Consider the following 115,343-nt stretch of genomic DNA (forward strand, 5'->3'; position numbering starts at 1 on the left):
TCCGTGTGGAGTCAAGAGATGGAGACACACTTGCGGCAATTGGGTGTTCGAGTAGGTGCTCGACATGACTGACTTGGACAAGACACAAGCCATTCAATTCGCCCTAATTGTAGTCAACTACGGGTCTAGCCATCTGCTCTCCGAGAATCTCGCTGGTATGAACCTTGGTCTTCATCACGGACTAATCATCGTGGTTGATAACTTCACGACGAACTCAGAGCGGCAGAAACTGCGGCAATTGGGAGTGGTGGAAAACTGGACTGTGCTCGAGCTTGACGAAAATGTTGGATTCGGTGCTGGCGTGAACGTTGGTGCTCGCCATGCTTTTGACTTGGGCCTGGCATCAATGGCGGTTATAAATCCTGATGCCAGAGTTTCGCCGGAAAATTTGCTCAAATTGATTCAGGCTACTCTTGATGATCCAAATGTGATGGTATCACCAATTATTCGAACCAGCTCGGGCGCTGTTTGGTTTGACGGTATGGATCTTTATACAAATTCCGGCAGAGTAGCAAGCAGTCGGCGGCGGGTTTTGCCTGCAGGCCCCAGCGAACCTTGGATTTCAGGCGCTTGCTTTGCTGTCTCTAAATACATGTGGGAGTCCGTCGGCGGATTTGACGAAGACTATTTTCTGTATTGGGAAGACGTCGATTTATCAAGACGCGTGGTGCGGCAGAGAGGACGCCTAGCTGTTCTTACGGATGCAAGTGCGGTGCACGATGAAGGAGGCACGCAGAAGAGTGCAGGAAGACCTGGCAGCAAATCCGAAGTTTATTATTTTTATAATATTCGGAATCGTCTTATCTACGCTGCAAAACATGGCGACGACGCGCAATTGAAATCTTGGATTCGTGCTACTCCTCGAGTCTCATACGAGATCCTACTGGGCGGTGGTAGGCGACAGTTCCTTTCTAGTATTGCACCATTTCGTGCTTATATTAAGGGGATTTTTTTCGGCTGGCAAATGATGAAAGAAATACAAAAAAACAAAAACATGGCGACTGGTCATGTCACTAGAAGTGTTAAAGGAGAAGGCTCATGTTCATAAGAAGGAAGAAGGGGGGTTGTAAAGGTGCGGCGAGTAGCGACGACCGAATCATCTATTTGACTGGCGCCGATTATTCGAACTCCGGATCAGCAAGTGGCCGCACCGGTTCGAGGGTGAAGCAAGGAAGGCTGCTTCTTACGTCCATTTTGTTCGTTATGGCGACAGGCTCGATAATGCTGGCGGGCTGCACCGCACCGACTAGTAACAGTGCATCTCCGTCAGCCGGCGTATACGGAGCTGCGTCACCGGCACCTTCGGCTGCTGTGGCGCCACCGCCTTCAGCGACTGGACGCTCCACTGCTGTTCCCGCACCTGCGGCAGCATCGTTGTCTGATGAGATCGCCAGCGTTCCTCCGGGACCGTTGGTTGCTGTTTCTCTGGATGCAACAGCTGATGTGCAAAACAATATTACGATCAACGTTCAGAAGGCCAGTGCCATAGACGCTAAGGCCGAAACACCAGGAGAGATTTCTGGACCTGCAATTGCTTTTACGGTATCAATTCACAATGGGTCAAAAAGCCCGATCAATGTCGATTCGGTAGTGGCTACTCTTTTACAAAAAGACGGCAATCTTGGTATGCCCACCACCTCTGATCCTTATCATGCGTTTTCAGGTGACATTGCACCAGACGCAACCGACCAAGGAACCTATGTCTTCCTTGTCCCCATCGGCGATCGTCAAGGACTCAACTTCACTGTTGAATATCTTGCAGGATCTGCCCGTGCACAATTTACTGGCGATGTCCCGTGATACGCCATGAGCCCCTCAACGGAGTGAGAATGAAACCGAGAATAAGCCCATATAGGCACGCTGTTCTGGCATTAACAATGGCTATTGGAACGCTCAGTCTGTTACTAGTTGGCTTGGTTGCGCCAGCCTCAGCTGACACACTTTTGCCTGGACCAGCACCAATAGAGCAACGTTCGAGCACTACGGTCACGAGTGATCAGTTGCCCACTGTCCAGATTGATCAGGGAGTGGTGTGGACACAAGAAGTTGTGGGCAACACTGTCTTTGCAGGCGGTTCGTTTAGCAACGCTAGGCCAGCCGGTGCGGCACCAGGGACCAGTCTGATCCCACGGAGCAACATACTTTCCTATGACATCACCACGGGCGTCATCACATCGTTTGCTCCTTTGATCAATGGAACGGTGAAGTCGATCAAAGCGTCTCCGGACGGTACCAGGTTGTATGTGGGAGGCACCTTCAATTCTGTGGATGGCCAGACGCGGTGGAACCTTGCCGCGTTCGATCTTCCAAGCGGGACACTTGTTCCTAATTTTCAAGGAGCAGTAGGAGGTTCTTACGTCAACGCGATAGCAGTGACTGATACCGCCGTCTACGTGGGCGGTCTCATTGGTGCCGGTAATGGAGTCAAACGGCAAGGTTTTGCGGCATTCAACACTAAGGGGGGACTGCTTGGTTGGGCTCCAACCTCTGATTTGCAGGTGGATGCAATGACTCTGACACCCCAAAAAGACAAGCTGATTGTGGCTGGGCGATTTTCACAGATCAATGGTGTTTCCGAACGCGGACTGGCCGCTCTTGACTTGACGACGGGCGCACTTCTGCCCTGGGCGGTGACGAATATTGTCAAAAACGGGTGGGGGACAGGATCAAATGCAGGCAAAGCCGGCATTTGGGCTCTTTCCATCGATCAAAATGCTGTTTACGGAACTGGCTGGGTCTTTGCTGATGCCACCGTCGGTAATCTTGAAGGGTCGTTTTCCGCAGACCCTGCAACCGGAGATGTACGTTGGATTGCGGACTGCCACGGTGACCACTACGGTGTCTACTCGGATGGAACCACTGTTTACACGACCAGCCATGAGCACGCCTGTGAGTCTGCAGGCGGAATGGTGCAAAAACAGCCCGAAAATATGCGCAATGCAAGTGCAACCACGGCAGCACCGAAGGGAACATTAAGCCGGAGCCCTTGGGTGAACAACATCTACGTAGATTGGAGCGGGTATCCGGCACCAGCCGTTGTTGACTGGTATCCGGACTGGATAACTGGCTCAGCAACCGGAATGGGACAGGCAGGGTTCTCGATTGTTGGCACCGGAGGCTTTATCTCCGTGGGTGGCGAATTTGTGGGAGTAAACAATCAACGCCAGCAAGGACTGGTCCGCTTTGCTGCGCAACCGCCGGGAGGCGCAAAACAAGGCCCCCGGATCTCAACAGCGAATTGGACACCCAGTGCTAGATCGGTGGCAGCAGGGGCCGTTCGGGTGTCCATTCCCGCAAATTGGGATCGTGACGACCTTAACTTGAGCTACAAACTGATGCGCTCAGGAACATCCACGCCCGTTGCGACGGCAACCGTCCAATCGACTTACTGGAACATGCCAGCAGTCACGCTTTCAGACACGGGTCTACTTGCTGGATCGACGCAAAACTACACGATTGTTGCCACTGATCCCGATGGAAACAGCGTCACAAGTTCTCCCGTATCCGTTCAGGTCAGCAGCGCTACAGCAAGTCCATATGTAGCGCAGGTGCTCGGAGACGGACCATCCCTATTTTGGCCGCTTGGTGGCAATGCCTCCACCGCAGCCGCGGATTGGGTCGGCGCGAACAACGGAAACGTAGGTACCGGAGTAGTTTCTGGCACCGGACCCGGTGCGATCTCGGGGGACAACTCACCTGCGTCGACATTCAATGGGACAAATAAGGGGATTATTGGTACATCCAATGCTCTGACCGTGGGTTCATCGTTTTCCACCGAGGTTTGGTTCAACACCACCACCAACAAGGGTGGAAAGATCGTTGGGTTCGGTTCATCTGCCAATTCAGCGTCGTCGAGTTATGACAGGCACGTTTACATGCTAAACAACGGAAAGGTGACGTTTGGAACGTATCCCGGGACAGTGAAGACGCTCACGTCCACGGCTGCATTCAATGACGGGCAATGGCATCACCTGGTTGCCGAACAAGGAAGCGACGGCATGAAGTTGTTCGTGGATGGAAACCTTGTTGGTTCAGATCCGCAGACGACTACAGCGCAGTCTTACCAAGGATATTGGAGGCTTGGCGGTGACAATCTAAACGGCTGGCCAAATCAACCCTCAAGTGATTACTTTGCCGGTTCGCTGGATAATTTCGCCGTCTACGACACAGCCCTTACTCCATCACAGGTGGCCTCGCATTATGCGCTGGGAACAGGTCAGGGCGTTCCGACTGCGTCTTTCACAGCATCGGTTGTGCCGGGGACATTAGGGATCGCCTTTGACGCGACTGCGTCGACTCCTTCGGCAGGCCAGACTATTGCATCCTATGAATGGGACTTTGGGGACGGAACCAACGCCACAGGGGTAACGGTGACACACGACTATGCCGCGGCCGGAACCTATCCTGTGGTTCTGAGCGTGAAAGATGCGGCTGGTGTTCCAGCGACGACATCTCAATCGGTGGTGGTTGCTGCACCTCATCAGCCGCCAACGGCAGTGGCAAACCACACCACGACGGGAATGACGACGGCATTTGATGCAAGTGCTTCAACTGCGAGCGATGGGGCGTCTATCAGCGGATATGCATGGGACTTCGGGGATAGCACTACGTCCACGTTAGTGAACCCCACACACACGTATCTGGCCCCCGGAACATTCACTGCGACTCTGGTGGTGACTGATTCAACGGGAGTTGCTAGTCAAGGGGTACAAACGGCTATCACAGCAACGCATGCGGCCCCCGTCGCGTCCTTTGTCGCGACGCCTTCAGCTCTGGTACTTTCAGTTGATGCCACAGGATCAACGGCTAGCGACGGGGCATCACTTACGTATTCTTGGGACTGGGGAGACGGGACTCCGCCAGGTGCTTCAGCGACGGCACAACATACCTATGCAACGAGTGGAAGTTACACTGTGAAGCTGACCGTTCAGGACAGCATGCAGGGCAGCGCCGTGGCAGTTCAGGCAATCCAAGTGTCCACTCAGGCTTTCATCGCAAGGGATGACTTTGCGAGAACTTCTGCGTCAGGCTGGGGCGCTTCCCAGACGGGTGGCACGTGGAGTGGAACCTATGGGCTTTCCGTCGCGGGTGGGACCGGAAACATAGTGATGGCCCCAAGTCAGACCCTCAAGACATCTTTGTCCGGGGTCGCCGCTATCAATAGTGATTCGACCTTCACCGTAGGTACGGACAAAGTTGCAAACTCGACTTTGCAACTCAACTACGGAGTTGATTCATCCGCGGCTGGAGAGTACCGGCTGAAATTGAGATTCATGGCCTCGGGTGCCATCAATGTTGGGCTTGGCAAAGTCGTAGGCACAGCTGAGACTTTGCTGGCGGACAGACCTCTGACGGGCTATTCACAGCAAGCCGATCAGAAATTGCAGGTTCGTTTCCAGTCGGTAACTTCCGGAGCTAGCACCACGATCCGGGCGAAGGTTTGGGTGGATGGACAAACTGAGCCTGCAACCTGGTTCGTGACAGCTACGAGCAGTGATCCAACGCTGCAGGTTGGCGGCACAGTGGCCCTGAAAGCCTATTTGCCGGGGGCTACGACCAATGGTCCCATTACGCTCAAGATTGGTAACCTGGCAGTGATCCCGATGAACTAAATGACTAAGTCCCATGCTGCCCCGGGCAGTTGTAGGCGGTACTTCGGACAATGCCGAGGTGCATCCTGCAACTGGCTGGGGCAGTTTGCTTGGCAGAGTGTGCTTGGGGCGCTTACTCATGTTGAGTGGAACACCACGCCGCATTGGAAAAAGGGCTCTAGGCGAAAGAGTCAATCGAACTTCGGGAACAGGATGGTTCTATTCTTCTTTAGTGCAGCGCCCAGAATCCAACCTGAGCAAACCGAAGGATTGACTTGATCCTGCAACGGGTACCTCTGAACAATTGATCTTTAGTGCAGCGAGTTCGTGAATTTCTACTGGACCAAATCCTCCTCTGGTGTAGATGACATACATTGGGGAAGAGGAGGAAGGAGCGGTGCTTTCGACGGTTAGAAGCGGGTCTATGGAGACTATCGTCCTGAATTCGATGACCGGCTGGGTACCTGCTATTAGATTCTCTTGAAGTGTCTTACCAAAACTTGCGTCGTGGGTCGCGTACGCGATCCCGGCGTTGACGCCCGTCTCGCTGTAGTGCTGGAGGAAAATAACGCTGTCGCCTACAGATAATTTCGAGGACAAGGCGGCGGCAAGCGCAGGGAAGTCGTCTACCCACCACGACGCCCGCAGGGCCGTGGCAGTTGTGGCCGCGGAAAGCACAAATATCGTAGCAGTAGCCACGGCGAGTCCGACTGCAGGCCATTGGCGCAACTTTCGCGGGCGAGCTGACGTCATAGAGTGTGCAGTCTTGTTCGGTCCCGTGTCAGTGAAGGAATAATGCGCGACGGCGGCCAGCGCCAGTGAGAGTCCGAGGATACTAGGCAGAAGGTAGGTGGTGCGTAGGAAAGGTGCAGCTAGAAGGGACTCACCCGTTAGGACCAGCCACGGAAACACGAAGAGGGTGAGCGTAAAGCTAAACCTCTTCATCTCCTGGCGACGCATTGCACCATTGAACTTTATGAATAAAAGCAGCACTCCGCCTGCGAGCACAATTGATACCAAGGCAAGAGCGAGGGCCTCAAACCACGTCAAGCGTCCGTCTTTTGTAAAAACGATCAGGCTGGCCAATGAGCCAATAATCGTTCGATAGTTGGGGACTGGGATCCAAGATACTTGCCCGCGCTGAGAAAATGCTGCTACTGCAATTGGTGCGATGAATAATGTGCCGATAAGCGTGGTGCAGAGCCACGTCAACACCTTTGTTTTGTTGATGCCAATGACGAGAACAGACGTTGACCCAATGGCTAGTAGCGCCATGAGATGCATGAGGCCGGCGCCAGAGAGAGCGATCCCATAGCCAATCCAGGCGTAGACATGAGGGCCTGGCGAGATTGCTTTCACAAGGAAGTAGCCAGACATGGCGACAAACATCGTTGCCAGTGCGTATGGTCTGGCAGTAGCAGCCATCTGAAAAAATAGTGGGTTCAGAGCCAAGAGCATGCCCGCTACGAATGCGGGTGCTGGCCCCCACCATCGCAGCGCAATCATAGCAAGGAATGCTACGGCTGCTGTTGCTGCGACTATGGACAGAAGCCGTAGGCCGAAGTCATTGGGTATCGCTGAATATACGTAGTGGACGAGGAAATAGTAGGGCGCCAACACTGTATCAACGTGGGAAACTGCACGTGGAAGATCGTCAATATTCAGTGATGCAAATGACCAAGTTGCGAATTCATCGCGCCACAGAGGTCGTCGTAAAGACGAGATGAGTGAAAAGCAGGACACCACCAGTATGGGGAATAACACGGAAAGAAAATTTCCGTGCCGGTGAACTGAGCCAACTATACGATTTAGAGTCACGGCTGAGCCTTTTCGCGGCGCAGCATGAACGCCACCCCGATCAGCTCGCGCATATCGCGGCGCGGCGCTGGAATCAGCAATGCCGCCGCGTATAGAACGATTACGGCTCCCGACGCACTGAGTATTTGAACCCACGACCCGAAATTGGCCGTCCACGTTGTTGCCATGTAAGCCGCTCCCGCTGCGACGGTGGCCAGTCCGCCCATCCGTAAGAATGCAGTTGTAAACATCCGGATCGGAACTCCTTGGATTGTCTTAGCAATCCAAATCAGGGAAAGCGGCCAAGAAACTATCGCGGAGATGAAATAGCCAGCTGCGACTCCTGTGACACCCCAATGAGCTCCGATGACTAGGCAAGCGATCTTGATTCCGACACTGACGAGGTTGAACTGGAACAGTGCACCCGTAATGCCCTTGGCAACGTAAACCCAGTAGCCGAAGTAGCCGAGTGTTTGAAGTGCCGCTGAAGCCGCCAGAAAGGCTAGTATGGGCGCAGAGCTAAGCCATTCGCGTCCGAGGAGTATATCGGTAGCAGGAAGTGCTGCTCCTGTTGCTATGGCCAGTGCTGGAACTATTGAATAGCCCAAAGCGGATTGTCCGACTCGAGCAAATTTCCAGAATCTCTCCGGTGCCTCCTGCAATCGCGAGAGTATGGGGATCGCCACGTTGGTGATGGGTGCGCGAAGCTGATTGGCAATGTTCATGACCAATTGAAACGGCCGGTTGTAAATTCCCAAGGGAGCCGGACCAAATGCGAGTCCTATGGTGACGGTGTCAGCGTTGTTACCTGCATATGTGATGATTTGGGTTGCTACCATGTGCCCTCCGAAGCGTAGGAACGCCTTTATCGGAACGCCACGACGTGGCAGGTGCGGCAACCAACGGCAAGCGGCGGCCGAAACCAGAAGCACAACAATAGCTTGGATGATTAGCTGCCCGGCCAGCGCCCAAACACCAAAGCCCAAAACTCCCATGAGAATGGCTGTTCCCAAACCGATGGCTGATGAGGTGAGGTCTATCAAAGCAAGCGCAGTGAAGCGAAGTGAACGGGTCAGGCTTGCCCTGAACTGGGTGGCAATTCCGTTGATGAGGAAAACTACCGCGATGGATTGTGAGAGTTGAACCAGTTCGGCATGTCCAAAGAACCCCGCAATTGCCCAAGATGAAAAGAAAACGATGATCGAGAGTGCGAGCCCAATCGCTGAGTTGATCCAGAATAGCCAGTCACGCTGTTCCTCGCTAAGGGATTTGGCTTGGACAGCGGCTTGGGAAAGCCCGAAATCCCGAAAGACTTCGGCGATGCCAGCTACCGCCATAACCATGGCAAACAGTCCGTAATCATTGGGACTTAAGAGCCGGGCAAGGACCACAACTGACAATAGTTGGATGAGGATCCGTCCGCCCTGCCCGGCGATTGTAACGCTTGCTCCTCTTACTGCCCGGCGACCAAGGCCATCCTGTGGTTGGGTGGGGTTAGAAGTTGATGGCATGGGTGGCTCAGAGCACCAAAGTCCGCTCAAAGGGCCGCGTAGGATTCGCGGCAACACTCAGTCCAGAAGTAGTGGTGGGGACTTCTTGTTCCGGAGTCATGGAAGTTTCTAGCCGCAGCTTGGCCCCAGCAAGTAATTGAGCAAGCTCGGGAAAACTTGAGTAGTGGGGTCCCAGTAGATGGGAAGATCCCGCCAGCATGTAGAGATCGGCGACGGAGGCTCGCAAGGCGGAAAGACTGTTATATTTCCCTTTATCTTCCGTTCCGAAGCAGCCACTGAACGCTTGTTGCGCTCTAAGGAATGCTTCTGGCGTATCTGCACACACATAAAAAGGTACATCCGGCCACATGACGCGTAACTGACTCATTCTTTCTAGATACCACTCCAGAGGTGAATGTTTCAGAGTCAATGCGTGGGCATTGGACTTCGTCCTGATCATGACACCCACATAGCCGCGGTGGACTGATGGACCATCATTGGCGGCACTCTCAATGAGCCGGATCACTTCCTTGGTGGGCGTCAGTTTTCTTAGTTCAGTTTCCCATGACGGCAAATTCGTTGGAAGCACTATGGCATGAGGGGTTCGAATTTGCCATAGACGCTGTGTCCGAGCATCTGCATCCAGCCAGTCCAATGAGTGGTTGACATACGGACTACGTAAAGCCAGAAGTCTAGATACGGGGAGCGGGACCACAGGCGCATCAAACTCCCACAATTGGTCTAGACGTGCACCAAAGGTTGGTCCGGTAGGCCAGGTGTAAGCGAAGGAACGCCCCTCCGCTTGCGCTAGAGTCCGGCAGCCAAGAACCACGCGAACACGATTACCGAGGCCATGATATTTGCCTGTGACAGCGATAAGAGCTGGTGATTCTGTAGCAGCCTTCAAACCGCGCAAAAAGTTACTCATGTGGTTTTGGCTCTTTCGGTGCCGCCCGTCGAGTTCTGTGACGCTACAGAAGTGCGACCCGGGGCACGGGTGCCCACCCGAGGTATTTTACGTTTGTACTCGTCGTAGTAAACATCGCGCCGCTTTGATGCCCGGACCCGATTGAGAATGATGCCGGAAACGTGGGCGCCAGCTGAGTCGAGGACATCCGAGGCTTGTTCAAGCTGAATTTGTCGGAGTTTGGAAGCGTCGACGACCAACACGATTGAGTCGACCAACTGTGCAATACCAGAGACATCTGCGACCGATAAGACGGGGGCAGTATCAATTATGACGAAATCGTAGATTTCTTTGGCCTGCGAGATAAGGCTGGCCATGCGGGCTGAGCCGAGTAATTCGGCTGGATTCGGCGGTAAGGATCCTGCCGAAAGAATCTCAAGAGTTGTGTCGCTGAAGCGCTGTGTGGCCTCGTGGAGTGGAATGTCTCCCAGCAAAACGGTGGTCAAACCGATCGCATCTTCGAACCCGATGTAATCGGCAACCCGTGGGCGGCGCAGATCAGCATCGATGAGAAGAATCCGTTCTTTGGTTTCTGCCATGACCAGGGCAAGGTTCAGCGCAGTGACAGTCTTCCCTTCGCCAGGGATCGCTGAGGTGACCGCAATTGTTGTGGTGGCGTGGCTGGCCGAGGCAAAGCGAAGACCTGCCCGGATTTGTCGAAAGCGTTCCGTGGCCGAACCATTAGGCAAACGCAATGCTATGGGTCGTGAGTCGCGGCTGGGCCTTGTCGATTCTGCAAACCCCAAGAGCGGGCGCTCTGTCATGGATTTCAAGACCGCCACAGAACGAACCCGCGTATCCAGTAAAGCAGTCAACAAGATGGCAAGAATCGACAAGGCCACACCAAGAATCCCACCGAAGAGTGCGTTCTGTTTCTTGTTGGGTGAGGATTGAAATTGAGGTGCGATTGCTGGGTCGATCACATGGGCCACGACGCTGGAATTAGTGGTGCTCTCTACCGGTGAGACCTGGGAAACTGCCTTCGCTAAGTGGTCTGCCGCGCTATTCGCGATTCGTGCGGACAAAGACGGATCGGCCGTGTCTGCTTTGACTTCTAAGATCACGGTGTTTTGCGGCGCAGTGACGGAAAGGCTCCGCAAAATATCATTTTTGGACATACTCGCCCCAATGTCTTGGGAAACCCCGTCCACCACTATCGCGGAGGTCGCTAATGCTGCGTAAGAAAGCATTTGATTTTGCGTGTACGTGGATCCCTGATTGATGTCAGAGCCGCTGGTGCCTGTCCGTAGAGAGAAGAACAAGGAAGCACTCGCGTGGTAGACCGGCGTGATTGTGTAGGACAAGGCGAACGCTCCAAGGCCACCCACTACTCCGGCGATAACCACTACATACCATCGCTTACGTAGGGCAGCGATTAGTCGTGTGGATCGAGTCGTGTTGACCGCAATCACGGGAGCCATGCTTGGTCCTTTCGTTTCCAGCTCGACACTGCAATTCTGTCTTTAATGTGGACCGAATTTGCTGTTCGTCCCGGGGTCAAAGCGTGAGAGGCAACAGCAAGTCCAGCCAGAAACCAGACAAACGTGGCATATTGAGTGATCAGTGCAACGGTGGCAAACCCGGGAATCATCCCAATTATTGCTACCGACGACGGAGTCCCCCGACCCCTGAGTACGGAAATAACACAACATGCAAGTGCGGCGATGACGAGAACAAGTGGAACCAAACCCAATCGTAGCGCAGTGAGTATCATTTCGCTGTCGATGGATTGAAATCCACCATAATAGGTTTGACCGTTGGGGGAAACTGTCCAGGTGGGTGTGATTCCCAGAAGTGAAACGCTGCTAAAAAGGGAAAAAAGACTGGATCGGTATTCAGCGCTTCCTGAGGCTTCCTGCCCCGCTGAGGAAAACACATCGAGGAGTAAAGGCACACCGATGGTTGCGACCACAATTGTCATTACAGTTACTATTTTTCTTACGTTGGCGGGAATCTGAGGGCCAAGTGCGATGAGGGCCACAACAATGGTGATTGCGATTCCGATAACACCGATTCGGCTAAAGGTCATGCCCACTGCCACCATGACCAGGAGCAACGATAATGCCCGCAGCCAGACGGGCCAACGCGCAACCAAAACGAACACCGAGCCCATCGCCAAGCATGCACCCAGAGCAATCGAGTGCCCAAAGGCGCCTTCGACGCGGAGTAGCCCGCCGCGATACTGGAGATCATGCCAAACGTTAAATAGGGCATTGTTTGCATGTATACCAACAAAAATATTGACTCCGCTGAGGAATTCAACAACAGCCAGGAGCGAGGCAATAACCGTTCCGATCGCAAGAGCGGAATAGATCCAGGGCAGGCCGACACGACTAGAAATGAGCCGCCCGCCGGCATAGGGCACGATCCATCCGAACAATACGATGACCAGATGTCCCCAAAGAATCCAACCGAACATCCATAAAATTATGACGAGGAATGTGAAGGAAATAATGAGGACATCCACAATTGACAAGTGGAAGTTTCGCAACGTTGACGTAGCGATTATCATTAGGGTCATCACTGTGATGGCTGAATAAAAAATACCTGCTTGGACTCCGACCCAAATTGGTACAAGGAACAAGACAAGCGTCCATGCCGCCACGAGTGACCTGGGGGACCAACGAAAAAAGAAAAAAGCGTTAACGCCGACGGCCAGCGCAATAGCCCCAAGGAGAATGATGCGGAATTCGTTGTTAGTCATAGGTGCACTCCGGTCGCTGACGAAGGTCCATGCCCAGGGCGGCCAACGATGAGTGTCGCACGGATAAACTCCACTTCGAACCGAATGTCTGTGCTTATTCTATGCACAGCAAACGTTTGCAGGTCTCCAATGGTTGCTTTCATGGCGGCGCGGCCGGCCCGTTTGGTGGTTGATAGCGCTGGAACGCATGTAACGCCTGGCATGTCGATCTGTGAGGTGTCGGCACAAATGCTAGCGTCCGGCGACGGTGGACTTGATTATGCGCAGCACTTTCGTTCACGCAGCGTGCAACTACTTGACCTCAGCCATTACAGCTTAGTGTTAGGCGCAACAAGAGCGATTCGCAGCGAGACAGTCCAACAAAACCCTGCGGTGAGGAACAAGGCGTTTACGATTCAAGAGGCGCTTATCTTGCTCAGGGAGGGGCTCACTGAAGCGGAGGAAGTCGTTTTTCGACAGGAAGGCCCTGCGCCCGTGATGATCGCCAGGCGGGGTACGACAGCAACCCCCGGTGAGTTGCAAGGACGAATGATCAAAAGTCGTGAACATCCCTTGGATCTAGTCGACGGTCACATTGAGCGAAAAAAGCGACGTCACCAAGCCACCCTCCAACGTGCTGCAGCGATGGGTACGGAGCTGGGAAGTGCGCTTCTCCAATGGCAGGACAGCGTTAATGGGGCCTTGGCGCAGAACCCCTAAGTAGTCTGTTTCGAGAAAAAATTCCTAGAGCAAAGGCTTTTCACATGCCCACTATTGCGGGCCAGCCCGTCGTCGTAGCAATTACAACGTTTAAGCGCCCGAAGCTGCTGGGCGAACTTCTTGATACGGTCCAGGCGTTTGTGCAGAAAGTTCCACAACCATGGGTTGTCTCGGTGCTGGTTGTGGACAATGACCCAGCGGAAACGGCGAGGACAGTTGTAGCAACGCGAATCGGCGTGAAATATGTTGCCGAGAGCAAACCGGGGATTGCTGCTGTGCGGCAACGTGCGATTGACGAGGCCGGCGAGGGGTCATTGCTGGCGTTTCTTGACGACGACGTTTTCCCAGAAGCTGCTTGGCTTGGGGAACTCCTGAAAACCTGGCAAAGCTACTCACCAACTATAGTCGCTGGATACGTGAACTATTCCTACCCCGACGTTACAGATGCCTGGGTCGTAGGCGGCGGTTTTATGCGCCGGGATACGCGTCCGACTGGGGCGGAGTTGCAAGCTGCTGCAGCGGGCAACATGTTGGTTGACGTAACTGCCGTTCGAAGTCTTGGCGTTCGATTCGATGCAACCTTGGGCTTCTCAGGTGGCGAAGACACTTTGTTTACCAGGCAAGTTGTTCGGTCCGGCGGAAGGATTATCTGGTGTCAAGAGTCTGTGGTGGCCGACTTCATACCCTTGGAACGCACTACTCGTAAGTTCTGTTTGAACCGAGCCAGGTCCCATGGCAGTACGGCAGTCCTTGTTGACCTTCGACTTGCAGCGTCCCCCACTGCGCGGATGATGGTGCGCGTCAAAGCCCTAGTCGGTGGGCTGCTTCGCATTGGGTGGGGCCTGATCAGGAGTGCCGCAGGAAAAGTCACTTCGCAGGAAGGTAAGGCGGGAACGGGTGCTCGAATAGCGTCAAGAGGCCTAGGAATGCTTGGCGCGTCCCTGGGACTCCAGTCGGACGAGTATCGACGCTGAGGTCTGACGCTCGACCCGCTGGCCTGCAGGTCTGGGTACGCATGCGCTCTCATCAGTGCAATAATTAAGTGCAGCAGATATGACTTAATCGAAATCGTCCAAAAATGCGCCGGTCCTGATGCAGAACTTGGCCTAGTCCGAAGACACAGAGGAGCATGCATTTTGGTGTTGACATCCACTGATCATTTCCACGATGGCCCCTTGAATGATGTGGAAGTGCTCCGTATCCGCAATGACTTCCCCATCCTGGACCAGGAAGTCAACGGGCAGCCATTGGTGTACCTGGATTCTGGGGCCACCTCGCAAAAGCCCATCAGCGTCATGGAGGCAGAGCAGGAGTTCTACGAACAACGCAACTCCGCCGTGCACCGCGGGGCGCACACCCTGGCAGTGGCCGCCACGGACGTTTTTGAGGATGCCCGTGCAACAGTTGCCGCGTTCATCGGCGCCCAAGAAAACGAGCTTCTTTGGTGCGCCAACGCTACGGCGGGACTGAACCTGCTCGCCTACTCCTTCGGCAACGCCAGCATTGGTGAGGTCTCCCCGGAAGCCCGCCAGTTCGCCGTCGGGCCAGGGGACGAGGTATTGGTGACCGAGATGGAGCACCACGCCAATCTGGTTCCGTGGCAGGAATTGTGCCGTCGAACCGGTGCCACGTTGAAGTTTATCCCGGTCGTGGACGACGGCTCCTTGGACATGGAGGCCGCTGCGGCGCTTTTTACGCGTCGCACCAAAGTGTTTGCCTTTACGCACGTCTCTAACGTCACCGGAGTTATCAACCCCGTACTGGAACTGACGGGCATGGCGCATGACGTCGGCGCGCTAGTGGTCCTGGACGCCTGCCAATCTGCCCCGCACTTGCTTCTGGACGTCAAAGCCTTGGACGTGGACTTCGCTGTATTCTCCGGCCACAAGATGTTGGCTCCTACTGGAATCGGTGCAGTGTATGGCCGGGCAGAGTTACTTGACGCGATGCCTCCCTTCCAGACAGGAGGTTCAATGATCACCACTGTCACCATGGAGCAGGCCAGCTATCTGCCCTCGCCACAACGTTTTGAGGCAGGAACGCAGGCCATCTCACAGGCTGTGGCGTTCGCGGCGGCCGTTAACTATCTCAGCGAGACCGGAATGGCTCGCATCCACGAGTGGGAGAACTTCCTGGGCCAGCGCATGGTGGTCGGTTTGGAAGCCATTGAAGGGATCCGTGTGCTGGGACCGAGTGCGGGCACCGCGCGGGCGGGGTTGGCGGCGTTCGCCGTGGACGGCGTGCACGCGCACGACGTCGGCCAGTTCCTTGACGCTGCCGGTATCGCCGTGCGCGTGGGACACCATTGCGCGCAGCCGCTGCACCGCAGGCTGGGCTTGAGCGCCTCAACGCGGGCGAGCACCTATCTGTACAACACCACCGCTGAGGTTGACGCTTTCCTGGCCGCAGTGGCCGGGGTGCGCCCCTATTTTGGGATCACTGGAGCATAAAAATGAGTGCATTAGATTCGCTATACCAACAAATCATTTTGGAGCAGTCGAAGACTCGCACCGGTGCTGACCTGCCCAATGATCAGTTACAAGGTCTGCACCTGCCGGCGGGAACAGGGCAAAGCCATGAGCTAAATCCCGTCTGTGGAGATGAGATCACTCTCCGGGTGGAAACGTCCCCGGGCGCTGACGGTCAGCTGGTCTCCGGGATCCACTGGGCTGGCGATGGCTGCTCGATTTCCATGGCGTCTGCCTCCATCCTGAGTGAATTGATGGTGGGGCTGGCCGTGGAGGAAGTCCACGACTTGATTGAGAACTTCCGTGAAGTGATGCGTTCTCGCGGCAAACTTCAAGCCGATGAAGAGGTCTTGGGAGATGCGGCTGCCCTCTCCGGCGTTTCCAAGTTTCCGGCGCGAGTTAAATGCGCCATGTTGGCATGGGTAGCTACAGAAAATGCTTTGGCACAATTGAGCTAGCGCGGGCTCACCCGCGTTGCCTGGGGGAGCCGCCCTGCTAGCGAGCTTGGCTAGCGATCGTTTTTTTCGGTGTCGGCGGGCCTTGCGGTGTCCGGGGTGGCGCGCGTGGAAGCATGACTGGTCGCAGTTGGCGATGTTCTCCGGATGACGCGCCGAATGAAGAGCAAGCACAGGGCTGCACCGATGGCGGCTCCGGTGGTATTAGCTACGACGTCCAGGCCTGAGGCAAAGCGGTTGGGCAAGAAAAGGCCTTGGCTAAGTTCTACAAGGCATGAGATGAGGGCGCCCCCTGCCGTTCCCAGCCAGAAACTCTTGAAGAGCGTGGCAATGATCAAACCCATGGGGACGAATAGAGCAATGTTGGCGGTGAACTCGATCTGAGGGTAGTCAATGAATTTTGGCAGGCCGTAACTATGTGCCCATGACAAGGTCTCGTGCAGGTTTTTGATGACGGGCTTGTCAACGGGAGAGGGCCAGAACAAGATCAAGGCCACTGCCAGCAAATATGCGAAGGCCAGTGTGATGGCAATGCGGTGGTGAGGCTTGATCATTGGGCTCAGTCTTGTTGATACACATCCGGGATGCCGTCACCGTCACTGTCCCGGGTCTCCAGCTCTGACAGTTTACGGTAATGCTTGTTCCTACTGCGTAAGACCACGGCGGCAATCATGGCGGCAATAACGGAGCCGGCTAAAATTGCCACTTTCGCGTGGCTGTAGTGGGGGCTGTCGTCACCAAAGCTGAGCTCGCTGATCAGCAATGACACGGTGAATCCCACCCCGGCCAGCAGCGCAAGCCCTACTACATCGATCCAGGCGAGTCCGTCGTCGAGTGTGGCTTTGGTGGTCTTGGTGACTAGCCAGGTGGCCCCAAAGACTCCCATGAACTTCCCAACCACCAGTGCAAGCACAATGCCAATGGCCACGGAATCGGTGAACGCGGATTTGAGTCCAGAGAGCCCGCCCAGCGCCACGCCGGCGGAGAAAAATGCGAACAACGGGACAGCCACGCCCGCAGAGATCGGCCTGACTAAATGCTCAAAGTGTTCAGCCAAACCGGGGCCAGCATCTGGGCCACCACGTTTGGCGGAACGGATCACGGGAACGGCAAATCCCAGGAGCACTCCGGCCACGGTGGCGTGGATGCCGGAAACATGTACCAAAGCCCAGGTGGCAAAAGCCAAAGGGAGCAATAGGTACCACGTGCGAATGCGTTTTTGGACCAGCCATGTGAAGGCAAGTAACGGCAAGACTGCTAGCGCTAGGAACTGCAGTTGTAAGTCGCCAGGATAAAAGACTGCGATGATGGCGATCGCGATCAGGTCATCCACCACGGCCAAGGTGAGCAGAAATGTGCGAAGAGCAGTCGGTAAGTGTGTGCTGATGACGGCCAGGACCGCCAGAGCAAAGGCAATGTCCGTTGCGGTCGGGATGGCCCAGCCCCGAAGAACGTCAGCACCCGCCGAGAAATTGATCAGGGTGAATACTATGGCCGGGACGATAACGCCTCCGACTGCGGCGGCGATGGGAACCGCTGCCCGGGCCGGGTTGCGTAGTTCACCCGCGACAAACTCCCGCTTGAGCTCCAATCCGGCCACAAAGAAGAAGATGGCCAGCAGACCGTCTGATGCCCAGCCTCCCAAGCTCAGGTCCAGATGCAGGAAATCGGGACCGATCTTAAAATCGCGAAGCGCAAAGTACCCGTCTGCGAACGGCGAGTTGGCCCATAGCAAGGCAATGATGGTGGCTGCCAAGAGAAGCAAGCCACCCACTGTTTCTGAGCGCAGGATGGCGCCGATGCGCAGGGTCTCTTCATGGCTGCTGCGGGTGAAAATTTTGCGGGGGAGAGGCAAATTCATAAACTGGGCCGGTCATCTCTGTGGGTCAAAAATACGTGAAGGTATTTTGGGTGCGGTTTTGGCATTGCCGACCAGACTTCCCGGCGCACCTAATGTTCAGTTTACACGCTTGGAGGCAGGCCCCCGGTGCGGAGGATCGCCAGCTCGGTGACGGTTGCCTCCCCGCACGAGTTGATGGTGAGCAGAGTCGCCTCAAGAGTTGGGTAGTTCGCCTCCCGAAGTAGTTGGATAAGTCCCTGCGCAAGATTTCCCAAGCGGAGCGCTCCGACCATGATGCTGGCGGAGTAGAGGCTAAGCGCTGCATCCATGGCGTCATCCCAGGAGCACGTTTCAACAGCCATCTTCAGCCGTGAGAACCGCGGCTGGGACATCGCAACGTAACGGTCCACAAAACGCTGGCACACGGACGCGTCGCCGTTCAGGGAGTCCTGCAACGAGCACAGAGTGGGTATGGACACCAAAGGCAAGGACGAAACAGAAGTAATGCGAACCATCTTCTTTCCCTGCACGGCGGATAACTGCGAAGGGCTCAACTCTAACGCGCTCAAAAGCGCGTTACTCATGTTTTAAGACCACTTGGGGTGATCTTGGGGAAATCTTGAGCACATGGGTGAAAGCTGTGTTTTTCTTTGACTTTTCTTTTGCATTCCAAGGTGCCTTTCTTGAGGTTGCCAGCGGATGGTTATGGCTATCAGCAGGAAAGCCTGCTGGATGAACTACCAACAGTTGAACTTGAAACAAGGGGTCTCACAATGAACAAGATGGCAAAAGGCGCTATGGCAACCGGTTTGGGCGTAATCCTGTTGGTAGGTGGTGGCGGAACACTCGCTACCTGGAACCAAGCACAGAGCGCATCCATGGGATCCATCGTCGCCGGTGATTTGAATCTTGCTCCCAGCGCTACTAATGGCACCGGCCAATGGGCCACCGCAGCCGGCACCAAGATCGCAAACATTGCCGCCTACAAGGTGGTCCCCGGTGAGGCCCTGACCTACACGCAGAATCTAGACCTGACGTTGGTGGGAGATCAGATGAAAGCCACTCTGGCTCTCACGGGTGCCGGAGTCGATAACGGGTTCGGCACCAATGTGGGCGTCGTTACCACTGTTGCCAAGGGCGCCAAGACTCTCACCGGGGTCACTTTGCTTCCCGCAGATTCCGGTGCCATCACTGCCACCACAACGTTCACCTTCAAGGTGGCAACAACGGGCCGTGACGCCGTGAACGCCACCTACAACTTCTCCACGGTCGGTTACAAGCTGGAGCAGCAAGCCCCGACAGCTTAGCTTCACCGCTTCTCAGCCAGGTCGTCCTGACACCGAGTCAAATTACATCCACGAACACGGTGGCGTTTCAGGCACCGGCCACCATCCTTGTACGGAGATGAAATGCGCACCACTCACATGATGAAGGCGGCAGGCTTAGTCCTAGCCGCAGTCATCCTGGGATTGTTGGTGGTACAGGGAAGCTACGCATTGTGGAATAAGCAGGCAAGCATGGCCGCCGGAACCGTCCAAGCTGCGGATTTTAGGATCAGCCTGACCGATACAAACGCGTCCAACACCACGGATATGACTCTTCCCAACGGGACAGCGGCAACCTTGGCGCTGAGTACCAGCCCAATTGGCGTGCTGGTTCCCGGGAAACCAGCCTATGCGGGAGTTGCGATCGCCAACGTAACGAATGCCAGCGGTGATTTCACGGTGCAAGCAACCATGGGCACCGTGAGCATTCAGAACGACGCCGGCGGGCTGGCTGGATTCCTCAATGTCAAGGCTGTTGCGGCAGCCTCACTGGATAAGTGCCCCGATGCGTCGCTCTTTACAGGGGTGCCAACCAGCGCTCTTCCCTCAGAGAGCATTGCAAAAAATTCCAGCACCGCTATTTGCTTTCAGGTGATGCTGGCCCCCACTGCCCCCGCGAGCACTGTGGGCAAGAGCGCCAGCATCAGTATTCCACTCCTCGTTACCCAGAAGTCTTGAAAGGTCTCTCATGACAACCCTGCGTATGTTCCCAGCGTCCACAACCGGTGTTGAAGCTGGCGAAGCACTGGTAGCTGAGGGTGCCTTGACCCGCAGGGATGCGCTGGGTGCATCGCGTAAGGGAAAACCTAAAGCTGCGCGGTGGGTTCTCCACGCAGCCGCTCGGGCGGTATCTTTCCTGCTGCTGATGTTCATGGTGCTGGCCGCATTGGTACTCATTGGCGTTCCGATGGTGACCGGTTCGCAGACGTACACGGTGCTGACGAATTCAATGGCTCCGCACTACGCGCCTGGGACGTTCCTAGTTGTAAAGCCCATCGCTTTTGATGAATTGCGCGTGGGCGACGTCATTACGTACCAGATCGACTCTGGCAAGCCCGCCGTCATCACCCACCGCATCATCGAAGTGGGAGCAACCCAGAGCGGCCAACGGGTCTTCACCACCAAAGGAGACAACAACTCTCTAGCTGACCCGAATCCCGTTGAGCAGGTTCAAGTCAAGGGCAAGCTGCTTTACGCCGTCCCGCTGGTCGGGTTCGCAGCTAATGCGGTGGGTCAAACCGGTCGCAGCGCCGTGCTGCCGCTCGCTGCCGTCGGGTTGATTGGCTTGGGCGTCTTCACCATGATCCGTGGGGCCAAGAACGGCGACAGCTCACGAAAGAAGGCAGGGCATCGAGCATGAGTAAAAGCCAGCGCGCGTCGCAGCTTTCGCGAAAGCACCGGCTGGGCGTTTTTGCTGCCACACTCCTTGCGCCCCTGTGCTTGATGGCACCTCTTTCACTGCTAGATGCTGGTAGCGCCGCGGCTGCGGATGACGCTTTGGAATTGGCCAACGACGGCGTGAACTACAGTGCGCTCGCGGCCGGTCAGCTCTTTGACCATGTGGACGGTTTTGTCCCAGGCGAATCACGCACCGGGTCCGTATGGGTCCGCAATACCGGGCAGGATCCTGCCGTGCTTTCCGTGGGCGTCACAAGTGCTAACGAAGCTTCAATGTTGCCGGCATTCCTAGAAATGGGTGTGCAGCGCAGCGGAACAGCATCGACGCCGGTGCGACTGGCCGGGGGAGGAGCGTGCCGCAGCGTAGCGCGCGGGCTTGAACTAGCTCCCGGCCAGTTCATGAAATTGGAGTTGACGCTGGCTCTGGTGCAAGATGCCCCCAATGGCACACGCCAGCAAAGCAATGATTTTGGGTTGCTGTTTCTCCTGCAGGACACATCGAACACGTTTGAGGTGTGCGACGCGAAGGCTGGCCCGTTGACAATGGGCGTCACCCCGCCTGGAACGGCTTCCGCAGGCACACATTCGCCGCTCAATATCCCCGGGGAAGCTAGCCCGGTGAGCACTGCTCCTGCAAGCCTTCTTCCTACAAGTACTGTTGCTGCCGGTACTGGACCGCAAGCAGTGATGCGCCGGGGTTTTCAGGGGTCCGCGTTCCTGGCAGCCGTGGCGCCGGGTGGAGAGGATTTAGATGCTTCCAGAGTGCCCAACGGAAACTCCGGCGGAATCCTGCCGTCTGGGGTCGTGCCAAAGTTTATGTCAGTCAGTCCGCAAAGTAACGTGGTGGGAAACAACCGGGAACCCGAAGAGCTTCTGATCTTGGGTCTGGTCGTTCTATGGTTGGCTTTGAAGATCCGCCGACGGAAGGGAAGCGCCTCGTGACTAAATCAGCAGAGTCCGCGGGCCCCCAACGTGATTCCGGCGGAGCCCGACCCAAAGCCAGCAAGGGCCGGTTGGGACGGCTGCGTTCGCTACCCGGATTCACGGTGGCGGCCACGACCTTTGTGCTAGTCGTTCTTTTAAGCGGTGGTGGGATGGCAGTTGCTCAGTGGCAGCAAAGCGCAACCGCTACCATCACCGTCACCGCTGGTGCCGCCGCCGTTGTGCCACCGTCTGGACCCAATGTGGTTGCTAACCCGGCCATTGCCACCCGACCCTCAGTGCAAGACCCGGAACGAGTGCGATGCCAATCGGTTCTTCCTCAGGAAACGTTAGCTAAGGCTACTTCTGCGGATATCAAGTTCACCTGGACAGCTCCCGCCACTGTCACCTCTTACACAGTTTCGCTTGACTTTATTGGTACGGGTTATACGTACTCACAAACCCAGGTGGTGAACAGCGCCGTTGCGATTTTCAAGCTGCAACGCACGCAGGCAGCGTTTGGCAACTACGCTTTGCGGATCCAGCCCATGAATGGTGCGGCAGCCGGAGACGCCATCTACCGTACCTATCAAAATGCGTCGCAGCGCTCCGATAATTGCTTCTATCTCAGTCCTGACGGCAGGTCGCCCTTAGGTACACCAGTTATTAGCACAACCGGGATGGTGAAGGGCGACACCACGGCCTCGTTGCCGATCACGTGGACGGCTGCTAGCGGCGCCACCAGTTATGTTGTGACCCTGACACCCAAGTCCAGGCCCCTATCAACGTATGGTCTTGAGGCGACTGTAAGCGGGCCGGAATTCACACTGATTTTTCCACGCGCACCATCCGATAGATTCGGCAACCCTGCTAACTGGGTTGATATCTGGGCCACCTACTATGGTGATTACACGCTGCGTATCCAGCCCATGAACGGATCGGTGGCAGGGGACCCTGTGTACACAATCGTCCACTATTCACATTGGACCGGCACCATAGACGGTTAGGTAAACATCTGTTCAATTGCTGGCTGGATTCGACTATTCACCCTGCGTATGCAAGAAGCTAAAGGTTATTTGTTGGAGAGTTCGCCCATATCCTCCAGCGTGAATCCCCGGGGTTTCATGGAACGGATCACCAGGAGCCGGTCTAGGTCCACGGTAGACTTGCTGCATCGGGCCCGGACAATGGAATTAGTAGTCCGCGTGGCCCATCAATATTTTCTGGCTGTCCATGGGTGTACGGCGTTCCGCAATTTTTGATCGCTGAAGACTTACTGTGCCAACTCATCTGTGAACGGAGCCTTGATGGCTATGACGACCGCGGGCCCTGCGCTGGGGCCCACACCCGAACAATTACAATCAGTGCGTGAAACGTTGAAGTCGCCCCGACGCCTCAAAACCGAGGTACTCGCAGGCCTTGTCGTGGCCATGGCATTGATTCCTGAAGCAATCGCTTTTTCGATCATCGCCGGTGTAGATCCCCGGGTGGGCCTGTTCGCGGCCTTCACCATGGCGGTCACGATTTCCTTCGTCGGGGGGCGGCCCGCCATGATCTCCGCTGCCACCGGCGCCGTCGCACTGGTCATTGCGCCACTCATGAAAAGCCATGGTCTGGACTACCTCATTGCAGCCGTTATTTTGGCAGGAGTCTTCCAGATTGTGCTCGGCCTGCTCGGTGTGGCCAAATTGATGAGATTCGTGCCCCGATCAGTCATGGTCGGATTTGTGAATGCCTTGGCCATTTTGATTTTTATAGCCCAAGTTCCAGAATTGTTGGGTGTTCCTTGGATGGTTTATCCACTAGCCGGCGTTGGTCTGCTTATTATCTTCGGCCTGCCGCGGCTCAGCAAAGCAGTGCCGGCACCCCTCGTTGCCATCGTTGTGCTCACCTTGGTCACAGTCCTTGGTGCCATAGCTGTTCCTACCGTGGGAGATAAAGGACAGCTTCCCGACAGTCTTCCGACGTTGCTGATGCCTAATGTGCCGCTTTCCTTGGATACGCTGGCGATTATTTTCCCTTTTTCGCTGGCCATGGCGTTCGTTGGCTTACTCGAGTCCATGATGACCGCGAAATTGGTTGATGACATCACTGACACCCGCTCTCACAAAACAAGGGAAGCTTGGGGACAAGGCGTGGCGAACATCGTCACCGGGTTCTTTGGCGGCATGGGCGGTTGCGCGATGATCGGCCAGACCATGATCAACGTCAAAGCATCGGGTGGACGCACCCGGATTTCCACGTTCTTGGCCGGAGTCTTCTTGCTGGTCCTAGTGGTCGCCTTGGGCCCGGTGGTCGCCGTAATACCGATGGCCGCACTCGTGGCGGTCATGATCTTCGTATCCATCGCCACCTTCGACTGGCATAGCATCCGGCCTTCGACTCTAAAGATCATGCCCAAGAGCGAAACCACAGTCATGCTCGCCACGGTGATCGTCGTCGTGGCCACCCACAACCTGGCCATCGGCGTCGGCGTTGGCGTGCTGGTGGCGTTGGTACTGTTCGCCCGGCGAGTTGCGCATTTGGTCACGGTAGAGCGCACTCTCACAGAAGAGAATGGTGAACCGTTAGCCACCTATACGGTCACAGGAGAACTATTTTTTGCGTCCTCCAATGACCTCTACACCCAATTTGACTACGCATTGGATCCCCCACGCGTGAGGATCGACATGCACGCATCCCACCTATGGGATGCTTCCACTGTGGCCTCATTGGATGCGATAGTGGAAAAATACCGCAGGCACGGAACCACGGTTGACGTCCTAGGGCTTAACGCGGCAAGCGCTCAAATGCGTAATCGGCTAGGTGGCAAGCTAGGCGCGGGGCACTAAACTCAGGGCTGCTTACCGTTGATTAGCGCTGATCAGGGCAATAACGCGGCAGACTAAATTGCACTGTGGTGCCGACCCCGCGTTCGCTTTTGAGCGAGATGGTTCCGCCGTGCAGTTCCACGATCGCCTTGGTGATGAGCAAGCCCAGGCCAAGACCAGGGATTGCGGACTTAGCAACTGAACCGGCACGGAAGAACTTTGTGAAGGCTTCGGCCGCTTCGGCGTCATTCATGCCCATGCCTGTATCCGCTACTGAGCACACCACTTGATTCCCGCTCTCCCAGGCACTCACCCTGACGCTGCCTCCGTTGGGGGAATACTTGATGGCGTTGGAGATCAAATTATCTAAAACCTGCCCGATCCGCCCGGCATCCGCTGTCACTTGAAGTTCTTTGGACATCAGGTTCTCTAGTGTCACACCGTTCTCGGTGGCTGCCGGGGCTGCCGCGGCGAGGCTGTGGGCCACCAAGGGGCCCAGATCGGCGCAGGCGAGCTTGAGCGTCATGGACTGTGCAGAGAGCAGATCGGTCACTAAGCCAAGGAGTCTTTCGGCATTGCGCTCAATGATCTGAAGGGATTTGACGGCGTGTTCCGAGCGCGCCACGTCGTCGTCTTCTAAGAGCAACCCTGTGAAGCCAAGAATGGATGTTAGCGGCGTGCGAAATTCGTGGGAGATATTAGCCACGAAGTCGTCTTTCGCTGCAAGGGCCGCGACCATCTCGGTAACGTCCTGGAAGGCCACTACTGAGCCGTAAAAGGCGCCGTCAGTGTCCATCATGGGACGCGCCGTGGCGGAAAGAGCACGCCCGTTCTCAGGTGTTCCAACCCAAACCAGGACATCGGAGAAAGACTCTCCCCTGACTGCGCGATATACAGGACGGGCATTTTGGGCTAGAAGTGTTTTCTTATCCGGGCTAAAGACCAGCAAGTCTTTTGCGCTCGGATCATACTTTTTTACTGGCGAGGCTAAGGTATGAAATATTCGCTGCCGGCGATTGACCACAAGATCGTTTCCTGCGGCATCGATGGCGACTAGTCCCACATTGACCGTGTTGACCACGGTATTGAGTAGTGCCTCGCCTCTTTGGCTGTCTTTAAGCATGGTGCGCAGCTGCGCGTCTTTTGCCCGCAAGACTAAGCGTTGACTGTCCATGCTGTGGGTCATGATGGTGACAGTGATGGCGAATGCCAGCATCATGACGGGAAAGACTAGGGGCTTGGCCAACATATCCAGGGACACCGCGCCAGGAGCGGACACGATGGGAATCCAGACCATCGCCAAGATCACGGCAGAGCAGGCCGCAACTGACCGCTTTCGGGCTACCGCCGAGGTGCAGATCCAAAAGACAGGAAATAGTGCCAACAGTCCGGTAGACGCCACGGAATCGATGCTGCCTTGGCGCAACAATGCCACACCTGCGAAGTCCAGGTAAGGGATAAGGAGTGTGGTGGCATGAGAGAACTTCTCCCAGGGGACAAACAGACACGCTGCCAGCAAAACTGCCTGTGCCCAAAGTCCTGAAACAAAAAGCGGGTTAGTGAACGTGGCTGGGTAAAAAACAGCCGTAAGAACCATGATCAGGATAATGCTGATGGTCAGGGGCAGTTGCCGCAAGAACACCTTAGTTCTTGGCGAATAGAGATGGAAATCGCGAAACAATTGATTATTCGCCATGATGGTTCCAGGTCCTTACCCATTCAAATTACGCTATGCCGCGTCCAGCATAGGCAGAAACAAAGAAAAACGTTGGCTCACCCGGCCGCAATCGACAGCCTTTTCGGAAGCGTCGATTCTATGCTGGCCCCGGCAGGCCGCTAGTCTTGAAGTTATCGGACCGGAACTTGTTCTTCGCTTCGAGGGGTGGCCGGTATGTTGGGAGGTAACGAAAATGGACGATCATCGAGTGGCCGTTGTCATTGAAGACGACCTCGACATCCGTGAATTGATCCAGATGATCTTGGAACAGTCAGGGTTCGAGGTCATCGCCCGCGGGCGCGGGGTCCAAGGAGTGGAAGCAGTACGCGAACATAACCCCGCCATTATTATGCTCGATCTTGGCCTGCCTGATATAGACGGCTTTGAAGTGGCCAGACGGGTGCGTCTTTTTAGTGACGCGTACATCATCATGCTCACAGCACGCGCCGACGAACTCGACACTCTCATGGGTCTAGAAGCTGGAGCCGATGACTATGTCACGAAGCCGTTCCGACCCAGAGAACTGCGCGCGCGCATCAATGCCATGCTTCGACGGCCACGGCAAGGAAGCCGTGAAGCAACAAAGGCCACCGCTGCAACGTCGCTAAGAGTTGCCCGGCTGGGAGAGCCGGCACTGGGAACGGCAACTCCGAAGAATGAGGAGGGAACGGGGATCATGGCGGGAAGTTCGACGCCGGAGAACGCCGACTCCGAGAAGCTCGTCTCGATGATTCCGACGGCCGAGCGTAGGGCGGATCCAGTTCCCAGCGATACGTCGATGACGGCTGGGAAAGGTAGCGAAGTTCGCTGGCGCGAAGGCGACGTGGACCGGCGTCTTTCCGCAAGTTCGGAGACTGAACGTGTGCTCACACACCGAGGCCTAGTCATGAACGTCGGTATGCGAACACTCATGGTGAAGGATAATCCGGTAGAACTAACCCGTACCGAATTCGACCTGCTGTTTGCATTAATGGATAACTGCCGGCTGGTTCGCACCAAAGCTGATCTAGTGCGGTTGCTGCGAGGGGATGACTACGAATCGTCCTCTTATACCAGTGACGCAGACGAGCGAACGATTGAGGTCCACATGGCTAATTTGCGCCGAAAACTCGGTGACGAAGCAAAAGCGCCGATCTGGATCAAAACGGTACGCGGAGTGGGCTACCGGATCGCAGTGTAGTTCGGCGCTGACCGTTAGCTAAGAATTGGCTCGCTTGTCAGATGCCCTGCAACGACGCACCCCGGCAGCACAAAGCTCACAGTCGTTCCCACGCCACGCTCGCTGTCGACGTGGAGGGTGCCACCATGCTTGGCGATGATGGTTTTGGAAATCATCAGCCCCAGTCCTATGCCCGGAATGGAGCGCTGGACGGCGGAACGAGCTCGGAAGAACTTGGTGAACAAGCCCAGCTGTTCTTCACTGGACATGCCTAGGCCGGTGTCTTGAATCTGAGCGTGCAAGTCCACTCCGTCCGGCCAGGCACGTACCGTCACGGTCCCGCCGTCGGGGGAATACTTGACAGCATTGGAGATCAGGTTATCCAGCACCTGACCTATCCGCTCGGCGTCGACTGCGGCTTCGAAACCATCACTCACCTCGGCGTGCAGCGTCACTTTGTTTGCTGTGGCCTCGGGGGCGGCAGTGGCCAAGGCATTGGTGATTAGTTGAGCCACGTCGGCGCAGGCCGGGTTCACAGTCACCGTGTCAGCGCTGAGCAAATCCGCGGCAAGTGAGCTGAGTCGATTAGTATTCCGAACGGCAATGGCGAGGTATTTTTGCACATCGGGAGGGAGGCTCGCCGATTCCTCCAGTGCCAGGTCCAAGTAGCCCTGAATGGATGTCAGCGGTGTGCGGAATTCGTGGGAAACCCGTGCGACAAATGAGTCTTTGGCTGAAAGCGCATTCATGATCTCTGTGACGTCGTGAAAAGCGATGACGGCCCCGGCAAAATGGCCCTCCTGGTCGAGCAACGGTCGCCCTGCTGTTGAGAGCGCTCGGGCGTGTTCGCCCGTGCCGAGCCAGACCTGATAGTTAGTAAAGGTCTCGCCCATGATGGCTCGGTGAACCGGGCGGGCCTCGGCGGACAGGGGGGTGACGGCGTCGACCCCAAAAACGAGGAGCTCGGGTTCCGTGGGGTCGGGAATATCCGCTGGTATCGCGAGCTTGTGCAGGTCCTTCTGCGTGGCATTCATCAGCCGATCGTTCCCGTGGGCGTCCACGACGACGACTCCCACAGCTACGGCGTCCAACACCGCTTCTAGGAGCTGGCCGTGCGTCTGGCTGGCAGCCAGTGCCGCCCGAAGTTCGATGTCCTTGCGCTCCAACGCCCTACGCTGGCTATCTCTGCTGATGGTGCCCATGACCACTGTAACGGCGAATCCCATCATGATCAGGGGGAAGAGCAGCGGTCTAGCCAGCTCCTCGGTGGTAAATCCGTCTGGTTCCATGAGCACCGGAACCCACACGGTGATCAAGGCACCTACCCCGCTGACGATAACGGCGGTTCTCCGGGCAAAACCGGATGACGCCAGCCAAAACACCGGAAAAAAGACCATGAGCCCCACGGCGGTGAGGAATTGAACGTTGCCAGCGCGGAATAGTCCTACAGCCAAAAAATCCAGATAGGGAATCACCAAAAACGCCCCGCGCGGCATCCGATCCCACGGAACGGCAAAGGAGGCTACTAGCAAGAGCACATTGAGAGCCAACCCCGCCATAAATAGTGGATGCTGGAATGACTGTGGATAAAAAGTCCCAGCAATTGCCGTACACACGCCAGCAGCCAAAGTAATGGGCAATTGATTCAGGAAAACACGGCGGCGCAAAGTGGTGTCCGCAATGAAATATTGGGACAGTCTCGTCTTGACCGATGTGCGGATCATTCGGGTCCATCCTTGTGCGTCGATGCCGAGACTTTTATGGCGTCCTAGTCCCGGTCTGACTATCCCGTGGACCCCATGGGCCTACTTGTTGAAACTACCCGAACCGGAAACTTTATGGTTGGGGGCAACGCCGTCCAAAATAAACTAGAGAAAGAGGAGAAGCAGCTATATTGATGATGTCATACTGGAGGAAGTCTCAGAACGAAGATTTCGCCGATTCTCAGTGCAGTAGCGGCTTGTAAGTGCAGGGGCTGCTTGTAAAAGCAGTAGCTGTGGGAATGTATAAATAGCGAAGTGGGGATGACATGGAGCATGCACGGGTTGCCGTCGTAATCGAAGACGACCAAGATATTCGGGAATTGCTCACCATGATTTTGGGTCAGTCTGGCTACGTCGTCCACTCGGCTGCAATGGGCGTGGACGGTGTGAGCCTCGTGCGTGAGCACGACCCCGACCTCATCACCGTTGATGTAGGTCTGCCGGACATAGACGGATTTGTTGTCACCGAGCGGATCCGCTCCTTCAGCGACAGCCATATCATCATGTTGACAGCCCGCACTGGTGTGTTGGACTCAATCACTGGCCGGGAGGCGGGGGCCAATGAATACCTGGCCAAACCGTTCCATCCACGAGAACTTCGCGCGCGCGTTGACGCGCTTTTTCAGGGAATAGTTCCTGAAGGCACAGAGACAGGAACCAGCGCGGCGTCCAAAGCCTAAAAAGGTTCCGGGACCGCCACCTACATGAGGCGCTGCGAGCACTCTGGGTCCGTTTTGCGCCCACTGCTCTGCGCCCACTGCCCAGCGCCCACTGCCAAGAAGGCTTGTGGTGTCCTGCCTAAGAGGTCAGGGGCGTGCTGGGTCAGCTAGCGTGTTGGACGTAACGTTCAGTGAGCTCGGCAATAGTTTCCTGGCCGCACTGCCCTACACCGACCATCGCAGCGCGAGCCTGCTCCTGCCGTTCTTGGTTAAGCATTTCCACTAAGTCCCCGGACATCTGGCCCAGCCTGTCGGCACCAACCATCACGCTGGAGGAAAAGAGGCTGAGCGCTGATTCCTTTGCTTCATCCCATTGTCCTGCCGACAAGGCCTCACATAGACGGGCATAGCGCAAAGGCCACATTTCCACGTATCGGCCTACAAAACCCCGAGATAGTGCCGTCTGACCGTCGAGTGATTCCTCGAGGGCAGCTAAAGAATCCATTGAAACCAAAGGAAGAGAACGGTAGCTCATCGACGTTCCGCCCCTCTGATGGTGTGGAATAGATCTACCCGGCCTGATGCCAGGATGTCATACTCGAACAATACTACGCCTTTGAAGAGGGTGGAAAGGGAGTCTCAGGAACAGATGGCCATGCAGCGCGCCAGGGAACCTCGAGGAGGCTTGCCACTAGGGCGGCGTTGATTCCCGGTGCAGGGACAGGCCGGCTGAAATAATAGCCTTGGCCACTGTCGCAGCCTAAAGCGGCCAGCATGGCTGCTTGCTCGCCAGTTTCAATACCCTCAAAGGTGGCAGCCAGACTGCAGGACTTGACGAGTTGCAAGATGGCGGCGATGAACTCGCGTTCGGCGGGCGCGGCAATGTCTGAACTGAGCAACGACTTATCCAGTTTTACCCCATCCACGGGGAGCGTGCGCAGGTAGCTGATAGAGGAATATCCCGTGCCAAAGTCGTCAATGGCCAATCCCACACCCAGCTGTCGCAGACCCCTAAAGGAATAGAGGTCCCACTCGTTGCCGGTGACCATTGAATACTCGGTGATCTCAAGCACCAGGTTTGCGGGCTCTATGCCTTCCTCCGACAAGATGCGCTGGACGTCGTCGAGCAGTTCAGGGCGCTGAAGCTGTGTTGCAGAAATATTTACTTGCACGCTGAAGCGGGGATCCAGCACCACCGTCTCGCGCCACCGTCTAAGTTGAGCCAGCGCCGTTTGCAAAACCCAGACCGCCAAGGGCGCCATTGCCCCTATTTCTTCGGCCAGATCAATGAACTCGTCGGGCATCAGCAGTCCCCTGCGGGGATGTTGCCACCTAACGAGCGCCTCCACGCCGACGAGCTCGCCAGTCTTCAGCGCTACGACCGGCTGGTAATACAACACCATTTCATCGTTTGAGATGGCAGCCTGAAGCTCGGCGGCTAGGACGCTGCGTACTTGCCGAGAGTTCAGTAAGTCACGGCTGAACAAGACCACACTTGCGTTGGCTTCATTCTTGGCAGCGTACATGGCCGTGTCGGCGTACAGGATTAAATCCACAGCGGAGTCGTCCTGTTTGGGGATGGCGATCCCTATGCTGACGGCAACCGAAATTTCAGTCTCTTCAACGGTCGCAGGACGCGCCAAGGCTGCCACAATTTCTTCGCCCACTTTCCGGGCGTTGGAAGCGGACGTGTTCTGAAGAACAATCGCGAACTCATCCCCGCCTAGCCGCGCCACAGTGTCTTCCTTCCGGACCGAGGCACGCAGACGCTCTGCCACGATTTTCAAGACGGCGTCCCCGGCGCCATGCCCCAGGGTGTCGTTGATTCCTTTGAAGGAATCTAGGTCAAGTAGTAGCAGCGCGGGTGCCCCCCGGCTCCCTGCCGTGGCAAGACTGGACTCAAGTGCCGTTTCCAAAGCGGTCCGGTTGCGCAGCTGAGTCAGTGGATCCGTCAAGGCCATCAACTCCATCTTGCGGAACGCTTCCATCAGCATGGCCGTTCTGTTCTTCACCCGAGTCTCCAGCTCGCCTTGAGCCGTTAGCAGTTCCGCTGCCATTGAGTTGAAACCGACAATGACCGCGTCCAATTGGTCCCGCGCGTCGGAGACAGGCAGACGAGTCGTTAGATCGCCGCCGGCGATCTTCACGATGCCATCGACAAGGTCATTCAGGCGTGAGTCTAAGAGATCCGTGGACATCGAAGAATGATCCCAGCCGTTAACTTGCTCAGGGCTCGGATCCGACGAATTAGACAATCCCATCATTGGGCCTCCTTCCGAGAAGCAAGTGTGTCATGAATCCCTCTAGCGTTGCGGCCCCTCATAGAGATCACCGCGCGGCCACCCGACGACGGCGGTCGGTCCCGCCGCGTAGATCACGGTTCAGTCGGCGGTCGCCATGGTAAAGCACGGACTGCCAGTCCACTTCCTCGGCCGTTTTAGGCACCACGACCGGGACAGGTGCCGCACGCACGCGCGGCTTGACATATAGCCAGTTGAGAAAGCCCAGGCTGATGTCGACCACAGAATTCCCCAACCCGATGTAGGACCGGATGGCGATAGCGGCCAGGGTGGCATTGAGTGCAGCAAAGGTGGCGTTGCCCCAATTACCCACCGTGATGTCACGCCACAAAGTGAAAAGTGAGAAGGCCACGATGAGATAGGGAACCAGCACATATAGACCAGGAGCCGCGGTCCTGTTCTTGACCTTGGGTGTGCGGACAAAAGGAATCTTGTCCCCGGTGAAAGCCTGCTGGAGGGATTTCAAAACACCGGCAAGATTGACCGGTAGCAGAACTAGATTGAACCCATAGATGCGGAAGATGTCACTGAAACGGTGGCCACAGTCCCGCAAGTCGCTGCCCATGGCCAGAAAATACGGCAATGCCGCGACCAGTACCAGCGGGCTGAGCAAGCGGCTGTCATAGGGGTACGCCAGTAAGAAAAGCAAACCAAAACTGGCCCAGGCGATCGAGGACATGTAGTTGACCCGCAACAGCAGTTCTCTAAAGAGCACAGTTTCGCGGCGTTGGCGGCGCCGACGCACCTGCGTCCATAATTTGGGCAGGATGAGCAGACCCCCATTAGCCCAGCGTCGCCGCTGCACTACCAGGGAACCAAAGTCGGGGGGAGTGGCGCTGTAACTTAGCCGCTCGGGATAGTTGGAAAGCGTCCAGCCGTGTGTGCCCAGATCCACACTGGACTCGGTATCCTCAATCACTGTGCGGTCTTGGATATAGGTGCGGACTTCAAACCCGCCCACGGTTTCAATTTCGACGATGTCTTCCAGAGCCACCTTGCGGATCACCGCATTGGCACCCACCCAAAATGTTGCCCCGTAATACGTCATGCCCTGATGGAGAATGTGCTGGATGTCTGTACTGGCCCCGGCGATCCGCTCAATGCGTGTAGGTGCGCCACGGAAAGAAGAATACGGAGTCTGCGCCACGGCGACACGCTCGTTGCCTGCCGACTCGAGGAAGTAGACCAAGCGCAGGCAATAGTCACGTAACAGCAAGGAATCGGCGTCGAGCGTCAAAAGGTACGTGGTGTCCGGGGCAATCAAATCCCCAGCCTCTCCGGTGTCGTCCTCTTCGCGGCGGCGCAGCACCACGCTGCCATCGGTGATCTCACGCTGCCAACGCCCACCCATCAAGGAGATGTAGGCGTTGAGGTTCATGGCTTTATTGGCCTCATGAGAGAGGCTGGCATAGGCTTTGCGCTCAAAATATTCGGTCTTGGCGTTGAAAATCCAGGTGAGGCGGAGGTATAGCTGATCAACCCGGTTCCAGTCCGGCCCCGTCCGCTGAGCCTTGGCCGCACTAAGGGCCAAGAGGACCAGCCGCAGCTCCCTGGCCAAGCCCATCAGGACCAGGTCCACGAAAAATTCGTCGACGTGGTCCTCTACGTTTTCGGCTTCGGCCATGGTTTCTAGCCAGACGGCGGCATAGTCGTATTCCGCCGCAATTGCATCCACTTCGCCAGCAGACACCGGGCCGGTGCCGCAGGGACGTGCACGGAAAGCGGTCAGCGCGGCATTAGCCCGTGCCGCTGGAACGGCTAGTGCCTGAGAAATCTCCTGCGCCAAAGCTCGTGTGGCGTTGAGCCGTTCGAGCACCAGCGGGTCCGTGGGCGTGGGAGGGTCATCGATCAGCAAAACGACTTTCAGATCCGGGAACTCCTGAAGCGCAGCAGACCACAAAGTGCCCCGCGCGACGTTTACTTCTTCCGCATAGGAAGGAACCAGCACTGTAATACCGTCGTCGTAGCTGACAAAATGCCGATCCAGTTCGCCGCGGGGTACTCGCAAATGGTCTCTGAAGCGGTAAAGCGCTCCCTGCCGTGCCATCAGATACATCAGGGCCGAGAACGTCAGGAACGTCACTACAAGAACGTAGGAGACAGTTTCTAATTGGAAGCGAAACCCGGCGTTTGGGTTGTCGGCAAGCTGTCTGAGCACGGTGGTGACTACGTACAACACCCAAGCGACCATGGTGATCACGATGGACAGACGCCCCCAAGTGATCTTCCGGCCCGAGGGTTTGGGGTGGACTATCGAAAGGGGTTCCGATCGTTTCTCGGATCCCCACTGGCGGCGCGGGCCCTGTCTCCCTGAAAGCGAGGGCTCGCTCGTTTCCGCGTCAGCAAGTTCTTGCGCCGAGACGAGTATCTCAGACATCTTTTCCCCCGTGCACGAGTAGGAGCGCCTGCAAAGGCACTGTGAATTAGTGCCCGGCTAAAGTGTGAGACCAGTCACCGGCTTTGCTCAGTAAACCTATGATAGTGCAAGCCAGCTATAGGTGGGGGCAGGCTGGAGAAGCAGACTGCAGATCAGTTCGACTGGTTGTCCAACCACTCCTGTGCGAGCGTCGCCTGCAGGTTTAGCGCCCTGCCAATCACCGGCTCAGCCGCCGCGGCAATCTTAGCTCCGAGGAACGGAATGGAGGAGCTGACCTCCCCGGCTAGTTCTACTACTGTGCTTTCCCCTGAGGGGAGCAGCCGCTGTGTGGCATTGATGTTTACCGGGGCACCAGCAACGGTGAGTTTGATGACATTGGTCCGAGCGCCGTCGGACGCCGGAGCGCTCCAGGACTCCTCCTGGGTAAGAGTCAGCGAGGCGCCAAGAAACTTCTGCGCAATGTCCGGCATGCGAGTGGTGGGCAGAGTCCGTACCGTTTTAGTCGTGAACGCTCCGGTGGTGACGCCGTCGCTTGCAAAGGACTTCAGTTCCCCTCCCACCATATGGCTCACATGCTTGACGAAGTCTTCATTGGCAAAGACGTCGGTGACGCGCTGTGCGGTTGCGGACAAGGTGGTCGAGGCGGCAAGTGCCATGGTTCCTCCAGGGGCTGCGTCGAAAATAAGCGGCAAGCCAGATTACCGCGGGCAGATTTCAGGATACAGTGCTGGCGGCATAGTGACTTGGCAGCGTTCGCGCGCACGACGCCGGCCCGGAGTAAGATTGTTGGCACCCCGGCCTTCCTTTGCGAATTCCGGGCTTTCGTGTTGTCCAGAGGCTGGTTTTTGCGAGCCAACGTAAGGAAATGATCCGCTGTGAGTCTTGAAGGTCTGCGCCTTGCCCTGTCCGAGGACCCCATCTTTGCCAGGATCCGGGGCTATGCTGCGCTCGACCCCGCCCAGCGTACCCAGGACCTAGAAGTCAGTGCACCCTCCGGCATGCGGGCAGTCCTTCTGGCCGAACTGGCGGACGGGTTGGCCGATGCGGGGGAGCTCGGCGGGCGGACCGGCGTCGTACTGGCTGTGACGGCCACCGGACGCGAGGCTGAAGATACCGTGGCTGCGCTGCGCTCCTACCTTCCCGATGCGTCAGTGGCGGAGTTCCCCAGCTGGGAGACTTTGCCGCACGAGCGCCTCTCACCACGGTCGGACACTGTGGGCCGAAGACTGTCAGTGCTACGCCGACTTGCCCACCCCGAGTTCGACGCCGGTACCCAACTTCGCGTGGTCGTGGCACCCATCCGTGCCGTAGTTCAGCCCATCGTGGCAGGACTGGGCGAATTGGTGCCGGTGCGCGTGAGCGTCGGCGACGAGGTTGGCTTCACCGAGTTAGTGAAACAACTGGCGGACGCCGCCTACGCCCGCGTTGACATGGTCACCCACCGCGGCGAGTTTGCTGTGCGTGGAGGTATTCTGGACGTTTTTCCGCCCACTGAAAACCATCCTCTCAGGATTGAATTCTTCGGCGACGAGGTGGAAGCGATGCGATGGTTCTCCATTGCTGACCAGCGTTCGCTGTCTTCCGTCAAAGGGGAAGTTGGGCACCCGACGGAGCTCTACGCCCCACCGTGCCGTGAAATCCTCATCACGCCCACGGTTATGGGCCGGGCAGCGAAGCTCAAAAACGAGATGCCTGCCGCTGCCGCCATGCTGGAAAAGATTGCCGGGGGCATTGCTGTTGAGGGAATGGAATCCCTCGCGCCAGCCCTCGTGGACGGCATGGTGGCGCTGACATCCCTGTTCCCGAGTGGATCAGTGGCAGTTCTGCTAGAACCGGAGAAAATTCGAGCCCGCGCCCATGACCTGGAATCGACGAACGAGGAATTCTTGGAGGCGGCCTGGTCCACAGCGTCAGACGGTGGAACGGCACCATTGGATCTGGCCTCCGGTGTACCAGGCGGCGTTGACTTAGCTGCTGCCTCCTTCAAATCCCTTTCCGAAACCCGCAGCGTTGCCCTGGATGAAGGTATGGGATGGTGGTCTATCAATTCGCTCACTTCCGACGATGATCTACTCCCGGACGTGGGCACAATAAATCTGCATGCACGTGAACCGCGCGGCTACCGCGGTGACGTGGCGGAAATGATGGAGTTCATAGGCTCACGTGTCAAGGAACAATGGCGCGTAGTGGTGGCCACCGACGGGCCAGGCCCAGCCCAACGCCTGGCTGAGCTCTTCCACGAAGCCAACATCCCGGCGTCGCGCGTGGAAAGCCTGACGGAGAAGCCAACACCTGGCATCATCGAGGTGACCACGGCGGATGTGGGGCGCGGCTTTGTGCTGGATTCACTGAAGCTGGGCTTGTTGACGGAGGCTGATCTGTTGGGGAGGGCCTCAGCGGTTTCCACCAAAGACATGCGCAAGATGCCTTCCAAGCGCAAGAACGTCGTGGACCCGTTGCAACTTCACTCCGGGGATTATGTGGTTCACGAGCAGCACGGTGTGGGCCGGTTTATTGAACTTGTCCAACGGAAAGTGGCCGGCGGGAGTGGATCTACCGGGATGCGCGAGTATTTGGTGCTGGAATATGCGCCATCCAAGCGTGGTGCTCCCGGGGACAGGCTGTTCGTGCCAACGGACCAGCTGGACCAGGTGACTGCTTACGTCGGCGGAGACGCGCCGTCGCTGTCCAAAATGGGTGGCTCAGACTGGGCTGCCACCAAGGGTAGGGCGCGCAAGGCCGTCAAAGAGATTGCCGGGGAGCTAATCCGCTTGTATTCAGCACGCATGGCCAGCCGTGGACATGCGTTTGGGCCCGACACGCCGTGGCAAGCCGAGCTGGAAGAGGCTTTCCCGTATGTGGAGACACCCGATCAGCTGACAGCCATCAACGAGGTCAAAGCTGACATGGAGAAAGAAATTCCCATGGATCGTCTCATCTCCGGCGACGTCGGGTACGGGAAGACCGAAATTGCTGTCCGGGCTGCGTTTAAGGCTGTCCAGGATGGCAAACAGGTGGCGGTCTTGGTACCCACCACGCTGCTGGCACAACAACATTATGAGACGTTCAACGAGCGTTTTTCTGGTTTCCCCGTCCGGGTCCGCCCGCTTTCGCGCTTCCAGAGTGCCAAGGAATCCAAGGAGATCGTCGAAGGTGTGCGGACGGGGTCCGTGGATGTGGTGATAGGCACCCACCGCCTGCTCTCGGCCGACTTTGCGTTCAAAGACTTGGGCCTGGTGATTGTGGATGAGGAACAGCGTTTTGGCGTGGAACATAAGGAAGCGTTGAAGAAAATGCGCACCAATGTGGACGTTCTGGCCATGAGTGCCACACCCATTCCGCGCACCTTAGAGATGTCGATGACAGGAATCCGCGAAACCTCTACCCTGGCCACACCACCGGAAGAACGCCACCCGGTTCTCACGTATGTGGGCGGCTACACGGACAAACAGGTGGGAGCTGCAATCCGTCGTGAGCTCATGCGCGAAGGACAAGTGTTTTACGTACACAACCGGGTTAAATCGATTGAACGCACGGCAGCCCACATTCAGCAGCTAGTCCCGGATGCCCGCGTGGCCGTTGCGCATGGGCAGATGTCAGAGTCCCGGCTGGAACAGATCATCGTCGACTTCTGGGAAAAGCGCTTCGATGTCTTGGTGTGTACCACCATCATTGAGACCGGACTGGACATCTCTAACGCCAATACACTCATTGTGGAGCAAGCCAACAATTACGGACTCTCCCAGCTGCACCAGTTGCGGGGCCGTGTGGGGCGCGGACGCGAGCGTGCGTACGCCTACTTCCTGTATCCGGCCGACGTCCCACTGGGAGAGGTAGCGCTGGAGCGACTTAAGGCGGTGGCAGCCCACAATGAACTTGGCGCCGGGATGGCCTTGGCTATGAAAGATCTGGAGATTCGTGGGGCCGGCAACCTACTGGGCGGGGAGCAATCTGGGCATATCCAAGGTGTCGGCTTTGACTTGTACATCCGATTGGTGGGCGAGGCTGTGGCCGAATATCGTGGCGACGGCGAGGAGCGGGTGGCGGAGATGAAAATTGAGCTCCCCGTCAACGCTCATCTGCCCCATGACTATGTGCCGGGGGAGCGGCTGCGATTGGAAGCGTACCGCAAGCTTGCGGCGGCAGTGACACTTGTCCAGATCGAGGATGTGGTGGCTGAACTGGTGGACCGCTACGGGGAACTGCCACCGGCTGCGAAGAACTTGATTGCTGTGGCCAGTTTCAAGGTCCATGCACGCACTGCCGGGCTAACTGATGTGGCGCTGGCTGGCAACTTCATCAAGTTCGCCCCAGCGGATCTACCGGAGTCTAAGGTTATGCGTCTGAACCGGATGTACCCGGGATCCTTGGTGAAGCCGGCGTTGAATGCGATTCTGATCCCCAAGCCGAAGACGGCAAGAATTGGCGGCCGTGATCTTGCCGACGCCGAGGTTCTCACGTGGGCGGAGGGTGTGCTGGAAGCTATCTTCGAGGTAGTGGCCTAGCCCAAAAAACTGGCCCGCAGTAACTGTCCGAAAACCCCGGATTTTCCGGGATTTTCGACAGTTACTGCGGGCCAGTTGGGTGGTGGCTACTCTCCAGCGGAGTTTGAGCGACCGATCCACGTTAGCGGGATAACAAGGGAGAGGAAGATCAGACCGAATGCAATGCAGCCGGGAACGAAGGCATGTGCCGCTGATTCAAGGCTCCAGAAGGACATCGCATAAATACCGCCGACGAACAGGGCAAAGAAGATGACAAAGAGAACTATCGACTGCGTCAAATTGTTCTCGGGACGGTATTTGCCGTTCGACACGGTTCCTCCTAACCCCAAATGTGGGGTGCTTGCTGGTGGTGCCGGGTATTCCGGCGCTCTGATCTACCCATGATCCTAGTACGTTTTAGTATGCTGCCGTGCCTTCGGTGCCGCTGACAATGGCGATGCCGGAGCTGGTGCCGATGCGGGTTGCCCCGGCGGCAATCATCTCTTGCGCTTTTTCTAGGGTGCGGACGCCCCCAGATGCCTTCACTCCGATGTCTGGGCCCACGCTCTGACGCATCAAAGCAACGTCAGCTGCGGTGGCGCCGCCGCCGTTGAATCCGGTGGACGTTTTGACGAAATCGGCTCCGGCCTCAACGGCGGCCTGGCACGCCAATACCTTTTCAGCGTCGCTGAGCAGAGATGTTTCAATGATGACCTTCAGCAAGGAATCCTCACCATGAACGACTTGCGCCACCGCTGAAATATCCGAGACGAGCACGTCCTTCTCCAAGGCGCGGGCCGCCGCGATGTTGATGACCATGTCTACCTCGTCGGCGCCATCCATGGTGGCGCCACGGGCCTCAAAAACCTTCACGTCGGTGTTGCTGGCACCCAGCGGGAAACCAATGACTGCGCAGGTAAGGACGCCGGTGCCACGCAGAGCCAGCTTGGCGGTCTCCACCCACAAAGGGTTCACGCAGACGGCTTTGAAATGGTGTTCAGCGGCCTCCTTGCACAGTTGAAGGATCTCAGCCCTGGATGCCTCCGGCTTGAGCAGAGTGTGGTCGATGTACCCTGCTAGCCCGTGGTTGGTGTCCTGGGTGAGGGATGTTGCTTTCGGCGACATTGATGTGGCCTTCCTATAGGTTCCTTACTCCATGGTGTCATAGAGGGAGGCGCTGATGGTGGGCATTGTTCGGATGGCTACTGCTGATGCTGTACTCACCCGCTCTAACCGAAGATGAGCACTCCGGCTAAGGCGAGCCCGGCCACCCAGACGGTGGAGATGGCTGCGAGGATGAACGGCTTGAGCCCGACAGCCAGCAGAGACTTCACGTGCACTCCGGTGCCCAACGCGAACATGGCTGCAGCCAGCAGGAAGCTTTCGCCCGTTTTGGACAGGTCCAGGGCTACTGCGGGAAGCCATCCGGTGGCGCGAAGAGCCATCATAAGGATGAAAGCGAGAACAAACAAGGGCATGATGGGAGGCTTCTTCGACGTTGAGGAAGCGCCCATTGACCGGCGCTGACGAACACTGACAACTGCCATGACAGGCGCCAGCATCAGGACCCTGGCCAGTTTGACGATGACCGCTACGCCGAGTGCTGTGCCACTGATTGTGCCGCCAGCGGCGACTACCTGAGCCACTTCGTGAATCGATCCGCCGGCCCATAGCCCCGCTTGGTAGTCGCCAAGCCCCAGGAGGCTCGCCGCAGCTGGTAGTAAGGGAATCATGAGGGTCCCGAAGATGACGACCAAGGCTACAGCGGTCATAACTTCTCGGCGTTCCTTGGTTTCAATGACACCGTCGACGGCGGCCACTGCGGCGGCACCACAGATGGAGAAACCGCAGCCAATCAAGAGTCGCTGGGTGGGGCTGACGCCGAGCCATTTTCCCATCACCAACGTCCCGGCAATGCCCAATCCGACAATGCCAACCACTACCAAGATCAAGCCGGGGCCTAAGGAAAGCACGTCACTGACCAGTAGTTGATAGCCCAAGAGTACGACGCCGGCGCGCAGCAGCGTCTTGGCTGCAAAGTTCAGGCCGGGCCGGAGCCGATCCGGGATGGCAATGAGGTTGCACAGTAGGACGCCGAGGATAATCGCAATTAAGAGGGTGCTAGTCCCGGGCAATAATGATGTGATTCCCAGTGCGGCAGCTGCTGCTAGAGCGCTGACGGTCAGTCCAGGTGCCAGCGACTTCCAGCGGGCCGGTCCCCAGCCTGCCAAAAAAGAGGTGAAACGCTTTCCGGCTGCGCTCAGGGAAGTATTTTTGGGGGTGGGTGGGGTGCCGGGGGTGAGTTCCTTGATGGTCATGATTCTATGATTTCGCCTCAGTGCATGGCGCGGTAGACGCCAATCATGCATGCAGGTATATCGTTTTGATATGACCACACGCTGGCCGGATTTGGCGGCCCTTGAAGTTTTCGTTGCTGTCGCCAGGACGGGCAGCCTCAGTGCCGCCGCGCGCAGCGTAGGCATGGCCCAACCCAATGCGACGCGCGCTATTGCCAGGCTGGAGCATGATCTTGGCGTGTCACTGTTGGTCAGGCGCACTTCGGGATCTTCGCTCACGGAAGCTGGTCAGACGCTGTTGGAGGGGGCTGTGGACATCATTGGCGCATCCCGCAGCTGGCTGCGGGATGCGGGTGATTTGGGGGAGGAGGGCCGTGCTCATTTAGCCGTTGGTGCAAGCCTGACAGTTGCCGAGTACCTGATGCCCGGCTGGCTTGCTGCGTTGAAACGCGAGCACCCGCAGCTGTTGGTGGGTTTGGTGGTGGAGAATTCGCGTCGTATTTTTGAGGAACTTGCCAACGACGTGATCGACGTTGGTTTTGTTGAATCGCCGAACATCCCCAAAGGTCTGCGACGTCTTGCTGTGTCCACGGACCACTTGAGCGTGGTGGTGGCGCCAGGCCACGCATGGGCTAACCGCGCTTTCCCGTTATCCGCATCGGAGCTTGCTGCCGAAGCACTTGTCGTCCGGGAGCGAGGTTCAGGTACCCGCACTGTGCTGGAACGAGCGTTGCACGGTCACGCACAGTTAGCACCAGCGCTGGAGCTGGGAAGTAATGCTGCCGTGCGTCTGGCGGTGGAAGCCGGAGCGGGGGCTGCAGTATTGAGCGACTTCGTGATCCGCGCACAAGTTGATCGTGGAGAACTCGTGGAAGTGGCTGTCGCGGGTATTTCGCTGGCCCGACGCATCCGAGCTGTATGGAAGGGGCCACGTGTTCTTAGCGGCCCAGCCGGAGACTTGGTCGCGCGTGCTCGCCAAGGCTATGGTCCTGGTCGCGCTAGTAATGCCGGGCTAGGCTCAAGTCATTGAAGTAGGTATTCGGTGCAATTGGCGAAGACCAGATAGAAAATGAGAACAAGGAGACGCTATGGACCACAAATTCGCCGTCGGGGATCACGTGCGATGGAATTCCGAAGCCGGGCACGTGCAAGGGACCATCACTAAAGTGCACACCAAAGACGTTGACTATAAAGGCCACACCCGACGCTGCACGCCAGAGGATCCGCAGTACGAGATCAAGAGCTCAACGACCGATCATATCGCCATGCACAAAGGCGACGCACTGACGAAGGTCAAGAGCTGAACACCTCGCGTGGCGCGCAAATAGTTGTGGAAAAGAACGGCAACGAGACCAACTAGTCGCTGGTCCGTGCTGTCTTGCCGGCGCTGTTTGGCCGCTACGACTAGTCAGCTACGGCTTATCGGTATTGGCTATACGGCGTCGGCGAATCGCGGAGACAAGTACCATCGTGGCCCCGGCCGCCACCGTCCACCACAAGACCCGCTTTTCCGCAGTCGCTTCCAGCCCGCTCCCCAGGCCTGCCTCCAGCGCGGCGCGACGGCGCATGCTTTTGCCCTGTGCGACTAAGAGCATGTGCTTCTCGCGCTTCTTAGCGCTGGCAGTCGTGTCCCGTGGCGGAAGCATGAGTTGGGATTCGGCCTTAATACCAGCCTGAAGCTGACGACCGCGTTCTAGTTCGGCATCCACTTGCGCTCCCAGGAGCAGCATGAGGTTGAGAATCCAGATCCACAACAGCAAGACGATTACCCCGGCAATAGACCCATATGTTTTGTTGTATTTGGAAAAATTGGCCACGTAGAAAAAGAACCCGATGGAAGCTAAGACCATAGCGATCAAGGCAACTGAAGCCCCGATGCTGATCCAGCGGAACTTTGGTTGCCTAACGTTAGGGGTGAAGTAGTACAGCACAGCGATGAGAGCAATGGCCAAGATGGCCACGACAGGCCACTTTGCGGTGTTCCACACGATGACGGCAGCATCTCCGACTCCCAGAACATTGCCGATCACTCTGGCCAGCGGGCCAGAAATCACGAGCATCAAGGCGATGGCTGCTACGAGCAGCACGGCACCCAGAGTCACGAGCAAAAGAGTTGGCCGTAGTTTCCAGACGGGTCTGCCCTCATCCGTGCCGTAAACGCGGTTCATAGCCCGACTAAAAGCGCCAACGTATCCCGATGCTGACCACAGGGCTGTGAGGAGACCTAACGCAAACGCCCAGCCTGCAGCCGAAGACCCGGCCAACGCTTTGACTGGTTCCGCAACAGCTTCGCTTACCTTGGTGCCTCCGAGCTGGCCGATGAGGTCAAGCATCACCTTGGTGGTCTCTTCTTTCTGTCCTAGCAATCCGACGATTGAGACCAAGGCCAAGATGGCGGGAAAGAGGGAGAGCACACCGTAATAAGTTAGCGCGGCGGCTAAGTCGGTACAGCCGTCGGTGCTGAATTTGCTCAGCGCACGCTTGGCAATATATTTCCAAGAGTTGGCAGGTAGCTTGATGGGGTTCTGGGGTTTCCGCGAGTCATGCGGTGACGGCGCACCTGCATGATCTACGGCTGTGCCTATTTTTACCTGAGAGCTCATTCGTCGATCCGTTCCGTCTGCGACACAGAACATTTTTGGGCCATGCCGCGCTTAGCGTTCACAATATCGCGTGTCTAGGCGGAGAACGTGGACATTTGTCGCGCCTAAGCTCAAACGAGCTAAGGCTCTAGTCTGGCCGTTCTGGGATTACTCCTGTGCACTGTGCGAGGAATCGGTCTGCGCCGTCCACCACTGCCCAGGATTCGCCACACTAAATCGGCGGCCGGTCACGGATGTTGGGATAATGCGTACAAAGGCATCTTTGTGGCCCGGCTCCAGGGGGAAAAGTTTGAGCGAAAAACTTTCCAGTACGTCTTCTGTAGAAGACAAAACATCGGCTGCGCCCTTGGCCACCACGCTCCACGCCGTGCCGTTGCGCTCATCGACGCCGTCTACTTCAAAGGCGACAGGGGCGCTGCCTATAGCACCGGTGAGCTTGGTGCCCGGGGCTGTCCGAAAGATGATGGTGCTGTGATCAACCACATAGTTGATGGGGAAAATGTCCGGATGGTCCTCCATCCAGACAGCCAGGCGTCCGACGGAGGCTTCTCGCAGCAAAGCCCAGCAGAGATTGGCAGGGAGTGTTTCAGTTTTGGAGACTTCCTGTTCGTGGCTCATGCCGATGAGCCTAGTCCGTAAGTGCACACTCCGGTAGGGTCCCCTCGGCAGAAGCCGCACGCTAGTGCCCTGCTGAAAGTGCCAGCCGGTGGGACAGCTGACGAGGCGCCCAAGTAAAGAAGCTCCGGCGCGCCTCTACCTGTGTGCGGTTAAACGCCCAACGCGGCTTTGATGTCTGCTCCCACGGCGGACAATGCGCGGGAGGCGTCGCTGCGGGCTTCATTGATTCGACCCTTTTCCGACACCGGCACAATGACCTCCAAGTAGCATTTGAGCTTGGGCTCGGTGCCGCTGGGACGGACAATGACACGGGAGTCATCATGGGTTATGTATAGCAGCCCGTCCGTGGCTGGAAGCTGTGGTGTGCCGAGGGAAAGATCGGTGCTCAGGACCACAGCTGAACCAGCAAAGGCAACGGGGGGCTGATCCCGTAATTTGCTCATCATTCTCTTGAGGTCATCGAGGTCGTTGACGCGGATGCTGATTTGTCCGCTCGCATGAAGCCCGTGTGCCAGGGCCAGCTCGTCAAGGACGTCGAAGAGAGTTCGCCCTTCAGCTTTGAGCGCAGCTGCCATCTCGGCGATGAGCAAACCGGCGGACATGCCGTCTTTGTCACGGACCACCTCCGGTGCCACGCAGTAGCCCAGTGCTTCCTCATAGCCAAACGTTAGCCCGGGTACTCGGGAAATCCATTTGAAACCGGTGAGTGTCTCTTGGTGGCGGTAGCCTGCCCCAGCGGCGATGCGTGCAAGCAAGCGAGAGGAGACGATTGAGTTGGCAAAAACGGGGACTGTGCTTCCCATGGCACCTTCCACTCGTTCCGCCCGTCCACCACGACGCGCCAGATGCGCACCCAGTAGAGCGCCCACTTCGTCCCCGTGGAACTTGTGCCATTTTCCAGTAGCGGGGTCGACGGCGCCCACGGCGGCCCTGTCTGCATCAGGATCATTGGCCAGCACAATGTCTGCCCCCACCTCGTGGGCCAGCTCAAAAGCCAGATCCAAAGCGCCTGGTTCTTCTGGGTTGGGGAAGGGGACTGTGGGGAAATCCGGGTCCGGAGCAGCCTGCTTGGCGACCGTGTGGACATCTGTGAAGCCAGCTTTATTGAGCACTGCCAGTGCTGTGTCATTGCCGACCCCGTGCATCGAGGTATGGACAATTCGAAGCTCCCGCTCCGGGAAGCTGTCCACATCCACAAGCGCTGAGACAGCGCTTATGTAGCCTTGAAGCAGGGAGTCATCAGGAACACTCCAGCCGGAGCTGGCCATGGGAATGTTAGAGGTGTCTCCCGCCTGTGCAGTGGCTGACACGCCTGCAATATGCGCGGCGATGCCCGCATCATGGGGTGCCACGATTTGTACTCCACGAGCTTGCGGAGCTACAGCTCGGTTACCCAAATAGACTTTGTAGCCATTGTCCTTCGCCGGGTTGTGGCTCGCCGTGACCATAACGCCGGCCTCGCAGCCAAGGGCACGGACGGCATAGGCCAGGACCGGCGTCGGAAGAGGCGAGGGTAGGAGGAACGTCTCAATTCCTGCAGCGGTGAAAATCGCGGCCGTCTCTGTGGCGAAATTCTCTGAATTGTGCCGAGCATCGAAGCCGACCACAGCGCGAGGCGTATATTGAGCCGCCGCGGGTTCTTGATGAGACCTTCCAGATCCCTCAGAATCCGCAAGGCCTTCAGAGAGATCCGGACGCCCCGCTTCTCCACTGCTCCGGGGGCCATTGCCGTCCTCGGCCGTGACGGCAAGGCGCAGAAGGTGCGCTGCAACCCCCGCCGCGGCGCGTCGGACTACGGTTCGGTTCATCCTGTTGGGGCCAGGACCCATGGCAGCTCGCAGCCCTGCCGTGCCGAACTGCAAGTTTCCCGCAAAGCTGTCGGCCAGTTCTGCGGCGGCGGCAGAGTCCGTCGCGGAAAGCCGGAGCAAATCCTGCAATTGCGCAGCCGTGGCAGGGTCGGGATCGTTCTGCGCCCACTGCGTGGCGGCGTTGGCAATGCCTGCACTCACGGGTGGGAGGGTGGGCTCGGTCCTGGATTCGGAAGAATGGTTCACCAGACTAATCTAACCGCAGAGCGCCTAAGTACGCAGCAGTCTGTCGGCAGTTTCCCCCCGCAGGCCCGCAGCGGCGCAGCGAGGGCCCTCCCTGCAATGCGACGAAGGCCGCGCAAACACGGGGCGCTTCTTAACAGTCCTGAAGGCTACATCTTGGCGATGATGTCCGCGAGTAAGCGCGAAATGCGGGGTCCGGCGGCCTGGCCGGCTTCGATGACCTCGGCGTGGCTCAGCGGGACAGGGCTGATGCCAGCCGCCAGGTTCGTGACGAGAGAGACGCCGAACACCTCCATGCCGGCGGCACGTGCGGCGATGGCCTCCAGCGCCGTGGACATTCCCACCAGATCGGCACCGATCCGCTTGGCATACTGTACTTCCGCCGGTGTTTCATAGTGCGGTCCCGTGAACTGTGCGTACACGCCTTCATCGAGGGAAGGGTCGACTTCGCGGGCCACGGCGCGCAGGCGGGAAGAGTAAAGATCTGTCAGATCCACAAACGTGGCGCCCTCTAACGGCGAAGTGGCTGTGAGGTTAATGTGGTCACTGATTAGCACGGGTGTGCCGGGCGCCCAGGCTTCGTTGAGCCCGCCGCAGCCGTTGGTGAGGACAAGGATCTTGGCTCCGGTAGCCGCTGCCGTGCGGACTCCATGGACCACGGCGCGGACGCCCTTGCCTTCGTAGAAGTGGGTCCGGGCGCCTAGCACCAAGACGTTCCGCCCGTCAGGAGTCCGGATAGAGGTGAGAGTGCCCACATGTCCTACGACCGCCGGTGCGCGGAAGCCGGGGACGTCGGCGGCATTGAGGGTGGCGGTCACCTCGCCAATAAGTCCGGCCGCCTCACCCCATCCCGAACCCAGTACGACGGCGAGGTCATGGGTTGGGACGCCGGTGGCGCTGGTAATATAGCTGGCCGCGTCGAGGGCCAGTTGGGTGGGATCGTCGTGGGAAATCGTCTCTGGAGTGTTCACGGATCAAACATACCGGCTTACGGGCTGTGCGAACATGTACCGGCGGGGTGTGGCCTGGACCTGGCGTCAAGTTGATGACCGGCCGTGGATAAGCGAGAATGAAGAACTGTGACCAGCGATCAAGATACATTCAAGCCCTTTGCCGTTCCTAGCCTGGCCATCTTGGGCGGTGGCCCTGGCGGTTATGAAGCGGCCATGGTCGCGGCATCCATGGGTGCCAAAGTGACAATCGTGGAACGCAACGGGGTTGGTGGTGCCGCCGTACTCACCGACGTCGTTCCTTCTAAGACGCTCATCGCTACGGCCGAGGCCATGAATCGCAGCGTAGATTCCACGGAGCTGGGCGTGAGCTTCAATGCCGACGACGGCGATCCCAAGGCAGCCATCCGTGCGGATTTGAAACTCATCAACGAGCGCGTCATCCGCTTGGCAAAAGAACAGTCCACTGACATTCGGCGCGGATTAGAAGCCGTGGGCGTGGAGATTGTGATCGGCACGGGCAAGCTGCTCGACTCTCGCACGATCGAGGTGGACCGAGGGGAAACCACGGAGATTGTCAAAGCCGACGCCATCCTGGTCTGTGTCGGGGCCCACCCTCGCGAGCTGGCGACAGCGCGCCCTGACGGTGAACGGATCCTGAACTGGACCCAGATTTACAATTTGGAAGAACTCCCCGAGGAATTGATAGTGGTGGGCTCCGGAGTCACGGGTGCCGAGTTTGCTTCCGCGTTCAACGGTCTTGGCTCAAAGGTCACACTGATTTCTAGCCGGGAGCAGGTGCTTCCGGGGGAGGATTCTGATGCGGCTGCCGTCTTGGAGAACGTTTTTGAACGCCGCGGGTTGCGCGTGCTCTCCCGCTCACGCGCCGAGGCCGTGGAGCGCACGGACGACGGCGTCGTGGTGACTTTGGGGGATGGCAGCAAGGTCACGGGCACGCACTGTCTAGTGTGTGTTGGCTCCATTCCCAACACGTCCGGGATCGGCCTCGAGGCGGCTGGGGTGGAATTGACCGCCACCGGCCACATTAAGGTCGACGGCGTCTCGCGCACCAGTGCGCCCAACGTCTACGCCGCCGGTGACTGCACGGGTGTGTTTGCGTTAGCATCGGTCGCTGCCATGCAGGGGCGAATCGCAGTGGCTCACCTCGGTGGGGACGGCGTGCGTCCGCTGAAATTGATGCAGGTTTCCTCAAATATTTTCACTTCACCGGAGATTGCGTCGGTGGGTGTTTCTGAAGCGGATCTCGCCTCCGGCAAATACCAGGGTGACGTGGTCAAGCTTTCCTTGCAGACCAATGCTCGGGCCAAGATGCGCAACGTCAATGATGGCTTTATCAAGATCATTGCTCGTAAGGGATCGGGCACCGTCATCGGTGGAGTGGTGGTGGGGGCCGGTGCCTGCGAGCTGATCTTCCCGATTGCCCTGGCCGTGACCCAAAAACTTCACGTCGACGACGTCGCAAACACCTTCACCGTGTACCCGTCCCTATCCGGATCGATCTCCGAAGCGGCGCGCCGCCTGCACGTGCACATGTAGTTCTGCGCGGAGTCAAAACCACTGCTTGTCCACATAGTGGCGCTGATTCATTGATGCGTGATGGCACTGGCTACGGTTGTGATTCATCACCGAACACCTGTGCCCGGTACCGGTTTACCAACTTCGCCCGGGGCAAAAGAGAAAGCCCAGGACATGAGCAAACCACAGACCCTTGACGCGGTCAGCGCACCTAAAGAGAACACACGCGGGCGGGTGATCGTTGCCAGCCTGATCGGCACCACCATCGAGTTTTACGACTTTTATGTCTATGCCACAGCAGCCGTCCTGGTTTTCCCGGCGTTGTTCTTCCCTAACGCGGGTGGCACCACGGCGCTGCTAAGCTCCTTCGCCATCTTTGGGGTGGCCTTTATTGCCCGGCCCCTCGGCTCAATAGTCTTCGGTCACTTTGGTGACAGGGTGGGCCGCAAAGGCACCCTGGTGGCTTCCTTGCTGACCATGGGTGTTGCCACTTTCTTGATTGGCGCCCTGCCGACAGCGCTTGTGCCGGGGTGGATATTCTGGGCACCAGCGTTGCTGGTAGTGATGCGCTTCCTGCAAGGCTTGGCTCTTGGCGGTGAATGGAGCGGTGCTGCCTTGCTGGCCACCGAGAATGCACCCGAAGGGAAACGTGCCATCTGGGGGACGTTCCCACAACTGGGTGCACCCATCGGCTTCATCTTGGCCAACGCACTCTTTCTGGGATTGAGTTTCGGATTGACGTCGGCCCAATTTAGCGCGTGGGGTTGGCGAATTCCGTTCCTGCTCAGCGCCATCATGGTGATAGTAGGGCTCTATGTCCGGCTCAAACTCGTCGAAACCCCTGCCTTCCAAAAGGTGATCGACCAAGGCGAAGTCTCAAAGCTTCCCGTGGGCAGGGTCTTTTCAAGTAGTTGGCGCCCGCTGATTCTTGGCACGTTCGTCATGCTGGCCACATACGTGCTGTTCTACCTCATGACCACGTTCACCCTGTCCTATGGGACGGCGCCGGCCACCATTGAGGCCGCAAAGGCGAAGGCCACGGCTGCCGGCAAGCCCATGGATGCCGCCTCCATTGACGCCTGGGTGGCAGGTTTGGGCTATAGTCGCAACGACTTTTTGATCATGTTGATCATTGGTGTTCTCTTTTTTGGCGTCTTCACACTTGTCTCGGGTCCGTTGGCAGAAAAGTATGGGCGACGCAAGACGCTGCTGTGGGTCACCTGCGGGATCATCGTGTTCGGACTGTTCTTCGTACCGCTCTTTGGCGCCGGAATGGTCGGGGTCATGACGTTGTTGATCATCGGATTCACGCTGATGGGTTTGACGTTTGGACCGATGGGGGCGCTGCTGCCGGAACTGTTCCCCACAAATGTGCGCTACACAGGTTCCGCGATCAGCTACAACATGGCCAGCATCTTAGGAGCGGCCGTGGCGCCGTTTATTGCCGTCGCGCTCTGGCAAACTGCGGGTGGCAGCCCCGTCCTGGTGGGTGTTTACCTATCAGTGATGGCAGTGCTGACGCTCATAGCACTGCTCATCATGAAAGAGACCCGCGACCTGGACTACACCTCCAACGTCAGCTAAGCGAGCTGGGTTGATCTCGTCACGTGGGGTCCGTTAGGTGATACGGGCCGGGTGTCAGTCTTCGATGGTAGCCAAGATGGCACCGCCGGAGACTGTGTCTCCGGCGGCCGCGGTCAGACCTGTGACGGTGCCAGCGCGGTGAGCCGTCAGCGGTTGTTCCATCTTCATGGCCTCTAGGACCACGAGCAGATCGCCCTCGGCAACGACGTCCCCGTCGGCTACTGCCACCTTCACGATGGTGCCCTGCATGGGGGAGAGCAAGGCATTGCCGTTGGCAGCCGTGGGTCCGGAGCTGCGGTTGCGCCCGGGCTTCTTCGCTTTCTTTGTCCCCGCCGACCGTGAAGCTGTGGTGAGCGCAAATGATGATGGGAGCGTCACTTCAAGGCGTTTGCCGCCTACCTCAACGGTCACACTTTGGCGAGCGCCGACGTCGTCCGGGGCATCAGTAACGCTGGCGTGCTCGAAGGCCGGAATGGTGTTGTTGAACTCCGTCTCGATCCAACGCGTGTGCGTGGTGAACGGCATCCCCTTGGCGGGGGCAAATGCGTGGTCCACCACCACAGCGCGGTGGAACGGCAGCACGGTGGGCATACCCTCGATCTGCATTTCCGCCAAGGCCCGGCTAGCGCGCTGGAGTGCTTGCTCGCGGGTGGCGCCGGTAACGATTAGTTTGGCCAGCATGGAGTCGAAATTTCCGCCAATGACTTCGCCGGCCGTGATGCCCGAGTCCACGCGCACGCCGGGGCCTGTGGGGAGGGTCAGGGTGGTCACTGTGCCAGGTGCGGGCATGAAGCCACGGCCCGCGTCTTCGCCGTTGATGCGGAACTCAAAAGAGTGGCCACGGACTTGTGGGTCGTCGTAACCAATGTCTTCACCGCGGGCCAATCGGAACTGTTCACGGACCAAGTCGATCCCGGTCACCTCTTCAGAGACCGTGTGCTCCACCTGCAAGCGTGTATTGACTTCCAGGAAGGAGATGACGCCGTCGGCGCCCACAAGAAATTCGCAGGTCCCGGCGCCTAAGTATTTGGCTTCCTTCAGGATCGCCTTTGACGACTCGTAGAGGCTCTTGTTCTGTTCTGCCGTCAGGAAAGGAGCAGGAGCTTCCTCAACCAGTTTCTGGTTGCGGCGCTGCAGGGAGCAGTCACGGGTGGAAACCACCACGACATTGCCCGCTGCGTCTGCCAGACACTGAGTCTCAACGTGGCGGGGGGCATCGAGGAAGCGTTCCACGAAGCACTCGCCGCGGCCAAAAGCGGCAACGGCTTCGCGGACAGCTGACTCATACAGTTCAGGGATTTCCGCACGCGTGCGCACCACCTTGATGCCACGTCCACCGCCACCGTAAGCGGCCTTGATGGCCAACGGAAGGCCGTGTGTGTCGGCGAAGTCAAGGACTTCCTGTGTGGATTGCACCGGGTCCTTGGTCCCTGGAACCAGCGGCGCCCCGACCTTCTTTGCAATGTGCCGTGCCTGAACTTTATCTCCCAGTGCGGCTATCGCAGCCGGGGAAGGACCAATCCAGACCAGCCCGGCGTCGATCACCTTTTGTGCGAACTCTGCGTTTTCGGACAAAAAGCCATAGCCGGGGTGGATGGCGTCTGCTCCGGAGGCAATCGCGGCGTCCAGTACTTTGTCCATATCGAGATAAGATTCGGCAGCAGTTTGACCGCCGAGCGCAAAGGCTTCGTCGGCCATGCGCACATGCAAGGCTTCCCGGTCGGGCTCGGCATACACAGCCACGGAGGCAATGCCCTCGTCGCGGGCCGCGCGGATCACGCGAACGGCGATTTCACCGCGGTTGGCGATCAGGACTTTGCTGAAATGGTTTGCACCAGCGGACTGTGAGTTGGTCACACGAGACTCCTTCTATTCTCAAGTGAGCCTAGCGTGATTGTGAGGGTTTAGCTCACGCATCATGGTGTTTGTGCGTGTAAAGCGGCTGCTTTTTGTTGGTTATCCACAAAAGTTGTTTATTCGCCGGCAATCTTTCGCAGTGTGTCCAAATGGTGATTCCATGCTGAACGGCCCTCCTGCGTCATTTTCACTGACGTCCGCGGGAATTTGCCGACGAACGCCTTTTTGATGTCAATGATCTTTGCTTTCTCCAGCAACGACAACTGTTTGCTGAGAACTGAATCGCTGACCTGAAGGGTATTGCGCAGGTCCTTGAAGTCCATAGTCTCCGTGTGGGCCAGTGCGGCTGCGATCGAGAATCGGACCGGCTGGTGCAGGACTTCGCTGAGTTCATGCCGTGGATGGTGGGCTGTGGGCTCGCTCATGCGCGTAGCTCTCGGAACGCTGCTGCCAGTCCGACGCCGGCCAAAACGATCGCGGCGCTCACATAGTAGACCGGATTGCCGTGGGGGAACGCGATAAATGCCACGAGAAGAGCTACGACGTAGAGGACCATATAGGCCGCGAGTGAGGTTAGAAAACGCTTGGAGAAGCCTGCCTTGGTGGTGCGTTGCATCAATGGCCACGTGAATGAGCTGATGACGGCCCAAAGACCCACTGATGAGGCGAGCAGTGGCGCGCCGTATCCGGTGTGGGCCACGATCTCTAGGCCGATCATGAGTAGTGAACCAAGGATGGCCAAACTGGTGAACACCATGGCGGCGGGCCACGCAGCGGCTTTGGTTGCTGTGGAGGCAATACCTTGAGCCTTGGCCAGAAGTTCTTGCGCTTCCGCTGCGGAAAGTGTGGCGTGTGGTTGCTCCATGGCGTCGCTCTCTGGTGGGGGCACTGTGGTGAACTGCAGGACTAGATCCACTATACGAAAGTACTTTCCAATACGTCAAGTGTTGGCGGCGCCTGCTCGACTTCGCGCCTGCGCGTTACCCACCACGAGTTTTGCACATAGTGCACCCTGCGTAAGATTCGTGGGGGGTTAGGCGCAGGCGGAAAGTGTCATTTCCATAAGTCGGTGATGGGTACGCCCACGGAGACCAGTAGGCGGCGCAACGTTGAAATGGATAGGCCCACTACTGTGTGTGGATCGCCTTCAATGCCAGCAATGAAGGCGCCCGCCAAGCCATCAATCGTGAACGCTCCGGCCACCTGCAGAGGTTCTCCCGTTGTGACGTACGCGTCGATCTCCGCTTCGGAGACCTCCTCAAAATGAACCACGGCGCTGGTGACCTCTCCCTGCGCAACGCCGCCAGCGCCGTCGTGCATGGAAATAAGCCAGTGACCGGTGTGGAGAATTCCAGATTTACCACTCATTTGCCGCCACCTCGCGCGGGCCACTTCCGGCTCCCAGGGTTTGCCGTAGGGCTGTCCGTCGATCTCAAACACGGAATCGCAACCAAGAACTAGGCCAGAAACTACGGTGGCAGCAACGGATTCGGCTTTGGCCTGGGCAAGGAGTAGGGCTGTCTGGGCGGGGGAGAGTGGCCCAGCGGCTGCCGTGGCGGCATCCTCATCGACGTCCGAAACCTGGACCCTGTGACGAATTCCGGCGTCGTTGAGTAATTTAGTGCGGGCGGGCGAAGCTGAGGCAAGTACAAGCTCTGGAGTCATGATTACAGCCTAAACGGCCATCGAGGCGCAAATAGGCGAGGCTGCCAATGTTTACGCGAAACATTGGCAGCCTCGCCCTTTTGAGGTGCTGTAGAGAACTGCCGGACTTATCTGGCGTCGGCAGGTTCCAGTTCGGTCTCCGCAGCTTCAGCGGGGTTCAAACCCACTAGCTTTGCTCCCTCCACATCCACATCAGGGAGTATTTTGTTCAACCATTCGGGGATCCACCAAGCGGATTTGCCCAACAAGTGCATGGCTGCGGGGATGATTGTCATGCGGACCACAAATGCATCTATGAGCACCCCGAACGCCAAGGCGAATCCGAGCGGACGCACCATGGTCAGATGGGAGAAAATGAATCCAGAAAACACACTGGTCATGATGATTGCTGCTGCGGTGACAACGGGTGCAGCATGTTTGAAGCCGCTGCGCACTGCCTGCTTGGCGTCCTGGCCGTGGACGAATGCCTCACGCATACCGGAGGCAATGAACACCTGGTAGTCCATAGCCAGACCAAACAAAACACCAATCAAAATAATAGGCAAGAAACTCAGCACGGCACTTGGGTTGGCCACATCAAAGATGCCACCCAACCAGCCCCACTGATACACAGCTACTACTCCACCAAATGCCGCAACCAGCGAAAGGAGGAAACCGGCCGTTGCCAAGATGGGAACCAGGATGGAACGGAACACCAGGATGAGCAGGAGCAATGACAGCCCGACGACGATTGCCAGGTAGGGCGGGAGAGCCTCGCCCAGCTTGGAGGAAACATCGACGTTGGCTGCTGTTTGTCCGGTCAAACCGATCGTGACACCATGGTCGGCCTTGATGGTAGTTCCCTCTGCCCGGAGATCGTGGACCACTTGGACCGTGCTGGCGCTGGCTGGCCCCTCGTCAGGGATGACCTGGTAGACGGCTGTTTTGAAGTCCTTGCTGACAGTAACCGGGACGGCAGCCTTAACATTGGGGACCTGACGCAACTGATCGGCTACGTCCAAGTTCAGCGCTGTGGCGCTTGCCTTATCCAGACCGGCCGGAAGTGCGCCTACGACGATGATGGGTCCGTTCATCCCTTCGCCGAAGTTGGCTCCTGTGATGCTGTATGCCTGATAGGCGCTGGAATCCACTGGCTCCGAGCCGCCGTCGGGCAGGGCAAGGCGCAGACCGCTGGCCGGGATGGCGATGATGCCTAGGGCCACCACGGCGGTAACGAGGGAGATGACGGGGTGCTTGGTAACAAGGCCACCCCAACCACGGGCACTGCGGGCAATGTCCTTGGACTTGACTATTTGGGCAATATCTTCCGTTGAGAGTCCAGCGTCCTCTGCCGTGTGCTGCTGACGAAGCTTCTCACTACGAGCCCAACCGCGCTTGGAGATAACACGCCGACCCATCAAGGAGAGCAGCGCCGGGGTTAGGGTCAAGGCAATGAGCACTGCTACCGCTACCGTGGCAGCCGCGGCCAAGCCCAGGATGGAGAGGAAGGGCAGGCCCGTCACGGACAGTGCCGCCAAAGCGATGACGACTGTCAGCCCGGCGAAGAGCACCGCGTTGCCAGATGTTCCGGTTGCCTTGGCAATGGATTCGCGCATTTCCATGCCAGCTACGAGCTGCTGGCGGTGCCGGTTCACAATGAACAACGAATAATCGATGCCCACGGCAAGGCCCAGCATGAGAGCCAACATGGGGGAGATGGAAGACATTTCAATGGCGCCACTCAAAGCTAGTGTGCCGCCCACTCCGATACCTACACCGACAACCGCCATGAGGAGCGGGAGCCCCGCGGCCAGCAAGGTTCCCAGCATAATGATGAGCACGGCGGCAGCGACGGCGATTCCGAGAACCTCGGAAATACCGAATAGTGCGGAAACGTCTTCGGTGATTTCCTTGCTGTAGTGCACGCTGACACCGCTGGAGGAGAGCGTGTTCAACTTGTCTTGAAGAAGCTGACGATTAGCCGGGGTCACAGCGTTCATGGATTCGCTGAACTGTACTTGGCCAACAGCGGCCTTGCCGTTCTCTGAGACGAAGCGCAATCCGGAAGCGGCTTCAGCGGAACGCTGCCCCGTGACCAGTTCGGCTTTTTTCGCGGCTAGTTCCTTGGCGGATGCATCGTATTTGCTTTGCCCCTGAGCGAGCTGCGTTTTTCCAGCTTCAATGGCTGCCTGCTGGGCGTCAATCTGTGACTGTGCGCCAGCGAGTTGGGCTGCGGCGGCGGACGCCTGGGCGGATCCTGCGGGAAGTGCTGACATCGAAGCCTTCTGGGCGTCCAGCTGAGCCTGTCCGGCAGTGATTTTGCTCTGTCCATCAGCTAGTTGAGCAGCTGATGCGTCGAGTGTTTTCTTGGCATCCGCCAGCTGTGCCTCACCCGCTGTCAAAGCCGTGGTGCCGTCGGCCAGTTTTTTCTGAGCGTCCGCCAGCATGGCCGTAGTGGTGAATGGGTCAACTACGCCCTTGACCGTGGGCACGCTCGTGGCAGTGACCAGCACAGCAGAAATAACTGTTTCCTGTGCCGGGGTGAACGCTTGGCCGTTGGTGCTGGTGAACACCACTGACCCTGATCCGCCGGAAGCTTCCGGCAGGTCAGCCTTGAGCTTGTCCGCCATCTGTTGGGTTTCCGTGCCAGGGATCTGGAAGTTGTTGCTCATGGTGCCCATGAAGAGCACCGCGGCGCCACCCACCATTCCAATAATGAGTATCCAAGCGCAGATCACCAGCCATGCGCGGTGTGCCGAGAACCGGCCAAGTCGATAAAGCCAAAGTGCCATGATGCGTCCTTAGAGGTGTATTCAGTGCCGGAGCAGTGTAACTGGGACAAAATTATTGAAAGCAAGAGCTGTCGTCGAGGCAGCAGGAGTGAAGTGGGACGATTTCAAGACTGGAAGCCGTTGCGAATCAGAGCTATTGCTGTGGCCAAGAGCTCGCGCAGCTGTGCCAAAGATGTCGGGGAGGTGTCCGTGCCGTTCCGCTCGTGCCACACAACGATGGCCGCGCGGCCAGCTCCGACGACGGCGCCCACCATGGCGTTGATATACAGCTCATCTGTGCCCTGGGGCAGACGACGCCGAGCCACATCCGCGATTTTCACTGTGCATTCATCCCAGGCCTGAAGCTGGAATCGGCCAAGTGCAGGATCCTGCGTGAGAGCAAAAGTTTCTGCTAAGACGGCGAGGTCGTGAGGGCTACCTACATCAGCCAGAGCCAATTGGGCTGATTCGAGGATGGGTTCATCAACTGGCCGGGCTTCTAGCGCGGTAATCACGCTGTCCAGATAATCTTGTGTGAAACTGGCGACGGCTGCTTCCACGGATGAAAAATAGTTGAAAAATGTTCGCCTGGAGACTCCCGCCTCAGCGGCGACATCATCCACCGTGAACTCGTTCAGTGCGCGATTACGCAGAAAAGCCAATGCGGCCCCCGCGATGGCTTCACGATTCGCGGCCTTGTTCAACTCGCGACGGCCCACTGGCGTGCTCATGAGGGAACTCGCAGGGGGAGGGTTGGAAAACGTCATGTGTCTACACTAAGTGCAAGTTTGCACTCAATGCAAACAAGAAGGTTGAAGTGCTAAGCAAGCACTTCAACCTTCTTGTTGTCTTACCACGCTGAGCGCATGGCATACCTCTAGGATTTATGCGGCTATTAACGCCGCATAAAGGCTTATTGTGCTTGTGGGTTGGCAGCCAGGTAAGCGGACTGCCCGGTAGCGCCGCTTTCCCCTTCGGCTAATGGGATGGCGTAGACAGCCGTGCCGTAGGCGCACACTTCGGTCCAGTTGCCGCCCATCTCCGAGGTATCGAAGCGTGCAGCGATAATTGCGTTCGCGCCTTTGGCCTGTCCTTCGGCCACCATCCGTGCCACTACTTCTTGTCGGCTTTCATAAAGCGCCTTCGTCATCTCTGGCAATTCACCGCCACCTAGGGCACGGAAGCTGGCAGTGAACTGGGCGCCAATGTGGCGTGATCGTACAGTCAAGCCCATTACTTCACCAAAGATGGCGTCTATCTTGTAGCCGGGAAGGTCATTAGTTGTCACGATGATCATTTGGACACCTTTCGCGTGGTCGGCAGCAAGCGCGGCCGGGAGTCGTTCCTGAGAAGAATCCTACGGGGCCAATGGGCAAACTCTTGCCAGCACGCTCAACAAAAGTTGTGCTGGCAAGAGCCGCCAAGCGCGAGTCCTACTGTCTTTCCACCAGATTCTCCCCAAAGGATCTGGTCATTGTAGGCACGGCGCAGAGAAAAACGAGTGTCACAGCGCAGAGACACATGAGGGTCACGGCGAACAGTTCTAAAGATCGTCTTATGCTGGCTAAACGCTGCTGAGTTCGCGGCCGGAACCTGGCTCGCCGGCGTCGTTCTTCTCTGCGGTGGCCTCCGCCAGCAGTTCGGTGCTGTCATCCGCGAAAGGGTTGCCATTGCGAGCAGCGTTATAGAGGTCTTCGTTGAGAATACCCGCACGCCTGGACACGATCGTGGGGACTAGCGCTTGCCCGGCAACGTTGATGGCCGTGCGGCCCATATCCAAGATGGGATCGACGGCGAGCAGCAGCCCCACGCCGGCCAACGGCAGCCCCACCGTGGAGAGTGTGAGGGTGAGCATGACGACGGCCCCGGTGGTTCCGGCAGTTGCCGCGGAGCCCAGCACGGACACCAAAACGATCAGCAGGTACTGGCCCAGATCTAGCTGGATCCCGAAGAACTGTGCCACAAAGATGGCGGCGACAGCCGGGTAGATGGCGGCACAACCGTCCATTTTGGTGGTGGCTCCAAGTGGTACGGCGAAAGATGCGTACGCCCGGGGAACGCCGAGATTTCGCTCCGTCACACGTTCGGTCAACGGCAGCGTGCCGATGGAGGAGCGGGAGACGAAGCCGAGCTGGATCGCCGGCCAGGCACCCGAGAAGAACTGCTTGATGGAAAGGCCGTGTGACTTGATCAGGATTGGATACACCACGAAAAGCACCAGCGCTAGGCCAACATAGATGGCGATGGAGAACTTGCCCAACGCTCCCATGGTGGTCCAGCCGTAGCTGGCAACTGCTTTTCCAATCAAACCGACGGTCCCGATCGGGGCTAGGCGGATGATCCACCACAAGACTTTCTGGATGACCGCCAGAGCAGATCCGTTGAGTTTGAGGAAGGGGTCAGCAGCCTTGCCAACCTTCAATGCTGCGATGCCAATGGCGATCGCGATGACCAAGACCTGGAGAACGTTGAAGTTCACGCTGGTGGCGAGTGCACCGGCGTCGGATGCCTTGGTGGATGCCTCAAGGCCCAAGAAGTTTGAGGGGAAGAGGCCCGTGAGGAAAGCCCACCAATCCCCGGACTTGCCAGCGTAGTCCTTCGGAGTCGGCTGGCCAGTGCCAGCGCCGGGTTGGAACACAAGTCCCAACACAATGCCAATGGAGACGGCAATCAGAGAGGTGATGGCGAACCAGAGCAGCGTGTTCCACGCCAGCCTCGCCGCATTGGCGACCTGGCGCAGGTTGGCGATCGAGGAGATGACGGCGGTGAACACGAGCGGGACGACCGCTGCCTTCAACAGGGAAACATAACTAGAGCCGATGATCGTCAACGTTGCCGTCAGCGCGTTCGGAGCTGCCTTGGGATCATCGCTGCTGAGGTTGCGGGCGATCAGCCCCAGGATCAGTCCGGCAACGAGTCCGAGAACGATTTGGACACCGAAGTTGCCCAGCCACCGGGGGAGCCTCTGCACTTTGGGAGTGTTAACAGTTGAAGTCATGAGATAACGGTAGGTGGCAGAGGAGAGTGTCCAAGAATCTGTGTTGCCCCGTGTTACGGCTAGGTGCGGCCGGCGGCATGCACCGGCCGCACTCCTTGGTCAAGCAGGCCTAGTGTTCCAGCAAAGCCTCTTTGAGCGTATCCAGTCCCACGGAGCCCAAGTTCAGTGCCTGCGTGTGGAAGTCGCGGAGAGAGAAAGCCGCACCATCTTTACGGGCACGGGCGTCGCGGATCTCTTCCCAGAGACGTTGGCCGATCTTGTACGACGGCGCCTGTCCTGGCCAGCCCAGATAGCGGTTGAACTCAAAGTCGAGCTGTCCGGTGGAGATATCCAGGTTTTTGCGCAAGAACTCGTACCCGGCCTCAGCGCTCCATGTACCCGTGCCCCACTGCTCAGGGATCTCGAGCTCCAGGTGCACGCCAATGTCAAACACCACGCGGGCAGCGCGCATGCGTTGACCATCCAGCATGCCCATTTTGTCTCCCGGGTCGGAAAGGTAGCCCAACTCATCCATGAGTCGTTCAGCGTAGAGCGCCCAGCCTTCGCCGTGCCCCGAAACCCAGCAAGCGTTGCGCCGCCAGTCGTTGAGTAGGCCTTTTTGGTAGGTTGCCGTCGCGACCTGTAGATGGTGGCCGGGGACGCCCTCGTGGTAAACAGTGGTTGTCTCAGCCCAAGTGGCGAACGATTCCTCGCCTTCCGGCACTGACCACCACATGCGTCCGGGGCGGGAGAAGTCTTCTGATGGACCCGTGTAGTAAATACCGCCGTCTTGGGTTGGCGCAATCTTGCACTCGAGGGTCCGCATGACCTCCGGGATATCGAACTGTTCGCCAGCGAGATCTGCCACAGCCGCATTGGAAAGCTGTTGCATCCACTGCGTTAAAGCCTCAGTGCCCTTGAGCTGGCGGGCTGGATCGCCATTTAGCAAGGCTTTAGCTTCCTCGATCGACGCGCCTGGCTGGATGGCGTTTGCCACTGCAGATTGTTCGCCAATGACACGCTCCAGCTCGGCAACGCCCCACGCATACGTTTCTTCAAGATCGACGGCGGAGCCTAAGAATTCCCGCGATGCCAAAGCATAGCGTTCCCGGCCGACGGCGTCAGCGTCAGGTGCCAGCGGAAGCAAGTCATCGCGCAGGAATGACACGAGGGCGGCGTAGCCCGTGCGGGCAAGGTCAGCATTCGCCACCAATGTGGACTTCAATCCCGCCGGTAATTCTGGCGTGTCAGGTGTGGTTGAATCCAATGCAGCACCGGTGGCCAGTGAGGCGAAGAAGCCATCTGTGCTGGCATGGCGTTCGCATTGTTCGATTACGGTGAGAACTTGACGGCGTGCTGCCACCAAACCGCTGGAGGCGCCTGCGCGAAGCGAAGAGATATAACCGTCTACGGCAGCAGGAACGTTGGCGAGACGGCCGGAAATGTTCTCCCAGTCAACCACTGTGGCGGTGGGCATCAAGTCGAAGATGGCACGAATCTCTTGTGGGGGAGAGGCAATGTTATTTAGTTCGGCGAGCTGCCAGCCGCTACCATGTTGTTCCAGCGCCAAACCCAGCCGTTCGCGCATGGCATGTAGTGTCACTTTATCTACGTCGTCAACGGGTTCAAGCGCTGCAAGTTGCGCCAAAGTATCGCGGGCAGCATCAGCTCGTGCCTTCAGCCCCGCCGGAGCGTAATCCCGATACTCGGTTTCATGTCCGGGCCTGCCCAGCTCAGTGGCGAAGCCGGGATCCAGTTCCAACAGTCGTTCTGTGTACGCGTTGGCGGCCCGGTCAATGGTGGTGACGGTCCTTAGCAGAGGCTCGTGATCAAAGGTCATGCCACCGAGCCTACCCGCCGTAGCTGAGCTGACTATTCAACTAATTTGCCCACGACGCTCTCTTCGGTCATGCTCATCAAAGTAGTGATCTCCGGTGGTGTGGGGGCTACGGGCTCCGCCGTGAGACCACCCGTAAGCGACCACACCATGTTCACTTTTAGTTCAGGGTCAAGCTCTGGGTAGTCAGAGCGGTTATGCGCCCCACGAGTTTCCCGGCGGGCCAGAGCAGATTCCAGTGTTGCCCGGGCGGCGATCAATGAACCCATGAGGTCAAGTGCATGAGCGAGATCGTCGAATCCTGCGATGTCCGGGTGAACGGCCAGGTCAGGAAGGCGGGCCTCGACGGCGTCGAGCTTGCTCAGGCCTTGTATGAGTCCCTCTTCGCTGCGGATGACTCCAGCGTGCTCGCTCATGAGGTCACGAATGGCGCGCTGCATGCTTCTGACGTTGTCGAAACCGCGACCCGCCAAAAGGGTATCGATCTCTTCGCTTGCCGCGTTGATGGCTTGGCTACTACGGATCTGGGCCTTTAGCCCGCGCGAATAGGAAGCTGCTGCTGCTCCGACAATGCGTCCGTAAACCAATAACTCTGCCAGTGAATTACCTCCCAGTCGATTGGCGCCATGAGTTCCTGAACTAGCTTCACCAATTGCGTAGAGCCCGGCAACGTCCGTGCCGTGATCCTCTGGCCGCACCCAGACTCCGCCCATTGAATAGTGCGCTGTGGGTGCGATCTCGATGGGGTCCTTGGTGATGTCCAGCATTTGCAGGTCGAGCATATTGCGGTACACGCGCGGAAGTCTGTTCAGAATCACTTCTCGGGGTAGATGGGTAAGGTCCAAGAGCACACCTCCCTTTGGCGTCCCCCGGCCCTCACTAATCTCGGTAGAAATTGCGAGTGCCACCCGATCACGAGTAGATAGTTCCAGCCGTTCTGGATCGTAACGCGACATGAAGCGTTCGCCTAAGGCGTTGCGGAGAATGCCGCCTTCCCCGCGTGCAGCCTCGGAGATGAGTGTGCCTGCGGCATCCGCAGGTTCCATGATTCCCGACGGATGAAACTGCACGAGTTCTGCGTCCCTGATCCGGGCGCCGGCCAAGGCCGCAAGACGGAAAGTATCTCCGGTGTTTTCATCCCGGCGGGAGGTGGTCTGACGCCAAATTCTGGTGTGACCGCCGGTAGCTAAAATGACGGCGTCGGCATGGATGAGAACCCGCGAACCGTCAACGACGTCGAACCCGTAGGCGCCGAAGATCTGGTTCTCAGCCACCAAAAGCCGGGAAATGTAGACAGTGTCGATCACGGGAACGTCCAGCGCTGCGGCACGGCGGAGTAAGGTGCGCTGGATTTGTAGACCCGTGTAGTCGCCTGCGAAGCAGGTACGGCGATACGTGTGGGCGCCGAAGAATCTTTGTGAGATGCGGCCATCGGCTTCGCGGGCGAAAGGCATCCCCCACGCTTCCAGCTCCCGGATGCCCTCCGGCGCGTTTTCTGTCATGATGCTCACGATCCGAGGATCCGCTAGATCATAGGATTCCTTGATGGTGTCGGCAGCGTGCTGTTGCCAAGAGTCTGCCGGATCCATGGTGCCGAGCGCGGCATTGATGCCACCGGCAGCCAGGGTCGTATGGGCGTCGTGCTTGCGACGCTTCCCCACGGCGAGTACGTCCACACCCTGCTGGCGAAGTTCGATGGCGGCGCGCAGGCCTGCCCCACCTGTCCCAATGACGAGAACGGAAGTTGAAATGATGCGCTCGTTCATGATGTTTCCCTTTCTTCAGTACTGCTGTCTTCAGTTCTACAGTTCTAGGGCGCTAAACTTCTAGGGCTCTGCTAGAACTTGGCACGCGGGTAGCTCATGGTCTTGTGGTGGGTGCTAGCAACTGCGATGTGCGTCGGTTCGGGTCGCTTGTGGGAGTCGCCTTCAGCGCCGTCTTACCGCTAGCTGCGTTGCTCCGGCTAGGACGCAACAAGCGCATGGCATTGACAATGACGATCAACACCGACGCTTCGTGGACGAGCATCCCTATCGCCATGCTCACTCCACCCAGAAGCACTCCAAGGAGCAGCAAGGAGACGGTGATGAGTGCGATCGCGATGTTCTGCCGCATATTATTCACCGTGCGTCGCGCCAAGGAGATCGCTTCGGGCAGTTTGAGCAAGTCATCTCCCATGAGGGCGATGTCAGCGGTTTCCACTGCCACGGCAGAGCCAGCCGCCCCCATGGCGACCCCGATGTCCGCTGTGGCCAGTGCAGGAGCGTCATTGACGCCGTCGCCAACCATCGCCACCACGTACCCCTGCGCCTGGAGCGCGGCGACGGCATCAAGCTTGTCTTCGGGCAGCAGCGAGGCACGAACCTCATCGACGCCGGTGAGGACCCCAACGGCATTGGCTACCAGCGGTGCATCGCCGGTGAGCATAATGACCTTTTTAACTCCTGCCGCGTGGAGATTTACGACCATTTGGGTGGCATCGGGGCGGACCTCATCGGCGACTCCGATAACCCCAGCGACGATGTCATCAACGGCAATGATCATGGGGGTGCTGCCAGCCTGAGCCAGCTCATCGGCCACGCGGGTTGCAGCGGCCGTGTCGGCTATCTTAAACTGTGCCAGCAGCGCCAGATTGCCCAGCAGAATTCGGTGCTCCGTGGTGGTGACTGCGATGCCCTTGCCCGGCACAGGTTCGGTTGACTCCGGCAACCCGGTGATGCTGCGGCCCTCACGTGCCGCAGCATCGATGATGGCGCGGGCTAACGGATGCTCGGAGCCGGCCTCTGCGCGGGCTGCCAACGTCAAGAGCTGCTCACGGCTCATCGCGGGATGCAATACAACCACGTCGCTGACCTGCGGGCGTCCCATCGTCAGGGTGCCTGTCTTGTCCACAGCAACGGCTGTGATCTTCGCGGAAGTTTCCAGGAACTCTCCGCCCTTGATCAAGATGCCATCCTTCGCGGCGCGGCCAATGCCGGCAACTATCGAGACGGGGATGGAGATGACAAGGGCGCCCGGGCAACCGATGACCAGCAATGTCAACGCCAGAACGACGTCGGAAGTGAGCAACCCGAGCCCAAGGGCCAGGACCATAATCGCGGGTGTGTACCAGGCGGAGAATCGGTCCATGAACACTTGAGTTTTGGCTTTGGCGTCCTGGGCGTCTTCAACCCGGTGGATGATCCGTGCCAGCGTGGTGTCAGCTCCAACGCCCGTTGCGCGGACCTGCAAAAATCCACCCTGTGAGACTGTGCCAGCGAAAACTCTGTCACCAATCACCTTCTCTACCGGCATGGATTCACCGGTGATCGATGCTTCATCGAGGGCGCCGGTGCCGCCTGTGACTTCGCCGTCGACGGGAACCTTGCCGCCATTTTTGATCAGGACGGTTTCCCCCATGAGCACGGCAACGGCAGGGATCTCCTGCTGTTCGCCGTGGCGCAAAACGATGGCGAGCTCAGGTGCCACGGCAACCAAAGCGGCCAAGGCAGATCGCGTCTTGTTCAGAGTCGCAGTTTCAAGAGCATGCCCAATCGCGAAGAGGAAAGTCACCGCAGCGGCTTCCCAATATTCACCGATGATCACCGCGCCAATTGCGGCAACGGAGACCAGCAGATCGATTCCGACGATTTTCGCGCCGAGGGCCCGGACTGCGTTCACCACGATGCGGGCACCAGCAACCACGGCGGCGCTGACCATGACACCGTTGCCGACGGTGTTAGCGGGGGATACTTGCAGGATCACCAACGCGGTGATGATCAGCAACCCGGAGATCACCGGGATTGCCCACCTGTTGTTGATCCAAGTGCGGAACGTGTTCATGGCGCTCGCCTTTCCGGTATTTGGGTGGGAGTGCCTAAAAGGCGGCCGGATGTGCGGCGTAACCGGCCTTGGCGACCGCGGCAACCAAATCCTCAACACTGGCCACTGCGGCGTCGTGATCGATCTCGATGCGGGCAGAGGCGAACTGGACCTTGACGGCGGAAACACCGGCCAGGCGCTGGAGCGACTTCTCGATCTTCGATACGCAGGAAGGGCACGAGAAGCCCTCAGCGCGGAGAATCGTATGGGTGGTGGTGGGAGTTGTGGTGTTCATGATCGGGCCCTCCAAGGCTTGCATTCCCCAACGTTTATCGGGGTAATTCCAACGCTACGGAGGTGCCGCGAGACGCACCATGACGGGCGTCAATTAGCGGTAAATTTGGGCTCTAGTGGCGATCTACGGCTGGGTTTCAAGGATCGCGGCAAGCCTGTCCGGATCGAGCACGGACGTCCAGCGGCGGCCGGAATCGATAATGCCGTCTTTGCGCAGTTGGCTCATCACTCGGGAAACGGATTCCGGGGTTGAACCAGTGAGGCCTGCTAGATCGGCCCGGGATAAGGGGAGCTGGATCAATGTACCGTCACCACTGGCACCGGGCTGGCCAAATTTCTCGGCTAGGCGCAATAGGGTGGTTGCGACGCGGGCAACGACGGGAGTCCCGCCCTGTTGGCTGACCTGCGAACGGGCTGCACCGAGTAACGCTGAGACATTGTCCAGCAGACGCAAAGCGACCGTAGGGTGCTCGAGTAGCACTTTGCGGAACGCTCTAGTGTTCATGCGCAGCGCGCAGGTGGTGACAAGTGCTTGAGCCGTTTCGGCGTAGCGGGGCTCTCCCAAAATACTCAGGCCGCCGAAAAGGTCACCGGGGGCAAGGATGTCCACAATGGTGTCTTGTCCATTAGGGGCGGGCTGGAATATTTTGGCTTGTCCTGCAGCCAACACATAGACGTAATCTGCCGGTTCGCCCGCTGTATATAAAAGCTCTCTTTCGCTCCACGCAAGAGAAACCGTCCGTTGGTCGATGCTGTCGAGTTCGTCTTTGGATAAGCCGGCAAAAACTGGGACTCGTGCCAAAACTTGCATCCGCAACGGTTTGGGGCAGTGGTGGGGCTGCGCACAGGTGCTGTGCAACGGAATGTGGCGCCGATGGGCGTAAGTACCTTCGACCTCAAAAGCCAGCTCGGACTCTTCGGCAGGCAATTTCGAACGATTCATGTTTCCCTCTCGAACAAGGATTAGTGGATCGCGGCTGGTTAAGGGCAACCCTACCTCGAGGGCAAAAGGTCCATCCCGTGCTCTCCTCGTCGAGGCATCCGGCGCTCGTGCATGAACCGCTCGTAAGTGAACACTGTTCGTGGCCCAGCCCAACTAGGCGCTTTTTGCTAGTGCTATGTTCAGGACATGGACGCCTTAGCGGATGAGCCGAACCCTCCAGCAGCAAAGAACACACCAACAGTGCTTCAGAGCTTTAGAACCGAACTGGTCAAGAAGGAGCACGATGTTGTTGATGCGGATTGGGCCGGTGGTGTCCCACCGCAATTCGGAGTAGCCCCACGCATTCGCGTGGGCAAGAATAAATGGTTCAATCTGCTCTGGCTCATTCCGATCGGCGTGCTCCTGCTGATCGTGGGCATCGCCGTTGCGAAGGGGCTGCGTGAACTGCCGGCCGTGCAGGACTTCATCACCCGGTATCCGGGAGAGTCCGCGCTTCCGGCGGATGCTCCCGTTGGATTTCCGGCCTGGCTGGGCTGGCAACATTTCCTCAACGCCTTTTTCATGATTTTCATTATCCGTTCAGGCGTAACAATTCTCGCGGACCACCCCCGGTTATACATGACCCGTCACTCCACACCTGGCAAGGACTGGTTTCGTATCCAGAAGCCGATCCCTACAGATCCGCTATATACGGCGAAGCAGGACTCCATCACCTTGCCCAATGGTGTTGGGCTGCCGGGTAGACGCCATTCCATTGGGCTCGCCCGTTGGTGGCACCTCGGGGTTGATACATTGTGGCTCTTGAATGGGCTCGTCTTCATGGTCTTGATCTTCGTCACAGGTCAATGGATGCGTCTGATCCCTAGGAGTTGGGATGTCATCCCGAACTCGATCTCGGTCGCCATCCAGTACCTGTCCTTGAACTGGCCGATCGAAAACGGCTGGGTCAACTACAACAGCCTGCAGCTGATCGCTTACTTTCTGACCGTTTTCATAGCCGCACCCGCCGCGTTGATCACGGGGCTGGGGATGTCACCGGCGTTATCAACCAGGTTCCGGTGGATCAGCTCGGTCTTTAGCATCCAGATCGCCCGAACCCTACACTTTTTAGTGCTCTGCTGGTTCCTGATGTTCATCCTTGTGCACGTCACCTTGGTGCTGACCACCGGTGCCCTGCGAAACCTCAATCACATGTACGGTGCGCGTGACGATGGCTCATGGGTTGGTTTCTGGATTTTCGCGGCGTCGCTGATCGTCATGATCGTTGCGTGGGTTGGTGCCTCACCGCTTACTTATCGCTTCCCGCGCAAGGTACAGAAAGTCGGTTACGCGTTGATTGGGCCCGCACAGAAACTGTTCGAGCACATCGATGCGAAGCCGGGCCAGTACACCGAGAAAGACATTTCGCCTTACTTCTGGCACAACGGAAAATATCCGGAGACGGAAGAGTACAAACAACTTCGTGCAGGCAACTTCGCAGATTACAAGCTGCGCATCAACGGGCTGGTTGAGAACCCGGTGGAACTGGACCTCGCGCAGTTACGCGGCCTAGCCCACCACGAACAAATCACCCAGCACTTTTGCATCCAGGGCTGGTCGGGGGTGGCCAAGTGGGGTGGTGTGTCGATGAATACGATCCTGGAACTGGCCAAACCCAAACCGGAAGCGAAATGGGTGATCTTCTACTCGTTTGCCCTCGGTCCGGACGGCGGGATCTACTATGACGCCCAACCCATCGAGCAAATGCACTACCCGCTGACCATGCTGGCCTATGAGATGAACGACGACGACCTCTCGTTTGGGCACGGCGCGCCTCTGCGGCTGCGTAACGAGGTCCAACTGGGGTTCAAATTGGTCAAGTGGATCAAGGGAATTGAGTTCGTTGAACACTTCTCCGAGGTGGGTGGAGGGGAGGGTGGCTATAACAACGACCACGAATTCTTCGGCTACCGACAGTCGATTTAGGCTGGCCCCTGTGTAGGCGTATTACGCCCTAGCTGCGGGCACAAACACTAGTGTCTGGAGCGACGCCACGATCCCGCACCAGGCTTGGGCGGCAGGTTGAGTTGGGCGCGCCTGGCCCAGGACCTTGACGGCGCTTTGACACTTTCGCCGTCGGCACCACTTTGTAGAGCAAGTACGACGGCGGTCACTGCGGCAAGTTCCTCGGCGGTGGGATTGCCGTGGGTCACCTTGAGCAACGGCTCTTTGGTTGGGTGATCGCTCACAGTGGGATGTTCCCATGCTTCTTGGCAGGAAGGCTGGCCCGCTTGTCGCGTAGGGCACGTAAGCCCTTAATGAGTTGGATGCGGGTATCTGCCGGGGCAATCACGGCGTCCACATAACCGAGTTCTGCAGCTTGGTACGGGTTAAGGAGCTCGTCCTCGTAGTTGCGCACAATTTCGCCGCGGCGAGCCTCGACGTCGCCGCCGTCGGCCTGTACTGCGGCGAGGTCACGACGGTAGAGGATGTTCACGGCACCTTGGGCGCCCATGACACCGATTTGGGCAGTGGGCCAAGCTAGGTTTAGGTCGGCTCCGAGCTTTTTCGAGCCCATAACGATGTACGCGCCACCATAAGCCTTGCGGGTAATGACAGTGAGCTTTGGGACGGTGGCTTCGGCATAGGCATAGAGCAGCTTGGCGCCGCGACGAATGATGCCCTGGAATTCTTGGTCTTTGCCCGGTAGGAAGCCAGGGACATCCACCAAAGTGATGATGGGGATATTAAACGCATCGCAATTGCGGACAAACCGGGCGGCTTTTTCGGACGCGTTGATATCGAGCGTGCCAGCAAACTGCATAGGCTGGTTCGCCACAATGCCTACTGTGTGGCCTTCGATCCGGCCGTAGCCAATCATGACGTTGGGTGCAAACAATGCCTGCATCTCTAAGAAGTGGCCGTCGTCGAGGATTTGCTCGATCACCGCACGCATGTCGTAGGGCTGGTTCGCGGAGTCAGGAATCAATGTATCCAGAGCGGTGTCTGAATCGCTGTGTTCCACATCCTGGTCGTGTTCGGTGACGGGAGGCTCAGCTAAGTTATTGGAGGGAAGGAAGTCTAGGAGTTCGCGCACAAATTCAATGGCGTCAGCTTCGTCGGTGGCCAGATAGGTTGCGGTTCCCGTGGTGGAGTTGTGCTGGCGCGCGCCACCGAGGGTCTCCATATCCACGTCCTCGCCGGTGACGGTCTTGATGACGTCCGGGCCTGTGATGAACATGTGGCTGGTTTTATCGACCATGACCACGTAGTCGGTCAGGGCCGGGGAGTAGGCGGCACCGCCAGCGCACGGACCCATGATGAGGGAGATCTGCGGGACCACTCCGGAGGCATGGACGTTGTTGCGGAAGATATCAGCGAACATGGCCAGCGAAGCAACGCCTTCTTGGATACGGGCACCGCCACCATCATTGATGCCTACTACCGGACAGCCGTTGCGGAGCGCAAATTCTTGGATCTTGACGATCTTCTCGCCATTTACCTGGCTCAACGAGCCGCCGTAGACGCTGAATTCTTGGCTATAGACGGCGATCAGGCGGCCATCAACGGTGCCGTAGCCGGAAACGACGCCGTCGCCCAACGGCTTCTTTTTCTCCATGCCGAAGGCATGAGAGCGGTGCACGGCTAAAGCGTCGAATTCCACGAAGGACTCCGGATCAACTAAGAGATCGATGCGCTCGCGGGCCGTGTTCTTGCCCTTAGCATGCTGTTTCTCAATGGCTAAGTCACCTGAGGGCTTTTCGGATTGAGCCAGCCGGTCCCGGAAATCGGCAATCTTGCCTGCAGTTGTCGAAAGGTCGTGGCTCATCAATACTCCGGCTTGCTAGATTTTGGCGGACAACCCTTAAGTAGGAACCGAACAAAAGGGCAAACACTACTGACAGTCTAATAACGGAAATGTCCAATGTGTGTGTAGGAACCCTACAACGTCGGCAGTTCGCAGTCTCGGTTCTTCTACCGCGGTCAGAGCGTGACCCGAGATGTGACCCGAGATGTTACCGGAGTTGTAGGCCAGTTGTGGACCGGAAGTGGGCGCACGGAGGCGCGCTTCCCAGACGTACGAGTGGACGTACTGGGCGAGGGACTGGTGTGTCTGGCACCGCTAGAAATCGAGGGATGAGTGCTGGCTTGTTGTCTAAATTTACGCCGATAGCCATGCCGTTGACTCACGTTTTAGTGCGGTTGGTCCTGCGCCCTCGGGTGGAGATTTGGCGTGTCCGAGTTTCTAGCTGCCGGTCCACCGGCACCAGCCGGATAGGATTGAGAGCATGAACTGCACACTTCCAACCTTGAATACGGAAGCGCTGCACCGTTCCCTTTTGGGCCCCGTTGGAGAGTATCAGCGCGTCGACGTGGTTGATGAAATTGGTTCCACTAACGCAGAACTCGCCAACAGTGCGGCTTCTCAACCGGAGAATTTTCCGGATCGCAGTGTTCTGATGGCTAACTCCCAAGTCGCAGGCAAGGGGCGTCTGGACCGCGTCTGGGAAGTTCCCGCCGGAACGGCCATGATTTCCAGCGTTTTGCTCCGACCTTCGGAGTGTGCTGCGCAGATTGGTGCTCCGCAATTTGCCTCTAGTGGTTACGGGTGGCTGTCCGTCATAGCGGGCGTGGCCCTGTGCCAGGCTGTCACCGAGGAGTCGGGCGTTTTGGCGGTGCTGAAATGGCCCAATGACGTCTTGGTTGAGGGCCGAAAACTCTCCGGCATCTTGGCGCAGATGGTGCCTGTCCAGAGGGTGCCCAAGCAAACGGCATCAGCCCCGGAGGTGCCAACCCAAACGGGGCAGAGGCCGTCCGAGCAAACGCAATCCGCGCAAACTCTGTCCGAACGGGTACCGTCGGCCCCGATGCAGGGTCCCGCCGTCGTGGTTGGAGCGGGTGTGAACATCAGCCAGACTCGAGAGCAATTGCCGGTGGATCGGGCCACATCCCTTTTGCTGGAGGGCGGCACTCAACTGGATCGGAACCAACTGCTGCCGGCCTATCTGAACCGGTTCGCTCGCTTGTATCGCGGGTTTGTGTCTGTCGGGGGAGACGCATGGCGTCCCGTGGCAGGTGGAGAATCTATCCACGGCCTGGCCTCAGGACTCATGAGCACCCTGGGTACGAGTGTGCGTGCTGAGCTTCCGGGCGGGGTCATGCTCTATGGCACGGCGGCGGGTCTAAATTTGCGGGGGGAATTGGAGATTCACGGGGATGACGGTTCTGTTCATGTAGTGAGTGCCGGCGATGTGGTCCATTTGCGACGCGTCGGCGGTGGCGGCATTGATTATGCGTAGCTGGCTTGCTGAAGGCGAGCAGGTCCTGATCCGGTGCCGACCCCACGCCCGGATTTTAGTGTGGCCTGTGGTGGTGGGGCTACTTGTGATGATGGGCGCGGGAGCAGCTTTGGCGAGACTGCAGCCGGTGCAATATGCAAGTTGGGCAGCCGATGTTCCGCTATTGCGGGAACCGGCGATCGTACTGTTAGTTACTTTGGTGCTGTTCATTGAAATTCTCTACCCAGTGCGGAGAACGTTGCAGTGGGCTGGAACCCGTTACATCCTAACTAGTAGGCGGTTCGTCCTCCGACGGGGAACCCTGGGACGGCGTAGCCGTGAATATTTACTAACTCAGGTGCATAGCATTGAAATGCGCCAAAAGTTGCGTCAGAGGCCGGTTGGTTCTGGCGAACTGGATGTTCATTTGCAAAATGGCACACTCCATACTTTCCACGAAGTTCCCTGTGTGGCGGAATTTCATGCGGAAGTTCAGACGGCTTGGTCGCACGCGCTCCGAGCGTCCTTCCAGCAAGCTCCCGGCCCGGGGTACTACGCTGGTCAGGTTGGCCTTGGCGCCAACGATGATGACGGACATTTGAACGGAAAGGAACTGCGGAAGCTTGGAAGAGAACAGTGAAGTGACGCAGCCACTGCTTCCGCCAGCGTCCCGTAGCCAAACCAAGGCCCTTGAAGCTGCTTTGCTGGGCGGTGAACGTACGCTCAAACGCCGGGACGTGGCTGCTGGTGCGGGCGTGTCCTTGTTATCTGCCCGTAAGATTTGGCGCGCTATGGGTTTTCCGAACTTGGGGGACGACGACGTCGCATTTACTCAGCGTGATCAGGATGCGCTGGGCATTGTTGTCAGCATGGTGCGGGAAGGATTGCTGACGGAAGAGACTGCCATTTCCGTCACCCGTTCCATTGGACAGATGACTGACCGGATGGCTGTCTGGCAGATTGAAGCGCTCGTAGAGGACTTGGTGGCTGAGCATGGCGTCAGTGATGCAGAAGCGCGCCGTGCGGTTGTGTCAGAGCTTCCGAATTTGATCGGACCGCTTGAAGAACTACTGATCTACTCCTACAGACGACAACTTAACGCTGGCCTCCAGCGTCTGGCCGTCAGAGCGCACGAGGGTCTAGCAGCCAGCGCCTTGGGGCGTGATGGCGACGAGGACGATACCCCGTTGCCGTTAGCCCGGGCAGTTGGTTTTGCGGACCTAGTCAGCTATACCTCATTGTCTAGGCGCATGAATGAGAAGACACTGGCGAAGCTGGTGCAGAGATTTGAAAACGTGTGTGCTGAGATCATCAGCGTAGGTGGCGGCCGTCTGGTAAAGACGATTGGCGATGAAGTGCTGTTCAACTGTGAAACACCAGTTGCCGGGGCTCAAATTTCGCTTGCGTTGGCTGAAGCTATGGCGGCTGATGATTTCCTGCCGGAAGCGCGTGTCGCAATGGTGTGGGGGCGGGTGCTTTCGCGGCTGGGAGATATTTACGGACCCACAGTCAACCTTGCTGCCAGACTGACGTCCCTAGCTCAACCGGGAACTGTCCTGATTGATTCAGTCACCGCAACAGCCTTGGCCGGTGATGAAAGATTCATCTTGACCGAATTGCCCATGGAACAGGTGCGAGGTTTTGGAGAGATTCGTCCCGTACTGCTCCAACGTGGCAGCGGACAAGGGATCGTGGTCGACTAGTTTCTGGCGAAGCCGTGGTGGAAGCTGTTGTGGCGCTCGCTGCCTGTGGGATCAATCCGGTAGGGCGCAGTGTAATGCGGAACGCCGCTGATTAGTCTGACACTCCAGTCACTTGCATGCAGCAGATGGTGGTGCCTGGTGCACAGCAGAGCAGCATTATTCATGTTGGTTTCCCCGCCGTCCTGCCAGGGAATGATGTGGTGGGCCTCGCACCAGAAGGCGGGCGCCATGCAATCCGGAAATGTGCAGCCCATGTCCCGCACCAGCAGTAGTTTTCGCTGTTGGGTCGTAAAAAGCCGCTGCTTGCGCCCTACATTGAGGATCGTATTCTCGCCATCTACTGTGATGACAGTGGTTTGTGCATCGCAGAACGCTTCGGCAAAAGCAGCGAGTGGTTGTGGACCGCAATAGGGTGTCACGACGAATCCGGCACCGATTCCCGCACTTCTGATAGGGGTGCTGTCAGGATTATTTGTACTTTTTACCCTGGTTCGCTTGCCGAAAGTATCGCCAGTATTTTTAGTGGCCCCAGTGGCCCCAGTGGCCCCAGTGGCCCCAGTGGCCCCAGTGGCCCGGTTGTGTTGGTCGCGACTGAGTTCTTCTTGGGTAACCGTGATAAAAAGCTGTGGCTTGAGTCCGCCATTGAGTGGAAGTTTTCCGGTGCGTGCGGCCAGCTTGATGCAATCAATGAGGCCGTCTAGCAATTTCTGGCCGTGGGTCCGGCGATCCAGCACTACGAAGTCGGTGCTGAGGGGATCAATCGAATCAAGACCAGGTAGGTTTTCTTCGCTACCGGGAGCGGGCACACTGATCCCCTCCACTACATGTGGCCACGGGCTGGAAGGGCCGCTGTGTTCGGGCCCATCAGACTCTTGTGGTGGGATGGGATGTTCGACGCAACCAGAGAGCGATCCTCCTTGGGCGACTAAACTCTCGAGGAGATCTAGTTGTTCAGCAACGCTATGTGCGCGGGGACCGGAGTCCGCTCGCGAGTCGGAGCTGGTGCCTGTTCGCGCGGAGACACCGGCGGTTGTTCGCGCCCCGGTAGTAGTTCGTGCTCTCGCATCGTCGTTGGTATCCGCTTGCGCCCCGGCAGTAGTTCGTGCTCTCGCATCGTCGTTGGTGTCTGCTCGAGCGGACGCGTTGGTGCGCGCTCCGGCGGAAGCCATGGGCTCTCTGTCATCTTTGTCAACAATGTCAGCCATGTCATCAGTTCCAACAATGTCATCCATGTTCTTGTGTGGACGTGGGTTTGTCGCTGAGCCGATTCCTGCCATCAGCGTTTCGTATTGCAAGACGGTGAGGCAGCCATCAAATCTGACCAAGCCGCGGCGTGCTTGCCGGAAAAAGATACCCTGCTTCGCCAACAGTTCGCCTTCCGTAGGCTGCTGGCCATCAGGATCGAGCAGATTGATGGCCCGAGTTCCCAACCGCCGTAGAAATTCGGGCGGCTCATTGGGGGCAAAATTAGTGAGTGTTTCTTCAAGTTCCTGGACCTGTTCATCGGGGATACGGCCGGCATGGGAGAGGTTCATGGCATCATCGACGAAGCCAGAGACGATGATGGCCTGATCTGTCGATACATCCCCGGAGAAGAACGCAGCGCCAAGCGTGCGCTGCTTCGGGGGTGCGATATTCGCGGTGAGGGGATCCGTGACCGGCAGGAAGTGTTCAGCGAGCCGCATCCGCCGGTAGGACTCAGCCTTGGAAAGCTTCAAAGTGGTAATGAGAAGATCCAGAGGGGCTTTGAATCCATCGTCGGTGAACCGAGCCGCCCGGACACGGTCCGCAAGTTCGCCAGCTGCTTGAACGAGGATACCTTGCAAAAAACGGTTGAGATGTTCGGCGGTTTGCGCCCATTCGACGACACTCGTATCCGTCATGGATCCCAGATCCAGACCCAGCGGAGTGCTGGCAAAACCCGTTTCTCCATTCCCTGAACCATTGGTGGCAGTGGCAGCCGCCGCTAACCTTTTTGCAAGACTGAGGAGTTGATGAACATGCTCACCAACGACGCCGGTTCCCTTATCGGGCGGGGCGGGTTTCGGGGTCTTCTTCGTGCCTTCCATACCTATAAATCTACCCCCAGGCTCCGACATTGTTCGATCTATTTTCGAGAATGTGGATAGGATACCCACTCTACTCGTACTGTGGAGGAACGATTGCTTAGCTGAGGCTGTCGAGGTCTATTGCAGACGCGGATTCAGGGCGAATACCGAGTGGTTGTGCGTAATCTAGAATCAGTGCATTGCGGTGTTTGTTGGGTCGGTAATGCAAAAACTAGTGCAAGAAGTAGTGCATCAGGTGATGCAGGAAAGGAAAGGACAGGTGAAACACTTCTCTGCGGGCACACGTCGGGAATTGTCGTCAAGTACGGAATCACTTGTGGTGGGCGGCCATGTGCGCACCTTCTTGCTGGTTTCGCCAAGGGCTCCCTCAATTGCCGGAGCTGATTCCAACCCTGTGGAGGGAAGTTCGGCACCGGCCGCCGTCGTACTTGTTCTGCATGGTTCCAATCAGACTGGACGGGCAGTGCGAGCATTCAGCGGGCACAGTTTCGACACTCTTGCCGCCTCTGGCATGGCCGCAGTGGTGTACCCAGATGGCGTGAAGAAGCTCTGGAATCATTCGCGGACCGATGCTCGAGCAGTGGATGACGTTGCCTTCATGGCAGCTTTGGTGGACAATTTTCACGCCCAGTACGGACCCATTCCCGTCATCGTGGTTGGTTATTCCAATGGCGGGCAGCTGGTGATCCGGCTGATCCATGAAATCCCGGAGAAGCTCGACGGCGCAACGATCGTCAGTGCCACCCTGCCCCGGCCAGGTGGGCTGGCCTTTGCAGACCGGCATCTGCCCTTGCCTGTGTTGTTGATCCATGGGACGCGCGACAGGGTGGTGCGTTACGCCGGGGAAGGCAGCGTTTGGGGCCGGTTTGGCGGGAACCGTGGGCCGTCCGCTAAGGAAACGGCCGCCTATTTTGCGGCGAGGAACGGGATTACTAAAGCCCCTGACGCAGGCCTCCTGCCGCACCGTCCTGAAAGTGGAGGGACACACGTTCGGGTGCTCCGTTTTGAGCAGCCGGGCTGTGAACCGGTGCAGCTATACACCGTGGTGGGTGGCGGGCACGTGGTCCCCAATCGTCACAAGCGGGCAATCTTTGTCCTGGGCCGGACCACTCAGGACATCAGTACAGTGGAGGCCCTGATGGACTTTTTTCCTGCCCTGCAACGCTAGAACGAATGCGCGTGGCGTCGTGAACCACGTGGCTTTCAAAACAGATGTCTAGGTGTCCAGCCCGATCAGGCCGGCGGGTGCAGCCAGCGCTGAAGCCGCACTGTGACGATCATCCCCGGGCCGAAGCCAGCGGAGAATCCCATCTCAGTTCACTGCTTCCGTAACGGCGAGGAAGAATTTTGTAGTCGAGCTGGTGCCCATCCAGATGCAGAGGTGGAGGAACGTACGTTGTGTCTCCATAGTCTCCGATGGCTTTGCATAGCGGCGGGGTCAATTCGTGGGTGGGCTCGCCAGTTGGTGGTTTGGGCAAACTCATAAGTTCGCGTGCCGTGCGTGCCAAGGAAAGGTGCGCCGAACCACTCATGCCATCATTGCGTCCTCGTAGAAGTGTCAGAATGGCTGCCGCAGCACCCATGCCCACAGCGTGATCGAGAACCTGCACCGGCAGAGCCCCAGGTTTCCAGTGCCCGCCCTCGCCTGATCCATAGAGTGAAGAGATTCCGGTGGCGGCTTGGACGATGCTGTCGAAGCCTCTGCGATTGGCCCATGGGCCGTGATCCCCCCACGCATCGAAGGTCACGATCGGAAGCTGCGGGTACTCCATTTCTAGCGAATCGATGTCCAATCCGAATCGTTTCAGCGACTCTCCTCGATACCCCGTCAGAATGACGTCCGCGTGATCGATCAGGTCCCGAACGCGCTCTAAATCGGCCCTGAGGGCGAAATTGGCGAGGGCCGAGCGCTTGTCGAATCCGGTATCCATGTGCATGTCCCATAGCTCAGCCATGCCGGGAGGATCGATTCGGAGAACGTCGGCACCCAATGCACCGAGTAGCCGCGTTGCGGAGGGACCCGCGATGACTCGAGTGAGGTCAAGCACCTTAATCCCGGCGAGCGGGGCCGCAGTCGTAGCGACACCGGCTTTTTTGGGTGGCGATGGATCAAGAATTGTGCGCGGTTGGAATCGGATCCAAGGCTCCTTGCGAAGACAGCTGGCCTGCAAGGTGGACTCCCATTCCACGGGTGTCCGTACACGGACTGCCACCCCTCCAGCCTCAGTGACGAGTTTTTCGACGTCAGCGGCAGAGCGGTCACGAATTGCGGCGTCGACGGCGTCCGGCGTCGTGGCTCCCAGTGACGATAACAGTGCTGCCACATGATGCGGATAATTAGCATGCAGCCGAACCCAACCGTCGCCGGCCTGCCGAAACCCCGATAGTGGAGCGAATCCCTGCACGGACTTCCCATTCACCCGCAAATGGGTCCAAGACGCGAACGAGGCTGCCACGCTGGCAGATGAGAAAGCAACGTCAAGGGGGTTCCCGACGCTTGCTCCATAAGCGGACAGGGCGCGGGAAATCGTCAGCACCGAACCGAGCGCGAGCCCCTCAACATCAAGGTGTCCAGCCCACCACCAACGCGGCCCAGACCAATAAGGCCCAGACCAATAAGGCCCAGACCAATGAGGCGCAGCAGAAGGCGCAAAATCGCTCTCGCCTGGCGTGCCCAAGAGTTCTGGAATCCCGTCACTCGAATTCGCTTTCATAGCAACCGACTCATTTCATCCGGATCCGCATCGTGAAAGCATCTTATGCCCCTCCGACTTCGGCCACGAGGCCGTCACGCCTGCGCAGCTCCCACCACCTGCGCGGCTCCCACCACTCCCGCAGCATTGGCCAGCATGGCCGGAAAAATGGTGGCTCGCACGTTGATGAGCGGCAAATATTCGCCATGACGCACAGAAATGCCCCCACCAAGGATGATGACGTCAGGGGAGAAGAGGAACTCCACATGGCTCAGGTATTCCTGCAGCCGCACGGCATATTGCGCCCAGCTGAGTCCATCCCGTTCACGGGCGACGGCGGATGCTCCGGCTTCCGCTTTTCTCCCGCCAAGGAACAAATGCCCCAGTTCAAAATTGGGCACCAGGCGCCCATCGACCACCAACGCCGAACCAATGCCAGTGCCCAAGGTGAGCACCAGAACCACCGATCCACCCAAACCTGTCCCCAGCCCCGCACGGTGCGCAACCTCGGCTACTGCGGCGGCATCGGCGTCGTTCACCAACTTCACTTCGCAGCCCAATTGGGCCGAAAGAAAATCGTTGGCATTCACGCCAATCCACTCCGGGCTGATGTTCGACGCCGAGCACGCCACGCCATCGCGGATCACTGAAGGAAACGCCACGCCAACGGCCGCGTGTGTACTAGGCCATTGCCTTCGGAGTTCTTCCACCGCCAGTCTCAGCGCTTGCGCCACGGCATCCGGGGTGGCTGGCTGCGGCGTTGGCATCTGCGCAATCTGGCCCATCACGGCACCCGTGGCGGTGTCCACCACCGCGTACTTGATGGACGTGCCTCCCACATCTATGCCGATGCGCAAGGAATCGATGAGGGCGGAACGTTCTTCCCCATCCGTCGAGGGGGATGCCGGGAGCGCGGGCGCAGGCATAAAGACTGTCAAGGAGTGTCCTGAACGTGGTGCGGATTCAATGGTTAGACGAGCCAAGCGGTGGCTGCGCCAGGAAGTTTGCCGTCCTGAACATGCACGCTGGACAGCACGATTTTGCCCGGGGGAAGCTCGACTTCGGCCTCGCCAAAGTTGGTGACCACGCGCCAACCATTGGGGCGTACGAACTCCAGCACGCTTGAATTCTGGGTGTCCACCCAGTGAAGTTCCTCAGGGGCTTGCAGTGAATGACGCAGGGCAAGTGCCTCTTGATAGAGCGTCAAGGTGGAGTCGCGAACCCCGACTTGGGCACTAACAGCGACGTCGGCAAACCATGCCGGGGCGGGAATATGCGCTGGGGCGGTGCTAAAACCAAATGAGTCCGCTGCCGCATCCCAGGGTAAAGGCACCCGGCAACCGTCACGGCCGATCTCCACCCCGGTATTGCGCAAGAACGTTGGATCAGCCCGGTCGGCATCGGCAATGTCTCCCACTTCGTGGAGGCCCAATTCCTCACCTTGATACAGGTAGGCCGAGCCGGGCAGGCCCAGCATGAACAGCGTGGCGGCACGCGCTCTCCGCAAACCCAGTTCACGATCGAGCTCAGATTCCGGTGCGCCTGCCAGCAGCCAGGCCTTGCCATCTTGCCCTGTCTTCGGTAGCTCCTCCTGCGCCGCAGAATTGTTGGTGACGGCATGTGCTCCAACGTCTAAGTCGCCGACCGCTGGGAGCCCGTAGCGGGTGGCATGACGGACCACGTCATGGTTGGAAAGTACCCACGTGGAGGAGGCGCCGCTTGCTTGCGCTTGTGCCAGATTGTCCCGCACGATCGATGCGAAGGAGTCGGCGGTAAAGTCGGTCACGAGCAGATCGAAGTTGAATGCCTGACCCAAGCCCTCACTGGTGGCGTAACGTGCACGGCGAGAGTGGTGAACCCAAGCCTCGGCCACGGCCGTGCGCGGGGGCTCATACTGGTTGAATAAAGTACGCCATTGGGCATATATCTCGTGCACTGCGTCGCGGTCCCAGAACGGATGGGATCCGTCATGCCGTTCTTCCATAGCCATAATTTCGGCTTGGGAGGGCAGCGGCTCGGACAAATCCTTCACCAGTGCATGCGCGACATCAATCCGGAAACCGTCAACCCCGCGGTCTGACCAAAATTTGAGCGTCAGCAAGAAATCGTCGCGGACCTCGCTATTCGCCCAGTTGAAGTCGGGCTGTTCCGAGGCGAACAAATGCAGATACCACTGGCCGTCGGGAACGCGCGTCCATGCCGGTCCACCAAATACGCTTGTCCAGTCCGACGGCGGAAGCTCGCCATTGGTGCCATGGCCGTCACGGAAGATGTAGCGGTCCCGGGCAGCGGATCCTTGGGGGCTGAGCAGTGCTTCTTGGAACCACACATGCTTTTCGGAGGAGTGGTTGGGGACAATGTCCACAACAACTTTTAGGCCGCCGTCATGAAGCGCCGCCGTCATCGCATCGAAATCACTTAAGGTGCCCAAACGAGGATCCACGTTGCGGTAATCGGCAACGTCGTATCCGCCGTCGGCCAGTTCTGAGGGGTAGAACGGGCTTAGCCAGACAGCATCCACACCCAGATCCACCAGATAGGGGACCTTAGTCGTGATGCCTGCAATGTCTCCCAGACCATCGCCATTAGCATCATAAAAACTGCGCGGATAGATCTGGTAAACCGCAGCCTGACGCCACCAGTTGGGATCGGCGGAGGTTGACTGCGGGCTCTTGGCTGCAGGCGAGGAGGGGATCATGAGTGGAGCATCCTTCGTGGTGCGTGGACGACTATTGACGCGAACAGAATATTTTCGATCCATACATTCCAAACGGTACGTTCCAAATATTATATTTAGAACGTAAATTTATGTTCTGTTAGTATTATGGACATCGCATCGGCCCACGTCAAGGGGTATTTAGTGGAACACACGGCCAACACCCCACAGCAGCTACGACGCGCCAATATGGCCACCATTCTGGCGGTGTTGCGGCGAAGTGGAGCGGCAAACGGGACCGATCTAATTGATGCAACGGGGCTGGCGCGGGCCACTGTCATCGCTGTGTGCGATGACCTCATCAAGGCGGGGTGGGTGCAGGAGTTGCCTGCCCAGAAGCCGTCCACCGGGGTCCAGAAGGGCCGGCCCGCCCGCGTTTTTGAATTCGATGCCCGGGCCGGGTTCGTGGTGGGCTTGGACATTGGCATGGCCAAGACCACGGCGGTTGTGGCTGACCTCAAGGGCGCAATCTTGGCGAAGAATACCGTGGCCTTCGCGGCGATGGGCGTCCGTGCCGACTCTCCTGCGCCACGCTTTACCGTCATTGACCAAGCCATCTGCGCGGCTCTGGCGGATGCAGGGGCGGTCCCTGGTGAGGTCCTTGCCGCCGGGGTGGGCATCGCAGCGCCCGTGGATCGTGCTGGCAATATTCCGTCGGGGCAGCCGATGTGGAAAACATTTGATACTGGTATCAAAGACGAATTGCAGCGCCGTCACGGCTGGCCAGTGCTGATGGGCAACGATGCCAATCTTGCCGCTCTGGCCGAGGCCTGGATGGGTGTTGGCGCTGGCGTACAAGACCTTGCCGTCATGTTGGCGGGGGAGCGGATCGGGTTTGGTCTGATGGAATCCGGCCGTTTGCTGCGTGGGGCGCGTGGCCGGGCAGGGGAGGTCGGAAGCCTTGAACTGCTCGACGGCGTCGGGACCCCTGACGGCATTGCTCGCCTGGCGCGTGACTTGGGTGCGCAAACCGAGACGGCCGAGCTGACGCAATTTCCCAGCGCTGAACAGGTATTTGACGCCGCTGCCCGAGGGGACGCCGCAGCGGCGAAGATCCTCACAACGATCGCCGTGCGTCTAGGCCGCGTGATTGCTGTGGTTGCCACGTTCACCGACCCGGAACTGGTGGTCATTGGCGGGGCGGTGGCGGCGTCGTCGGCCGTGTTATTGGAAGCATTGGAAGCGGAACTGGCGAACTTTCTGCCCAGTCCTCCCCGTGTAGCAGTCTCGCCTCTTGGCGATTCCATCGTGAGCCTAGGTGCCGTGCGACTGGCCCTTGACCATGTGCAGGAGCACGTGCTGGAGCTAGTGCCTGGTGGCGGCGGAATGAGGGGCCGAAATAGCAGGCAGATGGAATGAAATAATTAACCCAGCCTGTGGATCAATCAGCTAAACTCATCGTGCACCTGAAATCGCGCTGTGTTGTATTGGGGCGTCCGCTAGACCTAGGCCAGGCACGTATCTTGCAAAGATGAGTGCTTACCGGAAGAGAAACAGCATCCATGGCACTCCTTGACTGGACCACCAGGCACACAAGGCGCACAGTCGCCAAGATTTCCGGAATATCGGTGGTGGCCGCCGTCGTGGTGGGTGGCGCAATCATTTACCCTGGGTTCACCACGGCGGATGTGAGCCTCAATGATGGCAGCGTGTGGGTCACCAACCGGTCCGCCGGGCTGGTGGGTCACCTCAACGATCAGTCAAAGGTGCTCGACGGCGGTTTTGGCGCCACAGCCACCAACTTTGACATCCTTCAGAACGCCGGGAACGTCTTTGTCAGCGACGCTGGCGGTTCCCTTCTTAGTCCCGTTGACGTGCCCTTGATGTCGGTTGCCTCAGAAACCAACTTAGGTGGTGGCAAGCAGGCTGCACAGGGCACCAACGTGGTGGCACTGACGGACTCTGGAACCGGAAAAGTGTGGGCACTTTCGGCCGCGGCCGTTCCCTCATTTAGCGATAAGACCAGCCCCACCATTCTGTCCGGGCTGGAAACCCCCGTCACCGTCGTGGCACCTGATGACACCGTTTACACGGTTGATGCAAAGTCCGGTGAGCTCGTCACCACCACGGTTGATGGCACCGGAAAGGTCGCCACCCAAGACCGTGTCAAGGTTGACGCTCTAGCCGGGCAAAAAGACATTCAGCTCACTGTTGCTGGCAATGAGCCTGTGGCGTTCTCCCCAGCGCTCGGGAAACTGTTTCTGCCAGGGAATAAGCAAATTGACGTGCCCGGTGCCGCTGGCGCCGTTTTGGCTCAGCCCACGGCTGACGGAAATTTTGTGGCTTTAGAAACCACTAAGGGATTGCTTCGCCAGCCCTTAGACGGATCCGCCGCGAAAACAGTTGAACTCGGTGGAACCGGTAAGCCCATTGCCCCCGTCGTTCAGGGAGACTGTATCCATGCGGCCTGGTCCGGCGCCAACAAGTATCTACATTCCTGCGCCGGCAGCGGGGACCTGGTGGATATTTCCAAGGCCACCGGGCAATCCTCATTTGTGTTCCGCAAGAACCGCGACGTCGTGGTTCTCAATGATGTCAACGGTGGCAGCGTCTGGCTCGTGAACCAAAACATGCTCCTGGTCAACAACTGGGACGATCTGAAGACTGATCTTAAAAACGCGGAGAATTCAGATAAAGAGTCTGCGGACCCTAACGTTGTCAATACTCTGCCGGACCGGACCAAGCCCAACCGTCCTCCAACTGCGGAACCGGATTCGTTTGGCGTACGTGCAGGCAAAACCACCATTTTGCCCGTGCTGTTCAACGACTCAGACCCCGACGGCGATGTCCTGACGGCGGAACCACCGGCGAAAGATCCCGAAGTGGGTGCCGTCCAATCCATCTACGGTGGCACCGGATTGCAAATCAACGTAGCTGCTGGAAAAACAGGCTCCTCAACGTTCAATTACACGGCCAATGACGGCCGTGGTGGCACTGCCCAGGGTGCCGTGGCCGTGCGGGTGGCTCCGGCTAGCGAAAACTCCGCCCCGAAACCGATGCGCCAATCCACCATGGTGGTGGAATCTGGCCAGTCCATGAGCCAAAATATTCTCTCCGACTGGATAGATCCGGACGGTGATGACATCTTTTTAGTTGGCGCCGTTCCCGGGGACAGCACAGCAACCATCAAAACGAGTCCCGACGGGGAACTGAAATACACCGATGACGGGGAGTCCTCCGGCATTAAAACCGTCACGGTGAGTGTTTCTGACGGGCAGTTGGTCACGGACGAACAAATAAAGGTTAACGTCAAGGCGGCCGGGAACGTGCCTCCGGTAGCTAACGCCGACTTCTTCAAGGCAGTGGTGGGACAGCCAGTGGTCCTGGCGCCATTGAAAAATGACCAGGACCCTGCCGGTGGCACGCTCCGACTGGCCAGTGTTGCCAAACCGGCCAATGCCACCTTGTCCGCCATAGCTGACAATGGCACGCTCAGCTTTACCTCCAGCGTTCCGGGCCCCGTCTACATGGAGTACCAGGTCACTAACGGCCCCATGAGCGCCACGGGCTTGATTCGCGTGGATGTGGTGGCGCAGGGGAATGCCGGTGCCCCGGTGGCCGTCAAAGATGTGGCATTGCTGCCCGCTGGAGGAACTGTCCTGGTGGACGTATTGGGCAATGATGAGGACCCTGCCGGCGGCGTTCTAGTGGTCCAATCTGTTGCCACATTGGCAGGCTCACCCATCTCAGCGGCCATCATTGACCGGCACATCGTCAAACTCACCGATGAACGCGGTCTGAACGCGAACACGAGTTTGAAGTACACCATTTCCAACGGCTCGGCCACTGCGACGGGGGAGATCTCCGTGATCCGCATCCCGGCCCCAGAGAAACTGCTGCCACCGCGTGCTGAAGCAGATTCCGCGATTGTCCGCGCTGGCGATATTGTCAGCATTCCGGTCCTGGCTAATGACGTAGACCCCAATGGTGAGGTACTGAAGAACCCAACGGTCGTTGAGGCTCCAGATCCAGCTCTGGGGCAATTGTTTACCGACCAAAACCAACTGCGATTCATTGCTGGCCCCACGGCCAAGACAGTCACCGGAGTGTACAAGGTAGCCAACAGCTCCGGTCAGTTCGACTCGGCCACGGTCACGATCACGATTGTGGCCGCGGATCCTGAGCACAACCTCCCACCAGCACCGAAGAACCTGACCGGCCGGGTCATTGCGGGGGACCAGGTGAAGATTGCCGTGCCACTGGTGGGGATTGACCCCGATGGGGACTCTGTGGAACTTGTGGGACTTGATAAGGCGCCTACTTTGGGCACCGCACAGATCGCCAATGGGTGGATCTACTACACGGCGGCAGGCAGTTCATCCGGAACTGATACGTTCACCTATCGAGTGCGGGACCGGCTCGGTGCGGAGGCCGTGGCCAGCGTAAACGTGGGGATCGCGCCGCCTTTGGCAGTGAATAACCCGCCCGTTACGGCGGATGATTTCATCACGATCCGGCCAGGGCGGAAGGTGGCGATCGATGTCCTGCTCAATGATGCGGACCCCGACGGCGGCCAGCTGGCAGTGGTCAAGGACGGCTTCAATGGGCCAGCGGAAATGGCGCCGTCTGTGACTGCCACGGGACGTGTAGTGGTCACCTCGCCGAAGGAACCGGGCACCGCCACCATGATGTACACGGCGACTGACAAATTTGGTGCAACGGCCACCGGGAATATCCGCATGACTGTAACCCCTGATGCGCCGCTGCGCGCACCCATCGCCCGTGATGACAGGGTCACCGTGGCGCAGACTTTGGGGAAGAACACTGTGGATGTCCCCGTGCTGGAAAACGACGAGGACCCCGACGGCGTCACCGATGATCTGAGCGTCAAGCTGGCGCCAGTTCCCGGGGCAACCGCACCGGATGCCACTGTCTCCGCCAAGGGTGTAGTGCGGGTGGCCCTTAGCCCGGTAGAGCAGATGATTCCCTACACGGTCACAGATGTGGATGGCCAAACAGCTACAGCCGTCATTTGGGTACCAGGACAGGGGAAGCAGTATCCGGTTCTGGCCAAGACCGATGTCATCAAAGTCGTGGCTGGACAATCCGCCACCTTGAACCTTGCCGATTACGTCAAGGTGCGCGATGGCCGCAAACCACGCCTGACGCAGGCCTCAAAGATCACGTTGCTAGGTGCCAGTGCCGATAACGTCATTGTTGGTGACGGTGCGGGTATCAAGTACGCAGCCAACCTTTCCTTCTTTGGGCCCGGTTCCATAACCTTTGAAGTCACTGACGGTTCCGGGCCGGATGATCCTGATGGCCTGAAGTCGACGTTGACAGTCATGACGCAGGTGGAGAAGGCGCCGGATGCTGCCATCAATACTCCGCCCACTTTCAGGGGCACTACGGTAGATGTGCCGCAGGCGGAAACTGTCACCCAAAACCTTGCGCCACTGGCTACCGACCCTGACCCGGGCGAGCAAGAGAAGCTCAAGTTCGCCATGGCAGGGTCAGTCCCCGCAGGATTCAAGGTGTCGCTGGAAGGCACCGTGCTCACGATCTCCCAAGCTAGTGGCACCAAAGTAGGTCAGCAGGCAACAGTCCAAGTCTCCGTCACTGATGGGAAGAACCCGGCGGTGACCACAGACGTTCTGCTGAACGCCATCTCGTCTTCCAAACCGCTGACTGTGGCCAACGACGACGTTGTTTCAGACGCGCACGCTGGCCGTGCTGAGGTGATCAAGGTGCTGACAAACGACGTCAACCCGTTCCCGGACACGCCTCTTAAAGTGGTGGGAACTTCCGTTGAAACCGGTAGCGCCGGCATCAGCGTTTCCAACAATGCTGACTCTGTCACAGTGAACTCCGATGAAAACTACAAGGGCACAGTTGTGGTGCGGTACGTGGTGGAGGACAAGACAGCGGATCAAGCCCGCTACGCCAACGGCCGTATCCGCATCACCATCAAGGGCAAGCCTGATGCTCCGTCCAAACCGCAGGTAGTGGAGGAGAAGGACCAGTCGGTGCTGTTGTCCTGGACTTCCCCGGCGGATAACGGCTCACCCATTAGCAAATACACCGTGGCCTGGGCTGGTGGTTCGCAGGACTGCGGCACCAACACGTGCACCATCACCGGTTTGAAGAACGCCTTACCGTACAAATTCACTGTCACTGCCACGAACGACGTCGGCACCTCCGCGGCGTCGGCGGCGTCGGCTACCGCTACCCCTGACCGTATACCCGATGCTCCCAACGCACCGGTGGCGAAGTTTGGCGATAAGGAAGTGGCACTGACTTGGAACACTCCGGTGGGTGAGTTCTCCGCCGTGAAGTCCTACAACGTGCAGATCTCTCCCGCCCCGGCAGGACAAAATGGGCAAAAGACTGCCGTGGTGGGCAATAGCCTCACGTGGACCGGGCTGACCAATGGCACCGCCTATCAATTCCGTGTGCAGGCTGTGAACAACGCACCGAAACCCTCAGAGTGGGGTAAATATTCGGCCTCCGAAATCCCTGCCGGAATTCCGGCAGCTCCCGGTGCCCCCACGGTGACTGCAGCACCGGCGTCCGGCGGTAACACTCAAGTAACGGTCTCTTGGGGTGAGCCGTTCACTAACGGGGACGCTATCAGTGCCTATGTGCTGGAAGTTTCGGGTGGTGGGCAGGCTACCCGCACAATTACGACCTCCGCCACGACTCAAGCCGTCAGTATCAACAACTCCACCGCCAGCTACCAGTTCCGCGTCAATGCCAAAAATAAGGCAGGCACCAGCGCTTACGGACCGCTGTCCGCTCCGCAACGGGCAGTGGGCAAAGTGGGGATGATGGCAGCACCAGGGCTAACAATTCAAAATACGTCCGGAGCCGGTGGCGCTGTTCAGGTCACGTATTCGCCATTGGGCGAGAACCAGCTTGATGGTTACGCTGCCAGTGAGGTTACGTACTGCGTGAAGCTCTCCTCCCAAGCTTCTGAGCAGTGCGGAGTGGCTTCTGGCACCACGCTGGCTAGTCCAAACAATGTGGATGTTTTCGCCACGGTGCGAGCCATTGGTTCAGCGGCCGGAAAACAGTCAGGTGGTGACGCCTCCCCGGCGTCTACCACCGTGCACCCCTACGGTGTGCCCGGACAAGTGTCGGTGACAGGCAGCAAGGCTGCGCAGACTGTGCTGACGCTTAGCTGGACCTGGGTCAAGCCAAACAGCAACGGCGATATTATTCGCAGATATGAGGTTAGCCTCAACGGTGGCGGCTGGACCGACGCGGGTGACGTGTATTCGTATTCAACGCCCGCAAGCGCCTTCAGCGAAAGTAAGACACTAGCGGTTCGCGCCTGCAACGCCGGGGGCTGTGGTGTGCCTTCGCCTGCTGTTACTTCCACGGCCGGCGATCCGCCAACACCTCCCGTCACGCAATGGTCCATGACGAACATCGACAATGACAGCTGCATGGACCCGGCCGGGGGCACAAACTGGAATCCGCCGAGAAGCTGTAATGGTAGCCACTGGCTGTATCGCGGACAGACCATGACGACCAGATGCTACATCAACAGGAACGGCTCCGTGCCAGGAAAATGGTATCTACAGATTGATGGCCCTAATGCGGCAAATAACGGCTTGTATGCGCGCTGGGACGCTTTCAGTGATGCTCAGCGTGCGCAGCCGATCCCGCCGTGCTAACGCGGGCAAGCTAATGGATGGAAGTGCGCGAGCGACATGAGCGTGGTCCCATGGGTTGGCCTCCCCATTGCATTTTTGAACGGTAATACGGCAGAATCACAGATGGGGAATAAGCCCAATCGCGCGCGGAATGCCGCCGGCTAACGTTTTGAAGTGTAAGGAAAAGATGTATCACCGTGCCCGGCACGGCGACACAGCAAGGGTGTTTGAATGGTTTTCTCAGCTATCGTCAACAGGTCTCAACGCAGTAAGAAAGCAATGGGTATCACCAGCGCGGCCGTGCTGGCGTCAGCACTGGTGGCAGGCGCAGTCATTTACCCTGGCTTCAATACGGCGGACGTTGTCCTCAATGACGGAAGTGTCTGGGTCACCAACAGCACCGTGAACATGGTGGGCCATCTGAACGTCCAATCGAAAGTCCTCGACGGCGGATTCACCGCAACTACCACCGGATTTGACGTGCTCCAGAACTCCGGAACCGTCTACATGGATAACGATTCCGGCTCTCTGTTGAACCAGGTGAACGTCCCAGCAATGGCGCTGACGTCGGACACCACTTTGGCAGGGACCAAAAAAGTATCTCTGGGCAGTGAACTGACAGTCATCACAGACCCCGCTGCCGGCAAGGTTTGGGCACTGCCCGAATCAGCCGTTTCATCGTTTAACGACAAGACCACCAAGCCGGTCCTCTCGAAAGCGACTAACGCTCAGGCCGTCGTCGGACTTAATACCACCGGTGGAGTGAGTGACGTTTTTGTCCTAGATCCCCGCGGCGGCGAATTGACCACTTTGAAGGTCAGCGCTGATGGCAAGGTGGCAGATAGCTCCACGGCCAAGCTGGACTCTCTGCCGGATTCGGGCAAGCTCCAGCTCAGTGTGGTCGGTGACCAGCCAGTCGTTTTAGACCCAAGCATCGGTACCTTGTTTTTGCCGGGCAATAAAAAGGTTGCTGTGCCCAACGGCAAAGACGGTAAATTACAGCAGCGCAGCACCGACGGAAAATCCGTTGCTGTTGAGACGGCCAAGGGCTTGGTCCTGCAGCCACTCGGCGGTAGTCAGGCGACCATCGTCGATGCCGGAGCCACCGGGCGGGCCATAGCCCCGGTACTCCAGGATGGCTGTGTGCACGCAGCCTGGAACGGTTCCAACAAATACTTGCATCACTGCCCTGGCCAAGAGGACAAGGTGGTGGCTGTTCCCAAAGCTGGCGGTCAAAGCGAGCTCGTTTTCCGGCAGAACCGCGACGTTGTGGTCCTCAATGACACCGCCGGTGGCGACGTGTGGCTGGTGAACCAGAATCTGCTGCTGGTAAATAATTGGCAGGACCTGACCACGGACCAGAAAAACGCGGATAACGCCGACAAAGAGTCGGCAGACCCGAACGTGGTCAACACCTTGCCGGATAGAACAAAACCGAACCGGCCGCCAGAGGCGGTAGCCGATTCCTTTGGCGTACGGGCGGGTAGCACCACATTGCTACCCGTGCTTTATAACGACTCCGACCCGGACGGTGACGTTCTGACCATCAGCGAGAACGCGCCTTCCATCAAAGCCGGAACACTGCAGACCGTATACGGCGGAACCGGGCTACAACTAGTGGTGCCTGCCTCCGCTGCGCCCGGAACTGAAAGTTTCAGCTACACGGCCAGTGACGGCCGTGGTGGCACGGCGGCTGCACCGGTAAGCGTGCGCGTGGTGGCTGAGAGTGAAAATTCTGCGCCCGTCTCCCTGCGGCCCACCACGGTGGTGGTGGCACAAGGTGCGTCCATTAGCCAAAATGTGCTCGCGGACATGATCGACCCCGACGGTGATGAAATCTACCTGGTGGGAGCCACCGCGGGAGACGCAACGGGGCAGGTGAAGTTCACCCCCAACGGCGAACTGACATATATAGACAACGGCGAAGACAGCGGCCCGAAGACCGTCACGATCAAGGTCTCCGACACACGCGCCATTACGGAAAAAACCATCCAGGTCAGTGTCAAGCCTGCCGGCGGGGTACCGCCAATAGCAAATGCCGACTACGTGCGCGTGGTGGCCGGGCAGAGCGCCGTGGTGTCACCACTGAAGAACGATCAGGACCCCTCCGGAGGTGAGTTACGCCTGGCCAGCGTGGATAAACCAGCCAATGGCGAGGTCTCCGCCATTGCCGACAACGGTACTTTCACTTTCACTTCCACTGCCACCGGCACCGTATACCTGCCCTACCAAGTAACCAACGGCCCGCAGAGCGCCACCGGCCTGATCCGAATTGACGTGCAGCCAGCCGTAGACGCGGCGCCCATCGCCGTCAAGGACACCGCAATGCTCCCCGTGGGTGGGACCACGCTGGTGGATGTACTGGGTAATGATTCTGATTTATCCGGCGGGGTGCTGGTGGTCAAATCCGTCAGCGTTCCCGCAGGATCAGGGTTGAGCGCTAACGTCCTGGACCACCACGTAGTCAAGCTCACTGATATCAGTGATCCAGGCCAGCCGGTGACCATCACTTACACCGTCTCCAATGGTAAAGGCACAGCGACGGGAACCGTCTCCGTGGTTCGGATCCCGGCTGAATCGACACTTCAGCCGCCCGTGGCCCGCCCGGACACCGTGAACGTCCGGGTAGGTGACGTGGTGCGCATCCCCGTACTGGCAAATGACTATGATCCCAATGGTGATGTTCTCAAACACCCGGAAATCACCCAGCGCCCTGACGAAGCAACCGGGAAACTGTGGGTTGACCAAGACGCCCTGCGCTTTTTGGCTGGCCCCACAGCTGGCAGCGTCTCTGCCATCTATAAAGTCACCAATAACTCCGGCCAAGTAGATTCGGCAGCGGTGAGCATCAATGTCATTGCCGCGGACCCTGAGCACAACCTGCCGCCGGCGCCAAAGAATGTCACAGGCCGCGTGATCGCTGGTACGGCAACGCGTATCCAGATCCCACTCGATGGCATAGACCCCGACGGTGATTCGGTTCAGTTGATAGGCATAGGGACCCCACCCAAGCTGGGTACAGCAGTGGCTGGTAACGGCTTCATCAGCTACACGGCAGCGGGAAATTCTGCTGGCACCGATACGTTCACCTATAGGGTCAAGGATCGTCTGGGCGCCGAAGCCGTGGGCACAGTAGAGGTGGGCATTGCCAAGGCAGCCGCCGTCAACCATCCACCGGAGGCAGCTGACGACTTCATCTCCATGCGCCCGGGCCGACAAGTGGCCTTGGATGTGGTGCTCAACGACTCCGACCCTGACGGTGACAAGCTCGCCGTGGTCAAGAACGGTTTTGCGGGCCCAGAGGAGATGGCACCGCGGGTCACCGATCTGGGCCGTGTAGTCGTCACCGCACCGCAGGCAGCGGGGACGGCAACGCTGGGCTATACCGTAGCTGACCCTTCGGGGGCGAGCGATCACGGCAACATTCGCATGACTGTCACCCCTGACGCCCCTCTGCGGGCGCCGATTGCCCGCGATGACACCGTCACGACCGAAGAAGCCTTGGGTAAGAACACAGTCAATGTTCCGGTGCTCAAAAATGACGAGGACCCGGACGGCGTAGCGGAGCAACTCAAAGTCACCTTGGCCCAGACAACGCCCACGGCATCCGTCAACCAGGACGGAACGCTGCAGATTGCGCTCACTGATGGACCTCAGATGGTGGCGTACACGGTGACTGACCAGGACAAGCTGGCATCCACCGCCATTGTGTGGGTTCCCGGACTCGGCGAGCAATATCCCGTGCTGTCCAAGACGGACATCATCAAGGTCCAGGCGGGTTCCACGGCCACTCTGCGACTGAGTGATTACGTCAAAGTCCGTGCCGGGCACACTCCTCGGGTGACACAGGTGGATAAGATCTCTTTGATCGGTGCTCCCACCACCGGCTCACTCTCCGCAGACGGCAGTTCCATTCTGTACAAGTCCAACGAGGACTTTTACGGACCTGGCTCCATCACCTTTGAAGTAACCGACGGCACCAGCCCCGAGGACCCGCAGGGTCTCAAATCCACGCTGACGGTGATGACGGATGTTCTTCCCGCCCCGGCTAAGAACCTTGCCCCCAAGTTCATCGGAACGGCGTTGAACGTGGCCCAGGTGGAATCGGTTGAGTCCAACCTTGAGCTGCTGGCTAGCGATCCGGAGAAGGATTCGCTGAAGTTCTCGCTGACGGGGAAGTCTTCGGCAGGTCTGAAGACGGAGATCAACGGGGCAGTGCTCAAAGTGACGGCAGAGAAAAATGCTGTGCTGGGATCAACGCAAACCGTGGACGTTCAAGCGAGCGATGGCCACAATCCGCCGGTAGATGCCCAGATCACCGTGACTGTGACCTCGTCCAACAAGCCGCTGGCTGTGGCGAATGATGATTCCGTGCCGGACGCCCACGCTGGCCGGACGGAAAGCGTGCCCGTCCTCTCCAATGACGTCAATCCGTTCCCGGACACAGCGTTGAAGATCGCCGACGCGAAACTTGTCACCGGTGCCTCCGGCACGAAAGTCGCCGTGGCCGGGGATAAAGTCAACGTCACGGCGCCCGAGGACTTCACCGGCAACGTGGTGGTCAGTTACACCTTGGAAGACAAGACAGGCGACCCCGCACGACGCGTGAATGGGCGGATCGTGATGAACGTCAAGGGCAAGCCCGGAGTACCCACTGCTCCGCGGGTTGAAGAGGTCAAGAGCAAGCAGGTCATGCTCAAGTGGTCCACGCCGGTGGACAACGGCTCGCCGATCACCGGATATACGGTCAAGAAGAGCGACGGCGGCACGCAGAACTGTGCCACCAACACCTGTTTGATCACGGGGCTGACGAATGCCAAGCCCTACACTTTCGTTGTGAGTGCCAAAAACGCTGTGGGCGAGTCCGCAGATTCACCGGCGTCGGCCAAGGCGACGCCGGACCAGCAGCCGGACACACCGGCTGCGCCCATGGTGGTGCGCGGAGATACGCAGCTCGATGTCAGTTGGGTTACTCCTGTGGGCGAGTACTCGCCCGTCTCCAGCTATAACGTCCAGATTTCCCCGGCACCCAAGGGACAGAACCCGCAAAAGACCGGTATCAAGGGCAACAAGGTGACGTGGACGGGGCTGACCAACGGTGTGGCCTACACTTTCCGGGTACAGGCGCTCAATGCTGCACCCAACCCGTCGAACTGGAGTCCGTACGCGCCAGTACCGGTCAAGCCTGCCGGTAAGCCGTTCACCCCAGCGGCTCCAACTACTACGTTGGTGAGTCCTGCCGGTACCACAAACCAGGTCCGCGTTGATTGGAAAGAACCCAATCTCAACGGTGGCATACTCAAAAACTACACACTCACCACGTACTTGGACGGGCAGACGAAGGGGTCGGTATCGACTACGTCGCCGACCGCCACAGTGGATCTGCCCAATGGAACCGGAGCCTATACCTTCCGGGTGGTGGCGACCACCGAAGTGAGCTCCTCCGGAGCCAGTGCGCCCTCGGCGGGCCGGCGCTCCGTGAGCAAGCCGGGCCAGGTGCAGGGAGTCACCATTGCCGAGGCCAACACCGGCGCTGCCGGAGGCAAGGTCACTGTGAACTTCACACCGCTTTCAGGAACGGGGACCGGCGGTTCCACCGGAGGTGAGCTGGTGTACCACGCCAAGGTGAGCTCCAATGGAACCGATGTGGTGGTCACACCCGGCGCGAGCGTCCCGGCACCCAACGGAGACGCGACTACCGTGACCGTTTACGCGAAGTCTTCGGCGTTCGCCACAGCCGGGGACGCCTCTCCGAAGTCGAATTCAGTTACGCCCTTCGGTACTCCTGGCACTGCCGGGGTGGGGGGCAGCAACGGCGGTACCGGGAGCACATCCTTTAGCTACAGTTGGAGCTTCCCCGGAGGGGCAGTGGATGCAGCCAGCGTCCAGGTCAAGGTGGGCAATGGCGGGTGGGCTTCCAAGAGCAGTAACGGCAGCGCCAGCTATAACACCGGGGGCAACGATAAAACGGTGACCGTCTCGGTACGCTCTGTGAACTCGGTAGGCACGTTTGGTCCCATTGCGTCCAAGAATCTCTCGAGTGGACCGCCCAAGCCGCCGGCACCTACTGAGTGGGATATGCACGCCACTCCCACGCAGACCTGTTTGGAAACCGCCTCTGGCAACTCCGACCACTTCACCCCAGGTAACCCGGCGAATTGTTCCTCACAATGGTTGAAGGCGAACGTGAACGTCAAGGTCAACTGCTACCGCGACTGGGGCTCAAACCGCTGGTTACACATCAGCACGCCAGGCTACGGCGGCTATGGTTTCGCCAAGGCGTCGACCACGAGTTTGGAGAGCACTCCGTCCGGCATGCCGAAGTGCTAAACCATTTTGATTTGAGCGCCTTTTCCGTCACACTTCGAGTAATCTTCGCCGCTAAATAAGGATATTTGATGTCAATAAGGTCGTTGTCGGCCAAAATCGTGCCCCGCAGGCGTTTTCTCGCTGCAACGGGCATGGTGGCGGCACTGGTGACGGTGGTTGCTGGTGCCATCATTTACCCGGGATTCGTCACGACAGATGTGGTTCTGAACGACGGAAGCGTCTGGGTCACCAACCGTTCAGCAAACATGGTGGGTCACCTCAACGCCCAGTCCAAGGTTCTTGATGGTGGTTTCACGGCTACCACCGAAAACTTCAACGTCCTTCAGCAAGCAGCCACGGTGTTCATGGACAATGACTCCGGCACACTGCTTAATCCAGTGGACGTCTCCACCATGGCCTTGGGCCAGGACACTGCCATGACGGGCACGAAAAAGATCTCACTGGGCAGCACCCTCGTGGCGTTCGCCGATTCCGCTGCCGGGAAGGTGTGGCTAGTACCCACAGCCAGCGTCGCCTCGTTTGATCAAAAGAGCAGTAAACCCACTTTGACTGACATCCCCAACGCGGCCGCCGTCGTCGTTCCAGGTGCTGAAAACACCAGTACGGTGTTCGTTCTGAACCCACAAGCCGGAGAACTGCTGACATTGACGGTGGGAGCGGACGCGCAGGTGAGCACCCAGTCAAAGGCAACCATTGCGGGGCTGCCAAAGGTTGGGAACCTACAGCTGACGGCCGTGGGGGGCCGGGCAGCAGTGCTGGACCCGGAGTCAGGGACCCTGTTTTTGCCCAACGGCAAGACATCACATGTTGACAATGCCAAAGGGTCCTTGATCCAGCAGCCCAGTGCTTCCGGCGACGCCGTAGCCGTGGAAACTGCCACGGGACTCCTACTCCAGCCGCTCGACGGCGGCCAAGGAGAACTGGCCTCCTTGTCTGGAACCGGTACGCCCATTGCGCCGGTGCAACAGCGAGGCTGCGTTCATGCGGCATGGACCGGGGTCAACAAGTATCTCTTCTATTGCCCCGGAGCTGACTCGAAGCCCACACCCATCCCCAAGGCGGGCGCGCAGTCACGATTGGTGTTTCGTCAAAATCGGGACGTGGTGGTGCTCAATGACATGACCGGCGGCGACGTCTGGCTGATCAATCAAAACATGCAACTGGTCAATAACTGGGATGACATCAAGGCGGATCTGACCAAGGCGGATGACCCCAACAAAGACTCCACCGACCCCAATGTGGTGAACACTTTGCCGGATAGGACAAAACCTAACCGCCCGCCAGTGGCGGTGGCGGACACTTTTGGGGTGCGGGCCGGCGTCACCACGGTGCTGCCCATCCTCTTCAACGATTCTGACCCTGACGGGGACGTCTTGACTGCCCATCCGGCTACCGAGAAGTTGGGAATCGGAGAATTGCAGTCCATCTATGGGGGCACCGGTTTGCAAGTTGTGGTCCCTGCCGGCACCCCTGCAAAGACCGAAACCTTTAGTTACACCGCCGACGACGGTCGGGGCGGCACCGCCACCGCGCCGGTTAGCGTGCGAGTGGTGCCGGATAGCGAAAATTCGCCTCCCGTCTCGCTGCGTCCCACTTCCATGGTGGTGGTACAGGGACAATCGATCGCTCAAAATGTCCTGGCTGATATGACGGACCCCGACGGCGACAGTATTTTCTTGGTTGGGGCTAAAGCAGGTGACGACTCGGCAGAGGTGAAGTTCACTCCGGACGGCGAACTGACGTACCTCGACAACGGTCAGAGCATTGGCGCCAAAACCGTCACGGTGTCTGTCTCCGACAATAGGGCGGTGACGGAAAAGAAGATATCGGTGAATATTAAGCCTGGGGGAGTGCCGCCGGTGGCCAATGCCGACCACGTTCGAGTGGTGGTGGGCCAAACTGCTGTTGTTGCTCCGCTAAAAAATGATCAGGATCCCGGTGGCGGCGAGCTTCGCCTGGCAAGCGTCGACAAACCCAACTTGGGCACGGCTTCACCGATTGCAGATAACGGAACTTTCACCTTCACCTCAGGCACAGCGGGAGTGGCGTACCTGAACTACCAGGTGACAAATGGCCCGCAAAGCTCCACGGGGTTGATCCGGATCGACGTGGTGGCCGCGGATGAAGCGCTGGCCCCGGTAGCCGTGAAAGACACCGCCATGATGCCTACAGGCGGCACAGTGCTGGTGGATGTACTGGGCAATGACAGTGATCCTGCTGGTGGCATTCTGGTGGTGAAGGGAGTGGACGTCCCGGCGAACGCGGGTATTTCTGTCACTGTTCTGGACCACAAAATAGTCAAAATCACCGACCTCCGTAGCAACGGTGTGCCCTTGACGATCAATTACACGGTCGCCAATGGTTACGGCACCGCTGTGGGTAGCATCGCCGTGGTCCAAATTCCGGCACCCACCACCCTGGCGCCCCCGGTGGCCAAGGCGGACGTCGCCACGGTGCGCGTGGGCGACGTCGTTCGCATTCCGGTGCTGGCCAACGATTCGGACCCCAATGGGGATCTTCTTAAGCATCCAGAGATCACCCAGAGCCCGGACAGCTCCGTCGGTAAATTATGGGTGGATGAAGACTCCCTGCGCTTTTTAGCCGGGACGACTGCCGGAACGTTCTCCGCTATCTACAAAATCACAAACTCTTCCGGACAATCCGATTCGGCCGCAGTGAGCATCCACGTGCTGGCGTCCGACCCGCAACGGAACCTTCCCCCGGCACCGAAAAATGTGGAGGGCCGGGTGCTGGCAGGATCAAGTACACGTATCCAAATCCCGCTTGATGGTATTGACCCTGACGGTGACTCAGTGCAGTTGATGGGCGTAGACACGGCCCCGCAATTGGGGACTGCAATTGCTGGCAACGGCTTTATCACCTACACGGCTGCCGGCAACTCTGCCGGCACGGACTCGTTCACTTACAAGGTCAAGGACAGCTTGGGTGCGGAAGCGGTGGGAAACATCCAAGTTGGAGTGGCACCAGTAGATCGCGTCAACCATCCACCCAAAACAGAAGATGACTTCATTACCATCCGACCCGGGCGCCAGGTGGCACTGGACGTCCTACTCAACGATGCTGACCCTGACGGGGACATACTAGCCCTACAAAAGGACGGCTTTTCCGACCCCGCCGAAATGAAACCATCGATCACCAAACAGGGCCGGGTGCTTCTGCGCGCACCTACGACTCCTGGCATCAGCACCCTGGGCTACACAGTGTCCGACCCCTCTGGAGCAACGGCGAAGGGCACCGTCCACGTCACTGTCACCGCGGATGCGCCTCTCCGTGCACCCATCGCTCGCGATGACAGCGTTTCGGCTGCGGAAGCGCTGGGTAAGAACACTGTGGATGTGCCTGTACTGAAAAACGATGAAGATCCTGACGGTGTCGCAGACGCCCTGAAAGTCACTCTCACCCGCCCCACAGAGAGCGCCAGCGTGCTGGGCGACGGTCTGATCCGAGTGAACTTGACGGCGGCCCCCCAAATGATCCCGTACACGGTTACTGATCAAGACAAGCTCAGCGCCACCGCCATCATTTGGGTCCCGGGAACTGACCAGCAATACCCCGTTTTGAAAAAGTCCGAACCCATCAAACTAGTGGCAGGAACCTCCGCCACATTGAAACTCAACGACTACGTCAAGGTCAGGGATGGGCATACCCCGCGGATCACGCAGGCGGACAAGGTAAAGCTCATAGGCGCCCCGTCGGAGAAATCAATTACGGCCGACGGCGGCGGCATCACTTACGCGGCCAACAAAGAATTCTATGGTCCAGGCTCGATCACCTTTGAGGTCACAGACGGTACGGGTCCAGATGACCCGGCGGGGCTCAAATCCACCCTGACAGTCATGACGGAGGTGACACCTGCTCCCGCCACCAACCTGCCTCCAACGGTTACCGGCACCCAGCTTGAAGTTGCGCAATTGGAAACGGCCACCTTGGACCTGTCAAAGTTGGCGAAGGATCCCGAAAACGATGCCCTGACGTTCAAGCTCTCAGGTGCCAAGCCCGAACAGGTCACGGCCGAGGTCAAGGGCTCGCAGCTGAGCGTGAAGAGCAGCAATGACGCGGTTTTGGGTGCAGTGTACGAGCTCGGCTTTGAGGTCTCCGACGGTAAGAGCAGCCCCGTCAAGTCCACCGTGGCATTGCGTATTACGTCCTCCACAAAACCGCTGGCGGTTGCCAATGAGGACGTTGTCCCCGACGCGCAAGCCGGCCGCAAGGAAACTGTCGACGTGTTGGCCAATGACACCAATCCGTTCCCCGACACGCCCCTGAAATTGGTGGACGTCAAACTTGTCACCGGGGCCTCTGGCACCACTGTGGAAAAACTCGCTGACAAAGTGGTGGTGGGAGCGCCTGAGAGCTTCACCGGCAATGTGGTGGTCTCCTACACAGTGGAAGACAAAACGGGGGATCATGGCCGCTGGGTCGATGGCCGCATCACGTTGAATGTGAAGGGAAAACCTGCCGTGCCACCGGCGCCTCGAGTCCAGGAAATCCAGAGCAAAGCGGTGATGCTGCAGTGGGGGACACCCGTGGACAATGGCTCACCGCTGACCGGCTATACGGTGTTGAAGAGCGACGGCGGCAGCCAGGACTGTGCGAGCAACACGTGCATGATCACCGGACTGACGAACGCAGTAGCCTACACCTTCACCGTCAGCGCCAAGAACGCAGTGGGCAGTTCCGCATACTCCCGGGCCTCTGCCCCTGCAACACCGGATGCTTCACCGGCGACTCCGGCTCCACCCACCGTAAAGCGTGGAGATAATGAACTGACATTGGGGTGGGTGACGCCGGTGGGTGAGTACTCGGCGGTGAAGAGCTACAACGTGCAAATTTCTCCCGCCCCGCCCGGACAGAACCCGCAAAAAAGTGCTGTCACGGGTAACTCTTTGACGTGGACCGGGCTCCGCAACGGCACGGAGTACACCTTCCGGGTGCAGGCGGTAAATAATGCCCCGGAGCCATCAGCATGGAGCCAATACTCCCAAGCTGGGAAGCCCGCTGGTAAGCCGCTAACTCCCGGAGCCCCCACGCTGTCTGTGGTGAGCACAGTGGGCGCTACCAATCAGGTCAAGCTCGATTGGGTGCAGCCGGACCTCAACGGTGGCGTCCTGAAAAACTATTCATTGACCAAGTATCTGGATGGAGTTTCCCAAGGGGTCACTACTACCACAATGCCCACAGCCACCGTTTCCCTGCCCAATGGCACCGGCAGTTATACCTTCGCCGTGGCGGTTTCCACGGAAGTCGATATCTCCGATCTGAGCCCGCGTTCCAATGCCCGGCGTTCAGTTAGCGAGCCGGGAACTGTCACCGGGCTGGGCATCGCGCCTGCCAACACGGGTGCCGCCGGTGGGGCGTTCACCGTGAACTTTGCCCCTCCCAGCGGTGCCGCGTTGGGCGGTTCCACGCCGGGCGAACTGAGCTACTGGGCCCAAGTCGGTGGGCGCGCGCCTGAGCGGGTAGTCCCCGGCGGAACCGTTGCCGCCACCAACGGTCAGAGCGTATCGGTTCAGGTCTATGTCACCTCTAGCGCCACCACTGAACAAGGCAAGAGCGTCACGTCCAACGCAGCCGCTGCCTACGGTATAGCTGGCACTCCTGGGATCACGGCCACTAATGGCGGGCAAGGGGACACCAGCATGCGCTATTCGTGGTCGGCTCCGGGCGCCAACACAGACTCCACGGCCGTCCGCATTGACGAAGGTGGAGGCTTTGGTGGCTGGATCACTGCCAAGAGTGGAAACGGTCAAGTGAATCTGGGCACGGCGAATACCGCGCGGACCATCAAGATTCAATCGAAGAATTCAAAGGGTGATTTAGGCCAAGTCTCGGAGGCTACAGGATCCAGCGGACCGCCTGTTCCGTTCACCGTCCGCCCGGATCCGGGAGCGGCGAAGAACTCCTGCACTGTTCCCAGGAGCGGGGGCGCCTACTACTTTGATGGCAGCGTTTCCCCGGCAACCTGCAACGGTACGGTGAACAATTCCGATAATCCGGGCGGACAGTGGCTCAGCTATGGCGACGGTGCCGTCACGGTTGATTCCTGTAGTCCAGTGTGGAATACCTCTGGCAACTGGTACCGGATCAGCAGTGGTCGGCTTGCCGGCAATTACGTCCGCCCGCCCACCGTCAATACTGTCACCGGGACACCGCCATGTTGACCCGTTTCACGCTTTGCACGTAGCTAAGCAAATGTTTGGATAAACTAGTGCAGGTTTTCCAGGTCTTCTTGACCAACCATGAACGCCAAGAACCACCAATGAAAGAGGAAAAACTATGTCCATGACGCCGGAACAGGCTACTTGGTTCGCCGGAACCTTTGAGAAGCTGGTTGCTAACGTAGGGCAGGCCGTCCTGGGTAAGTCCCATGTAGTCAGCCTCACGCTTGCTGCCATGTTGGCGGAAGGACACGTCCTGTTCGAGGATGCCCCGGGGACAGGCAAGACCATGTTGGCGCGGGCTCTGTCAGCCACAGTCAAAGGTACTCACTCGCGTATCCAGTTCACACCCGATCTGCTTCCCTCCGACGTCACGGGTGTGACCATTTATGACCAAAAGACGCAGGTCTTTGAGTTTCACAAGGGACCCATCTTCGCGACGATTGTCCTCGCAGATGAAATCAACCGTGCCTCGCCGAAGACGCAGTCAGCACTTCTGGAAGTCATGGAAGAATCTCGTGTCACGGTCGATGGCACCACCTATGAGGCTGGCCGGCCGTTCATGGTACTAGCCACCCAAAACCCCATCGAACAGGCCGGTACATACCGCCTGCCCGAAGCCCAGTTGGACCGCTTCTTGATCAAGACCTCCATTGGCTATCCGGACCACGCCTCCACTGTTCAACTGCTCTCCGGTTCCAGCCAGCGTGACCGCACCTCCACCATGACGGCAATCATCACGCCAGCGGCTGTGGCAGAAATGGCTGATCTTGCCTCGACCGCACACACCGACGCCGCGGTGTTGGAATACGTTTCACGTCTGTGCGAAGAAACCCGCAACGCACCCGAAACCCGCCTGGGAGTTTCGGTCCGTGGCGCCATTGCCATGGTGCGCCTAGCTAAGGTGTGGGCTGCCTCCAAGGGCCGGCATTACGTGCTCCCTGATGACATCAAGGAGCTGGCACCTTACGTGTGGACGCACCGTTTCGTCATGGATCCCGAAGCTGAATTTGCCGGAGCTACACCTGAGGTGGTGCTGGCCCGTGTTCTGGCCGAAGTAGCTGCCCCGCAGCAGCGCGCTGGAGTCTGAGGAAAAAATGAGTCTCAAATCCAGCGCAGGAAAGGCCCGTGCAGTCCTGGCGCGGCCATTCCACCGCAACGGTGCCCCCACGGCGCTGCACCCCACCTCGCTATGGGCGGAGGCGGTCAAAGTGGTCCGGCTTTACCTCGCTCCCGTGTGGGACAAGTTCGCGAGCTGGTCGGGTCGCTATGTCAGGCCAGTGGTGTCCAGTGTCAGTGCCCTGGGCGCTGTGGTGATTGGCGCCGTCGTACTGCTGTGGATCCTTGGGGCTAGCTTTGGCTGGCAGGAAGCCAAGGTTGCCGCGCTGTTGGGATCGTTGCTGGTGCTGATCGCTATCGCTTTCATCGTGGGATCGTCCATGTACGCGGTGACGCTGGATTTGGCGCGCACACGGGTTGCCGTCGGGGATAACGCGGTGGGCAGTATTGCCGTCACCAACACTTCCCCCCGCCCTGTGTTACCCGCAGCTCTTGAATTGCCCGTGGGGCGTGCGACGGCGCTGTTTCACCTACCGAGGATGAAGCCGGGTGCCGTGCACGAGGACCTCTTCACCATTCCGACCACCCGACGGGCAGTAATTACCGTGGGACCCGTCCGCTCTGTTCGTGCCGATCCGTTGTATCTGCTGCGCCGTCAGGTTCTGTGGACAGAGCCCACCGAGCTGTTTGTGCACCCGCGCACCACCGCTCTGGACGGACCCGCGGCGGGCTTCCTGAAAGACTTGGAGGGCTTGCCCACCAAGGAACTTTCCAATGCTGATATTGCCTTCCATGCTTTGCGAGACTATGTCCCAGGGGATGACCGCCGTCATATTCACTGGAAAACAACTGCCCGCACGGGAAAGATGATGGTCCGCCAATTCGAGGAAACCCGACGGGCTCACATGGCAGTGGCCCTGTCGGTGAACACAGACGAATATGAACGCGACGAGGACTTTGAATTGGCCATCAGCGCCGCCGCCTCCCTGGGCCGGCAAGCCATCAAGGAAGCGCGTGAGCTCAGCGTAGTCACCCAGTCCGGGCCCATCCGCTGCGAGACCGGCAAAAACATGCTCGATGACATGACGAGGCTGGCCGGTTCAACCCGTCGAGGGACGGCTTTGCAACTGGCGCGTTCTTTGGCGGACAGCGTCCCCAACGCCTCCGTGGTGTTCTTTGTAGTGGGCTCGAAGGTGACGCCATCACAACTGCGCAGCGCCGCCGCGTCCGTGCCACCAGGTGTGCGTTCCTTCGCCATCCGCTGCTATAGCGGAGCGCAGTCCGCCCGTGCCAATATTGCCGATCTGACCGTACTGACCCTGGGTGACCTAGGGGACCTGGCAGCTGTCCTGAGGAAGGCGATTGCATGAGCGCCCGAAAAAGAGCCGAAAACCCGGCCAACCCGGGCAACCCGGGCAACTCTGCGACTGCTGAGAGCGCTGCGAGGAAAAATGCTAGGCGCAGTTCCGCACGGGGTAAGCGGCGCAGCGATGCCTCGGATGCGAAAGCGCCCGGACAGGCGCGTCCAGTCGCACCGCGCACGCCGTCGGCCTTTGCAAGTGGGCGTGCGCCCTGGCACTTTGGTGTTGATGCAGCAGTTCTGATCATCCTGCTCGGCTTGGGGGTACTGGGATTTGGTCCAACCTTCGGCCATGATCCCCGCTACCTGGTAGCAGGCTTCGGTGGAATCGTCGTAGGATTGCTGGTCGCCGCTGCCGGCGCGCACTGGCGGCTCGGCCTGATCACCATGACGGGTCTGGCATTCACCGTCTACATGCTGCTAGGCAGTGCTCTCGCAGCTTCCGGGGAGGCCATTGCAGGCTTCCTCCCCAGCTTGGCGTCCTTGCGGGGGCTGCTGCTGGGCATCATGCTCTCGTGGAAACAACTGCTGACCCTTGCACCCCCTGTTGGTACCAGCGTTGATGTCCTGGTGGTCCCGTACCTGGCATCCTTCGTGGCGGCCATCGTCGCGGGAACGTTAGCGTGGCGGTTGCGCCGGGCGTACTGGGCAATGCTGCCCGTGCTGGCACTATTCCTCACATCGATCCTGTTCGGTACCACTGTGCTCTTTATGCCGGTACTACGGGGATCACTGCTGTCCGTTGGTGCCATCAGCTGGCTGGCCTACCGCCGCGAGATGGAACGGCGTGAGACCGCCGGCTCTATTTCCGCCAATGCACCCGTGCAAGATACCGCCGCCGCACGGACATCCATGCTGCGCCGGATCGGCATGGCTGCCGGAGTGATTCTGGTGGCCGGAGTGCTCACCATGGCTGCTGCTCCGGTCCTGACCACCAGCACCAGCCGAGAAGTCCTCCGTGACTCGGTTATTCCGCCGCCGGACCTGCATAATCTGCCCTCGCCGCTCACGAAGTTCCGGGACTACGTCAAAAACGAAAAAGACACAGTCCTCTTCACCGTGGACGGTCTGCCGAAGGATGGCCGCATCCGCGTTGCCGCCCTGGATAGCTACGACGGAGTCGTGTTCAACGTAGATCCGAACAGCTCAGCCTCCTTTTCTCCCGTGGGAGATCCGAAGGCCCTGAGCCAAGCGGTGAGCGGAACCGGGACCGACGTCGGCGTGGATATTGACGGCTATAACAGCGTCTGGATTCCCAACATGGCTGTGGCTCAGAGCTTGAGCTACAAGAGCGCGACGGGGTCCACTCCCACCCTGTACCTGAACAAGGAATCCAGCAGTGCTTTGAACCTTTCCGGGTTGGCCAAGGGCGATTCTTACTCCATGAACGTGAACATTCCCGAGGTGGCAGGCAACAAACTAGCCGCCTCTGACTTTGGTTCGGTGCGACTGCCAAAACTTGAGAATGTGCCCCAAGTTGTCACGACGAAAGCCAATGACATCGTGGGTCAAGCGGACACCCCACTGAAACGGGTGCAGGCACTTGAAGGTGCGCTCCAGCGTGAGGGTAAGTTCAGCAACGGTTTGGAAGGGCAAACCCCCAGCACGTCTGGTCACAGTGCCGCCCGTATCACCAAGCTACTTTCCGGGAAGGAAATGGTGGGCGATGACGAGCAGTACGCAACAGCTATGGTTTTGATGGCTCGCCAATTAGGCATCCCGGCACGGGTGGTCATGGGCTTCTATCTTGACGAGAAGGACCCCAATAACGGTGCGTCTAAAGTCCAGATCAAGGGTGCCGACGTGCACGCGTGGGTTGAAGTGAACTTTGCCGGTGAAGGTTGGGTACCGTTCAATCCCACGCCGGATAAGGACCACATCCCCAACCCGCCCGAGCCTCAGGACGCCTCGAAACCCAAGCCACAGGTTCTCCAGCCGCCGCCCCCGCCGCAAGAGCCAGCGGATCTTCCTCCGGACAGTGCACCGGATGCACTGGACACGGATGGCAAGAAGAACAATCAAGCAGGGATACTAGGAACCATTCTCACCATTGTGGGAGTTGCCTCCATTCCGATTCTCTTGATCGTGCTGCCGTTGCTGTTGATCGTGCTGCTCAAGAGCAGACGCCGGAAGAATCGCCTGACCCTGGGCCTTCCCACGGATCGCGTCAGCGGAGGCTGGTACGAGGTCATGAGTCTGGCCACCGATCTCGGTGCCGGAATGGACTCCAACGCCACGCGTCGAGAAACCGCGGTGGCACTGTATGGTGCGTTCCCGGCCAGCCAGAGTACGACGGCGGTACTCGCCGAACGCGCGGATGCTGCGATCTTTGGACCGGGTCAGCCTAGTGAGGAAGAAGTCGCCACGTATTGGCAAGGCGTAGACGCCTCTGTCAAGGACATGACCGGGTCTGTAGGATTCTGGAAACGGCAGCGGGCAAAGTTCTCTCCGCGATCGCTGTTGGTTGATGCTAAGGCAAAGGCCAAACGCAGGACCGCCTTCACACGCGGTCGTACAGACGACGACTTAGGTCTTCGTTCCGGTGCCGGGCAGGAACCTAAACTTGCCGCGCTGGCGAAGATCTTCAGGAAAGGTGCACAGTAGATGGCACGGAAAACGGCTGAACCCTGCCGCAACTGCGGGGCGGAACTTGCTCCGGGGGCAGCATTTTGCACACTATGCGGGGCAGCTGTGCCCAACCGCTCAGCCATGCCTGCGCCATCATCGGTGCCACTTGGCACAGCTCCTGCCGGCACAGCCCAGCAGGGTGGCACAGCTCTTCACGGCACAGCCCAGCAGAGCACGGCTCGAAGGGGTGCAGATCGAAGGGGTGCAGCTCGGAGGGGAACGGCGGCAACGGTTAATACACGTCAGCAGCCGGGTGCCGGTTTTGGCAGCAATGCTCCCGAAGAGACCGCCCGCTCCATTCCAGGGATCATTCCCGTGAGCGGCGCACAAGAAGGGGTTTTGCTCCAGCCTCAAGAAGTGGGGGATGACCCCAGACTCACTGCCGGAACGGCGCTGGTCCCAGCAGGAGCTGGGCGTCGCCTGGTTGCCTGGATTATTGACGGATTACTGCCGTCCATCTTGATGGGCGTGGCAGCCGTAGTCGGGATTACGCTGGCCTTTGCGGGAGCGCAAAAGAGTGGCGGCCAGATGGTCATCAACCTCACGTGGCCAGCCGTCCTCATCGGAGTGGCATCACTGCTCTCCTTGGCCTACTGGATCTGGCTCTGGCTTTCCGAAGCTAAGAAGGGGACCACGCCGGGGAACTCCATCATGGGCCTGCGCACCACCACCATGGAGGGTGGGCCAGCCGGAATGTTGGCCATCTTCTTGCGATATTTGATCGTTGCAGTGGGTTCTCTCATCCCGTACGTGGGCACACTGCTGGTGATCATTTCCAACGCCTGGGACTCAAATAACAAGACTCAGGGTTGGCATGACAAGGTGGCTCACACCGTCGTCTTCAACGTCAAAGCTGGCCGCAATCCCTTGGAGACGGGTGGCGTTGCGGGACGCATGTCCTATGCGCCGCCGGCCATGCCTGGTATATCCGCTGTCAGCTCACCGCTGCCCCGGGCCCGTGCTGGCGCCAACGAAAGTGAGAACCACTCTTGGGCGAGCGCACAGCAAGCAAATCCGTTAGCAGCCCAACACCAGCAGTCCTCATGGAATGCGCAGCCCACGAACAGTTTTGCTCCACCCGTTCCACCCGCAGGGCCAGCTCGGTCTGCTTCGTCAGCTTCCTCCGCTGCACCAGCAACGGCAACCGGGCCGGTGGGGGGCTCCTTTGCGCCTCCGCGTGCGCCAGATATTTCAGGGACGCCGCCGGCTCCTTCGCCGCCTTCGGCTGGACCCTTCGTTCCTCTCGCGGGAACACCACGGTTAGGTGCGCCCAGTTTTGGTGCTCCCGCCGTGGGCGCGCCACCTGCTGGAAGCTTCGTGCCTCAGGCGGGATCGGCGCCGGCTGCTGCGCCGTCGTCTTACCAAAATCCTGGGCAGCAAAATCCCGCCCAGCAAAATCCCGCCCAGCAAAATCCCGCCAAGCACAACTCTGCCCAGCACAACTCTGCCCAGCACAACTCTGCCCAGCACAATCCTGCCCAGCATAATCCCGCCCAGTATGAATCGGTGCGCCAGGATTCGCAGGGCATTGATGGGAATGATCCGGAGGGGGACCTTGGATCAACCAGGATCCGTCCGGTTGCCACTGCCGAGGCTCTGCGATTGACGTTTGACGACGGTGGGACCGAAAACATCGGTACGGTGGCCCTGATAGGCCGCAACCCAGCCGGATACGATGGGGAGATGATTGAACGCTTAGTCTCCGTCCAGGATTCGAGCCGGTCCGTGTCCAAGACGCATTTGCACGTGCGCGTCTCGAACGAAGGACTCTGGGTCACCGACAGGAACTCGACCAACGGCAGTGCCATCACCCACCAGGACGGTGCTCGTGTGCCACTGCCAGGAGGAACACCCTTGCTAGCCGAACCAGGTGCCAGAGTGCACTTCGGGGACCGCTCCTTTGTGGTGGGGCGGGTATGAGCCACGACGCACAGACGCCCGGGGCAACCGAACCCGGATCAGGCGTGGCTGCCCCGGAAGCGTCAGCAACAGCCGTGAGCGCCGGCGTCGGCCTCAGCTTTGGCTTTGGCTCTGATCGGGGCCTGCGGCGCGAACTCAACGAAGACTCCTTCTTAGCCTGTGATCCGATCTTTGCTGTGGCGGACGGCATGGGAGGGCACGAGGCCGGGGAGGTCGCCAGCCGCGAGTGCATCAGCGTCCTTAGCCGCCAGCCTGCTCTGATAGCCGGTTCCCGCACGGCGACGGCCGCGGATCTAGCGACGGCGCTTCGCCAAGCGGACTCGCGCATCAGGGAAGTGTCCGCGGCCCGCGCTGGCACCACTGTCACAGGCGTGACTCTAGTGGAGGAAAGGGGCGTGCCCTACTGGCTGGTCTTCAACGTAGGTGATTCGCGCACCTATCGTCTTAGCCAAGGCGAGTTGGCCCAAGTAAGTGTGGACCATTCCGAGGTTCAAGAACTGGTAGATGGCGGGTACATCACTCCGGCGGAGGCGTTGGTGCATCCGCGCCGTCACGTGGTGACTCGGGCGCTGGGTACCGGCAACGACACCGAAGCGGATTATTGGCTAGTCCCCGTAGTCGAGGGTGACCGCATGATGGTCTGTTCCGATGGGCTCACTAATGAGGTCACCGATGATCAAATCCACAGGGCGCTCTCTACTCTGAGCCACCCGCAGGACGCTGTTGATTCTTTGATCCAGTCGGCTTTGCGTTCCGGAGGCCGGGACAATGTCACTGTGGTGGTGGTTGATGCCAGCAACGTCAGGGACGGTGATAACGGGCAAACGCACAGCGGCCGAGCAGGTGAATCTACCGCGGAAGATACGCTGCCACGCATACCTAGAATCCCCGTGGACGATTCCACTGATGAAACAGTGCAAACCCTGGAAGCAAGCAATGAACCGGTACTGACTCGTCAAGCAGAGACAGCTGACACCGCAGAACCATTCTCGCCGCAAAACAATTTTGGAGACGATATCCATGGTTAGCACAACGTACCGAACCGGATCTTGGCTAGGAATCGTACGGGCAGGCACCGTTATAGTCCTGGAATCGGCCACGGATCCAGCGATTATCACGTCACTGTGGGACCACCTGGGAAACGAGACTCCTACGCTCCATGGCGTGCTGAATGCCGTCACGTCGAAACTGGGCCCGGAACTTGTGGGAATGCCACAATTTGCCATTTTGGTCCAGACCGAGCGGCTCCACGCGATCTTGCGTGGGGAAATCTCACTCGTGGCACGCCTCGGCGGTGACGAGCAGGAAGTTTCTGGCCGGGACGTCACGACGTGGAGTGAACGGTCCCTGGCCACTCCAGACTCCGTGGTGCTCACCCTCTCCGAGCGTTCACAGCTTGTAGATGGTGCAACGGAATTCTCCTCCTCATCCGGACACGATGATGCCAGCCTTCCCGTGGGTGAAGCCGTGATTCGCTTGCAGGAGCTTTGTTTGGGCGGTCCGGGGTCACTCACGCGCTCGCGGACCTCCACCGGCCATGCGATGGTCCTCCCGTCCATGCCGCCAGCCCCGCCCACAGTTTTAGCTGAAGCTGGCTCTGAAGCTGAAGCTGAAGCTGGCGAAGCCGCCACCAACACAGCGGGCCAGACTAGCTGGCAGCCAGAAGAGATGGAGCAGGACGCCGTTGGTGAATCGACGGGGGGTGAAACTGGCCAAGATGCACTCGGCCCTGACGCACTCGGTTCTGATGCCGCAGCAGAAGAAGAGCAGGACGTCTTTGCAGGCTTCGCCGTGGCCTCCGACGCCGAATGGAATGCCCAGTTGGGGTCCTCTTCGGCGCTCCCGCTTCCGGAGCACGACGACGATGGCGTGGGATTTGTGAGTTCGGATCTGGCACAGACCATTTACCCCGGACATGACGGTAGTGAGGATGACGAACACGCACTGTCTGAAGTTGCCTCCGGCGCGGAGTCTGCCGACTTTGGCGACGATGACGAGTTCGGAGCATTTGCCGGAGAGATGCCGGATGCTTCTGGCACCACCGGCGGTTCTGGCACCACCGGCGGTTCTGGCACCACCGGCAGCGAGCAAGAAGCCGAGCCCAGCAGCGGCCAAGACAACGACGGCGGCAGCCTCGACGAAACTGATGCCGATGGTTTCACTACTGACTATGATCATCTCTTTGGCCAGACAATGCTGCGTTCGGTCGAAGACGCTGCCGTCCGCTATGACGAGGACGGCAACGAGATTCCCAAAGAGAGCGAAACAGGAGCTGGAGCCTTCTCACAAGAATCAGCAGCAGAACCAAACTTTTCTGCGAGTGATTCTTTCCGCAGTGGCAGTGCGACTGCTGAATATGACGGCCCCGAAAACGGTGCTAATGGCAGCGCCGAGGCAGGTCATTCGGACCAGATTTCGACGAGCGCTGACTCAGCAACGGAACACGACGGTATGCAGGCGGATGTGCCTGTGGCGCCTTGGCAGCCGCCGTCCGGGGTACTCATCGATTCTGTTCCGTGGCTAACCAACAGTGGCAACTACCGTAACCCTGCCGCGGAGACCGAAGCCGAGTCTTTGAATGACGGAATGGATTCTCCGGAAAGTGCCCTAGGATCAGGGTTTGCCAACGATGAGGACCCTGACCACGACGGCCATACTGTCATGGTCAACCGTGCGGCACTACCCGAGGCTCCGGCGGTGGAACCGCTCGCTTCCCGTCCGCCCACCGGTCCCATGGTTCTTGCTCGGCTGTGCCCAAACGATCATGCAAACCCTCCCACTCGGTCTCAGTGCTCACAGTGTGGGGCAACCATCAATTCCGAACCACGGGAGGTGGGAAGACCGCGCCTGGGTAGGATGCACATTTCCACTGGCGAAATCCTTGACCTTGATTACTCCTTGATCATTGGACGCCAGCCCTCCGTTTCCCGGGTGATGGGCGGGGTCATGCCGCGACTGGTTCAGGTACATAGTGCCAGCGGGGATATTTCGCGCTCACATGTTGAGGTTCGTTTGGAAGGCTGGGAGGTCATGCTGGTGGACCTTAAAGCCACCAATGGCACTGTGCTTGTCCGTGAGGGTCAGGCCCCGCGTCGTCTGGGGCAGGGTGAGCAGGCTATCTTGCTCGACGGCGATATTGCCGAGTTGGGCGATGGCGTCTCCTTGTTGTTTGAGGGACTTCTGTGAGCAGCAAACGCCCGCCCGCATCACCGCCGGACCTCCCCGGATACCAATTCATCTCAGTTCTGGGACCCGGCGGCTTTTCCGACGTCTACCTGTATGAGCAGGACAGGCCACACCGCAAAGTAGCGGTCAAAGTACTAGTTGCTGACCTGAAAACTGAAGGCGCACGGCGTCGTTTTGAGTCAGAGGCCAACTTGATGGCCCAGTTGTCCACGCATCCGTACATTGTGACTATCTACGAGGCACAAATAACCGAAGCTGGGCACTCATATCTGGCCATGGAGTATTGCTCGCGGCCCAGCTTGGATGTTCGATCCCGTCGGGGCCGCTTCAGCGTGGATGAGGCACTCAGCGTCGGCATCCAGGTTGCCTCCGCAGTCGAGACAGCCCACCGCGCCGGAATTGCCCACCGCGACATCAAGCCTGCCAACATTCTGGTAACGGACTACAACAGGCCAGCACTAACTGACTTCGGTATTTCCGGCACGATGGATTCGCTTCCGGACGAGGACGGCGGCATGTCCATCCCGTGGTCGCCGCCAGAGTCCTTCACCGCCGGTGCTACTGACGGCGTCAAAGTGGATATTTGGGCGCTAGGTGCCACGATCTATACTCTTCTGGCTGGACACTCACCCTTCGTCATTCCGGGGGGAGACAATTCCCAGCGTGAGCTCATGACCCGCATTGGCACTTCGCCGCTGCGCAGGCTGGGCCGTGCCGACGTCCCCGAGGCCCTGGACTTGGCGCTGTCCACTGCCATGTCCAAGTCGCCCGCTTCCAGATACAGTTCTGCCAAGGCTTTCGCCAGGGCACTGATGCGCATCCAGGCCGACTTGAATCTGTCCGTCACACTCTTTGAGGTGCAAGAAGAGCAGCCCATCGAGGAAGTGACACCAGAGGGGGATTACCAGGAGACACGCGTTCGCAGCATTGTCTCCATCGATCCGGATTCACAACCGTCCGCGCCCACCTTCCCGTCAATGTTCCGGACTGGGCGCCAACCCAATGGGGCGGGCCAGCAGAGGCCCATGCCGCCGGGAGCGGCTCCCAACAGTTACCCGTCGTCAAGCACCTCAGGGTCCACAACGGGTTTGACGCAAAACGGGGGCACAGTGCCATCGGCAGGTGTCGGTCGCCGCGCACAATATGGCACAGGCACAGGCACAGGCACAGGCACAGGCACAGGCACAGGCAATGACACTGGTACAGGGAACGGGACTGGCACAGCCTTTGGTTCCGACACTGCCTCCGGCAACCAAACTGCCTTTGATGCGGCGCCGGTTCCCACCAACACCGCTTCCGGCGGCTTTTCCAGCATGGTGTCGCCAACCCAGTGGGCGGATTCCGTCCCACCGCGTGCGCCAGCTGGTGGAAACGATGCTGTTCTCGAGTCCACAGTGCATCGCAACGATGTTCTGCCCGCACCACAGCTAGAAGCGAATGCGCAGTACCGCCGGCCGTCCTCTGGCAAACGGCTGTGGCTGGGACTGGGCGCTGGCACGTTGCTGGTGGCCGGCGTCGTACTCGGTGTTGTCATTTTTGCCAACGGCGGTGCGCCAAAGCCGGTGGATCCCCAAGCTGGCGTGACCACACCCCCCGGACCGGCCGTGATCGTGGGAGCTGACGTTCCTGCCGTGACTGACTTGAAGGCCACGGCCAGTAATGGCGGTGCCGTGTGGACATGGACCAATCCGGACCCCCTCGACGGGGACATTTACTTATGGGCCGCCGTCAGTGCCGTGGATTCAGGGGAGTTCAAACCAACTAAAGAATCCAAAGTGTTTGTGGCATTCAACAACAATCAGTCATGTGTTTCGATCAAGCTGGTTCGAAAAAGTGGCAATACTTCTCCAGAGACGAAGAAGTGCTTCCCATGACGGAGCCGGAAAACAGCACCTTGAGAGATTTAGCAGAGAATAGGAAAGCGGAGGCCAGCATGGGGGAACTAGCTGTTGATTTTTGTGGTGAATGGTATGAACCCTCACCAGAGGGGGTGTTCAGCATTGGACGCGAAGGGGACTTGGAGATTGATGACAACCCCTATTTGCACCGAACGTTCTTGCAAATCAGCCGCTATGACGGCATCTGGTGGCTGACAAACGCTGGCACCATGCTCTCTGCAACCATCGCCGACGCGGCCGGTGGAATGCAAGCGTGGATGGCGCCGGGGGCACGCATACCGCTGGTCTTTGCCCATACAAACGTCATCTTCACGGCAGGACCCACCACGTATGAGTTCTCCGTCCATCTGAAAACCCCGGCCTTTTTAGCGCAGAGCCGTGGGGAAGATTCCGCCGGATCCACCACCATTGGGCCCGTGGTCTTCACCGACTCCCAAAAGGCACTCATAGTTGCGCTAGCCGAACCGATGCTGCGCCGCGACGGAACCGGCTTTAGCTCCATTCCGTCCTCGGCGCAGGCCGCCAAAAGGTTGGGTTGGGTACTCACTCGCTTCAACCGCAAGCTGGATAACGTGTGCGACAAACTTGACCGCGTGGGTGTGGTGGGCTTACGCGGAGGCGGTGGAAAACTGGCCACCAACCGCCGTGCCCGCCTGGTGGAGCATGCTGTCACGTCCCACTTGGTGACGGCCGAGGATCTGCCACTGCTGGACTCTCAACGTGAAATGGATGATGAATGAGGATCCGACTGACCCTGCGGCGAGAGCCACAGCCCGATAAGAACTTGGCCGTCACCGTAGACGGTCTGGCCACGGTGGGGGATATTGCCACTGAACTGTACTTGAGTGACCCTTCCCGCAAGGGCGCCGTCGCACCGGAAAAACTCTCCCTTTTGGTGGAGGAATCAATGGTAGGTGGCGTTCGGGGACGGACGCTGCCGCCAGAAGCTAATCTGCTCGAATCCGGGTTGCGGCCAGGAGCCACAGTATCGCTAACCCAGGTCAGCGATTCCTTTCACGTCCCGGCCCAAGACAGGGGGCCGGCGGCGGCCACGCTGCGCGTCATGTCCGGACCCGACGTGGGTCAGGAGTTCGCGCTTCCCTTAGGTACCAGCTACATTGGCCGCGACTACAGCGCCGACGTGCGCCTGAGCGATCCACTGATGTCCAAACGCCATGCACGCATCACTGTAGGCGAAACGGTGGAAATCGCCGATACGGGCTCCGCCAACGGGATGATGATGGACGGTATTCAATTCTCCCGTGCCGTCCTGGGGTCCTCCGACGAAGTAACCCTGGGGGAGACGTCCATTTCCGTGGTGAGTCTTGGTCGCGGAGGGCAGTCCGGGCCCACCAGCCCGCTGGTGGAATTTAACCGTTCGCCCCGAGTGGTACCCAGCTTTGAGATCGAAGAACAGGTAGTACCCAGCGGACCGCAGCGGCCCAAGCGTGAACGCTTCCCGTTGATCATGCTCGTGGCACCCATTTTCATGGGTGGGGCCATGTTCGTCATAACCAAAAGCTTGTTCAGCCTTATTTTCATTGCCATGATGCCGCTGATGATCATTGGCAGCTACGTTGACCAGCGCCGGCAGATCAGAGCGGATACGCGGGAGAACATTGAACAGTTCCGCAAATCTGCCATAGAGTTCCGACGCCAGATGACGGCTCGCCAGCAAGTGGAGCGGGCCGTGAGGCTAGCCGAATGCCCCTCCGCAGCTGAAACTGTGGACGCCATCTATAAGTTGGGTCCGCTCATGTGGACGCACCGCCCAGAACATGATGCCTTTTTGACACTGCGTCTGGGCATTGGCCGCCAGCCATCCCGCACACCCGTCAAGGCGCCCACCGATAACAACACGCTGCCGGAATTCATGGCGGAGATTGCGGACCTGAAAAAGGAATTCGACGATGTAGACGCCGTGCCGGTCGTGGCCAAGCTGCGCGAAAGCGGTGCGCTGGGCTTAGCTGGACCTCGCGGGGTGGTCGACGACGTCGCCCGGGCCTTGGTACTCCAGGCTGTGGGGCTGCATTCGCCAGCCGAACTGGCCGTGGCCGCC

Annotated in this window: 80 protein-coding genes (2 of these 80 cut by a window edge); 39 read left to right on the plus strand and 41 right to left on the minus strand. The window is 58.5% G+C overall.

Annotated features, from left to right (window positions below):
• A protein-coding gene (locus tag LOH53_RS01525) for a glycosyltransferase family protein (protein WP_230065944.1) crosses the window boundary here: on the plus strand, nt 1–72 show its 3' end. The gene continues 972 nt to the left of window position 1, outside the view; 72 of the gene's 1,044 nt are visible here — the last part of the coding sequence; its start codon lies beyond the left edge, outside the window; its stop codon occupies nt 70–72.
• A complete protein-coding gene (locus tag LOH53_RS01530; protein ID WP_230065945.1) occupies nt 65–1,048 on the plus strand; it encodes a glycosyltransferase family 2 protein in 984 nt (327 codons plus the stop codon). Before LOH53_RS01525 ends, LOH53_RS01530 begins: the two co-directional genes overlap by 8 nt.
• Nucleotides 1,049–1,118: 70 nt before the next feature.
• Here the strand turns inward: LOH53_RS01530 and LOH53_RS01535 are convergent, their stop codons facing one another.
• Nucleotides 1,119–1,346, minus strand: coding sequence for a hypothetical protein (locus LOH53_RS01535; protein WP_230065946.1), 228 nt, complete (start codon nt 1,344–1,346; stop codon nt 1,119–1,121).
• 28 nt (nt 1,347–1,374) lie between these two features.
• Between LOH53_RS01535 and LOH53_RS01540 the strand changes: the two genes are divergently transcribed.
• Nucleotides 1,375–1,800 (plus strand): DUF4352 domain-containing protein, encoded by a 426-nt coding sequence (locus tag LOH53_RS01540; protein WP_230065947.1) that lies wholly within the window; start codon nt 1,375–1,377, stop codon nt 1,798–1,800.
• A 77-nt stretch (nt 1,801–1,877) separates the two neighbouring features.
• Complete coding sequence (locus LOH53_RS01545) at nt 1,878–5,612, plus strand: PKD domain-containing protein (RefSeq protein WP_230065948.1); 3,735 nt, start codon at nt 1,878–1,880, stop codon at nt 5,610–5,612.
• 198 nt (nt 5,613–5,810) lie between these two features.
• Here the strand turns inward: LOH53_RS01545 and LOH53_RS01550 are convergent, their stop codons facing one another.
• The 5 genes from LOH53_RS01550 to LOH53_RS01570 all read right to left on the minus strand — a co-directional run bounded on the left by LOH53_RS01550 (nt 5,811) and on the right by LOH53_RS01570 (nt 12,549).
• Nucleotides 5,811–7,211, minus strand: coding sequence for a glycosyltransferase family 39 protein (locus tag LOH53_RS01550; protein ID WP_230065949.1), 1,401 nt, complete (start codon nt 7,209–7,211; stop codon nt 5,811–5,813).
• Between the two features lie 194 nt (nt 7,212–7,405).
• Nucleotides 7,406–8,899, minus strand: coding sequence for a lipopolysaccharide biosynthesis protein (locus tag LOH53_RS01555; protein WP_230065950.1), 1,494 nt, complete (start codon nt 8,897–8,899; stop codon nt 7,406–7,408).
• A gap of 7 nt (nt 8,900–8,906) precedes the next feature.
• Nucleotides 8,907–9,806 (minus strand): O-fucosyltransferase family protein, encoded by a 900-nt coding sequence (locus LOH53_RS01560; RefSeq protein WP_230065951.1) that lies wholly within the window; start codon nt 9,804–9,806, stop codon nt 8,907–8,909.
• Nucleotides 9,803–11,266 carry a polysaccharide biosynthesis tyrosine autokinase gene (locus LOH53_RS01565; RefSeq protein ID WP_230065952.1) on the minus strand — a complete coding sequence of 488 codons (1,464 nt, stop codon included), beginning with the start codon at nt 11,264–11,266 and terminating at the stop codon, nt 9,803–9,805. The genes LOH53_RS01560 and LOH53_RS01565 overlap by 4 nt, the downstream gene beginning before the upstream one ends.
• Nucleotides 11,254–12,549 carry a hypothetical protein gene (locus LOH53_RS01570; protein WP_230065953.1) on the minus strand — a complete coding sequence of 432 codons (1,296 nt, stop codon included), beginning with the start codon at nt 12,547–12,549 and terminating at the stop codon, nt 11,254–11,256. The genes LOH53_RS01565 and LOH53_RS01570 overlap by 13 nt, the downstream gene beginning before the upstream one ends.
• Before the next feature lie 84 nt (nt 12,550–12,633).
• On the opposite strand from LOH53_RS01570, the gene LOH53_RS01575 reads away from it, so the two are divergent.
• The 4 genes from LOH53_RS01575 (at nt 12,634) to sufU (ending at nt 16,174) form a co-directional block, all read left to right on the plus strand.
• The gene (locus tag LOH53_RS01575) at nt 12,634–13,248 is read left to right on the plus strand and encodes an arsenate-mycothiol transferase ArsC (protein WP_268250848.1); all 615 of its coding nucleotides are present in this window, start codon (nt 12,634–12,636) and stop codon (nt 13,246–13,248) included.
• 44 nt (nt 13,249–13,292) lie between these two features.
• Nucleotides 13,293–14,222: a glycosyltransferase family 2 protein gene (locus LOH53_RS01580; RefSeq protein WP_230065955.1), complete on the plus strand. Its 930-nt coding sequence runs from the start codon at nt 13,293–13,295 to the stop codon at nt 14,220–14,222.
• A 201-nt stretch (nt 14,223–14,423) separates the two neighbouring features.
• Nucleotides 14,424–15,698 carry a SufS family cysteine desulfurase gene (locus LOH53_RS01585; RefSeq protein ID WP_230065956.1) on the plus strand — a complete coding sequence of 425 codons (1,275 nt, stop codon included), beginning with the start codon at nt 14,424–14,426 and terminating at the stop codon, nt 15,696–15,698.
• A gap of 2 nt (nt 15,699–15,700) precedes the next feature.
• Nucleotides 15,701–16,174, plus strand: a complete 474-nt coding sequence (gene sufU / locus LOH53_RS01590; protein WP_230065957.1) for a Fe-S cluster assembly sulfur transfer protein SufU — start codon at nt 15,701–15,703, stop codon at nt 16,172–16,174.
• 50 nt (nt 16,175–16,224) lie between these two features.
• On the opposite strand, the gene LOH53_RS01595 is transcribed toward sufU, so the two are convergent.
• The 3 genes from LOH53_RS01595 to LOH53_RS01605 form a co-directional block, all read right to left on the minus strand.
• On the minus strand, nt 16,225–16,725 hold the full coding sequence (locus LOH53_RS01595; RefSeq protein ID WP_230065958.1) for a VanZ family protein: 501 nt from the start codon (nt 16,723–16,725) through the stop codon (nt 16,225–16,227).
• Nucleotides 16,726–16,730: 5 nt separating this feature from the next.
• Nucleotides 16,731–18,032, minus strand: a complete 1,302-nt coding sequence (gene nhaA / locus LOH53_RS01600; RefSeq protein ID WP_230065959.1) for a Na+/H+ antiporter NhaA — start codon at nt 18,030–18,032, stop codon at nt 16,731–16,733.
• Between the two features lie 101 nt (nt 18,033–18,133).
• Nucleotides 18,134–18,595 (minus strand): hypothetical protein, encoded by a 462-nt coding sequence (locus tag LOH53_RS01605; RefSeq protein ID WP_230065960.1) that lies wholly within the window; start codon nt 18,593–18,595, stop codon nt 18,134–18,136.
• Nucleotides 18,596–18,694: 99 nt separating this feature from the next.
• On the opposite strand from LOH53_RS01605, the gene LOH53_RS01610 reads away from it, so the two are divergent.
• The 6 genes from LOH53_RS01610 to LOH53_RS01635 all read left to right on the plus strand — a co-directional run bounded on the left by LOH53_RS01610 (nt 18,695) and on the right by LOH53_RS01635 (nt 24,486).
• Entirely contained in the window at nt 18,695–19,318 is a 624-nt protein-coding gene (locus tag LOH53_RS01610) for an alternate-type signal peptide domain-containing protein (protein WP_230065961.1), read from the plus strand.
• A 102-nt stretch (nt 19,319–19,420) separates the two neighbouring features.
• Complete coding sequence (locus tag LOH53_RS01615; protein ID WP_230065962.1) at nt 19,421–20,014, plus strand: hypothetical protein; 594 nt, start codon at nt 19,421–19,423, stop codon at nt 20,012–20,014.
• A 10-nt stretch (nt 20,015–20,024) separates the two neighbouring features.
• A complete protein-coding gene (locus LOH53_RS01620; protein WP_230065963.1) occupies nt 20,025–20,696 on the plus strand; it encodes a signal peptidase I in 672 nt (223 codons plus the stop codon).
• Nucleotides 20,693–21,676: a hypothetical protein gene (locus tag LOH53_RS01625; protein ID WP_230065964.1), complete on the plus strand. Its 984-nt coding sequence runs from the start codon at nt 20,693–20,695 to the stop codon at nt 21,674–21,676. The genes LOH53_RS01620 and LOH53_RS01625 overlap by 4 nt, the downstream gene beginning before the upstream one ends.
• Nucleotides 21,673–22,662 carry a hypothetical protein gene (locus LOH53_RS01630; RefSeq protein ID WP_230065965.1) on the plus strand — a complete coding sequence of 330 codons (990 nt, stop codon included), beginning with the start codon at nt 21,673–21,675 and terminating at the stop codon, nt 22,660–22,662. Before LOH53_RS01625 ends, LOH53_RS01630 begins: the two co-directional genes overlap by 4 nt.
• A 300-nt stretch (nt 22,663–22,962) precedes the next feature.
• The gene (locus LOH53_RS01635) at nt 22,963–24,486 is read left to right on the plus strand and encodes a SulP family inorganic anion transporter (RefSeq protein WP_230065966.1); all 1,524 of its coding nucleotides are present in this window, start codon (nt 22,963–22,965) and stop codon (nt 24,484–24,486) included.
• A 22-nt stretch (nt 24,487–24,508) separates the two neighbouring features.
• Here LOH53_RS01635 and LOH53_RS01640 read toward each other — a convergent pair whose 3' ends face one another.
• Nucleotides 24,509–26,161, minus strand: coding sequence for a sensor histidine kinase (locus LOH53_RS01640; protein ID WP_230065967.1), 1,653 nt, complete (start codon nt 26,159–26,161; stop codon nt 24,509–24,511).
• 214 nt (nt 26,162–26,375) lie between these two features.
• On the opposite strand from LOH53_RS01640, the gene LOH53_RS01645 reads away from it, so the two are divergent.
• The gene (locus tag LOH53_RS01645) at nt 26,376–27,362 is read left to right on the plus strand and encodes a response regulator transcription factor (RefSeq protein ID WP_230065968.1); all 987 of its coding nucleotides are present in this window, start codon (nt 26,376–26,378) and stop codon (nt 27,360–27,362) included.
• 14 nt (nt 27,363–27,376) lie between these two features.
• On the opposite strand, the gene LOH53_RS01650 is transcribed toward LOH53_RS01645, so the two are convergent.
• The gene (locus LOH53_RS01650; protein WP_230065969.1) at nt 27,377–29,065 is read right to left on the minus strand and encodes a sensor histidine kinase; all 1,689 of its coding nucleotides are present in this window, start codon (nt 29,063–29,065) and stop codon (nt 27,377–27,379) included.
• 305 nt (nt 29,066–29,370) lie between these two features.
• Between LOH53_RS01650 and LOH53_RS01655 the strand changes: the two genes are divergently transcribed.
• The gene (locus LOH53_RS01655) at nt 29,371–29,784 is read left to right on the plus strand and encodes a response regulator transcription factor (protein ID WP_230065970.1); all 414 of its coding nucleotides are present in this window, start codon (nt 29,371–29,373) and stop codon (nt 29,782–29,784) included.
• Nucleotides 29,785–29,926: 142 nt separating this feature from the next.
• Here LOH53_RS01655 and LOH53_RS01660 read toward each other — a convergent pair whose 3' ends face one another.
• From LOH53_RS01660 to LOH53_RS01675, 4 genes are all read right to left on the minus strand, one after another.
• Nucleotides 29,927–30,268 (minus strand): hypothetical protein, encoded by a 342-nt coding sequence (locus LOH53_RS01660; RefSeq protein WP_230065971.1) that lies wholly within the window; start codon nt 30,266–30,268, stop codon nt 29,927–29,929.
• 103 nt (nt 30,269–30,371) lie between these two features.
• On the minus strand, nt 30,372–32,027 hold the full coding sequence (locus LOH53_RS01665; protein ID WP_230065972.1) for a bifunctional diguanylate cyclase/phosphodiesterase: 1,656 nt from the start codon (nt 32,025–32,027) through the stop codon (nt 30,372–30,374).
• Between the two features lie 64 nt (nt 32,028–32,091).
• The gene (locus LOH53_RS01670; protein ID WP_230065973.1) at nt 32,092–34,440 is read right to left on the minus strand and encodes a glycosyltransferase family 2 protein; all 2,349 of its coding nucleotides are present in this window, start codon (nt 34,438–34,440) and stop codon (nt 32,092–32,094) included.
• 152 nt (nt 34,441–34,592) lie between these two features.
• Nucleotides 34,593–35,096, minus strand: a complete 504-nt coding sequence (locus LOH53_RS01675) for a DUF2505 domain-containing protein (protein ID WP_230065974.1) — start codon at nt 35,094–35,096, stop codon at nt 34,593–34,595.
• Between the two features lie 219 nt (nt 35,097–35,315).
• On the opposite strand from LOH53_RS01675, the gene mfd reads away from it, so the two are divergent.
• Nucleotides 35,316–38,945 (plus strand): transcription-repair coupling factor, encoded by a 3,630-nt coding sequence (gene mfd, locus LOH53_RS01680; protein ID WP_230065975.1) that lies wholly within the window; start codon nt 35,316–35,318, stop codon nt 38,943–38,945.
• Nucleotides 38,946–39,031: 86 nt separating this feature from the next.
• On the opposite strand, the gene LOH53_RS01685 is transcribed toward mfd, so the two are convergent.
• The 3 genes from LOH53_RS01685 to LOH53_RS01695 all read right to left on the minus strand — a co-directional run bounded on the left by LOH53_RS01685 (nt 39,032) and on the right by LOH53_RS01695 (nt 41,242).
• Entirely contained in the window at nt 39,032–39,256 is a 225-nt protein-coding gene (locus tag LOH53_RS01685; protein ID WP_230065976.1) for a hypothetical protein, read from the minus strand.
• 85 nt (nt 39,257–39,341) lie between these two features.
• The gene (gene deoC / locus LOH53_RS01690; protein WP_230065977.1) at nt 39,342–40,049 is read right to left on the minus strand and encodes a deoxyribose-phosphate aldolase; all 708 of its coding nucleotides are present in this window, start codon (nt 40,047–40,049) and stop codon (nt 39,342–39,344) included.
• Between the two features lie 104 nt (nt 40,050–40,153).
• Nucleotides 40,154–41,242, minus strand: a complete 1,089-nt coding sequence (locus LOH53_RS01695) for a YeiH family protein (protein WP_230065978.1) — start codon at nt 41,240–41,242, stop codon at nt 40,154–40,156.
• 70 nt (nt 41,243–41,312) lie between these two features.
• On the opposite strand from LOH53_RS01695, the gene LOH53_RS01700 reads away from it, so the two are divergent.
• Nucleotides 41,313–42,251 carry a LysR family transcriptional regulator gene (locus tag LOH53_RS01700; RefSeq protein WP_230065979.1) on the plus strand — a complete coding sequence of 313 codons (939 nt, stop codon included), beginning with the start codon at nt 41,313–41,315 and terminating at the stop codon, nt 42,249–42,251.
• A gap of 58 nt (nt 42,252–42,309) precedes the next feature.
• The gene (locus LOH53_RS01705) at nt 42,310–42,525 is read left to right on the plus strand and encodes a hypervirulence associated TUDOR domain-containing protein (protein ID WP_230065980.1); all 216 of its coding nucleotides are present in this window, start codon (nt 42,310–42,312) and stop codon (nt 42,523–42,525) included.
• Nucleotides 42,526–42,633: 108 nt separating this feature from the next.
• On the opposite strand, the gene LOH53_RS01710 is transcribed toward LOH53_RS01705, so the two are convergent.
• The 4 genes from LOH53_RS01710 to LOH53_RS01725 all read right to left on the minus strand — a co-directional run bounded on the left by LOH53_RS01710 (nt 42,634) and on the right by LOH53_RS01725 (nt 47,446).
• Nucleotides 42,634–43,824: a YihY/virulence factor BrkB family protein gene (locus LOH53_RS01710; protein WP_230065981.1), complete on the minus strand. Its 1,191-nt coding sequence runs from the start codon at nt 43,822–43,824 to the stop codon at nt 42,634–42,636.
• A gap of 147 nt (nt 43,825–43,971) precedes the next feature.
• Nucleotides 43,972–44,442: a pyridoxamine 5'-phosphate oxidase family protein gene (locus LOH53_RS01715; RefSeq protein WP_230065982.1), complete on the minus strand. Its 471-nt coding sequence runs from the start codon at nt 44,440–44,442 to the stop codon at nt 43,972–43,974.
• 149 nt (nt 44,443–44,591) lie between these two features.
• Nucleotides 44,592–46,451 (minus strand): phospho-sugar mutase, encoded by a 1,860-nt coding sequence (locus LOH53_RS01720; RefSeq protein WP_230066224.1) that lies wholly within the window; start codon nt 46,449–46,451, stop codon nt 44,592–44,594.
• A 191-nt stretch (nt 46,452–46,642) separates the two neighbouring features.
• Nucleotides 46,643–47,446 carry a purine-nucleoside phosphorylase gene (locus LOH53_RS01725; protein WP_376992036.1) on the minus strand — a complete coding sequence of 268 codons (804 nt, stop codon included), beginning with the start codon at nt 47,444–47,446 and terminating at the stop codon, nt 46,643–46,645.
• A gap of 126 nt (nt 47,447–47,572) precedes the next feature.
• On the opposite strand from LOH53_RS01725, the gene LOH53_RS01730 reads away from it, so the two are divergent.
• Both LOH53_RS01730 and LOH53_RS01735 read left to right on the plus strand, forming a co-directional pair.
• On the plus strand, nt 47,573–49,000 hold the full coding sequence (locus tag LOH53_RS01730; protein ID WP_326832723.1) for an NAD(P)H-quinone dehydrogenase: 1,428 nt from the start codon (nt 47,573–47,575) through the stop codon (nt 48,998–49,000).
• 153 nt (nt 49,001–49,153) lie between these two features.
• On the plus strand, nt 49,154–50,563 hold the full coding sequence (locus LOH53_RS01735; RefSeq protein ID WP_230065984.1) for an MFS transporter: 1,410 nt from the start codon (nt 49,154–49,156) through the stop codon (nt 50,561–50,563).
• A 54-nt stretch (nt 50,564–50,617) separates the two neighbouring features.
• Here LOH53_RS01735 and LOH53_RS01740 read toward each other — a convergent pair whose 3' ends face one another.
• The 13 genes from LOH53_RS01740 to LOH53_RS01800 form a co-directional block, all read right to left on the minus strand.
• Nucleotides 50,618–52,420, minus strand: coding sequence for an acetyl/propionyl/methylcrotonyl-CoA carboxylase subunit alpha (locus LOH53_RS01740; protein ID WP_230065985.1), 1,803 nt, complete (start codon nt 52,418–52,420; stop codon nt 50,618–50,620).
• A 116-nt stretch (nt 52,421–52,536) separates the two neighbouring features.
• Nucleotides 52,537–52,845: a winged helix-turn-helix domain-containing protein gene (locus LOH53_RS01745; protein WP_230065986.1), complete on the minus strand. Its 309-nt coding sequence runs from the start codon at nt 52,843–52,845 to the stop codon at nt 52,537–52,539.
• Nucleotides 52,842–53,336, minus strand: a complete 495-nt coding sequence (locus LOH53_RS01750) for a hypothetical protein (RefSeq protein ID WP_230065987.1) — start codon at nt 53,334–53,336, stop codon at nt 52,842–52,844. The genes LOH53_RS01745 and LOH53_RS01750 overlap by 4 nt, the downstream gene beginning before the upstream one ends.
• A 137-nt stretch (nt 53,337–53,473) precedes the next feature.
• Nucleotides 53,474–54,085 (minus strand): Maf family protein, encoded by a 612-nt coding sequence (locus LOH53_RS01755; protein WP_230065988.1) that lies wholly within the window; start codon nt 54,083–54,085, stop codon nt 53,474–53,476.
• A gap of 107 nt (nt 54,086–54,192) precedes the next feature.
• Nucleotides 54,193–56,856 carry an MMPL family transporter gene (locus LOH53_RS01760; RefSeq protein WP_230065989.1) on the minus strand — a complete coding sequence of 888 codons (2,664 nt, stop codon included), beginning with the start codon at nt 56,854–56,856 and terminating at the stop codon, nt 54,193–54,195.
• Nucleotides 56,857–56,960: 104 nt separating this feature from the next.
• Nucleotides 56,961–57,566: a TetR/AcrR family transcriptional regulator gene (locus LOH53_RS01765; RefSeq protein WP_230065990.1), complete on the minus strand. Its 606-nt coding sequence runs from the start codon at nt 57,564–57,566 to the stop codon at nt 56,961–56,963.
• A 182-nt stretch (nt 57,567–57,748) separates the two neighbouring features.
• Nucleotides 57,749–58,132: a YbjQ family protein gene (locus tag LOH53_RS01770; RefSeq protein WP_230065991.1), complete on the minus strand. Its 384-nt coding sequence runs from the start codon at nt 58,130–58,132 to the stop codon at nt 57,749–57,751.
• 267 nt (nt 58,133–58,399) lie between these two features.
• Nucleotides 58,400–59,833 (minus strand): dicarboxylate/amino acid:cation symporter, encoded by a 1,434-nt coding sequence (locus LOH53_RS01775; RefSeq protein WP_230065992.1) that lies wholly within the window; start codon nt 59,831–59,833, stop codon nt 58,400–58,402.
• 109 nt (nt 59,834–59,942) lie between these two features.
• Entirely contained in the window at nt 59,943–61,652 is a 1,710-nt protein-coding gene (locus LOH53_RS01780) for a DUF885 domain-containing protein (protein WP_230065993.1), read from the minus strand.
• 32 nt (nt 61,653–61,684) lie between these two features.
• The gene (locus tag LOH53_RS01785; protein WP_230065994.1) at nt 61,685–63,415 is read right to left on the minus strand and encodes an FAD-binding protein; all 1,731 of its coding nucleotides are present in this window, start codon (nt 63,413–63,415) and stop codon (nt 61,685–61,687) included.
• 94 nt (nt 63,416–63,509) lie between these two features.
• Entirely contained in the window at nt 63,510–65,471 is a 1,962-nt protein-coding gene (locus LOH53_RS01790) for a heavy metal translocating P-type ATPase (protein ID WP_230065995.1), read from the minus strand.
• Between the two features lie 34 nt (nt 65,472–65,505).
• A complete protein-coding gene (locus LOH53_RS01795; protein WP_230065996.1) occupies nt 65,506–65,745 on the minus strand; it encodes a heavy-metal-associated domain-containing protein in 240 nt (79 codons plus the stop codon).
• Between the two features lie 123 nt (nt 65,746–65,868).
• Entirely contained in the window at nt 65,869–66,687 is an 819-nt protein-coding gene (locus LOH53_RS01800) for a Crp/Fnr family transcriptional regulator (RefSeq protein WP_230065997.1), read from the minus strand.
• Between the two features lie 186 nt (nt 66,688–66,873).
• Here LOH53_RS01800 and LOH53_RS01805 point away from each other — a divergent pair, with 186 nt between their 5' ends.
• A complete protein-coding gene (locus LOH53_RS01805; RefSeq protein WP_230065998.1) occupies nt 66,874–68,652 on the plus strand; it encodes a molybdopterin-dependent oxidoreductase in 1,779 nt (592 codons plus the stop codon).
• Nucleotides 68,653–68,699: 47 nt separating this feature from the next.
• On the opposite strand, the gene LOH53_RS01810 is transcribed toward LOH53_RS01805, so the two are convergent.
• Complete coding sequence (locus LOH53_RS01810) at nt 68,700–68,915, minus strand: acyl-CoA carboxylase subunit epsilon (protein ID WP_230065999.1); 216 nt, start codon at nt 68,913–68,915, stop codon at nt 68,700–68,702.
• Complete coding sequence (locus LOH53_RS01815) at nt 68,912–70,495, minus strand: acyl-CoA carboxylase subunit beta (RefSeq protein ID WP_230066000.1); 1,584 nt, start codon at nt 70,493–70,495, stop codon at nt 68,912–68,914. The genes LOH53_RS01810 and LOH53_RS01815 overlap by 4 nt, the downstream gene beginning before the upstream one ends.
• A 460-nt stretch (nt 70,496–70,955) precedes the next feature.
• On the opposite strand from LOH53_RS01815, the gene LOH53_RS01820 reads away from it, so the two are divergent.
• The 3 genes from LOH53_RS01820 to LOH53_RS01825 all read left to right on the plus strand — a co-directional run bounded on the left by LOH53_RS01820 (nt 70,956) and on the right by LOH53_RS01825 (nt 73,648).
• The gene (locus LOH53_RS01820) at nt 70,956–71,966 is read left to right on the plus strand and encodes a biotin--[acetyl-CoA-carboxylase] ligase (RefSeq protein WP_230066001.1); all 1,011 of its coding nucleotides are present in this window, start codon (nt 70,956–70,958) and stop codon (nt 71,964–71,966) included.
• A gap of 91 nt (nt 71,967–72,057) precedes the next feature.
• Nucleotides 72,058–72,585: a PH domain-containing protein gene (locus LOH53_RS16975; protein ID WP_407651399.1), complete on the plus strand. Its 528-nt coding sequence runs from the start codon at nt 72,058–72,060 to the stop codon at nt 72,583–72,585.
• Entirely contained in the window at nt 72,569–73,648 is a 1,080-nt protein-coding gene (locus LOH53_RS01825; RefSeq protein ID WP_230066002.1) for an adenylate/guanylate cyclase domain-containing protein, read from the plus strand. The genes LOH53_RS16975 and LOH53_RS01825 overlap by 17 nt, the downstream gene beginning before the upstream one ends.
• Here LOH53_RS01825 and LOH53_RS01830 read toward each other — a convergent pair.
• Nucleotides 73,645–75,717, minus strand: coding sequence for an HNH endonuclease signature motif containing protein (locus LOH53_RS01830; RefSeq protein ID WP_230066003.1), 2,073 nt, complete (start codon nt 75,715–75,717; stop codon nt 73,645–73,647). The genes LOH53_RS01825 and LOH53_RS01830 overlap by 4 nt on opposite strands.
• Nucleotides 75,718–75,976: 259 nt before the next feature.
• On the opposite strand from LOH53_RS01830, the gene LOH53_RS16895 reads away from it, so the two are divergent.
• On the plus strand, nt 75,977–76,885 hold the full coding sequence (locus LOH53_RS16895) for an alpha/beta hydrolase family esterase (protein WP_230066004.1): 909 nt from the start codon (nt 75,977–75,979) through the stop codon (nt 76,883–76,885).
• A gap of 109 nt (nt 76,886–76,994) precedes the next feature.
• Here LOH53_RS16895 and LOH53_RS01840 read toward each other — a convergent pair whose 3' ends face one another.
• The 3 genes from LOH53_RS01840 to LOH53_RS01850 all read right to left on the minus strand — a co-directional run bounded on the left by LOH53_RS01840 (nt 76,995) and on the right by LOH53_RS01850 (nt 81,108).
• Nucleotides 76,995–78,431, minus strand: a complete 1,437-nt coding sequence (locus LOH53_RS01840) for a CoA transferase (RefSeq protein WP_230066005.1) — start codon at nt 78,429–78,431, stop codon at nt 76,995–76,997.
• 74 nt (nt 78,432–78,505) lie between these two features.
• Nucleotides 78,506–79,336: a polyphosphate--glucose phosphotransferase gene (gene ppgK / locus LOH53_RS01845; RefSeq protein ID WP_230066006.1), complete on the minus strand. Its 831-nt coding sequence runs from the start codon at nt 79,334–79,336 to the stop codon at nt 78,506–78,508.
• Between the two features lie 44 nt (nt 79,337–79,380).
• Complete coding sequence (locus LOH53_RS01850; protein WP_230066007.1) at nt 79,381–81,108, minus strand: glycoside hydrolase family 13 protein; 1,728 nt, start codon at nt 81,106–81,108, stop codon at nt 79,381–79,383.
• A gap of 126 nt (nt 81,109–81,234) precedes the next feature.
• Between LOH53_RS01850 and LOH53_RS01855 the strand changes: the two genes are divergently transcribed.
• From LOH53_RS01855 to LOH53_RS01915, 13 genes are all read left to right on the plus strand, one after another.
• Nucleotides 81,235–82,485, plus strand: a complete 1,251-nt coding sequence (locus tag LOH53_RS01855; RefSeq protein WP_230066008.1) for an ROK family transcriptional regulator — start codon at nt 81,235–81,237, stop codon at nt 82,483–82,485.
• A 143-nt stretch (nt 82,486–82,628) separates the two neighbouring features.
• A complete protein-coding gene (locus LOH53_RS01860) occupies nt 82,629–88,745 on the plus strand; it encodes an Ig-like domain-containing protein (RefSeq protein ID WP_230066009.1) in 6,117 nt (2,038 codons plus the stop codon).
• A 210-nt stretch (nt 88,746–88,955) separates the two neighbouring features.
• The gene (locus LOH53_RS01865; protein WP_230066010.1) at nt 88,956–95,054 is read left to right on the plus strand and encodes an Ig-like domain-containing protein; all 6,099 of its coding nucleotides are present in this window, start codon (nt 88,956–88,958) and stop codon (nt 95,052–95,054) included.
• 68 nt (nt 95,055–95,122) lie between these two features.
• Nucleotides 95,123–101,236 carry a fibronectin type III domain-containing protein gene (locus LOH53_RS01870; RefSeq protein ID WP_230066011.1) on the plus strand — a complete coding sequence of 2,038 codons (6,114 nt, stop codon included), beginning with the start codon at nt 95,123–95,125 and terminating at the stop codon, nt 101,234–101,236.
• 115 nt (nt 101,237–101,351) lie between these two features.
• Nucleotides 101,352–102,323: an AAA family ATPase gene (locus tag LOH53_RS01875; RefSeq protein ID WP_230066012.1), complete on the plus strand. Its 972-nt coding sequence runs from the start codon at nt 101,352–101,354 to the stop codon at nt 102,321–102,323.
• A 7-nt stretch (nt 102,324–102,330) separates the two neighbouring features.
• Entirely contained in the window at nt 102,331–103,662 is a 1,332-nt protein-coding gene (locus LOH53_RS01880; RefSeq protein WP_230066013.1) for a DUF58 domain-containing protein, read from the plus strand.
• Nucleotides 103,659–106,256 carry a transglutaminase family protein gene (locus LOH53_RS01885; protein ID WP_230066014.1) on the plus strand — a complete coding sequence of 866 codons (2,598 nt, stop codon included), beginning with the start codon at nt 103,659–103,661 and terminating at the stop codon, nt 106,254–106,256. Before LOH53_RS01880 ends, LOH53_RS01885 begins: the two co-directional genes overlap by 4 nt.
• On the plus strand, nt 106,257–108,200 hold the full coding sequence (locus LOH53_RS01890; RefSeq protein WP_230066015.1) for an RDD family protein: 1,944 nt from the start codon (nt 106,257–106,259) through the stop codon (nt 108,198–108,200).
• Nucleotides 108,197–109,228: a PP2C family protein-serine/threonine phosphatase gene (locus LOH53_RS01895; protein ID WP_230066016.1), complete on the plus strand. Its 1,032-nt coding sequence runs from the start codon at nt 108,197–108,199 to the stop codon at nt 109,226–109,228. Before LOH53_RS01890 ends, LOH53_RS01895 begins: the two co-directional genes overlap by 4 nt.
• Entirely contained in the window at nt 109,221–111,386 is a 2,166-nt protein-coding gene (locus LOH53_RS01900) for an FHA domain-containing protein (RefSeq protein ID WP_230066017.1), read from the plus strand. Before LOH53_RS01895 ends, LOH53_RS01900 begins: the two co-directional genes overlap by 8 nt.
• Nucleotides 111,383–113,260, plus strand: a complete 1,878-nt coding sequence (locus tag LOH53_RS01905) for a protein kinase domain-containing protein (protein WP_230066018.1) — start codon at nt 111,383–111,385, stop codon at nt 113,258–113,260. The genes LOH53_RS01900 and LOH53_RS01905 overlap by 4 nt, the downstream gene beginning before the upstream one ends.
• A 59-nt stretch (nt 113,261–113,319) precedes the next feature.
• A complete protein-coding gene (locus LOH53_RS01910; protein WP_230066226.1) occupies nt 113,320–114,024 on the plus strand; it encodes an FHA domain-containing protein in 705 nt (234 codons plus the stop codon).
• Nucleotides 114,021–115,343 carry the 5' end (the start) of an FtsK/SpoIIIE domain-containing protein gene (locus LOH53_RS01915; RefSeq protein ID WP_230066019.1) on the plus strand. 3,114 nt of this gene lie beyond the right edge of the window, so the window shows 1,323 of its 4,437 coding nt (coding positions 1–1,323); the start codon lies at nt 114,021–114,023; its stop codon lies off the right edge, out of view. The genes LOH53_RS01910 and LOH53_RS01915 overlap by 4 nt, the downstream gene beginning before the upstream one ends.

It is taken from the genome of Arthrobacter cryoconiti (assembly GCF_020905375.1).
Lineage (GTDB): Bacteria > Actinomycetota > Actinomycetes > Actinomycetales > Micrococcaceae > Specibacter > Specibacter cryoconiti.

Excerpts from the sequence above, each read along its gene's own strand:
- LOH53_RS01670 (WP_230065973.1), bottom strand. The coding sequence starts at position 34,440 with ATGTCTGAGATACTCGTCTCGGCGCAAGAACTTGCTGACGCGGAAACG.
- LOH53_RS01865 (WP_230066010.1), top strand. The coding sequence starts at position 88,956 with ATGGTTTTCTCAGCTATCGTCAACAGGTCTCAACGCAGTAAGAAAGCA.
- LOH53_RS01760 (WP_230065989.1), bottom strand. The coding sequence starts at position 56,856 with ATGGCACTTTGGCTTTATCGACTTGGCCGGTTCTCGGCACACCGCGCA.
- deoC (WP_230065977.1), bottom strand. The coding sequence starts at position 40,049 with ATGTCGCCGAAAGCAACATCCCTCACCCAGGACACCAACCACGGGCTA.
- LOH53_RS01635 (WP_230065966.1), top strand. The coding sequence starts at position 22,963 with ATGGCTATGACGACCGCGGGCCCTGCGCTGGGGCCCACACCCGAACAA.
- LOH53_RS01710 (WP_230065981.1), bottom strand. The coding sequence starts at position 43,824 with ATGAGCTCTCAGGTAAAAATAGGCACAGCCGTAGATCATGCAGGTGCG.
- LOH53_RS01625 (WP_230065964.1), top strand. The coding sequence starts at position 20,693 with ATGAGTAAAAGCCAGCGCGCGTCGCAGCTTTCGCGAAAGCACCGGCTG.
- LOH53_RS01545 (WP_230065948.1), top strand. The coding sequence starts at position 1,878 with ATGGCTATTGGAACGCTCAGTCTGTTACTAGTTGGCTTGGTTGCGCCA.
- LOH53_RS01605 (WP_230065960.1), bottom strand. The coding sequence starts at position 18,595 with ATGAGTAACGCGCTTTTGAGCGCGTTAGAGTTGAGCCCTTCGCAGTTA.
- LOH53_RS01735 (WP_230065984.1), top strand. The coding sequence starts at position 49,154 with ATGAGCAAACCACAGACCCTTGACGCGGTCAGCGCACCTAAAGAGAAC.
- LOH53_RS01560 (WP_230065951.1), bottom strand. The coding sequence starts at position 9,806 with ATGAGTAACTTTTTGCGCGGTTTGAAGGCTGCTACAGAATCACCAGCT.
- LOH53_RS01615 (WP_230065962.1), top strand. The coding sequence starts at position 19,421 with ATGCGCACCACTCACATGATGAAGGCGGCAGGCTTAGTCCTAGCCGCA.
- LOH53_RS01565 (WP_230065952.1), bottom strand. The coding sequence starts at position 11,266 with ATGGCTCCCGTGATTGCGGTCAACACGACTCGATCCACACGACTAATC.
- ppgK (WP_230066006.1), bottom strand. The coding sequence starts at position 79,336 with ATGCCTGCGCCCGCGCTCCCGGCATCCCCCTCGACGGATGGGGAAGAA.
- LOH53_RS01870 (WP_230066011.1), top strand. The coding sequence starts at position 95,123 with ATGTCAATAAGGTCGTTGTCGGCCAAAATCGTGCCCCGCAGGCGTTTT.
- LOH53_RS01800 (WP_230065997.1), bottom strand. The coding sequence starts at position 66,687 with ATGAATCGTTCGAAATTGCCTGCCGAAGAGTCCGAGCTGGCTTTTGAG.
- LOH53_RS01820 (WP_230066001.1), top strand. The coding sequence starts at position 70,956 with ATGAACTGCACACTTCCAACCTTGAATACGGAAGCGCTGCACCGTTCC.
- LOH53_RS01650 (WP_230065969.1), bottom strand. The coding sequence starts at position 29,065 with ATGATCCGCACATCGGTCAAGACGAGACTGTCCCAATATTTCATTGCG.
- LOH53_RS01575 (WP_268250848.1), top strand. The coding sequence starts at position 12,634 with ATGTCTGTGCTTATTCTATGCACAGCAAACGTTTGCAGGTCTCCAATG.
- sufU (WP_230065957.1), top strand. The coding sequence starts at position 15,701 with ATGAGTGCATTAGATTCGCTATACCAACAAATCATTTTGGAGCAGTCG.
- LOH53_RS01895 (WP_230066016.1), top strand. The coding sequence starts at position 108,197 with ATGAGCCACGACGCACAGACGCCCGGGGCAACCGAACCCGGATCAGGC.
- LOH53_RS01555 (WP_230065950.1), bottom strand. The coding sequence starts at position 8,899 with ATGCCATCAACTTCTAACCCCACCCAACCACAGGATGGCCTTGGTCGC.
- LOH53_RS01660 (WP_230065971.1), bottom strand. The coding sequence starts at position 30,268 with ATGGATTCTTTAGCTGCCCTCGAGGAATCACTCGACGGTCAGACGGCA.
- LOH53_RS01860 (WP_230066009.1), top strand. The coding sequence starts at position 82,629 with ATGGCACTCCTTGACTGGACCACCAGGCACACAAGGCGCACAGTCGCC.
- LOH53_RS01700 (WP_230065979.1), top strand. The coding sequence starts at position 41,313 with ATGACCACACGCTGGCCGGATTTGGCGGCCCTTGAAGTTTTCGTTGCT.
- LOH53_RS01890 (WP_230066015.1), top strand. The coding sequence starts at position 106,257 with ATGGCACGGAAAACGGCTGAACCCTGCCGCAACTGCGGGGCGGAACTT.
- LOH53_RS01620 (WP_230065963.1), top strand. The coding sequence starts at position 20,025 with ATGACAACCCTGCGTATGTTCCCAGCGTCCACAACCGGTGTTGAAGCT.
- LOH53_RS01665 (WP_230065972.1), bottom strand. The coding sequence starts at position 32,027 with ATGATGGGATTGTCTAATTCGTCGGATCCGAGCCCTGAGCAAGTTAAC.
- LOH53_RS01570 (WP_230065953.1), bottom strand. The coding sequence starts at position 12,549 with ATGACTAACAACGAATTCCGCATCATTCTCCTTGGGGCTATTGCGCTG.
- LOH53_RS01765 (WP_230065990.1), bottom strand. The coding sequence starts at position 57,566 with ATGAGCACGCCAGTGGGCCGTCGCGAGTTGAACAAGGCCGCGAATCGT.
- LOH53_RS01775 (WP_230065992.1), bottom strand. The coding sequence starts at position 59,833 with ATGACTTCAACTGTTAACACTCCCAAAGTGCAGAGGCTCCCCCGGTGG.
- LOH53_RS01655 (WP_230065970.1), top strand. The coding sequence starts at position 29,371 with ATGGAGCATGCACGGGTTGCCGTCGTAATCGAAGACGACCAAGATATT.
- LOH53_RS01530 (WP_230065945.1), top strand. The coding sequence starts at position 65 with ATGACTGACTTGGACAAGACACAAGCCATTCAATTCGCCCTAATTGTA.
- LOH53_RS01645 (WP_230065968.1), top strand. The coding sequence starts at position 26,376 with ATGGACGATCATCGAGTGGCCGTTGTCATTGAAGACGACCTCGACATC.
- LOH53_RS01795 (WP_230065996.1), bottom strand. The coding sequence starts at position 65,745 with ATGAACACCACAACTCCCACCACCACCCATACGATTCTCCGCGCTGAG.
- LOH53_RS01855 (WP_230066008.1), top strand. The coding sequence starts at position 81,235 with ATGGACATCGCATCGGCCCACGTCAAGGGGTATTTAGTGGAACACACG.
- nhaA (WP_230065959.1), bottom strand. The coding sequence starts at position 18,032 with ATGAATTTGCCTCTCCCCCGCAAAATTTTCACCCGCAGCAGCCATGAA.
- LOH53_RS01790 (WP_230065995.1), bottom strand. The coding sequence starts at position 65,471 with ATGAACACGTTCCGCACTTGGATCAACAACAGGTGGGCAATCCCGGTG.
- LOH53_RS01640 (WP_230065967.1), bottom strand. The coding sequence starts at position 26,161 with ATGGCGAATAATCAATTGTTTCGCGATTTCCATCTCTATTCGCCAAGA.
- LOH53_RS01780 (WP_230065993.1), bottom strand. The coding sequence starts at position 61,652 with ATGACCTTTGATCACGAGCCTCTGCTAAGGACCGTCACCACCATTGAC.
- LOH53_RS01785 (WP_230065994.1), bottom strand. The coding sequence starts at position 63,415 with ATGAACGAGCGCATCATTTCAACTTCCGTTCTCGTCATTGGGACAGGT.
- LOH53_RS01755 (WP_230065988.1), bottom strand. The coding sequence starts at position 54,085 with ATGACTCCAGAGCTTGTACTTGCCTCAGCTTCGCCCGCCCGCACTAAA.
- LOH53_RS01880 (WP_230066013.1), top strand. The coding sequence starts at position 102,331 with ATGAGTCTCAAATCCAGCGCAGGAAAGGCCCGTGCAGTCCTGGCGCGG.
- LOH53_RS01675 (WP_230065974.1), bottom strand. The coding sequence starts at position 35,096 with ATGGCACTTGCCGCCTCGACCACCTTGTCCGCAACCGCACAGCGCGTC.
- LOH53_RS01715 (WP_230065982.1), bottom strand. The coding sequence starts at position 44,442 with ATGAGCCACGAACAGGAAGTCTCCAAAACTGAAACACTCCCTGCCAAT.
- LOH53_RS01910 (WP_230066226.1), top strand. The coding sequence starts at position 113,320 with ATGGGGGAACTAGCTGTTGATTTTTGTGGTGAATGGTATGAACCCTCA.
- LOH53_RS01595 (WP_230065958.1), bottom strand. The coding sequence starts at position 16,725 with ATGATCAAGCCTCACCACCGCATTGCCATCACACTGGCCTTCGCATAT.
- LOH53_RS01770 (WP_230065991.1), bottom strand. The coding sequence starts at position 58,132 with ATGATCATCGTGACAACTAATGACCTTCCCGGCTACAAGATAGACGCC.
- LOH53_RS16975 (WP_407651399.1), top strand. The coding sequence starts at position 72,058 with ATGGGCGCGGGAGCAGCTTTGGCGAGACTGCAGCCGGTGCAATATGCA.
- LOH53_RS01900 (WP_230066017.1), top strand. The coding sequence starts at position 109,221 with ATGGTTAGCACAACGTACCGAACCGGATCTTGGCTAGGAATCGTACGG.
- LOH53_RS01805 (WP_230065998.1), top strand. The coding sequence starts at position 66,874 with ATGGACGCCTTAGCGGATGAGCCGAACCCTCCAGCAGCAAAGAACACA.
- LOH53_RS01885 (WP_230066014.1), top strand. The coding sequence starts at position 103,659 with ATGAGCGCCCGAAAAAGAGCCGAAAACCCGGCCAACCCGGGCAACCCG.
- LOH53_RS01850 (WP_230066007.1), bottom strand. The coding sequence starts at position 81,108 with ATGATCCCCTCCTCGCCTGCAGCCAAGAGCCCGCAGTCAACCTCCGCC.
- LOH53_RS01815 (WP_230066000.1), bottom strand. The coding sequence starts at position 70,495 with ATGAGCCACGACCTTTCGACAACTGCAGGCAAGATTGCCGATTTCCGG.
- LOH53_RS01580 (WP_230065955.1), top strand. The coding sequence starts at position 13,293 with ATGCCCACTATTGCGGGCCAGCCCGTCGTCGTAGCAATTACAACGTTT.
- LOH53_RS01840 (WP_230066005.1), bottom strand. The coding sequence starts at position 78,431 with ATGAAAGCGAATTCGAGTGACGGGATTCCAGAACTCTTGGGCACGCCA.
- LOH53_RS01830 (WP_230066003.1), bottom strand. The coding sequence starts at position 75,717 with ATGGAAGGCACGAAGAAGACCCCGAAACCCGCCCCGCCCGATAAGGGA.
- LOH53_RS01695 (WP_230065978.1), bottom strand. The coding sequence starts at position 41,242 with ATGACCATCAAGGAACTCACCCCCGGCACCCCACCCACCCCCAAAAAT.
- LOH53_RS01875 (WP_230066012.1), top strand. The coding sequence starts at position 101,352 with ATGTCCATGACGCCGGAACAGGCTACTTGGTTCGCCGGAACCTTTGAG.
- LOH53_RS01745 (WP_230065986.1), bottom strand. The coding sequence starts at position 52,845 with ATGAGCGAGCCCACAGCCCACCATCCACGGCATGAACTCAGCGAAGTC.
- LOH53_RS01705 (WP_230065980.1), top strand. The coding sequence starts at position 42,310 with ATGGACCACAAATTCGCCGTCGGGGATCACGTGCGATGGAATTCCGAA.